Source organism: Piscinibacter gummiphilus (assembly GCF_032681285.1).
GTDB classification, from domain to species: domain Bacteria; phylum Pseudomonadota; class Gammaproteobacteria; order Burkholderiales; family Burkholderiaceae_C; genus Rhizobacter; species Rhizobacter gummiphilus_A.
The window spans coordinates 5,301,920-5,411,432 of record NZ_CP136336.1; the positions used below are offsets into that span (position 1 = coordinate 5,301,920).

Here is a 109,513-nt window from a genome sequence, read left to right on the forward strand (position 1 = left end):
GGACTCTTTTCGCTGATGGCGCTGTGCGGCTCCTTCCTCTTCATCGAGCATGCACTCACGCGGCCGATCGGCACGCGCGCCGTCTCGCTCGTGAACACGCGCTACACCGGACCCGGCTTCAGCCGGCTGATGCGCGGTGGTGCCTTGGGGGTGAGCGCGCTGGCCGTGGCCTACGCGCTCGGGCTCTTCGACACCCGCGTGGTGACCGCCGTCGTGAGCGTGCTCGGCCCGGTGCCCGCGCTGCTGGGGCTGCCGGGGGCGCTGTCGCGCGCACGCCAGCGCGACCCGGTGGGCACCGGCTTCCTCGTCGCCTGGGGCATCTACGCGCTCGCCACCGCCACGCTGATCGGCGTGATCCAGGGTGCGCTGCCCGTGAACTTCTGGACGCTGCACTCCTTCGAGTTCGGCGCCACCGTCGACATGATCTTCTACCTGCGGGTGCTGAGCCTGAGCACGCAGGCCATGCATGCCGCCGCGCAGAGCGCCAGCCGCGAGCGCGACGTGTTCCGCTTCCTCGCCCACAGCGACCCGTTGACCGGCCTGCACAACCGGCGCGGGCTGCAGGCGCAGATCAAGGCCGCGCTGCAAAAGCGCGAGCCCGAAGGCCGGGTGGCGATGTACCTGCTCGACCTCGACGGCTTCAAGGCGGTCAACGACCAACACGGCCACGAGGTGGGCGACCAGTTGCTGCGGCTCCTGTCACGTCGACTGCAGGCGGCCACGCGCGTGCAAGACACCGTGGGCCGCCTCGGCGGCGACGAGTTCGTGATCCTCACGAGCGGGCTCAGCGGGCCAGCGCAGGCCGAGTCGCTCGCGCAGAAGCTGCTCGACACGGTGCGTGAGCCCTTCCAGGTCGGCGAACACCTCTGCGAGCTGGGCTTGAGCATCGGCTACACCCTGGCCCCCGCCGACGGCACTGACGCGGCCGAGCTGCTGCGCCGCGCCGACGCGGCCATGTACGCCAGCAAGCAGGCGGGCAAGGGCGTGGCGCGGCGCTGGTCAAGCTGAGGCGCCCCGCACCAGCCGGGGCACGATCTCGGCGGTGAACGGGTCGGCGGGCAGGAAGATCTCCATCGACAGCTCGGAGAGCGTGATGTCGAAGGCCGAGCCGAAGATGGTGGTCGCGGTGAGGAAGCTCAGCACCCCCTCGTCGCAGCGGATCTGGAACGGCACCGCCACGCCCTCGTGCTCGCTCGTCAGCGGGGTGACCGACGGGTCCTCCGCCGGCTCGGGATAGGACAGCAACTCCTTCAGCAGGGCGGACAGCCCGGGGTCGCCGCTGGCCTCGATCTGCTGGCGCAAGCGCTGCACGTGGGCGGCCCGCATCCGGCGCACGTTGACCAGCCGCGACACCAGCCCCGCCGGGTGGTAGCAGCCGCGGATGATGTTGGCCCGCTCGGGCAGCGGTCGGCCCGGCTGGCCGAGGATCACGGGCACCGCACCGTTGGCCGCCACGATGTTCCAGTGCCGGTCGAGCGCCATGGCGGGAAAGGGCTCGTGCGCCGTCAGCAAGCGCTGCACGGCCTGCCGCGCCGCCGCCAGCTCGTCATCCGCCAAGGCCCGCTCGCGGTACATCGGCGCAAAGCCTGCCGCCAGCAGCCATTGGTTGCGCTCGCGCAGCGGCACCTGCAGGCACTCCGACAGGCGCAGCACCATCTCGCGGCTGGGGGCCGATCGGCCCGTCTCCACAAAGCTCAGGTGCCGCACCGACACCTCGGCCTGCACCGCGAGGTCGATCTGCGTCATGCGGCGCTGCTGGCGCCAGCGCTTCAGGGATGCGCCGAAGCTCGGCGCGGCCGCCGGCGGCCGGGGGGTCGGAGACGGGTGCATGCCGGCATCGTAGGCAGGAACCGGCGGCCGGAGGTTTACCTGCCAGGTAATCGACAAGCTGCACCCCGGCCGGCACCATGCCCTCACAACAAGGGTTCAGGGAGGGCCCACGCCGGCAGCGCTCGCCGGCCATTCAACCCGCACCGCGTCGAGCACGCACCAGACCGCCGAGGAGGATCCCCGTGTCAGCCGCTCGCTCCATCGCGCCCGCCGAAGCGCCGCCCGGCGCCGCCGAGCCGGCCTTGCCGCCGGACATCGCCCGCGTGGTGGCCGACTACGTGCTGGTGCACTTCGAGCCGACGAGGGCGCGCGTCGAATCGCTCTTCACGCCGGGCCTGCGCGTCTACGGCAACAGCCTGCCGCCCCACGGGCTGGATCGCGAGGCGTACCTCAACCACCTGCGCAAGCGCTACGGCATGGTGTTCAGCCAGGCGCCCCACACACGCGTCGTGCTGACGCACGACAAGCGTGTGGTGCTGCGCTGGACGCTCAGCAGCGGCGCGCGGCGCCTCGCGTTCGGCCTCGACTACCTGTCGGTCGCCCACGAGCGCATCAGCAGGATCGTGGGGCTGTCGTGGCCCGCCTGAAACAGGCCATGGCCTGATCCGAGGCCTCAGCCGGCCAGCACGGCCGCCATCGCCACCGCGGTCGCCTCGACGTTCGACGAGTTGAGCCCCGCCACGCACATGCGGCCCGAGCGCACGAGGTACACCGCGTGCTCTTCGCGCAGGCGGTCGACCTGCTCGGGCGTGAGACCGGTGTAGCTGAACATGCCGCGCTGGGTGATGAAGTAGTCGAAGTTGCGACCGGGGAGCTTCGCGCTGATGACGGCGTGCAGCTTCTGGCGCATGGCCTGGATGCGCTTGCGCATCGCATCGAGCTCGTCGGCCCACTGCTGGCGCAGCTCGGGCGTGCCGAGCACACGCGCGACGATCTGGCCGCCGTGGGTGGGCGGACTGCTGTAGTTCTTGCGCACGGTGGCCTTCATCTGGCCGAGCACCAGATCGGCTTCGGCCTTGCTGGGGCACACGACGCTCAGGCCGCCGCAACGCTCGCCATAGAGCGAGAAGCTCTTCGAGAAGCTGCTCGCGCAGAAGAAGCTCACGCCCGCATCGGCGAGCGCGCGCACGGCCCAGGCGTCTTCGTCGATGCCGTCGCCGAAGCCCTGGTAGGCGATGTCGACATACGGGATCAGCTTGCGCGCCTTGAGCACCGGGATCAGCTCGGCCCACTGCGCGTGCGAGAGGTCCACGCCCGTCGGGTTGTGGCAGCAGGCGTGCAGCAGCACGATGCTCTGCTCGGGCAGCGCCTGGATGGCCGCCAGCATCTCGGGGAAGCGCAGGCCGCCGGTCTTGGCGTCGTAGTACGGGTAGGTGTTCACCGTGAAGCCGGCGCCTTCGAACATGGCGCGGTGGTTGTCCCAGGTGGGGTCGCTGACCCACACGTTGCTCTTCGGGAAGTAGCGCTTGAGGAAGTCGCCGCCGACCTTCAGGCCGCCCGAGCCGCCCAGCGTCTGGATGGTCGCGATGCGGCCGCTCTTCACCGCTTCATGGCCGGCGCCGAAGAGCAGGTGCTGCACCGCCTGGCGGTAGTTGGGCGCGCCTTCCATCGGCTGGTAGGGGCGTGCGCCGATGGTCTGCAGCATGGCCGATTCGGCCGTCTTCACCGCCTTCATCACCGGCAGGTTGCCGGCGTCGTCGAAGTAGATACCGATGGAGAGGTTGATCTTGTTCGGCCGCGGGTCCTTGCCGAAGGATTCGTTGAGGGTGAGGATGGGGTCGCCAGCGTAGGCGTCGACGTGCTCGAACATGGAAGGCTCCTGCAGGGGAGCGGCGATTATCCGGCCAGCTCCGGCAAGGGCCTATGCGCCCACCCACTCGGCCCAGCGGCCATGCGCGTGGGAACGGGCCAGCGCCTCGAAGCGCAGCTCGCCCCCAACGCGGTGGCACAGGGTCCACACGCTGTGGGCTTTCGGCAGGTCGGGCCGGGGCGGCGGCAGCTCGACCGGGCCGACCCGTAAGGCGCTCGATTCGGCCGAGAGCCACATGGCGCCGGTGCGGCGCACGAGCTCCGTCACCGTCTCGATGTGGCGTTGCAAGGCCGGCCGCTCGAAGTAGGTCAGCACCCAGCTGTTGAAGATCACCGGCCGCACGCCGGACGGGAGCGAGGCCACCCACGGCTCGACGGCGGCGGTGCAGTCGGCCTCGCGGCGCACCGGCCAGCGGCGCGCGCGGGCCATCTGCACCGCCTGCTCGAAGCGGGTGGCGCGGGCAGTGTCGCTCGGCCACAGGCAGGCGCGCAGCCAGCGCACCGCCCGCTCGTCGTCGACCGTGACCGGGGCGGGGTCGAGGCCGAGGCGCTGCACGAGCTTCGGTGTCGGCGTGGTGGGTGCGCGTCGCTCGCCTTGCCACTCGCAGCTCAGCAGCGGCACACCGGGGCGGGCGTCGGCCGCGTCGTATCGGTAGACGTCGACCCCGAGGTTGAGGCCGGCGCTGGTGCCCACGTCGAGCAAGGCCAGCTCGGCGCGGCCGCTGCGGGCGGCGAGCGCATGCAGTGCGGGCCACAGCACGGCGCAGCGGCCGATCTCGTTGGTCTGGGTGCTGCGGGTGCGCATCAACTCGCGCAGCGCGGCCGCGTGCTGCGCGGCGAATTCGCGCACGCAGCTGGCCAGCGCCGCATCGGGCGCACGGTCACCGCCGCAGCTCGGGTAGTAGGCGGCCAGCGGGTGCGTCACACCCGACAGCAGCGAATCGTGCACCGCGGCCAGCCAGAGGTTGGGGCGTTGCTGCTCGGGGCTTGCGCCGCTCAGCAGGCCGAGCAGCGCGGGGTCGTCGGCCACGATGCGGCACAGCGCTTCGTAGAGCGGCTCCTCGGGGCACTCCACGTTCGCAAAGTGGCGGAACAGCGCGGCCAGGCGCCCGGTGTCGGCAGGGGTGAGGTCCATGCACGCAGCGTAGCCCCGGGCTTGCGGCTCAAATGTCGGGCATCCGACAATCGGGTCCATGCAAGACGACGTGGCCCGCGTGCTGGGCACGAGCCTCCCGGAGCTGACGCTGACCGATGCGCACTGGCACGGCCTGCTGCCGCTGTGCCGCCTGCACCGCGTGGGCCGCAGCCAGGTGCTGCTGCGCCAGGGTGACGCCACGCCCGCACTTTTCGGCCTGGCGAGCGGCGAGATGGAGATCCGCTTCCTGACGGTGGACGGCGAAGCCTCGGTGATCGAGCGCGTGCCGCCGGGGCGGCTCTTCGGCCTGTCGTCGTTCGCGAGCGGCGAAGTCTCGACCTTCGAGGTGCAGGGCGGCGCCAAGGCCTCGCGCGTCGTGGCGTTCGGGTCGGCCGCCTACGAGTACCTGATGGACATGGTGCCGGGCTTTGCGCGGGCGCTGATGCGAGAGTACGCGCGCCGCTACCACGGCACGCTGCGCCTGCTCGAAGCCTCGCGCCACCGCAGCGCCGACGAACGCCTGCGCCTGGCCCTCGAACAATTGGCCCGCACCGACCGTGCGGGACCGCCCGATGCGCAGGGCTGGCGCCACATCCGCACCACGCAGGCCGAACTGGCGGCGCTGGCCAGCCTGTCGCGCCAGACGGTCAACGAGCTGGTGCGGCAGCTTGCCGCGCAGAAGCGGCTGCGCGTGGCCTATGGCGGGCTGTGGGTGCCCGCGTGACGATCAGGCCGCCAGTGCGGCCTCGATGTCTTTGGTGATCGACTCGGGCGCGTCGTTCGGCGCATAGCGCTTGATCACCTGCCCGTCTTTCCCGACGAGGAACTTGGTGAAGTTCCACTTGATGCCCTTGGTGCCGAGGATGCCCGGGGCCTCGCTCGTGAGCCATTTCCACAGCGGATGGGCGTCGGCGCCATTGACCTTCACCTTCTCCATCATCGGGAAGCTCACGCCGTAGTTGAGCTGGCAGAAGGAGGCGATCTCGTCGTTGCTGCCCGGGTCCTGCCCGCCGAACTCGTTGCTGGGGAAGCCGACGACGACCAGGCCCTTGTCCTTGTAGCGCTCCCACAGCTTCTCGAGGCCGCCGAACTGCGGCGTGAAACCGCAGGCGCTCGCCGTGTTCACGATCAGCAGCACCTTGCCGCGCTGGGTGGACAGCTGCGCGGGCTGGCCATCGATGGAAACAGCCTCGAAGTCGTAAACGCTGGTCATGAACCCTCCTGCCGGGTGTGACAAATGTGGGTGCCGATCGTAGCGCCGCCGCCCATCCGGCGCTGAGCAGGGTTGACGCCCCTTCGGCCGGCGCCGAACATGGGCCACCGCCACGACCGAAAGTCCCCATGCCCCAGCGCATCCCCATGCGCTACACCGTTGCGCTGCAAGGCTTCAGCGACTTCGAGCGCAGCACGCTGGCGTCGCTGTTCCGCCTGGAGCAGCAGCGCGCCCCCGCCTACGTGCAGGGCAGCTCGCTCGTGGAAAGCGACTTCGTCATCGCCGACGCCGACAGCCCGTCGGCGCTGAACGCCGTCAACGACGCCCACCGGGTGCAAGACGCCATCTTCATCGGCTCGCACCCGCCCGCGGGTGCGGCGGCCCACCTGCCGCGGCCCATCGAACCCAAGCGCCTCCTGCGCGAGCTCGACCTGCTACTCGAAGCGCGCCTCGCGCTGCTCGACGAGCCGCCGCTGACCGACTGGGTGGTGTCGTCGCCCGACGCCCTGCGCAGCGACGACAGCCCGCCCGCGCTCGACGTGCTGGTGCTCGACGACAGCCGCATCGCACTCAAGTTCCTGCAGTCCCGGCTGCAGGGCCTGGGCTACCGCGTGCATGCGGTGCAGACCGCCGACGAAGCGCTGGCCCTGCTCGACACCCAGCCCTTTTCCATCGTCTTTGTCGACATCGACCTCGGCGCAGGCCCGCTCGACGGCCTGGCGGTGTGCCAGCACCTGAAGCGGCGCCGCACGCACCCGGGCGACATCGCGCCCGCGGTGGTCGTCGTGACCGGCAGCACCCGCTCGACCGACCGCGTGCGCGGCGACCTCGCCGGCTGCGACGCCTACCTCACCAAGCCGCTGATGGAAGAAGAATTCATGGCGGCCCTGCGGCAGGTCGACCCCGCCCGGGCGGGCTGAGTCAGTGGGCGCTGTGGCTGTCGAGTGTCGACAGCAGTGCGGCCAGCAGGATCAGGCCGCCGCCCATGGCCAGCGCCGGGGTCATGCTGCCGCCGCCCAGCAGCAGGGCCGACACCGAGGCGAACAAGACCTCGGTCAGCATCACCACCGAAGCCACGTTGGCCGGCAGGCGCGCGGCACCGTACTGCAGCGCCACGTTGCTGAGCAGGAAGAAGCCGGAGAGCACCAGTGCGAGCGGCACCCAGCTCATCGCCGGGGCCGGCGGCCACGCCACCTGGCCCTGCGTCGCGAGCGTGGCGGCCAGCGTGCCGGCCACCAGCACCCCGCCGAGGAACATCGCCAGCGCCCGGCTCTCCTCGGGCTGCGCCGCCTCGCGGCGCAGCATCACGTTGTTGAGTGCGAACGAGAAGCCGCCGCACACGCCAAGCCAGTCGGGCAACGAGCGCGGCAGCGGGAACGAGCCGCCCCCTTCCGGCCACAGCACGATGGCCGCACCACCCAGCGCCAGCAACACCCGCGCCCCCGCAAGCCAGGTGAGCTTCTCATGCAGCAGCACGCGGGCGAGGAGCACCACCCACAGCGGCATCAGGTAGAAGAGCAGGACCACGCGCACCACGTCGCCGATGGCCACGCCCCAGTTGAAGGCCGCATTCGTGCTGCCCGAGGCGAACACCAGCACCCACAGCACCGGCCGGCGCAGCACCTGGCCGAAGGCGTGCGGCCGGGCGATGACGATCACCGCCACGGCCACGAGGTACACCAGCACGGTGGCCCACAGCGGGTGCAGGCCGGCTGACTGAAGCTGGCGAAACGGCCACCACGACACGCCCCACACGAAGGCGTTGACCATCAAGGCCAGCGCGGGCCACAACCGGGACGAAGACCGCATGGCGGTCAGTGCTTGTCGGAGCGCGCCAGCGCGAGCAGGTGGTCGACTTCGTCCTTGAAGCGCACGCAGTTGGTCGAGTGCCAGCGCCCGATCACCCACATCGCACCCGCCACCACGAGGCCGAAGGCGGTGATGGCGGCAAACGCCGACAGGCCGAATTTCGTCATGCCGGTGTAGAACGCGCCGAGCGCGAGGATGCAGGCCTGCTCGTTGAAGTTCTGCACGGCAATCGAGCGGCCGGCGCCCATGAGGTTGTGGCCGCGGTGCTGCAGGAGCGCGTTCATCGGCACCACCATGAAGCCGCCGATGGCGCCCAGCACCAGCAGGAAGGGTGCGGCCGTCCAGACGTTGCTGATGAAGTTCATCGCGATCACGAGCAAGCCCATCGCGATGCCCATCGGGATCACCTTGGTGGCCTGGTCGAGGCGCATGCGCATCGAGGCCACCACCGCGCCAACCGCGGTGCCGATCGCGACCACGCCGACGAGTGCCGAGGCCTGCGTGGTGCCGTAGCCGAGGGCCGCGGCGGCCCAGGCGAGCACGATGTAGCGGAAGTTGCCCGACACGCCCCAGATCAGCGTGGTCGTGGCCAGCGAGATCTGGCCCAGCTTGTCGCCCCAGAGGCGCGCATTGCAGCTGGAGAAGTCGCGCACCAACGTGACGACGTTGCCGGTCATCGGCTGCAGCGGGGCTTCGGTGCGCGGGATCTTGAGGTTGAAGAGCGCCGCGATGGCATAGAGCACGATCAGCGCCGAGATGGCCGCCTCGGGCGCGGTGTCGATGCCGGTGTCGATCATCGGCACGTCGATGCCGAGCATCATGCGCGACACCGCCTGCCCCACCAGCTGCCCGCCCAGCAGCACGCCGAGGATGATGGAGGCGATGGTGAGGCCCTCGATCCAGCCGTTGGCCTTGACCAGCTGCGAGTTGGGCAGCAGCTCGGTGAGGATGCCGTACTTGGCCGGCGAGTAGGCCGCCGCGCCGAGGCCGACGATGGCGTAGGCGAGCAGCGGGTGGGTGCCGAAGAGCATCATCAGGCAGCCCACCACCTTGATGAGGTTCGAGACGAACATCACCCGGCCTTTCGGTACCGCATCGGCGAAGGCCCCCACCAGCGGGGCGAGGATCACGTAGAACAACGCGAACATTGGCACCAGGGCGGCACGCTGCCACTCGGGCTGACCGGAGGTTCTGAGCAGTTCGACGGCGGCGACGAAGAGCGCGTTATCAGCCAGCGAGCTGAAGAACTGCGCCGACATGATCGTGTAGAAGCCTTTTTTCATTCGGCGGGGAAACAGGTCGTACTGCGGAGTCGTACTGCGAGGGGCCGCGTGGGGTGCGGCGGGGTTATAGCACGCAGGCACGACAGGGCCCGCTGGCAGAATCCCCGCCATGCCGCGCCCCATTGAAGCCCTGGTTCACGCCGACGCGCTGGCCCACAACCTGGGCACCGCGCGCCGCCACGCGCCCGACGCGAAGGTTTGGGCGGTGGTGAAAGCGAATGCCTACGGCCACGGCATCGAGCGCGCCTACCCGGGCCTGCAAGCGGCCGACGGCTTCGCGCTGCTCGACCTCGCCGAGGCCGAACGCGTCCGGGCGCTGGGCTGGCGCGGGCCGATCCTGCTGCTCGAAGGCTGCTTCGAAGCGCGCGACCTCGAACTCTGCTCGCGCCTGAACCTCTGGCATGTGGTGCACCACGAGGCGCAGATCGATTGGCTCGCCACGCACAAGACCACCTGGCCGCACCACGTCTACCTGAAGATGAACAGCGGCATGAACCGGCTCGGCTTCACGCCGTCCGCCTTCCGCAACGCCTGGCAGCGGCTCTCGGGCCTGACGCAGGTGGACGAGATCACGCTGATGACGCACCTGTCGGACGCCGATGCCGACCCGGCGTCGAAGCGCGGCATCGCCCACCAGATCGAGACCTTCGAGGCCGCCACGCACGACCTGGCCGGTGAACGCTCGCTCAGCAACAGCGCGGCAACGCTCCGCTATGCACCCGACCGGGCCGGCGTCCGCGGCGACTGGGTGCGCCCGGGGATCATGCTCTACGGCTCGTCGCCCGACTTCCCGCAGCACAGCATCGCGCAGTGGGACCTGCAGCCCACGATGACGCTGCGCTCGCGCCTGATCGGCACGCAGCAGTTGCAGGCAGGCGACTCGGTGGGCTACGGCAGCAGCTTCACGGCCGACCAGCCGATGCGCATCGGCATCGTGGCCTGTGGGTATGCCGATGGCTACCCGCGCCATGCGGGCACCGGCACGCCAGTGCTGGTGAACGGCGTGCGCACGCGCACCGTGGGCCGTGTGTCGATGGACATGCTGGCCGTCGACCTGACGCCGGTGCGCGAGGCCGCGCTTGGCAGCGAAGTCACGCTGTGGGGCCGCGGCCCGCACGGCGCGCAACTGCCGATCGACGAGGTGGCGCAGGCGGCGGGCACCATCGGCTATGAGTTGATGTGCGCCGTGGCGCCGCGGGTGCCCATTCACGCTGCATGAGCCTTCGCGAGCTGCACCCGCGCACACGGCGCCGCTTGCGCTGGCATGGGTGGTTGTTGACGACGTGGTGCCTGCTGGTCGGCCTGGCCAGCAGCTGGACGCTGCTGCACGTGTTCGACGTCACCCTGCCCGCCGCGCGCTACGCGATGAGCGCGCTCCTGATGTACGCGCTCGGCCTAGTGCTCGGCGTGCAGGTGTGGCTCAAGCATTTCGCCGCCTCGGTGCGCGTCGACCCGACGCTCGGCGAACGTGTCGCCCCCGTCGCGCCGGTGCGGCGCAGCGAGGCCGCGCAGAAATCCTTCGACTGGGGCGACGTGCTCGGCAGCGCGGCCGACTTGCTGAGCTTCGACGAGGCCGGCTTGCTGCTGCTCATCCCTGCCCTCATGCTGATGCTGCTGGGCCTGCTCATCGTCACCGGGCTCCTGCCGGTGATGCTCGTCGACGGCCTGGCCGGCCTGCTGGCCGAGGTGGCGGTGCAGTTCGTCTTCGGCACGCTGATCGCACGCCGGGTGCTGCGCCCGAAGTCGGAAGACGAGGCCTTCGTGCACATCCTGGCCAAGACCTGGCTGATCGGCGTGCTGATGGTGCTCGCGAGTGCGGCGCTCGGCTGGGGCCTTCGCGAGTGGCAGCCGGGCCTGGTGTCCATCGCGCAGCTGTGGCGCTGATGAGAGTTCACCTCAACCCGGCCGAGGTGGAGATCACCGCGATCCGCGCGCAAGGCGCGGGTGGGCAGAACGTCAACAAGGTGTCGAGCGCGGTACACCTGCGCTTCGACATCCGCGCCTCATCGCTGCCCGAGCCGGTGAAGGAGCGCATGCTGGCCTTGCGCGACCACCGCATCACCGACGAGGGCGTGGTCGTCATCAAGGCCCAGACCTCGCGCAGCCGCGAGGCCAATCGCGAAGAGGCCTTGCAGCGCCTGCAGGAGCTGGTCGACAGCGTGGCCACGCCGCCGCGCCCGCGCAAGCCGACCAAGCCGACCTTCGCCTCCAAGCAGCGGCGCCTGCAGACCAAGGGCCAGCGCAGCCTGCTCAAGGCAGGGCGCACCAAGCCACACGACGGCTAGTGTCCGGTCACCGTGTGGGCCTGATGCGCCGTGCCCTGAACGGTCAGGCCCCGAGTTGTTCCCCGAGGACCATCAGACTTTGCAGATCACCCGCCGGCAGCTTGCCGGCGCGCAGCAGCGTCGCGCTGCGGATCGCGCGCAGGCGGAACAGCAGCTCCTGCTCCACCGCTTCGATCTCGGCAGCGTCTTGCACCGCCAGCTCGCCACCGCTCCACAGCCCGCTCGCGGCCCAGCCCTTGCGCAGGCGGGCCAGCAGGGCTTGCGACAGCGTCAGCGCATCCATCAGGGCCTGCGATCTCGCAGTCGACGCCAGCGCCACGATGCCGGCGTGCGCGGTGTGCAGTGCCGCGTCGAGCAGCGACAGGCGCACACGCATCTCGTCGGGCGTGAGCGACGACGCCGGGAGCGGCTGCTGGCGCGCCGCCTGTGCGATGGGGCCGACCACGCTCAGGTCGAACTCGCCGGGCACCACGCGCAGCGCGACGCTCGCGCGGGCGAGCTCGGGGCACTCGCTGCGCAGCACGGCAAGCACCGCTTCGGTGACGGCAAGCTGGCGACCCTGCGGCGAGAGTTGTTCGCGCTGCAGGCAATGCGGATAGCCCGAGCCGTCGAGCCGCTCGTGGTGCTCGGCGACGGCACGCGCCACGATGGGCGGGTAGTCGGTGAGCTGCTGCAGCAGGAGCTTGCCGACGTGCGGGTGCACCACCAGGTGCTGGTAGCTCTCGAACTTGAGCATGTGCTCGACGTCGGCCTCGCCGTGCTCGGGGGCGATGTACATCTCGCCCAGGTCATGCAGCAGGCCACCGAGCATGGCCAGGCGCACGTCGCCGCGGCTTGCGTCGTGGGCAATGGCGAGGGCGCCGTTGAGGGCCATCGCTTCGACGGCGTGCTCGAAGGCTTCGGGGCGCGAGGCCTGGCTGGCGGTGAGCAGCAGTTGCGCCACCGGGTGCAGCGGCAGGTGCGGCGCTTCGCGCAGCAGCTTGGTCGCGTGCGGCATGAGGAGCGGCGTGAGACCGCCGTCGCGCGAGAGCAGCGTTTCGAGCGAGTGCACCAGCGCATGCGCCGTCACGCCGTCTTCGGCCAGCAGGCAGGCTTCGAGCGGGTGGCGCAGCTGGCGGTCCATCAGCTTGCGCTGCAGTGCCTGCGACACCGGCTGGTCGCGCGCCCAGAGCTTGGTGCCGGAGATGTCGAAGATGTCGCGCGAGGCAATGATCGAGCGGGTCTGCGCCGCGTCGAGGATGACGGCCAGCGCGTGCGGGTTGGCGGTCTGGAAGGCAGGTGAAGAGGCGGGTGCGTTCATGGGCAAGCTCCGACAGGCCGTGGCTACGGTTTGTTGTCGGCTGAACGCCCGCCCCGCTTGATGGTGATCGGAGCCGAGGTTGTGACCAGTCGTGTCTAGGCGCGTTTGAAGAACGCGAGCAGGCCACCGGCGGCGACGAAGAGACTGCCGAAGGTGCGGTTCATCAGGCGCAACTGCCGCGCCGACTTCAGCAGGCGCAGCACCCGCGCCGCGAGGAGCGTGTACACACCCATCACCACCAGGTCGGTGAAGCCGAGGGTGGCGGCGATCACCGCGTACTGGCCGGCGAGCGGCCGGGCCAGGTCGAGGAACTGCGGCACCACGGCCAGCAGGAAGACCGTGCCCTTGGGGTTCACCGCGTTCACCATCCAGCCGCGCAGCACCAGGGTGCGGCGCGGCACGAGGCCGGCACCACCGTCGACCTCGGCCACCATCGGCTCGGCCGGCGCACGCCACTGCTTGATGCCCAGGTACACGAGGTAGGCGACACCCAGCCATTTGACGATGGCAAACGCGAGGCTCGACGTCGCAATCAGCGCGCCCAGGCCGAGCCCGACCACCAGCACCTGCGTCCAGATGCCAAGCACGAGGCCGAGCGTCATGAAGTAGCCGCGCGCAAAGCCGTGGTTGAGGCCGGCGCTCATGGCGGCCACCGCGCCCGCGCCGGGCGAGATGCTGATGGCCCACGAGGCGGCGAAGAAGGCGAGCCAGGTGCTCAGTTCCATGTGAAGGTCTTTCGATGAAGGTCAGGCGGCGGCACGGCCACGTTCGGCCTCTTCGGCCACGATCTGGCCGAGGCGGCGGATGTGCGCCTCGTGGCGAGCCGACCAGGGCTCGCCGTAGTGCAGGCGCAGGAAGTGGTTGAAACGGGTGCTGTTGCTGAAGGTCGCACCGGGCGCGCAGCCGATGTGCTCGTGGCGCGCCCGCTCGAAGACCTTGCGCGAGTCGACGCTCCGGGGCATCTCGATCCACAGCATCAGCCCGCCCTGCGGCACGCTCAGGCGGCAGCCATCGGGGAAGAGGCGCGTCACCGCATCGACCATCTGCGCGCACTGCTGCTTGAGCGACGCGCGCAGCTTGCGCATGTGGTGGTCGTAGCCGCCGTCGCGGATGAACTCGGCGATCACCTCCTGCGGCAGCATCGCGCCGGTGATGGAGGTGTGGAACTTGTGCGACTGCGCCGTCTTGAAATGGCGGCCGGGCGCGATCCAGCCGACGCGATAGCCCGGCGCCACCGTTTTCGTGAAGGCGGAGCAGAGGATCACGTCGTCGTGCGTGTCGAAGGCCTTGAGCACCGGCGGGCGCTCGTCGCCGAAATAGGTCTCGCCGTAGATGTCGGTCTCGATCAGCGTGAAACCACGCTCGCGTGCGAGCGCGACGAGCCGGCGCTTGTTGGCCAGCGGCATCAGGCTGCCCAGCGGGTTGTGGAAGTTGGGCACCACCACGCAGGCCTGCACGGCGCCGGGACGTTGTGTCGCGAGATCGAGCGCTTCGACCGAGATGCCTTCGCGCGGATGCGTGGGGATCTCGATCGACTTCATGCCCAACGTGCGGATGATCTCCAGCAGCATCCAGTAGGTGGGCGATTCGAGCGCCACCGTGTCGCCGGCCTGCGCGGCCGAGCGCAGCGCGAGGAAGACGGCCTCGCTGCCGCCGTTGGTGAGGATGATCTCCTCCGGCCGCAGGCGCACACCGGCGCTCACGCTGCGGCGGGCGATCTCCTGGCGCAGGTTCAAGCTGCCGGTGATGCTGTAGCGCGAGGCGTATTCCGGGTGCAGGCGGTTGAGCTTGGCGGTGAGCTGGCGCAGCTTGGCCTCGGGCAGGATCTCGCGCGCCGGCAAGGGGCAGAACGAGGGCGCGGCATCCGGGTCGTCGTTGCCGAAGAGGAACTGGCGCGTGAGGTCGTCGGGCGTCACGAAGCCGGCGCGGCTCATGCGGGTGTCGAGCTCGGGTTCAGGCAGTGGCGCGTGGCGGGCCGCCACGAAGTAGCCCGACTTCGGTCGTGCTTCGACCAGGCGCTGGTTCTCCAGCCAACGATAGGCCTGCGTCACGGTGGAGGCACTCACGCCATGTTGCTGGCACAACATCCGCACGGAGGGCAGCCGGTCGCCGGGGCGCAGGCTGCCGGCCTGGATGGCCTGCGCCAGCTCACCCGCCACGCGGGTGTAGAGCGGCAATCCAGAGTCGGCGGGCGCGTTCATGGGGCCATTCTGACGACGGAGCCTGTGCCGTGACAGATACAGAGCCCTCCAGTTGTCACCAATACAGATGCCCGGCGTGACATCTGTGCTGCCGAAGTTCGTGCAGCGCTGGATATGGCGGCGCGCCACGCGGCTGCGCACACTGAATGCCCACGAGACAGGAGAAACGCCATGGTCCGCTTCACACCCCCCGTCACCCTTCGCCTGCATGCCGGCGAGGTGCTCGCCTGGCAACAAGCCCCGGCACGGATGCGCGTGGTCGGCGGCGGGCGTGTCTGGATCACCCAGCACGGCGACCTGGAAGACCATTTCCTGTACCACGGCGAGTGCTTCGAGCTGCGGCGCGAGCGGCGCACGCTGATCCAGGCCGACCACGAGGTCTGGCTGCGCTTCGAGCGCGATGCGGCGTGGCACCAGCGCTTCGGGCAATGGCTGCGACGAGGCCTTCGCAGGCTCACGAGGCGAGCCACCCGGGCGGCTACAGTGCCCGGGTGAGCAAAACCAAATCCGTCTATACCTGTAGCGAATGCGGGGGCACGAGCCCCAAGTGGCTGGGCAAGTGCCCGCATTGCAATGCCTGGAACACGCTGGTCGAAGGCGTGGCCGAGGGCACATCCAAGCAGCACCGCTTCCAGTCGCTGGCCGCGCCGCAGCCGGTGGCCACGCTGTCGGAGATCGAGGCGACCGACGTCGACCGGCGGGCCACGGGCATCGAGGAGCTCGACCGCGTGCTCGGCGGCGGCATCGTTGCCGGTGGCGTGGTGCTGATCGGCGGCGACCCTGGCATCGGCAAGTCGACGCTGCTGCTGCAGGCGCTCGATGCGCTTTCGCAGACCGTGCCGACGTTGTACGTGACGGGCGAGGAGTCGGGCGCGCAAGTCGCCCTGCGCTCGCGCCGCCTCGGGCTCGACGGCTCGCAGGTGCGCGTGGTCGCCGAGATCAACCTCGAGAAGATCAGCGCCACGCTGGAAGCCGAGCAGCCCACCGTCTGCGTGATCGACTCGATCCAGACCATGTACAGCGAGGAGCTCACCTCGGCCCCCGGCTCGGTGGCGCAGGTGCGTGAATGTGCGGCGCAACTGGTGCGCATCGCCAAGAGCAGTGGCACGGCCATCGTGCTGGTGGGCCACGTCACGAAGGAAGGCGCGCTCGCCGGCCCGCGCGTGCTGGAGCACATCGTCGACACGGTGCTGTATTTCGAGGGCGACACGCATTCGAGCTTCCGCCTGGTGCGCGCCATCAAGAACCGCTTCGGCGCGGTCAATGAGATCGGCGTGTTCGCGATGACGGAAAAGGGCCTGAAGGGCGTGGCGAACCCGAGCGCGATCTTCTTGTCGACGCACGGCGAGCCGGTGGCGGGCTCGTGCGTGCTCGTCACGCTGGAAGGCACGCGGCCGATGCTGGTGGAGATCCAGGCGTTGGTCGACTCCGGTGGGCCCAGCCCGCGCCGCCTCTCGGTCGGCCTCGACCGCGACCGCCTGGCGATGATGCTGGCGGTGATGCACCGCCATGCGGGTGTCGCCTTCATGGACCAGGACGTCTTCGTCAACGCGGTGGGCGGCGTGCGCATCAGCGAGCCGGCCGCCGACCTCGCGGTGATGCTGGCCATCCAGAGCAGCCTGCGCGGCAAGCCGCTGCCGCGCGGCTTCATCACCTTCGGCGAAGTGGGCCTGGCCGGCGAGGTGCGCCCGGCACCGCGCGGGCAGGAGCGGCTGAAGGAAGCCGCCAAGCTCGGCTTCAGCGTGGCCATCGTGCCCAAGGCCAATGCGCCGAAGAAGCCGATCGAGGGGCTCACCGTGCACGCGGTCGAGCGCATCGAGCAGGCCCTCGACTTGGTGCGGACCCTCTGATGGCCGGCTCACCGGCGCGGCAGAATCGCCGCCCACACCGCTGACGACGGAGAAAGCATGACGATCACCCGCCTTGCCGCGGCCGTTCTGGTTGCCAGCCAGCTGGCCGGCTGCGCTTCGACCCCGATCACCATCGCCCCGATGCCACCGGCCAAGTACCAGGTGCTCGGCCGGGCCGAAGGCAAGGCCTGCGGCTCGCTGGGCTTCCTGGCGACCCTTTTCTACGTCGCCCCGCTGGGCCTGAACAGCCGTGTCGAACGGGCCTATCAGGAGGCCCTGGCCAGCGTGCCGGGCGCCACCAGCCTCGTGAACGTGGACATCGTCGAAGACTGGCAGTGGCTGCTGCTCGTGACGATGCGCTGCACCACCATCACCGGCGACGCCGTCAAGGAGGTCGCATGACGACGCTCCGAGTCGTCCGACGTCTCGCGAGCGCGGTGCTGGCCGGCGCGCTGCTGGTGGGGTGCCAGGGCATGCCGCTCGACCTGTCCAAGCGGACCGTGACCGACCGGGCGCAGATCGACGCCTACAAGGGCCGCCGCATCGTGGGCGAAGCCACCGGCTTCCAGTTGCTGCTGTTCATTCCGATCGCCATCAACAATCGCTATCAAACGGCCTACAACGATTTGCTTCGCCAAGCCGGCGACGACCTGCTGAGCGACGTCACCGTCACCGAGTCGTGGCAATGGGCCGCCGTCGGGACGCTCTACACGACACGGATCGAAGCGACGGCCTACCCGCGCAAGGCGCCCGCCCCCACCCAGGACGGCGGCTCGACGCGGCGGTAAGCCCCGGGGGCAAGGCCCCGCCCCCTCAATCTAGATAAGATCGATTATCATTTGCATCTCGCTTTCCCGCGGATGCCGTGATGTCTTCTCCCCGCCTGTCCGACCTGCCCAACGGGGCCCGCAGCACCGTCACGGCCTTGAGCGCACACGCCCCGCAAGCCGATGACGCGATGCTGCGCCGCCTGGCCGAGCTGGGCTTCCTGCCGGGCGAGCCGGTGGAGGTGCTGCGCCGGGGGCCGGGTGGCCGTGAGCCCCTGGCCGTGCAGATCGGCGAGACACTGTTCGCCTTGCGCCTGGTCGAAGCGCAGTGCGTGGAGGTTGCGGCGCCATGAGCAACACCACGGCGCTGAAGGTCGCGCTGGTCGGCAACCCGAACTGCGGCAAGACCGCGCTCTTCAACCTGCTCACCGGCGCCCGCCAGAAGGTCGCCAACTACGCGGGCGTGACGGTCGAGCGCAAGGTCGGCACCGCCACGCTGAAGAGCGGCCGCACCGTCTCGGTGGTCGACCTGCCCGGCGCCTACAGCCTGACGCCATCGACGCCCGATGAAGCGGTGACGCGCGACGTGGTGCTCGGCCGGCGCGCCGACGAAGCGGCGCCCGATGCCATCGTCGCCGTGGTCGACGCGACCAACCTGCCGATGAACCTGCGCCTGGTGCTCGAACTCAAGCGCCTGGGCCGGCCGATGCTGCTCTCGCTCAACATGGCCGACGTGGCCCGCGCGCGCGGCCTGCAGATCGACGTGGCGCGCCTGAGCGCCGAGCTGGGCATGCCGGTGGTGGAGACGGTGGCGGTGCAGAGCCAGGGCCACGCCGCCCTGCTGGCCCAGCTCGAACAGCAGTCGCAATGGCCCACGGCACCGGCCGTCACCAGCGAAGCGCCGAGCCCGATCGAGCTGCAGCGCGAGGTGCGGCGCATCCTCGCCGTGGCCGCGCCCACGGCGATGCAGTTCAAGCGCTTCAACCACCGGCTCGACGCGGTGGTGATGCACCCGGTGGCCGGTCTCGCCTTGCTCGCGCTCTTGCTGTTCCTGATGTTCCAGGCAGTGTTCTCCTGGGCCGCGCTGCCGATGGACGCCATCAAGGCCGCCACCGAAGCGGCCGGCGCGTGGCTCACCACGCACATGGCCGACGGGCCGCTGCGCAGCCTGCTCGTCGACGGCGTGATCGCCGGGGCAGGCGGCGTGCTGGTGTTCCTGCCGCAGATCCTGATCCTCTTCTTCTTCATCCTCCTCCTCGAGGACTCGGGCTACCTGCCGCGTGCCGCTTTCCTGCTCGACACGGTGATGGGCAAGGTGGGGCTCTCGGGGCGGGCGTTCATCCCGCTGCTCTCCAGCTTCGCGTGTGCGATCCCCGGGATCATGGCCACGCGCACCATCCCCAACTGGCGCGACCGGCTAGCGACCATCATGGTGGCACCGCTGATGACCTGCTCGGCGCGGCTGCCGGTCTACGCACTGCTCATCAGCGCCTTCATCCCCGAGCGCCACATCGGCCCGTTCAACCTGCAGGGGCTCACGCTTTTCGGGCTCTACGTGGCGGGCGTGCTGTCGGCGATGGTGGTGGCCTGGGCGCTCAAGCGGGTGTGGACCAAATCCAGCTACCAGCCGCTGATGCTGGAGCTGCCGCCCTACCGCTGGCCGGGCCTGCGCAACCTCGCGATCGGCCTCTGGGAACGGGCCCGCATCTTCATCACGCGGGTCGGCACGATCATCTTCTCGCTCACCGTGCTGCTGTGGTTCCTGTCCACCTACCCGGCGCCGCCCGACGGAGCGACGGGTGCGGCCATCCAGTACAGCCTGGCCGGTCAGTTGGGCCAGCTGCTGCAGCATGTGTTTGCGCCCATCGGCTTCAACTGGCAGATCTCGATCGCCCTCGTGCCGGGCCTGGCCGCGCGCGAAGTCGCGGTGGGGGCGCTCGGCACCGTCTACGCCCTGTCGGGCGGCGGTGAGGTGGCCGATGCACTGCTGCCGGTGATCGCCCAGCAGTGGTCGCTGGCCACGGCGTATTCGCTGATCGCCTGGTTCGTGTTCGCGCCGCAGTGCCTGTCGACCCTGGCGGTGGTCAAGCGCGAGACCAACTCGTGGCGCTACCCGCTGCTGATGGCGGCGTATCTGTTTGCCCTGGCCTACGCGGCCTCGTTCGTCACCTACCGCGTGGCCCTGTGGCTGGGGAGCTGAACATGCAGGAACTGATCGTCGCCCTCATCGTCGTCGCGTGCACGGGCTATGCCGTGTGGACGCTGATGCCATCGGCGCTGCGCCGCGCCTTGGCGCAGCGGCTGCAGCATGGCGCCTGGCCCGGGCCCATCGCCCGCCGCCTGCAGCGCGCAGCGGCAGCCTCCGCAGGTTGCGGTTGCGATGCCGGTTGCGAGGCGAAGAAGCCGGCGCCATCCGCCGCCCAACCGATCCGCTTCCATCGCCGGCCCAAGGTCTGATTGCGGGAATCACGCAGCCCGTCAGGCCGGTCGGGCCCTACCATCCGCGCATGAATCCAATCGTGGGGTGGGGCCTGGCCTTCGTGGCCCTGGTGGCCGGCTGGTTCAGCTACGGCTGGCAGGGTGTGGTGATGGTGGCGTCGGTCATCGTGTTCTGGCTGCTGCTGCAGTTCAGCCGCGCACTGCGCGTGATGAAGAACGCCGCGCAGGCCCCCAAGGGCGAGGTCGGCAGCACCGTGATGCTCAACGCCAAGCTGAAACACGGCATGACGCTGATGCAGGTGATCGCCATCACCCGCAGCCTGGGTGACCACGTGAGCGAATCACCCGACACCTGGGCCTGGCGGGATGCGGGCGACAGCCGGGTGACGCTGGTCTTCGAAGGCGGCAAGCTGAGCCGCTGGGAGCTCCACCGCCCCGCGTCGTCCGAGGGCTGAGCCTCGCGGCTCAGTCGTGGCGCCGCCTGAGCAGCATCAGGCCGATCAGCGCCAGGCCGGCCAGCATCATGCCGAGGTTCGACGGCTCGACCGACGCCTTCTCGGCGGGCGGCGGTGCGGCCGAACGCTCGCGTGCCGTGCGGGACTCGTCCCGCGGGCGCGTGACGGCGACGGCGCGCAGCCGCGGCTCGGTACTCATCTGCACGAAGGCCGTGCGCGTCGCTTCCTGCGAGGCGGCGGCTCCATCCTCCTGAGCTGCCGCGGGCAAGACCGACAAGGTCGACATGGCCAGCACCGACCATGTGGTGAGCGAGAGTTTCATGACAACCACCTGTGAACAAGCGCCGGGCCCTCCCGGATGCCGCGGCCACGCATGGGAATCACTATAGAAAGCCGCGTGCTCTCGCGCGCCCCCGAGAGCCGGGGGTGGCGAAGCCCCGCTCGTAGAATCGGCCGCATTGCCAAACACTGAGGATGAGTTCCATGTCCATGGAAGACCGCGACGGAAAAATCTGGATGGACGGCCAGCTGATCGACTGGCGCGACGCCAGGATCCACGTGCTGTCGCACACGTTGCACTACGGCTGCGGCGCCTTTGAAGGAGTGCGCGCTTACGACACGGTCAACGGCACCGCGATCTTCCGTTTGCGCGAGCACACCGAGCGCCTCTTCAACAGCGCCAAGATCCTGCGCATGAAGATCCCATTCTCGATCGAGGAAGTGATCGAAGCGCAGCGCGCGGTGGTGAAGGCCAACAACCTCAAGAGCTGCTACCTGCGGCCGCTCACCTGGATCGGCTCCGAGAAGCTGGGCGTTTCGCCCAAGGGCAACAAGATCCACCTGATGGTCGCGGCCTGGTCCTGGGGCGCCTACCTCGGCGAAGAGGGCCTGAAGCGCGGCATCCGCGTCAAGACCTCGAGCTACACCCGCCACCACGTCAACATCACGATGACGCAGGCCAAGGCGGTGAGCAACTACACGAACTCGATCCTCGCCAACATGGAAGCCACCGACGACGGCTACGACGAAGCCCTGCTGCTCGACTCGGCCGGCTTCGTCTCCGAAGGCGCGGGCGAGAACCTCTTCGTCATCAAGGGCGGCGTGGTCTACACGCCCGACTTGTCGGCCGGCGCGCTCAACGGCATCACCCGCAACACGGTGTTCAACATCTGCCAGGACCTGGGGCTCAAGCTCGTCGAGAAGCGCATCACCCGCGACGAGGTGTACATCTGCGACGAGGCCTTCTTCACCGGCACCGCCGCCGAAGTGACGCCCATCCGCGAACTCGACCGCGTGCAGATCGGCCAGGGCTCGCGTGGCCCCATCACCGAGAAGATCCAGAGCGCCTTCTTCGACATCGTGAACGGGCGCAACCCGAAGTACGCCGAGTGGCTGACTGCCGTCTGAAGAGGCTGACATGAGCAACACCCCATCCAGCGTCGAACTGCTCGCCACGGACCTGCAAGGCCCGGGCGTCATCGCCTGCCCCAACCCCAAGATGACGCTGTGGAGCGGGCACCCCAAGGTCTTCATCGACGTGGCCACCACGGGCGAAGGCAAGTGCCCGTACTGCGGCACGGTCTATCGCCTGAAGGCCGGCGAGAAGCTGCACAGCCACCACTGAGCCGATGAGGGCATTGGTCATCGCGCCGCAGTGGATTGGCGACGCGGTGATGTCTGAACCCCTGCTGCGGGTGCTGGCCGTGCGCGGCGAGAAGCTGACGGTCGCGGCCCTGCCCTGGGTCGCGCCGGTCTACCACGCGATGCCGCCGGTGGCCGAGGTGATCGAGCTGCCGTTTGCGCATGGGCGGCTCGACTGGTCCGGACGCCGGCGCGTGGCCCGCGAGTTGCGCGGGCGCTTCGATGTCGCCTACGTGCTGCCCAACTCGCTGAAGGCGGCGCTGATCCCGTTCTTCGCGCGCATTCCGCGGCGCGTCGGCTACCACGGCGAAGGCCGCTACGGGTTGCTCAACGAGCGGCATCCGAACCCGGGCGGCCGGCCGCCGATGGTCGCGTTCTATCGCGCGCTGAGCGGCGACGCCGCCCGGACCGAAGAACCCCGGCTGAGCTTCCCGCCCGAGCGGCTGCAGTCGGTCACCGGCGCGCTCGGCCTCGCGCCCCAGGCCTACTGGGTCTTCGCCCCCGGCGCCGAATACGGCCCGGCCAAGATCTGGCCGGCCGGCCACTACGCCCAGCTCGCGCGCGAGCTGCACGCGCGGCACGGCCAACCCGTCGTGCTGCTCGGCTCGGGCAAGGAGGCCGCGCTCTGCGAAGAGATCGCCACCGCCGCCCCCGGCGCCTGCTGCGTGCTTGCCGGCAAGACGACGCTGATCGACGCGATGGTGCTGATCGCAGGCGCCCGCGGCGTGGTCAGCAACGACTCGGGCCTGATGCACGTGGCCGCCGCCTTCCGCATCCCGCAGGTCGCCGTCTTCGGCTCGACCAGCCCCGAGCACACCCCGCCGCTCAGCCCGAACGCGCGCGTGCTGTGGCTGAAAGACGAGCTGCAGCTCGACTGCATGCCCTGCTTCGAGCGCACCTGCCGCTATGGCCACTACCGCTGCCTGACCGGCGTACCGCCTGAGCGGGTCCAGGCTGCCCTAGACGACGCCCTCGCGAAAGCCTGAGCCGATGGACCTCGAAGCCCGCAAGCTCATGAGCGAAGCGCTCGTCGGCGCCGGCACGTCGGTGTGGGCCTGGGATTTGGCAGACGACGCGCTGACCGGCATGGACGGCAGCGTCGCCCTGCTCGGCTACCAGCCAGGCGACCTGCCTGCCACCCAGCAGGCCTGGGACTCCGTCATCCACCCCGAAGACCTGGCCGCCAACGACGCCGCCTACCAGGCGCACGCCGCGGGCAAGACCTCCGCCTACGAAAGCGAGTACCGCGCACGGGCCAAGGACGGCTCCTGGCGCTGGCTGGCCGAGCGTGGGCGCATCGTCGAATGGTCGCCCGACGGCGCACCGCGCCGCATGGTGGGCACGCTCACCGATGTGACGCTGCGCAAGCAGGCCGAGCTAGAGGCCGCCGAGCGCGACGAGCGCCTGCGCCAGATCACCCGCCACGTGCCGGGGTTGCTGTACCAGTTCCGGCTGCCGCGCGATGGCCGCGGTGTCTTCCCCTACGTCAGCGAGCGCTGTCGCGACGTGCTGGGACTCGACCCGCAGGAGCTGATGCACAACGCCAGCCTGCTCTTCGGCCGCATCGACCCGGCCGACCGCCAGCGCACCAACCGGATGCTGGAAGACTGGACGCACACCCAGACGGCCCGCCGCATCGAGTTCCGATACCTGCACCCCAACGGGCACCAGCGCTGGATGCTCGGGGTGTCATCCCCTCGCGCCGAGGCCGACGGCACGGTCGTGTGGCACGGCTACCTCGAAGACATCACCGAGTACCGCGAACTCGAACGCGCGCGGGAGCTGGCCGCGGCCGCCGAGGCGGCCAACCGCGCCAAGACGGAGTTCCTCTCGCGCATGAGCCACGAGCTGCGCACGCCGCTCAACGCGGTGCTCGGCTTCACGCAGCTGCTCGAACTCGACCAGACCGACCCCCTGAGCCCCGGTCAGCGCCACCGGCTCGGCCTGGTGCGCGAATCCGGCGAGCACCTGCTGCGCATGATCAGCGACCTGCTCGACCATTCGCGTATCGAAGCAGGCCAGCTGTCGATCGACCTCGTCGACGTGCCGCTGCCCGAGCTGCTGCGCGAGTGCGTCGACATGCTGCACCCGGCCGCGCAGGCCGCCGACGTGCGCCTGCACTGGGGCCACCTCGACGACCCGTTGCGGGTGCGCGCCGACCCCACGCGCTTGCGCCAGGTGGTGATCAACCTGCTGAGCAACGCGATCAAGTACAACCGCCGTGGCGGCGAGGTGCGGCTGGAAGCGCGCCATGAAGAGGGCCGCATGGTGGCGCTGCGCGTGATCGACACCGGCGTGGGGATCGCCCCGGCCCACCTGCCCAGCCTTTTCGAGCCGTTCAACCGGCTCGGCCAACGGCGCAGCGGCATCGAAGGCACCGGCATCGGCCTCGCCATCACACGCGGCCTGGTCACGCTGATGCACGGGCGCATCGACGTCAACAGCGTGCTCGACAAGGGCTCGACCTTCAGCGTGCTGCTGCCCGACGCCTCGCCTCCGCGCACTCAGGACGTCAACTTGCCGATGTAGAGGATGGGCCCGGTGGGCGCGCCGGTGGGCGAACCGCCCGGCGGCTCCAGGCTCACGGCGAAGGCCGCGGTGTTGTCGAGCACCCGCCCCCGCTGCACCACGGTCGCCCCTTGCGCCGAGATCAGGCCGAGCGAACGTGGCGCCCCGCTCGGCGGCACGGCCCACAGCTCGAGGGCCTTGTCCGCCTGCAGCGACACCTGCTGGATCGGCTTGGTGACGAGCGCGCGCCCGTCGGCGCTGATGCTTGCCACGAACGACGCCGGCACCACACCGCCCACGCCCGGCGTGCCGCCGGCCGCCGACAGCACGACGACGATCGGCGGCTGCGCCGGTTGCGGCAGGGCCAGCAGCACCGCCAGCGTGAGCGCTGCCATCGAGGCCACGCCGGTCAAGGCCCGCCACACCGCCAGGCGCTCCCACCAGCCCGGCCTGGGCGCGGACACCGACGCAATGCGCCGCTCGATCGCCTGCCACACCCGGGCGGGCGGCACCACCGGCTCGACCGTGGTGGTGAGCGGCATCAATCGGGCTTCCCACTCGCGCACGGCCCGGCGCAATGTGGGGTGCACGCGCGTCAGCGCAACGAAGCGGCGCCGCGCGGCACCGCGCAGCGTGCCGGCCACGTAGGCGGCGGCGAGGCGATCAGCGAGTTCGGGGCGGCTGTAGTCCATCGTGTCGTCATTCCGCCTGCAGATCGCGCACCACGGCGCCATCGAGGCAGGTCTTCAAGGCCAGCAGCGCACGCCGCACCCACGACTTCACGGTGCCCAGCGGCTGGCGCATCCGCTCGGCCACCTCGGCATGGCTCAGCCCGTCGTAGAAGGCGAGCGCCACACTCTGCCGCTGCTGCGCACTGAGGCCCTGCATGCAGCGCCCGAGCGCACGCGCATCCGAGGCCTGGCTCAGGAGCGCCAGCGGCCCGGGCGTGGTGGTGTCGGCCACATCGTCGTACACGTTCTTGTCCTCATCGCCCTCGCCCGACAGCGGCGCGGGCTGGGTTTGCGGCTCCGCCTGACGGCGGCGCAGGCTGTCGATGGCCCGGTTGCGCGCGATGCTGGTCAGCCAGGTCAAGGGCTGGCTTTGCGCCGCATCGAAGGACTGCGCCGCCCGCCACACGTTGACATAGACCTCCTGCAGCACGTCTTCGGCCTGGGCCCTGTCCCGGTTGATACGCAGCACCACCCCGAACAGATGCGAACTGGTGCGCTCGTAAAGCTGTGCGAAGGCCGCACGGTCGCCCAGCCCGCTCTTGGCGAGCAGCTGCGACAGCTCGCGGCTGCGTTCGGTCCAGTCCTTGGGGTCAGTGCGCATGATGGGCCCGTGATGAGGGGGGAATGATGCCGGGCTGTCGCATGCAAAGCGAGACCCGTCCGTACAATTCCGCGCCATGCCGCCTGCCACCGCACCTCGTTCGCGCGAATTCGTCCTCACACTCTCGTGCCGCGATGCCAAGGGCATCGTCTACGCCGTCTCGGGCCTTCTCTACCAGGCGGGCTGCAACATCGTCGACTCGCAGCAGTTCGGCGACCTGCCCGACCAGGTCAGCGCGCACGCCACCGGCCTCTTCTTCATGCGGGTGCACTTCGAAGCGCCACCGCACCTGGCCGACGTCGACACGCTGGAGAGACTCTTCACCAGCGTGCGCGAGCAGTTCGCGATGGACGCCAAATTCCACAGCCTGGCGCGCAAGCCGCGCCTCCTGCTGATGGTGAGCCAGCACGGCCATTGCCTGAACGACCTGCTCTACCGCTGGCACTCGGGGCAGCTCGAGATCGACATCCCGGCGATCGTCTCCAACCACCCGACCTTCGGCGAGCTCGCCGAGCGCTATGGCATCCCCTTCCACCACCTGCCGCTGGCCGCCGGCGCCTCGGCCGAGGCCAAGCGTGCGCAAGAGCAGAAGGTGGAAGCGCTGGTGGCCGAGCACGAGGTCGACCTCGTCGTGCTGGCGCGCTACATGCAGATCCTGAGCCCCGAGTTCTGCGCCTTCCTCAAGGGCCGGGCGATCAACATCCACCACAGCTTCCTGCCGAGCTTCAAGGGTGCCAAGCCCTACTTCCAGGCGCACGACCGCGGCGTGAAGCTGATCGGCGCCACCGCGCACTACGTGACGCCCGAGCTCGACGAAGGCCCCATCATCGAGCAGGACGTGGCGCGTGTGGACCATTCGCTCAGCGCCGAAGACTTCACCGCCGTCGGCCGCGACGTCGAGTGCATGGTGCTCGCCCGCGCGGTGCGTTGGCACGTCGAGCACCGTGTGCTTTTGAACGGCCAGAAAACCGTCGTCTTCCACTGAGGAGGCTGAACCCCGATGCCGCGCCCGCCCAAGCCGCCCGAGATCGCCCTGATGAGCTCGTCCGACGACGCCGAGGCGCAGTTCTACGAAGCCTTGCAGCGGGCCGACATCGAAAAGCTGATGGCGGTGTGGTCCGACGAAGACGACATCTGCTGCGTGCACCCCAACGGCCCGCGCATGATCGGGCCGGCGGCGATCCGCACCGCCTTCGAGGCGATGTTCGGCAACGGCGCGATCGACGCCCGCCCCGAGCGGGTGCGCCGCGTGCAGACGCACGACAGCGCGGTGCACAGCGTCGTCGAGCGCATCCAGGTGCTCACCGAGGAAGGCCCGCAGATGGCCTGGGTGCTGGCGACCAATGTGTATGTCAAGACCTCGCTCGGCTGGCGCCTGGTGGCGCACCATGCCAGCCCCGGCACCGCGCAAGAGTTGCCCGAGGTCGGCGAGACGCCTTCTGTCCTGCATTGATCTGGAATGAACGAGTACCGCGCTCCGCGCTGGCTGGCGGGCGATGGCCCGTGGGGCGGCAACCTGCAGACGATCTGGCCGGCGCTCTTCGCGCGCAGCCACCAGGGTCCGCGGCCGGTCTACCGGCGTGAACGCTGGACCACCCCCGACCAGGACTTCATCGACGTCGACTTCCAGGTCATGCCTGACGACGACGGCCGCGTGCGGCCGATGCTCGTGCTCTTCCACGGCCTCGAAGGCTCGTCGGACAGCCACTACGCTCGCGCCTTCGCCCACTGGGCGCGCCAGAAGGGCTGGCGCTACGCGGTGCCGCACTTCCGCGGCTGTTCGGGCGAACTCAACCTCGCGCCGCGCGCCTACCACTCGGGCGACTTCGAAGAGATCGGCTGGGTCCTCGAGCGCCTGCGCGCCGGCCACACCGGGCCGATGGTGGCGGTGGGCGTGTCGCTCGGCGGCAATGCGCTGATGCGCTGGGCGGAAGAGGCGGGCGAGACGGCGTCGCGCACGGTGAGCGCCGTGTGCTCGGTCTGCTCGCCGCTCGACTTGGCCGCCGGAGGAGAAGCCATCGGCCGCGGCTTCAACCGGCAGGTCTACACCCGCATGTTCCTGCGCACGATGGTGCCCAAGGCGCTGCAGAAGCTTGCGCAGCACCCCGGCCTCTTCGACGGCAAGGCCCTGCAACGCGCCCGCGACCTCTACGATTTCGACAACATCTTCACCGCCCCGCTGCACGGCTTTCGCAACACCGAAGACTATTGGGCGCGCGGCTCGGCCAAGCCGCACCTGCCCCTTATCCGCATCCCGGCGCTGGCGATCAACGCACGCAATGACCCTTTCATCCCCGCAGCCAGCCTGCCGAAGCCACACGAGGTGGGTGCGTTCGTGACACTGTGGCAACCGGAGCATGGCGGCCATGTGGGCTTCCCGCACGGTCGCTGGCCCGGTCATGTGCTCACCCTGCCCGAGCAGGTGATGGACTGGATGACCCAACACATTGGAGCCACGCATGGATGAGATCGTCAAAGCCGCGCTGAAGAAGTGGCCCAACGTGCCGGCCTGCTATGGCTGGCTCGCACTCGACGCGCGCGGCGACTGGTACATGCGCGACGACCGCATCCAGGCCGCCGGACCCTTCCCCACGGTGAAGGGCAGCCGCATCAACCACGACAAGCTGCGCGAGTTCATCGAGCGCAACTACGACCGCGACGAACACGGCGACTGGTACTTCCAGAACGGCCCGCAGCGCGTCTACGTGGAGCTGGAGTCGGCGCCGTGGATCTGGCGCCTCGAGGCCCGCGCCGGCGCTGCACCGGCCATTCGCTCGCACACCGGGCGTGAGGCCCGGTTCGAGGCCGCCCTCGTCGATGAGACCGGGCGGCTCTACCTCGCCACCGACCTCGGCCTCGGCATCGTGCACACGCTCGACATGGAAACCGCGGCCGACGCGATCGAGGCCGGCCATTGGCACACCGAAGAGTGTGCCGCCGCCGACCTGCCCCGCCGCTACGGCCACCGCCTGAGCCCTCAGCGTGAGCGCGGTGCCGCCGCCGCTCACATGCCGTAGAACACGTAGTCGGCCGCGTAGGCCACCTGCTGGCGCTGGCCCTTGGCTGCTGCCGTGCACGCGGCGCTCGGTGCGACGCCGCCCTTGGTGTTCAGGCGCTGGATGTAGGCCACGCCCTGCATCGCGCCAGTGCCCATCGCCGGGTCGGCCTTCACGAGTTGCAGCGGGATGTTGCCCGCACCGCCTGGCGCCACCGCCACCTGCTTGCCGGTGACCTTGGAGCCGTCGTTCGCCTCCCAGGTCGGCCCGGCGTAGTACTTGCCGACAGCCTTGTCGCCCGGGCCGTAGAGCGTGGCGACGGGGCCGACGAAGGCCCACTCGAACTGGCCCGCCATGTCTTTCTTCTCGCGGCACTCGTAGGTGAGCTCGCCGCGGCCGACGGTCCACATCGTCTGCTTCGCCCCGGCAGGTGCGCGCACGGCGTCGGGCAGCGCCATGTTGTCGACCATCGTCGGTGCAGGGGTGGTGGAACAGGCCGACACGGCAGCGGCCAGGCCGGCGAGCAAGAGGGCGTTCTTCATGGTCATCTCCAAGGGCATCGGTAAAAGGTTGAAGGGGCGGCGACACGTCCGCCTGAGCCCCTCTACGCAGCCGAGGCCCACCTGGATGCATGAATCACGCGGGCATGAAAAAGCCGACCCGAAGGTCGGCTCGTGCGTGAGCGCGGGAGCAGCGCTTACTTGGCGTCGGACGCCGCCGACGCCGCGGCCGGAGCCTTGGGCTCGGCCAGCTTGCCGCCGCTCTGGTTGCCCATGAAGACCACCGCGCGGGCGATCTCGAAGTCGCTGAAGTCGCCACCGCCTTGCGGGCCCATCGCGCCCTTGCCCTTGAGGGCGCTGTTGAGCAGGGTCTCGAGGCCTTGCGCCAGGCGTGGGGCCCAGGCGGCGGCGTCGCCGATCTTGGGAGCGCCCGCGGCGCCGGTGTTGTGGCACGCGCCGCATTGGGCGGCCACGACCTGCTCGCCGGTCTTGAGCGAGGCCACGTCGGTGGCGTCTTTCACTTCCACGCTCGCCACCGGCTGGATGCGGCGGGCCACGGCCTCGGGCTTCAGGCCATCGCTGCCGGCACCGGGGCGGGTGTCGGCGCCCACGCGGCTGACCAGCAGCACGATGACGGCGATCGGCACGATGAAGGCGAAGATCACCGCAGCGATGAGCTGCTTGACGTTCTTGATCGGCCCTTCGTGCGGGGCGTCGTCGTGTTCGGTGTGGTGGTGGTCGCTCATGAAATCCTCGGAGGCTGGCCGCTTCAGTGGTGGGCGTAAGGGGCGTGGCGCAAAACCGCGGGATTATAGACGGCCGACCCACGACGCCCCGGCCGTGAAAAAGGCCCACTGATAGAATCGCCGCCCACGCGTCCGTAGCTCAATGGATAGAGTACTGCCCTCCGAAGGCAGGGGTTGCTGGTTCGATCCCAGCCGGACGCGCCAAGGCTTGCATCAAGAAGAAGAGCCTTCCCCGCGCACCCCATGACGCCGCACCGCCCGGCTCCCGAGCGCCACCCCCAGGGCAAAGCCCGCATACACCCACACGAGCCCGCGAGCCGACAGGCGCTTCTCGAAGCCCGGCGTGAAGCGGCGCGGGGTCATCACCAAATCGACCGTGGCCGCAGCGGCCGTGGCCAGCGCCGCATCGCGCAGGTCGGCATGCAGCGGGTGCGCCAGTCGCCGGCTCGCAAAGAAACGCTCGTAGAGAACGCCCCAGAACACCGCCGCACCCTGGTGCACCAGCACGCCGACGCCGGTGTAGCGCCAGCTGGCATCGTCGCGCCGCAGCGCGCGGTCGCTCCAGAGCCAGTGGCTCGGCGCGTTGACGGGTGCGAACACACTGCCCGTCTCCTTGCGCCCGCGCCACGCGAGCACGCCGAGCGACAACAAGCCGGAGGCCATCCCTGGCCACAGGCCGTCGCGTGCTGCTTGAGTCCAAGTCTTCATCGTGTCTCCTGTGAACGCTGCGAGGCACATGACTTGCCGGCCTCGCCCATGGACACCCTCGGCAAACACCATGCCCCTTGCTGCGGGAGCGCGCCATGCGGGTGCTGCTGACCGGCGCCACCGGCTTCATCGGCAGCCGCCTGGCGCTCGCCCTCGCGCAGGCCGGGCATGAGGTGGTGGCGGTGGTGCGCCGGCCCGGCGTGGCACTGCCCGGCGTGAGCGCGCAGGTCGCAGGCGACTTCGCGCGCGACCTGCAACCCACCGACTGGCAGCCGCGCCTCCAGGGCATCGACGTGGTGGTGAACACCGTGGGCCTCCTGCGCGAGCACGGCACGCAGCGCTTCGACACGCTGCACGAGGCGGCGCCGATCGCGCTCTTTCGGGCCTGCGTCGCAGCCGGCGTACGGCGCGTGGTGCAAATCTCGGCACTCGGTGCCGATGCGCAGGCGCACAGCCGCTATCACCTGAGCAAGAAGGCGGCCGACGACGTGCTGCTGGCACTGCCACTGCAGGCGAGCGTCGTGCAGCCCTCGCTGGTCTACGGGCCCGGCGGTGCGAGTGCGCAACTCTTCGACCTGCTGGCCGGCCTGCCGCTGCTCGCCCTGCCCGGCCAGGGGCAACAACGCGTGCAACCGATCCATGTCGACGATCTCGTGCAGGCACTCGTCGCGCTGGTCGAACGGCCCGAGGCGCACAGCCGCCGCATCGCGCTCGTCGGGCCGCGGCCGCTCACGCTGCGCGAGTTCCTCGGTGGCCTGCGCGCAGCGCTCGGGCTCGCAACCCCCGTGGTATGGCCGGTGCCGATGGCGCTCGTGCGCCTGGGTGCGCAGGCAGGGCGCTGGTGGCCGGGCGCCCTGCTCGACTCCGACAGCCTCGCCATGCTCGAGCGCGGCAACACCGCCCCCGCCGACGACACCATCGCCCTGCTCGGCCATCCGCCGCGCGGCGTGGAGGCGTTCACCCCGCACGAGACGGCCCGAAGCACCGGCGTGATGGCGCAGCTGGCGTGGCTGCTGCCACTGCTGCGCGTGAGCGTCGCGCTGGTGTGGATCGTGACCGGCGTGCTGTCGCTCGGTGTCTACCCCGTCGAAGACAGCTACGCGCTGCTCGCCCGGCTCGACGTGGGTGGTGCCCTCGCGCCGCTGCTGCTCTACGGCGCGGCCGGGCTCGATCTCGCGCTCGGCCTGCTCACGCTCACCTTGCGGCGGCACCGCCCGACGCTGTGGCTCGTGCAGCTGGGCCTCATCCTCGGCTACATGGTGCTCATCACCTGGCGCCTGCCGGAGTTCTGGCTGCACCCCTACGGGCCGATCCTGAAGAACCTGCCGATGCTGGCGGCCATCGTGGTGCTGATGGTGCTGGAGCCGCTGACGAAAGAGAGACGCTGATGGAATACCTGATCACCAAGTGGCTGCACATCCTCTCGTCGACGATCCTCTTCGGCACCGGCATCGGCTCGGCCTACTACCTGCTCTTCACGAGCCTCGCGGTGCGCAAGACCGGCGATGCACGGCCGGTCGCCGTGGTCGCGCACAAGGTGGTGCAGGCCGACCTCTGGTTCACCACCACGACCATCGTGCTGCAGCCGCTCACCGGCTGGTACATGACGCACCTCGCCGGCATCCCGCTCACGAGCAAGTGGCTGATGTGGACCTACGGGCTCTACCTGCTGGCCGGCGCCTGCTGGCTGCCGGTGGTGTGGATCCAGTTGAAGATGCGCGACCTCGCCCGCGCGGCCGACGCCCGCGGCGAGCCGCTGCCACCACGCTACTGGCGCTTCCTGTGGATCTGGACGGCGCTCGGCGTGCCCGCCTTCTTCGGCCTCGTCATCGTGTTCTACCTGATGGTGGCGAAGCCGGTCTGAGCGCCCTGCAACGCTGGAATTCCTGCAGGAAGGGCAGCAGCACCAGCATCGCGGCGCCGACGAGCACCGCCGCCTTCGCCGCGGTCGGCACCGGCGGGTCGCGCAGGCGCAGGGCCCAGTCGGCCGTCTCGGGGCCGAGGCCGAGGATGGCGAGCGACTGCCCGCGGTAGGCGATGCACAGCGTGAGCAGCGCGAGCCACGGCAGCCCCATCTGGAGGCCATGCACCCACTGCTCGATGGGCGGGATGACACGCCGTGCGCTCGCATAGGTGAGGTCGACCCACAACGTGATCTCGTGCAGCACGCAGGCGGCGAGTGCCAGCAGCAGCACCGTCGCGGTCACTTCGCACCACAGCAGCAGCAGCACCGCCACGCCCAGCTCGCCGATCATCAAGAGGTGCAGGGCCGACTCCTTCCAGCCCGCGCTCGACTCGATGCGCTCGCGGCGGTGGCAGGCCCAGTCGGCGAAGCCGGCGAGCATCCACACCGGCAACAGCGCCCCCAGCAGCAGACGCTCGAGCAGGTGGGCCGTCGCGTCCAAGGGCGGCGTGCTCTAGCGCGGGCGGCGCACGGCCTGCGCACCCAGCCACAAAGCACCGCCGAGGGCGGCCCACATCCACCATCGGTTGGGCTTCTCGCTGTGGCGGAAGCCACCGTCGATCGCGTTGCCGATGGAAGGTGCGTAAAGATTGCCGTCACCCTTGGGCGCGGTGTCGGCCTGGCGCAGATAGCGCTCGACCACCCGCGCGCCGATCCAGCTCGACAGCAGCGGCGACACCGCATGCCCCGCGCGCAGCGCCGTGGCAGCGGCGCCCACCGTCGTCGACGCACGCGGCTCGCGCGCCACCGACACGATGGCCTCGGCCGCCATGCGCGGGTCGTAGAGCGGGGGCGCGGGCTTGAGCCGGCGGCCGGTGTAGTTGGCGGCGTGCGACATGCCCGGCGTGTCCATGAAGGCGGGGTACACGTCGCACACGTGGATGTCGGGCCAGCCCGACATCTCGCCACGCAGCGCCTCGCTGAAGCCGCGCAGGCCGAACTTGCTGGCCGAATAGGCCGCCGCATAGGGCGCAGCCGCCCAGGCGCCGAGCGAGATCATGTTGACGAGCACGCCCTGCTTGCGCGACATGAAGTGCCGCAGCACCGCATGCGCGCCGTGGAAGTGGCCGAGCAGGTTGGCCTCGATCACGCGCCGGTGCGCCTCGATCGGCGTCTCGGTGAACGAGCCGACCGCGCCCACGCCGACGTTGTTGACCCACACGTCGATGGCGCTGAAACGCTCGACGGCCGCCGCCGCGAGCGCACGCACCTGGTCGGCCTGTGTCACGTCGGTCGGCACGACAAGCGCCTGCGCGCCACGCGCGCGGCACAGCTCGGCCACGTCTTCCAGGGGCGCCGGGTTGCGCGCGGCCAGCACGAGGTGCGCCCCGGCGTCGGCAAAGGCCAGCGCCGTGGCGCGGCCGATGCCGCTGCTGGCGCCGGTCAGGACGACGGTGCGGCCGCGCAGCTCGCGCCGCTTCACTGGCTGGCTGCCGAGGCCGAGGGCATCGGGGTGGTCGGGCTCATGCTGCCCGGGGTGCCGCTGTCGCCTGGCGCGGTGGTGCCGCCACCCGGCGTGGTTGACGTGCCGCCCGGCAGGGTGTCGCTCGGCGTCGTGGTGGTGGTGCCGGGGCCGGCGCCGGTCGGCGGCATGTCGTCGCGCTTGTTGCAGCCGGCGAGCGTGAGGCCGGCCGCGGCCAGCAGGGCGAACGTGAGCGTTGGGATGCGGTTCATGGGTTCTCTCCTTCAGTTGAAGTTCGACAGGCCTGCTTGCCGGTACCGGGTAGGTTTTGCAGCAAAGCAGCGGGTGAGGGCCTCGCCCGAGGTCGAAACGAGTCCACGACCGCGATTGCGGCAACCGATGTGCCGCCCCTGCCGGAGAACGAGGCCCTCAGCGCGCCCCGGGCCAGACGCCGGGCCGCACGCTCGACGCGGTGATGAGCCCGTAGGCCGCGATGCCGAGCGCCACGCCGATGAAATGGCCTTCCAGGCCCAGGCCGAGCCCGTTGGCCAGCCACGCGCCCACGCCCACCGCGAGCGTGATGCGCGTGAGCCCTGCCACCACCGGCCACACCATGCGGCCCGCACCCATGCAGCCGAAGTACATCGCCATGCCGAGGCCGAAGCCGCCGAACGCGAGGCCGGTGTACTGCAGACCTCGCGCCGCGGTGATGGCCACCTGCAGGTCGCTCGTGAAGAAGAGCGCGAACTGCAAGGGCCAGCTCGCCACCCCCAGCCCCACCGCGCCCGAGACGACGAGCGACAGCAGCCCGCCCACCCACGCGGTGCGGCGCGCGGTGGCCCAGTCACCGGCCCCGACCGCGCGGCCGACCAGCGCCGTGAGCGCCGAGCCCACGCCGAAAGCCAGCGGCACGATGAGGAATTCGAGACGCGCCGCGATGCCGTAGGCCGCCACCGCCGCCACCCCATAACCCTTGAGCTGTGCGGTGACGAGGATGGTGGTGAGGTTGGCCACGGCCGCCAGCGTGCAGGCGACCGCCCCCACCGCCAGGATGCGCTTGAAGAGCGTCCACGACGGCTGCACCCGCAGGCTGGGCACGAAGCCCGCACCGCCGCGGAAGACCACGAAGGCCATGGCGGCCGCGGCCACGCACTGCACCAGCGCCTGCGCCGCGCCCACGCCGGCGAGGCCGAAGCCCATCGGCTCGGCCAGCAGGTAGGCGAGCAGCGGGAAGGCGAGCGCGGTGAGCAGCAACGTGCGCGCCGCCACCGCATGCTGCCCACCACCGCGCAGCACCGAGGCGAGCGTGTTCGACAACCACGCCGGAATCGCCCCGAGGCCGAACAGCCAGAACGCATAGACCACCGCCGCGTCGGCCGCGTCGGCGCCGGCCACCGCCGTGAGCATGGGCCGCGCGAACACCGACAGGCCGAGCGCGAACAGCAGCCCGAAGCTCACCGCGATGATGAGCGCGTGCAGCACCAGCGCCGAGGCTTCGTCGCGCTTGCCGGCGCCGAGCGTGCGCGCCACCGCCGACACCACGCCGCCGCCCATCGCGCCAGCCGACATCTGTTGCAGCAGCAGCGCAAAGGGCAGCAGCACCGCCCAGCCGGCGAGCGCCGCCGTGCCCTGGCGCGCGGCGAGCCAGGTCTCGACCAGCTGCGCGCCCACCTGCAGCAGCGCGAGCAGCGTGGTCGGCGCCGCCAGCGCCATGACCTGCTTCAGCAAGGCCCGCGGCGGGGCGACCGCGGCGGCCAGCGTCGCCGTCATGGCTGGCGATAGATGATGGTCATCATCTGACCATCGTAGCGGGCCGTGGCGGTTTGTGCTGACGCTCAGCGGACAACGACGTTCTGCTGGGCGAGCGCCTCGATGACATCGGCCACCAGCCGCCCGGCCTGCACTCGGCCGCCGCCCGCCTCGTGCGTGAGCCCGAAGCGCACGATCACGAGCTGCTGGCTCGGCACGACGATCAGGTACTGCCCGAGGTAGCCGTAGCCGAAATAGGCATCGGCCGGCGCGCCTGGCAGGCCCCAGGGGAAGCCGAGCGGGTGGCGACTGGTCGCCGGCACGTTGAGCCAGAAACCGGCGCCGTAGCCGGTGTCGAGGGTCTGGGTCGCCGCCTGGCGTGCCCAGTTCAGCGGCAGCAGGCGCTCACCGCCCACCTCGCCGTCGTTCAGGTACAGCAAGCCGAGCTTGGCCCAGTCGCGCGCCGTGCCGTAGAAGTGGCTCGCGCCCACCGGCGTGCCGGCGGCGTCGAACTCCATCACCACCGAGCGCATGCCCAGCCGGCCGAAGAGTTCGGCGTGGGCGAAGCGCTGCACGTCGGCCGCGGTGCCGCCGACCGCATCGCGGATCGCCTTCGAGGCGCGCATGTAGCCGGGGTCGGAGTAGTCCCAGCGGGTGCCGGGCGGCACCTCCTGCGGGCGGCTCTCCGCGTAGGCGGCCATGTCGGGCTCGAGCGACCACATGCGGGTGGCGTCGTCGAAGCCGTTGTAGCCGCGAAAGCGCGCCTTGCCCTCGGTCATGCGCAGCAGCGGGTCGAGCGGCCTCGGGTCGAGCCGGCCCTGCAAGGCGAGCACGCCCACCAGCGCGTGCGTGGCCGACTTGCTGATGGAATGCGCATGCCAGGCGGTGTGCATCGTCAGGTCGGGCGCGTAACGCTCGGCGACGACACGCCCGCGGTGCAGCACGACCACTGCCTTGGTGGCCTGCCACGACGGGTCGAACGCCGCGTCGAGTGCGGCCTGCAGCTTCGGGGAGGAAGGCGTGACCAGTCCGGGGCCGGCGATCTCGGGGAGCACCGGCGTCACGGGCGCCTCGACCCGCGCGGGCACGGCCGGCGGGATGCGCCCGTTGTCGAGCAGGCAGCCCATGCCGTCGCGGTAGACGGCGCGGCTGGGAAAGCCGCCGAAGGCGGTGGCGCGCACCTGGCGCCGGGGGCGGTCGAGCTCATAGTGCAGGCCCCAGTCGAGCAGCCACATGCCGCCTTGCGGCCGCATCTCCTCGCGGTAGGCCTGGTCGACATCGCGGCCCGACACGAAGACCGCCGAACACAGCGCCTGGCTGACGCCGGACGTGGCCACCTTGAGGCCGTGGCCGGGCGACAAGGTCGTGCAACCGGCCAAAGCGCCGATGGCCGCCCCGCCGGCCAAAAGCCAGCCCAGTCGAAAAGAGAAGGTCATGGTCATGAAAGCTCCTGTGGATGTGGAGCCCTCAGGATGCGCAGCCGCGCGTTGCCGGTCTCGCCGATGCCGGAATCGGCTGGTCGATTTCTGGAATCGGCCAGCGAAACGGAAAAAACCTCAAGCGGAGCCGGTCTGGCCCGCCCTGCGGAATTCAGTGGGGGTCTGTCCGGTCTCGGCCTTGAAGGCGCGGTTGAACGGGCCGAGCGACTGGAAGCCGGCGTCCATCGCCAGCGTCAGCACCGGCACCGTGGCCTGGCCCGGGTCGGCGAGCGCCGCCTTCACCTCGTCGACCCGGTAGCGGTTCAGGAAGGCGTTGAAGTTGCGGTACCCCAGACGCTGGTTGATCGCCCGGCGCAGCCGGTATTCCGGGACCGCCATCCGCCGGGCCAGTGCGGCGATGGTCAGGCCCTCTTCGCGGTAGACGCGCTCGGCCCGCATCAGCGATTCGAGCCGTCCGACCAGGGCCGCCTCGGCCGGGTCGTCGGGCTTGTCTGGCACCGACGGCTGTGGCGCCCTGGCCTCGGCGATCGTGCCGATGAACAGGTCGTCGGCCACGCGGAGGATGCGCCCCGCCGCCACCCCCGCAATGACCGACAGGGCCAGCAGATCGACCTGGCCGCGCCAGACCTCGCCGGCGGCACCCGGCAGCAGCCGCAGCCCCATGTTGACGAGGGTGTAGGCGCCGCCCGCCCCGACGATGAAAACCCGCAGGCGGCGGCGCCGCTCGACCAGGTCGGCCCCCCAGGACGCCAGCGACTGCGCCATCGCCAGGCCCGCGAAGCCCAGGGTGGCCAACGCCACGACCACGTCGATCGCCGGCCGCGCCGGCACGAAGCGGTAGGCCAGCGCGAGCGCGGCCATCGCCGCCCACGCCAGCGCATGGACAGGCCGCAGCCGGAACTCGTCATCGAACACCGAGCGCGAGAAGAGCCAGAACACCACCGCGTTGCCGGTCGACAGCACCGCCAGCGGCGCGCGTACCACCGGGGGCCAGGCCATGAAGCCGGCACTCGACTGCAGCGCATAGGCGGCGACGCCGACACACAGGGCGGCACCCAGGCCGAGCGCCGTGCGCACCCGGCCGGGTGGCAGGCTGGCGCAGCGGCCGGCGAGCAGCGCCGCAACGAACACCATCAGCGTCACCAGGCCGATGCGCAGCACGAAGTCGAGCGTGTGAAGAGGCGTCTGGGTGTCCATGCCGGAAGGGCCGAATACGGGAAACGGCGGGCGCATCGTAGCCGGCCATGGCACCATCGCCGCCTCCTGTTCCACTGCCCACCCTCGATGAAAGCACCCGTCCTGTCTGCCGTGCTGGCCGCCGTCGGCGCCGCCCACGCCGCCCCCGCCACCTACAGCGTCGACCCGATGCACACCTTCCCGAGCTTCGAGGCCGATCACATGGGCATGTCGATGTGGCGCGGCAAGATCAACAAGAACGCCGGCACCATCACGCTCGACAAGGCCGCGGGCGCCGGCAAGGTCGACATCACGATGGACATGACGAGCATCGACTTCGGCCTCGACATCATGAACAGCAAGGCGCGCGAAGCCGAGCTCTTCGACACCGCGAAGTTTCCGCAGGCGCGCTACACCGGCCGGCTCGACGGCTTCCAGAACGGCGCACCCTCGCGCGTGGTGGGCGAGCTCACGCTGCATGGCGTCACCAAGCCCGTCACCCTCACGATCCATAGCTTCAAGTGCATCCCGCACCCCATGCTCAAGCGCGACTGGTGCGGCGCCGATGCGTCGACCACGATCAACCGTGCCGACTTCGGCATCGACGCCGGCAAGGACTGGGGCTTCAAGATGGACGTCGGCTTGCGCATTCAGGTGGAAGCGGTGCAGGCGGAGTGATGACCACCCTGCGTCCGCGCTTGAGGCTCAGCAGCGCCAGCGCCATCAGCGCTGCGCCCGCGAGCTGCACGCCACTCAAGGCGCGGCCGTAGACCACCCAGTCGACGACGATCGCCGCCAGCGGATAGACGAACTGCAGCACCGCGATGCGGTCGGTCGGCAGCCGGGCCATGCCGGCATAGAGCAGCACGTAGGAGAGGCCGGTGTGCAGCACGCCGAGCCCGGCGAGCCACCCCCACGCCGCTGCACCTGAAGGCCAGCCGTGCAGCACCGGCCACATCACCAGCAGCACGGTGCCGACCGCGCACTGCCACCACGCCATCGCGAGCGAGCCGACTTCTTGCGCCGCCTTGGCGATCAGCGTGACGAGTGCATAGCTCAGCGAGCCGCCCAGGCACATCAGGAGGCCCAGCGCATACCGCTCGGGATCGGCCGGCCATGATTCATCGAGCAGGCCCGAGGCGAGCCCCAGGCCCAGCAGCGCCACGAGCACCGCGCCCCACTGCCGCCGCGTCACCGGCTGGTGCCACCACCACGCGCCCAGCACCAGCACCCACAGCGGCTGCACGTGGAACACCACCGTCGCGACGCCGATCGAGGTGCGCGGGATCGCCGCGAAGAAGAGTCCCCAGTTGAGGAGCATCAGCAGCGCCGCGGTCAGCGCCCAGCGCCAGGCCCGCCACGGCAGGCGCAGCTCGCCCAGGCGCCGCGAGGCCGCGGCCCACCCGGTCAAGGCAAGCAGCCCGAAGGCACACCGGCTCCACACCGTGGTGAGCGGGTGCGCGCCGGCTTCTTCGACGAAGACGCCGAGCGTGCCCAGCAGCAGGCCGCCGGCGACCATGAGGGTGGTGCCGTGGCGAGAAGACGCGCTGTCGTTCGGGCTCATGCACGGCACTGTGGCGGCGCACCGCCGTCCCGTAAAGCGCATACTTCTGACACCTTCCATTCGCTTTTCGAATCGCTGAACCGCATGGCCTCGACCGACCTGCAACTCGACTGGCTGCGCGCCTTCGTCGCCGTGGTCGACGCCGGCTCGCTGACCGCGGCAGCGCCCCTCGTGCACCGTTCGCAATCGGCGCTGAGCATGCAGCTCAAGAAACTCGAAGACGCGATCGGCCGCCCGGTGCTGAGCCGGGGCCCGCGGCTGCTGGAACTCACGCCGAGCGGGCACGAGTTGCTCGGGTATGCGCGGCGTGTGCTCGCCTTGCACGACGAAGCCGTCGCCGCGCTGCGCGGCCCGGCGCTCACCGGCCGCGTGACGCTCGGCGTGCCCGACGACTACGCCGTGGCCTACCTCGCACCCGTGCTGCGCAGCTTCGCGGCGCGCCACGCCGGTGTCGAACTCACGCTGGTGTGCGAGCAGTCGACGCTGCTGATCCCGAAGCTGCAGCGCGGCGAACTCGACCTCGCCGTCGTCACGCGGGACCGGCCGCAGCGCGGCACCTTCCTCTTCCACGAGCCGCTGGTCTGGGTGGGCGCGGCGCAGCATGAAGCGTGGCGGCGCGAGCCGCTGCCCATCGCCATCTACGAACCCGGCAGCCGCGCGCGCCGCGATGCGCTGGCCGCGCTGGCCGCCCACGGCCGCGCGCACCGCATCGTCTACAACAGCTCCAGCCTGCCCGGCCATGTGGCGGCGGTCGAGAGCGGGCTCGCCATCGCCGCGCTCACCCGCTGCAGCGTGCCACCCGGCCTGCAGGTCCTTGGGGAACGGCACGGGCTGCCGGCCCTGCCGGCCATGGACGTGGCAGCGCTGCGCAGCAAGGCCTCGAGCGGCTCCCCCGCGGTCGATGCCTTGCACGAGCAATTGATCCAGACCCTGCGCCGCCCCGGGTTGAATTGATGCAGTGCCACAAATCCGCCGGCCGATGACGGTCGACCGGCCGGTTGTCCTACAGGCAAGACGCGGCGCTTCCGCGACGATGACGCCAACGTTGTCACCCCCTCACGGAGTTCCTCATGTCGTTTGCCACTGCACAGACCTACGGTCGTCACCACCCCGCCGCGGCCCAGCATGGCCTCACCCGCCATGAAGTCCTGCGCGATGCGCTGCTGGACACGGTCGACCTGCTGCAGCGCCGCCGCGCCGACCTCGTCGACGAAACCTTCATCGACAACTACGTGGCCCTGGGCTGGCTCGAATGGCACGGCGGCCAGCTGCGCGTGAGCGCGCTCGGCAGCACGATCTGCCAGCAGATGTCGGAGCGCCTGTCGCCGCTCGACTCCTGAGCGTCTCTCGCGTCGCGTTCAGCCCGCAGCCGGCACCGGCTCGGGCAACACAAAGAGCGTGACGAAACGCTTGACGGCGGCCTTGTCGCCGTCGATGGCGAGGTCGCCGGCCTTCACCGCCTCGGTGAGCTTGCGGCCGCCATAGAGCACCTCGGCCAGTGCCGCCGTGGTGCCCGTGATCGCCGCATCGGGCCGCTCGGCCTCGCCGCGCTCGACGACGATGGCACCCTCGGCCACCGCCGCATGAAAGCGCTCGTCGCCCAGCCTCAACCCGATCGTGGCGCGGAAGTCGCCTGCAAGATCGGCACTGAAGAGCGTCTGCAAGGACATCATCAGCGACGCCGTCGACACCGGCAGCCCCTGCGTCATCAAGGGCGAGCGTGAGCCCCAGCGGCCGAGCGCCATCAGCAGCGGCGCGAGTTCGCGCCCCCAATCGGTGAGCTCGTAAACGTAGGTGGCGGCCGGCGGCAGCAGGCGGCGCCGGCGCAACACCGAGGCCTGCTCCAGCTCTTCGAGCCGCAGCGTCAGCACGTTGGGGCTGATGCCTGGCAAGCCGGCCCGCAGGTCGGTGAAGCGCTTGCCACCGAACACCAGCTCGCGCACGATGAGCAGCGCCCAGCGCTCCCCGACCAAGTCGAGTGCGTGCGCGGCGGCACACCCGTCTTCGTAACTGCGCTTGAAGCTCATGGGAGGCAGTCTACCGTCAAATCCTGACTCGCAACTTGTCAGTTGTTTTTCAGGACTAACCTGCTTAGACTGGCCGCCCAACTCCCACCCCACTGGAGCCCGACCATGAGCACACCCACCCTCGACCCCTACCTCAACTTCGACGGCAACTGTGCCGAAGCGATGCGCTTCTACGAGAAGACGCTCGGCGGCAAACTCGAAATGATGATGAAGATGTCGGAGTCGCCCGACCCGTCGATGTGCCCGCCCCCGGGGTCGCCGGCCGAGGTGGCCGACCGCATCCTCCACGCCTCGCTGCTGCTCGGCCAGCAGCGCATCCTCGCCTCCGACACCATGCCCGGCCAGACCTACGAGGGGCAGAAAGGCGTGGCGCTCACCCTCGGTTACCAGACGGTCGACGAGGCACGCAAGGTGTTCGACGCGCTGTCGCCCGGCGGCCGTATCGACATGCCGCTCGCGCCCACCTTCTGGGCCGAGGCCTTCGGCGCCGTGGTCGACCGCTTCGGCACCTGCTGGCTGGTCAATGGCGGCCCCAAGGACCTAGGCTGAACAAGAACACAAGGAAGCTCATGACGACCCACACCCTCGACGAGAAGAAGCGCTGGACGGCACTCGCCGTGCTCTGCATCGGCGTGCTGATGATCGTGCTCGACACGACCATCGTGAACGTGGCCCTGCCCTCGATCCGCGCCGACCTCGGCTTCACCGAAACCTCGCTGGTGTGGGTGGTCAACGCCTACATGCTCACCTTCGGCGGCTTCCTGCTGCTCGGCGGCCGGCTGGGTGACCTGTACGGCCACCGCAAGCTCTTCCTGCTGGGCCTCGTGCTCTTCACCGCCGCCTCGGCGGCCTGCGGGCTGGCCCAAGGCCAGGCGATGCTCATCGTCGCCCGCGCGGTGCAGGGCATCGGCGGTGCGGTGGTGTCGGCGGTGTCGCTCTCGCTGATCATGAATCTCTTCACCGCGCCGGCCGACCGCGCGAAGGCGATGGGCATCTACGGCTTCGTCTGCGCCGGTGGTGGCAGCGTCGGCGTTCTGCTGGGTGGCCTGCTCACGAGCAGCCTCAACTGGCACTGGATCTTCCTCGTCAACCTGCCGATCGGCGTGCTGGTCTACGCACTCAGCATGGGGCTGCTGCCGAAAGGCCGCGGCCAAGCACATGGCGAGAAGCTCGACGTGGGCGGTGCCGTCACGGTGACGGTCGCGATGCTGCTCGCGGTCTACGCGGTGGTGAACGGCAACCAGGCCGGCTGGGGCTCCACGCAGACCCTGGGCCTGCTGGCCGCGGCGGTGGTGTTGCTGGGCGTCTTCGTCGTCATCGAATCGCGCGTGCAGCACCCGCTGATGCCGCTCAAGCTCTTCCGCTCACGCAACCTCGCCGTCTCGAACGTGGTGGGCGTGCTCTGGGCCGCCGGCATGTTCGCGTGGTTCTTCATCTCGGCGCTGTACCTGCAACTGGTGCTCAACTACACGCCGATGCAGGTGGGTCTCGCCTTCCTGCCGTCGAACATCATCATGGCCATCTTCTCGCTGGGCATCTCGGCCAAGATGGTGATGCGCTTCGGCCTGCGCAAGCCGCTCGCGGCGGGCCTCTTGATGGCCGCGGTAGGCCTGGCGCTCTTCGCCCGCGCGCCGGTCGATGGCCACTTCTGGGTCGACGTGCTGCCGGGCATGCTGCTGCTCGGCCTCGGTGCCGGCATCGCGTTCAACCCGGTGCTGCTGGCCGCGATGAGCGATGTGTCGCCGGCCGACTCGGGCCTGGCCTCGGGCATCGTGAACACCTCGTTCATGATGGGCGGCTCGCTGGGCCTGGCGGTGCTGGCGAGCCTGGCCGATGCGCGGCGCGATGCCTTGCTGTCGATGGGCGCGAGCACGCCGGTGGCGTTGAGTGGCGGGTATGCCATCGCATTCGTCGTCGGCGCGTGCTTTGCGGCTGCGGCGGGGTTGATCGGGGCGGGGCTGCTGCGGGTCGCGGGGCCTGTGGCGAACTCGCATGAGGCCGTGGGGTCTGCCACCGTTTGATTTGGGATCGGCGCGGGATCGTGCCGACGGGGTGCCCTGCTCCGCTCATGTCCCCCGCAAGAGATCACTCCCGTGATCTCTTGCTCCTCCTTTACTTCGCTGCGCAGGGCACCCCGTCGGCACGATCTGCACCATCGCGGCATGCATGCCTTTTCTTGGCATGCCACGCCGGTGGTTGGCCGGGGCCGATGGGTACCGCGAAGTAAAGGAGGAGAAGAAAACCGCGGGAGCGGTTTTCTTCGGGGGACATGAGCGGAGCCCGGTACCCATCGGCCCAGGCTCGCTCAGACCTCAGGAACTGAGCAGCTTGTCGAACGCCGCCATCTCCAGCGGACGCCCAAACAAATAACCCTGGGCCAAATGGCAACCCGCGTTCTTCAGGTACTCAGCCTGCTCAGCCGTTTCGACACCCTCAGCCACCAGCGCCATGTTGAGCGAGCGCCCCACCGACACGATGGCCTTCACGAGCTCCGCACTCTTGCCGTTGTGCGGCAGCTCCGACACGAAGCTGCGGTCGATCTTGAGCGTCTGCACCGGCAAGCGCGTGAGGTAGCCCAGCGCCGAGTACCCGGTGCCGAAGTCGTCGATGGCGATGGTGATGCCCATCGCGGCGAGCGCTTCCAGGCTCTGGCGCACACCTTCGCTGCCGTCGAGCAGCAGGCTTTCGGTGATCTCGAGTTCCAGCCATTCCGGCTTGCACGCACTGGCCGTCAACGCACCCTGCACCGCTTCCACCAGGTTGTGCCCTTCGGCGAACTGGCGTGCCGACAGGTTCACCGCGATCTTCAGCGGGTCGGCCGCGCGCTCGCGGTTCCAGCTCGCCACTGCATGACACGACTCGTGCAGCGCCCAGGTGCCCATGCGCACGATGAGGCCGGTCTCTTCGGCCAGCGGAATGAAGCTCATCGGCGACACCATGCCGCGCTGCGGCTGGCACCAGCGCATCAGCGCCTCGGCGCCCACGAGCTTCTGCGTCGCGAGGTCGAACTTCGGCTGGTAGTGCAGCAGCAGCTCCTGCCGCTCCACCCCACGGCGCAGCTCGCTTTCCAGCATCAGGCGGTGTGAGGCCTGCGCGGTGAGCTGCGGCGAATAGAACTGGACGTTGTTGCGCCCGCGGGCCTTGGCGTGCGACAGCGCGGCGTCGGCGTGTTGCAAGAGCGCTTCGGCGCTGTTGCCGTCGCTCGGGTAGAGCGCCGCGCCGATGCTCGCGGTGACGAAGACATCGGTGCCGTTGAGATCGAAGGGGGCCGACAGCGCCTGCAGCAGCTTGCTCGCCACGCGCGCCAGCACGTCGGCCTGGCGCACCTCGGGGGCGAGGATGGCGAAGGCATCGCCGGTCAGGCGCGCCACCACGTCGGTCTCGCGCATCGAGTGCGAGAGGCGCGCGCCCACGAGCTTGAGCAGCTCGTCGCCGGCCGAGTGGCCGAGCGAGTCGTTGACCTTCTTGAACTGGTCGAGCCCCAGCATCAGCATGCCGAATTCGGCCGGGTGGCCCGGGCCGTTCATCTGCGCCAGCGCCTGGTGCATGCGCTCGATCAGCCAGCTGCGGTTGGGCAGCGCGGTGACGGGGTCGAAGAACGCGAGTGAATGCACTTGCCGGCGGTAGTCGCGCAGCTCGGTCACGTCCTGAATGGTGCCCAGCATGCGGCGCAGCTTGCCGGCGCCGTCGTACACGAGCTTGGCGCGGCCATGCAGCTCGCGCCGCTGGCCGGTGGCATCGGCTACGTGGTAGTCGTAGCGCAGCGAGGGCAGTCGGTCGCGCACCGCGCGCTTGAACATCTCGACCACCGCTTCGCGCTGCTCGACGGGGATCAATGCCGCCGCCTGGTCGAGGCCCGACGAGACGGTGGCGGTGTTGCTCATGCCGGTGATGCGCAGCGCCTCCGCGGAATAGACGGCGCGGTTGCGCTGGAAGTCCCATTCCCAGGAGCCGAAGTCGGCCATCTGCTGGGCTTCTTCGAGCCGGCCTTCGGCGGCGGTGAGTGCCACCGAGAGTTGCTGCGCGAGCGTCACGTCTTGCAGTGCGGCCACCACCTGGCGCACCTTGCCGAACGGCGTGTATTCGACGACCGCGATGGTGCGCACATGGCGCAGCGCGCCGCTCGCCAGCACGCACGGGAGCTCCATCTCGATGCGCCGCTGGCGTGCGCCCACCGCGTCGCTCCACGCCGCCATGAGGGCGGCCTGGCGGCTGCGCCGCACCATCGCGAGCAGGCCGCGCACGGTCGGCGTGTCGGTGGCGCGCAGGCCGAGGATGGCGAGTGCCACGGGCGTGCCGTGCAGGGCGCCGGTGTCGTCCCAGCTCAGGTGGCCGATGGCATCGAGCCCATGCGCCGCCTCTTCGTACAAGGCATCGAGGGCGCGCGCTGGGAGCAGCGCGTCCAGGGCTTGTGGTTCGGGGTGCATGGTCACTTGGAATTGTGTGGTTGGGGCCTGAGCGCAGTCGCTATGGTCGGGGCGGCGCGTCACTTGCGCCAGCTTTTCAGCATGGGTGTGCTAACAGAAACCAGCGACGCGTGAGTTGATTCACGACAGCGTTGTCACACGCACGACACCCCGCACCCTGGAAGTCCTTGAGTGACATGCCAGGCCAAACGCCGCAACATGGTCAGTGCCCGTTCACTCCAAATGGCTCTGCCCAAGATGTCACGACTGCAGCAAGCGCTGACCCTGCGCGGCTTGACGCTTCGCAACCGCATCGTCATTGCGCCGATGTGCACCTACTCGGCCACCGACGGCGTGGCGAGCGACTTCCACCTCGTGCACCTCGGGCGCTACGCGCTCGGCGGTGCGGGGCTGGTGTTCGTGGAAGCGACCGCAGTGCAGCCCGAAGGCCGCATCACGCACGGCGACCTCGGGCTCTGGGACGACGCGCAGGTCGAGCCACTCGCCCGCATCGCACGTTTCCTCAAGGCGCATGGGTCGACACCGGCCATCCAGCTCGCGCACGCCGGCCGCAAGGCCAGCATGCAGCGGCCCTGGCAGGGCAACGGGCCGATGGACGCGAGCGACACCGCGCGCGGCGAAGTGCCCTGGCGCGTGATCGCGCCGAGCGCGATGGCCGTGGAGCCCGGCTGGCTGATGCCGCGCGAGATGAGCCTGGGCGACATCGAGAAGCTCAAGGGCGATTTCGTCTCCGCCGCCGAGCGTGCGTTGAAGGCCGGCTTCGAGGTGCTGGAGATGCACAACGCGCACGGCTACCTGCTGCATTCCTTTCTGTCGCCCATCACCAACCAGCGCACCGATGCGTACGGTGGTGACCTCGCTGGCCGCATGCGCCTGCCACTCGAAGTGGCCACGCTGCTGCGCGCGGCCTGGCCGCAGCACCTGCCACTCTTCGTGCGCATCTCGTCGGTGGATGCGGTGGAGCACGGCTGGTCGATCGACGACAGCGTGGCCTATGCGAAAGCGCTGAAGAAGATCGGCGTCGACGTGATCGACTGCTCGTCGGGCGGCATCACGACTTCACCCACCGCTTCGGCGGTGCCACGCGAATACGGCTTCCAGTTGCCCTATGCCAAGGCCGTGCGGCAAGGTGCCGGCATCGCGACGATGGCCGTCGGCCTCATCGTCGACCCCCACCAGGCCGAGCGGGCACTCGAAGACGGCAGCGCCGACCTCGCGGCCATTGCACGCCAGGCCCTCGAAGACCCGAACTGGCCGGCCAAGGCGCTCACCGCACTGGAAGCCGACCAGCCTGCCCACGAGCGCTACACGCATTGGCTGCCGCCCTACGGCTGGTGGCTCGCACGCCGCGCCAAGCTCATCGACCGGCTCGGCGCGTGGCGCGGCTGATCACGAACGACCCCTCACGACACCACAGGAGACACCCCATGCTGATGAAAGCCATCACCCTTGCCGCGATGACCCTGGCCACCTCGGGCGCGATGGCGCAGGCCTACCCCGACAAGCCCATCCACATCGTCGTGACCTTCACCACCGGCGGCGCGCCCGACATCATCGCCCGCCTCATCGGCGAGAAGCTCACCGCCGCGTGGAACGTGCCGACCATCATCGACAACAAGCCCGGCGCAGGCGGCAACACCGGCGCCGACGCGGTGGCCAAGTCGCCGGCCGACGGCTACACGGTGGTGGTGGGCACGGTGGGCACGCACTCGATCAACGGCGCGCTCTACAAGAAGATGCCCTACGACATGGTGAAGGACTTCACCCCCATCACCCTGCTCGCCACCACGCCCAACCTGCTCGTGATCAACAACGACGTGCCGGCGAAGAACGTCAAGGAGCTCGTCGCGCTGGGCAAGAAGGACGGCAAGATGACCTTCGCCTCCTCCGGCTCGGGCACCTCGATCCACGTCTCGGGCGAACTCTTCAAGAGCATGACCGGCATGCCGATGGAGCACATCCCGTACAAGGGCCGCGCCGGCGCGATCCCCGACCTGCTGGGTGGGCGTGTGACGATGATGTTCGACAACATGCCGTCGAGCCTGCCGCTGGTGAAGGAAGGCAAGCTGCGCGCGATCGGCGTGACGAGCGCCAAGCGCTCGGCCGCCGCACCCGACATCCCGACCATCGCCGAGCAGGGCCTGCCCGGCTTCGAGGCGGTGTCGTGGTTCGCGCTCTTCGGCCCGGCCAACATGCCCAAGGCGGTGACCGACAAGCTCTCGGCCGAGGTCGGCAAGATCATGAAGTCGCCCGAGGTGAGCAAGAAGCTGCTCGACATCGGCCTGGAGCCCGCGCCCGGCACGCCGGCCGAACTGGCGGCCTACCAGCAGAAGGAAATCACCAAGTGGGCGAAGGTGGTGAAGGACTCGGGCGCGACGGTCGACTGAAGTCTCAGGCCGGCAGCACCGAGGGCGTGGCCTCGCCCTCTTCGTCACCGGCGTCGTTTACCACCGGCTCGGGCGCGACGCGTGACACCACGCGTGACACCACACAGTTGCGCCCGCCGTCTTTCGCCGCATAGAGCGCCTCGTCGGCCCGGCGCAGCAGCGAGCTGAGCGTGTCGCCGGGCGCGAGCCGCGTCACGCCCACGCTGATGGTGACGCTGCGGCCCGGCGTGTGGCGCGACACATCGAGTGCGGCCACACGCTCGCGGAAGCGCTCGGCGGCCACCAGCGCGTCGTCGAGCGACACCTTGGGCAGCACGGCGATGAACTCCTCGCCGCCGAAGCGTGACAGGCAGGCCGCCGGGCTTTTCACGTCGCCGCCGATCGCCCGCACGGCCTCGGCCACGGCGCGCAGGATCTGGTCGCCGGCCAGGTGACCGTGGTTGTCGTTGATGGCCTTGAAGAGGTCGATGTCGGCGAGCAGCAGCGCGCAGTTCGGCTCGGCCTTGGCCATCTGCGCTTCGAGTTCGGTGAGTGCGGCACGGCGATTCGGCAGGCCGGTGAGTTCGTCGGTCATCGCGAGGCCGCGCATGGTGGCGCTCGTGCGCCGGTGGCGCCACAGCAGCACGCCCAGCACCACGAGCAGGATGCCGGCGAGCACGATCACCGCGCTCAGCAGGCGGCCGGCCAGGCGCTCCTGCACCAACGCGTGCTCGGTGACCTTCTGCGACTGCTGCAGGAGCGCCATCTCGCGGTCGCGCGCCGCGTTGTCGTATTCCACCTTGAGCGTGGCGAAACGCTCGTCGAGCTGGCGTGTGAGCACCTGGTCGGTGGCGGCCTTGAAGCGCGACTGCTGCTCGAAGGCGCCGCGCCAGTCGCCCATCTCGGCGAGCGTCTGCGAGAGCGCGCCGTGGGTGGCGGCCTGCTCGGCGAGCGACTCGCCGTCGCTGAACACCTTGAGCGCTTCGTGCAGCGCCGCGGCGCTCTCGGGCAATCGGTGCAGCAGGCGCAGCGCGATGCCGCGCTGCAGCTGGATCTGCGCCCGCAGGCGGGCGTCGGGCAGGGTCTTCTGCACCTCGGTGGCCTGGTCGAGCAGCGCCAGCGCCACGGTGGGCTCGTTGCGCGCGTTTTGCACCGCGGCCTGGCCGCGCAGCGCGTAGGCGATGCCGCGCGGGTAGCTCAGCTCGCGGCTGAGCTTGAGCACGCTGTCGAAGGCCTGCTGGGCGGCGTCCCACTCGCGCAGGTTCTCGAGCGAGCGGCCGAGGTTGTATTGCGTCACCGCCTGCTCGCGCTGCAGGCCGGCCGCGGCCTGCGCCTTCAGCGCCGACTCGTAGTAGTGCCGCGCCTGCACATGGTCGCCCATGCGGTTGTAGAGGATGGCAATCGTGTTCTCGACCGTGAGCGCGTGGAACGGCATCTGCAGACGCTCGAACAGCGCCCGCGATCGCTTGAGGTCGGCCAGGCCGCTCGCGAACTCGCCGCGCACGCCGCGCAGGTGGCCGCGGTTGAAGAGCGCGTCGGCCTGCATCTCGTCGTCTTGCGTCTTTTCAGCGAGGGCCACTTGCTGTTCGTAGAGCTCGATGGCGCGGGTGTTCTCGCCTGCGGCTTCCTGCAGCGTGCCTTCGCAGCCCAGCACCCCGGCAGCAAGACCGCGACGCTTGAGCTGCGGCAACAGCGCGCGCGCCTCGGCCACGTGGCGCTGGGCGGCGGCGCCGTCACGCTCGGAGTGGTAGTCGCAGAGCAGCAAGTGGGCGCGCACCTGCAGGTCGGCATCGGGAAGGCCCGCCAATTGCTGGAGCGCTTGCTCGGCGAGCTTGCGGCTGCGCTCGGGGTCGACCTTCACTTGTGCCTGGCTCTGCTCGACGAGGCCCCGCAGCCCGGCCGCCGCATCGTTCGCCGCGCCCACGCTCGGCCACAGGACCGACCACAACACCAGGAGAGAAACGACGTGACGCACGAGCGATCGCAAGAGATGGACGGAAGACGAAGAAACCGGATTGTCGCTTTGCACCGGCTGGCACAGAATCAACGGCCATGATCACCGAAAGCGACATCGGTCTGGCCGTGCCCGACGACGCGGTGGCCATTGCCGCGCTGTCGCGGCGGGTGATCGAGCATGGCCTCGAATGGCGCTGGACACCCCAGCGCGTGCTGGCCAGCATGGCCGACGCCGACACCAACGTGGTCGTCGCTCGCCAGTTCAACGACCTGCTCGGCTTCGCGGTGATGCGCTACGCCGACGAGGAAGCGCACCTGCTGCTGCTCGCCACCCAGCCGCGCTGCCGCCGCCAGGGCGTGGGCAGCATGCTGCTGGCCTGGCTGGAGAGCACGCTGCAAGTGGCCGGCATCCGCACGATCAAGCTCGAGACGCGCAGCGGCAACGCCGGGGCGCGCGCCTTCTACAAGCACCACGGCTTCGTCGAGCACGACCGGCGCAGCGGCTATTACCAGGGCGTCGAAGACGCGGTGCGCTACCTCAAGCAGCTCGGGCTGCCCGACGCCTGAGAGCTCCTTCCGGTCAGCGGGCCTGGTGCAGCACCAGCCCGCCCTTCAGCAGCAACTGCTCGATGTCGGTGAAGCCCGCCGCCCGCAAGGCCTCGCGCTGCTCGTCGACCGTCATGTAGAGCCGGTCGTTGGTCATGCCACCCTCGCCGAAGAAGTGGTCGCAGACGAGGTAGCTGCCACCCGGCAAGAGCCGCTCGCGGGCCTGCGCGTGCAAGCCGCTCGCGTAGCGCTTGTGCCGCAACTCGTGCACCGCCTGGTGGGTGACGATGAAGTGGAATTCTCCGAGCCCGTCACCCCACTGCGGGTCGCGCAGGTCGCGCACGAGGAAGTCGACCCGCCCCGCGTGGGCCGCCAGGCGTTCGCGCGCCATCACCTGCATTGGCACCGAGAAGTCGAGCGCGACATAGTCGAGATCTGCCCGCACAGCGAGCAGGCGCTCGGCCAGAAAACCCGGGCCGGAGCCGAGTTCGAGCACGCGGCAGGGCGAGCCCGCATGCGCGGCGATCATCTCGGCAAACGCCGAGAAGAAATCGGCGCGCCACGGGCGCACCACCATCGCGGCCTCGGTCCATTGCTGCGCGTGCGCCGCTTCGCGGAAATCGACGGTCACCGGCACGTCGTCGTTGAAGAGGCTCATGCCGCCCTCCGCAGCAGCTCGCCATAACGCACGGCGTCGATGTTGGAGCCGCAGACGATCAGCGCCACGCGCTTGCCGTCGAGCCGCTCGCGCAGCGGGCCGAGCAAGGCGGCCGTCGCCGCGGCGGCGGCCGGCTCGGCGGCGAGCTTCATGTCGAGGAAGAGGTGGTGCATCGCCGCGACGAGCGCGTCGTCGTCCACCCGCACGATCTCGTCGACGAAGCGCCGGCACACGCCGTAGCTGTAGGCCATCGCATAGGGCGCGCTCAGGCTGTCGGCCACGGTGTCGACGCCCTCGAGCCGCATCGGCCGGCCCGCCTGGAAGCTGCGGTACATCGCATCGGCGCCCGCGGGCTCGACGCCGAACACCTGGCAGCGCGGGTTGATCTGCTTGACGATGGACGAGATGCCCGCCGCGAGCCCGCCACCGCCGACCGGCACCACCACCGCATCGAGCCCGCGCACCTGGCGCATCAGCTCCAGGCCGATGGTGCCCGTGCCTTCGGCCGTGCGCGGGCCGTCGTAGGGGTGGACCATGCTGCGGCCTTCGTCGGCGGCAATGCGGTCGGCGAGCGCGAAGGCCTCGGCGAGCGTCTCGGTGAGCAGCAGCTCGGCGCCGTAGCCGCGGCACGCGTCGAGCCGCACGGGGCTTGCGAACTTCGGCATCACGAGCTTGGCGTGCGAGCCCACGGCGCGCGCGGCACAGGCGACCGACACCGCATGGTTGCCGGCACTCGCCGCCACCACGCCACGGCGGCGCTGCTCGTCGCTGAACGACTGCACGGTGTTGAGCGCGCCGCGCAGCTTGAAGCTGCCGGTCTGCTGGAAGAGTTCGAGCTTGAGCCAGACCTCGGTGAGCGGGTTGAAGGTGCGCGCGACCACGCCGGTCTGCCAGCGCCACACCGGCGTGGGCATGATCTGGCCCGCGAGGCGCAAGGCCACACGTTCGACCTCATGCAGGCGGGGATACGGCAACTCCGACTTCGAAGACGGAAGGGACGACGACGCCGGCGCAGCAGCGTCGGCTTGAAGCAATGCGGACATGGGAACACTCCATTCGATGCGGGAAAGGCGTGGCCCGCGAAGGACGCAAGGCGCACGCACGGCGGCCGAAATGCGGGACCGCCAAGCACCGGGCAAAGCCGCAGCTCAGCGGTCCAGGCGAATTCGAATGGAGATGGAGGTGGGCGCGATGGCAGCGCGGCGCAGCACGACGCTCGCAAGGTGCGAGACGTGTGGGGTGGGTGCAGGCCGGCGGGTCACGGGGCGCATGATGTCACAGGCCTCGCGGCCTGCGCAAGCGCGGTCGTTTCAGTCGCCTCGAGGGCTTCGGCCACCACGCTGCGCTGGCGCCCGGCTTCTTTCGCCCGGTAAAGCGCGGCATCGGCCCGCTCGATGGTCAGGTGCAGGGCCTCGCCCGGCGCGGCGGCGGCGATGCCGGCCGAGAAGCTCACGCCACGCGCTTCGCTGCCGCACGCAAAACTCAGGTTGCGCATGCGCTCGTGCACACGGTCGAGCACGCAGGCGGCACCGGCCGCGTCGGTCTCGGGCAGCACGACCATGAATTCCTCGCCGCCCCAGCGGCCGAGCACGTCGGTGTCGCGCACGGTCGCGCCGACCTCGAGCGCAAAGGCTTTGAGCACCTCGTCGCCCTGGGCGTGGCCGCAGCTGTCGTTGATGCGCTTGAAGTGGTCGATGTCGAGCAGCGCGATCGACATCGGCCGCCCGCTGCGCTCGGCGCGCTGCACTTCCTTGTGCATCAGCGCCATCACGTGGCGGCGGTTGTAGAGCCCGGTCAGCTCGTCGCGGCTGGCCAGCTGCCGGTTGTGCTCCAGCGCCTGCTCCAGGTCGTGCCGGTGCTGGCGCAGCTTGTGGCGCATGGTGCTCAGCTGGCCCGCCAGCACCGCGATGGCCGGCAGCACCACCGCGACCATCATGAAGTGCAGCGCCTCTTCGGCGATGGGGAAGCGATCCGGCCAGCGCAGGTGGCCGCCGACCATGGTCGCGCCCAGCAGCAGCACGGCCAGCACGCTCAGGCGCCGCACCTGCCCCGGCTTGAGGGCGAACATGCCGCTCACCAGCGTGATGGCCATCGCAAGCAGGCTCGCACCGCGCACCGGCCCACAGATCAGGTAGGCCGTGACGGTGGAGAAGACGCTGAAGACCCCTTGCACCATGGTGAGCGCGGGGTCGGTGGGGGAGAGGCGTTCGTTCCAGCCACTGCGGATGACGGCATAGAAGGTCAGCACGCCCAGCAGCGTGAGCGACGACCAGGCCAGCGCCAGGTGCGCATCGATCAGGCCGGTCCACACGCCGAAGGCGCAGATGAACGACAGCAGCACGTCGACCAGGACCACCAGCAGGGCCTGCGAGGCGCGCAGGCGCTGCCGTGCCTCGCGGCCGAGCACGAGGGTGGCAAGCTGGGTGGAAAGGGCCTGGCCCATGCCTCGGATATCGGCCCGCGGCAGCGCCGCTTGAGCCGCATGCGGGCCGATCAGGGGTGGAACGTGGAGCTTTCCGCTGCCGCCGCGAGCGCGGCGTCGACCGCCTCGTTGAGCTTGCCGACGTTGATGGGCTTGGTGAGGTAGCGGAAGAAGCCTGCCTCCAGGCCCTGCGCCCGCGCGCGCGGCATTGCATCGGCGGTGACGGCGATGACCGGGATGTGGCGCGTCACCGGGTCGGCGGCCAGCAGCGCGCGGGCGTCGGCGCCGTTCAGGCCGGGCAGGTGGATGTCCATCAGGATGACCTGCGGCAAGTGGGCGCGGGCGAGTTCGATGCCCAGTTGCGCATCGGGCGCCGAGAGCATGCGCAGGTCGCCGCGGAAGGCGACGATCTCCTCCACCAGCCGCAGGTTGGCGGGGTTGTCTTCCACGTAGAGCAGCAGCGGCATGTGCGGCAACGCGAGCGGGTCGCGCGGGGTGAGCGGCATGCGGTCGGTTTCGGCGACGGCGGCCGTGTCTTGCGAGCGCTTGAGTTCGATCCAGAACTCGCTGCCCACGCCGGGGGTGCTTTGCACGCCGATGCGCCCGCCCATCAGCTCGACCAGGCGCTTGGTGACCACGAGGCCGATGCCGGTGCCTTCCACCGCACCCGCTTCCTGGCCCAGCCGGTTGAAGGGCTGGAAGAGCGAGGCCACCTGCTCGGGCCGGAGGCCGGGGCCGGTGTCACGCACGACGATGCGGGCCGTGCCGCTGTTGAACGAAGCGCACTCGACCACCACCGCGCCTTCTTCGCGGTTGTACTTGATGGCGTTGGACAGCAGGTTGAGCATCACCTGCTTCAGGCGCGTGCGGTCGGCCACCACGGTGAGCGACGGGTCGACTGGCATCAGCATGTGCAGCCCGCGCTGCGCCGCGGCCGGCTCCAGCATGGTGTGGCATTCCTTGAGCAGCGCGGCGACCTCCACCGGCTCGGGCGAGAGCATCAGGTTGGCCGACTCGATGCGTGCGAGGTCGAGCACCTCGTTGATGAGGCTCAGCAGGTGCGCCCCGGCCTTCAGGATGTGCTGGGTGAACTCGGTGCGCTTGGTCGCCGACAGCGAAATGCCCTCGGTGGCCAGCAACTGGCCGAAGCCGAGGATGGCATTGAGCGGCGTGCGCAGCTCGTGGCTCATGCTGGAGATGAACTCCGACTTGGCGCGGTTGGCACGCTCCGCGGCCTCGGTGGCCTGGGCCAGCTCGCGGTTGGAGGCTTCGAGCTGCGCGGTGCGCTCGTGCACCCGCGCTTCGAGCCGCTCGTTGAGCTGCATCACCTCGTGCTGCGCCTGCCGGCGGTCGTTGACCTCGCGCGCGATCTCGTGCAGCGCGGCTTCGTTCTCGTGCACCCGCCGCTCGATCTCGCCCATCATGCCGTTGAACGCCTCGGCCAGCGTACCCACCTCGTCGTCGCTCATCTTCTGCGCGCGGCGCGAGTAGTCGCGTTGCTCCATCACCTCGCGCGCGGTGGTGGCGATGGACAGCACGGGCCGCGTCACCACGCGTTGCAGGCGCAGCGAAACGGCCCAGGCCACGCCCATCGCGATGGCCAGCACGGCCAGCGCGATGCCGCTGTAGCCGATCACCCGCTCATAGAGCGCGTAGTCGGCACGCAGGTAGACCGAACCGCGGGTTTCGCCCTTGTCGACGATGGGCGCGGTGACCACCATCTCGCGCTCCTCGATGTGCACGCCGGGTGCGCCGGGCCGCGGCGGGAACGCGGCCGAGGCTGCCGTGGCGGGGTACAGCGCGAAGAGCTCGCCGCGCTCGTCATAGATGGCGGCGGCCCGCACCTGGGGCCGCAGGCGCAGCAGCGCGAGGTTGTCGCTGGCGACCTTGGCGTCGTCGAAGGCGAGGGCTGTGGCCGTGGTCTTGCCCAACAGTTCGGCCTGGCCCGCCATGTCACCCACCCACGACTGGTGGTAGGACCGCAGGTCGTAGGCGATCATGGCCGCCAGCGCCACGACCAGCGAAACCAGCGTGGTGAGCAACACCACGCTCACGAGCTTGGTCTGCAGCGAGGTCGACCTGCGGCGCACGGCGGTCGTCATGGCGCACCCTCCACCCGGCGCGCCACGCCGAGCAGGCGCGAGCTGATCTTGAGCTCGCGCGCTTCAGCGCCACGCAGGTCGACGTCGAAGCGCACGCGCTTGTCGATCATCACGAAGTTGATCGTGCTGCCGGCCGGCTGCGCGTCGTCGGCCTCGGTGACGGTGAGCACCGGCTGGCGGGCGGTGGACGCGAGCCAGTTGGCCGCGCGGGCCCCGGCCCCTCGGCCGACGAAGAGCACGTGCAGCCCCGACGCCGCCTCGCCCGGCCCCAGCCGCCGCGACACCACGGGCCGGCTCTCGGCGCGACGGCGTGAGATCAGCACGTCGAGTTCTTCCGCCAGCACATCGGACCCGGCCACGCCAATCACGAACGGGCTCTTCGGGCCGTCGAACGCCGCTGCCGGCCACTCCACGAAATCGAGGAACTTGTAGAGGTAGGCCGCCTTCACCTGGTGCTCGGCCACCGCCGCGACCTGTGCGACACCGGCCTGTGGCTGCATCCAGACCGCCCCGCCCATGGCAGCGTGCAGACAGGCGCACACCGCCATGCGGCGTTTCACAACGACCACCTCAGCCACACACCGATGCTGCGCTCGAACTCGCTGCGCCCCGGCGCGTCGCCGAACTCGGCGTGCGTCGCATCGAAGAGGTTCTGGCCCACGATCGACAGCTCCAAATCGGGCCTGACGCGCCAGCCATAGCGCGCATCGAATGCGGTGTAGGCCGGCACGCCGGCCTGCGGCAGGTGGGCCACGCGCCGCAGCGAGACTTCCAACTCCTGCCCGTCGACCGGGGTGTGGGTCGAGCGCAGCGACCACTGGAACGACGGGTCGTCGCCGAGGTTGGACGGGCCGACCGGGTCGGTGCTGCCGGCCTTCAGGTGCAGGCGTTTGTGCAGCGTGGTGAAGCCGCCGCTCAGGCGCCAGGCCGGCAGCACCTGCCACTGGGCCCAGGCCTCCAGGCCGCAGGTCTGGCCTTCGATCATGTTCTGCACCTGGGCATTGGGCGGCGACTGGCCGCTGCGCAACGAGTCCCAGTCGCTCACGTAGGCGGTGGCCGAGCCGCTCCAGCCGGCGCCGAACTGGCCGCGCCAGCCGAGCTCGAACACGTTGGCCACCTCGGCGCGGAAGTCGGGCCCGCCCGCGATGATGTAGGGCGGCGTGGGCGGCAGGCGGATGTCACGGTCGAGCCGGGCCGGGGCGCGCACCGCGCGCGACAGCGCCGTCCACACCATCTGCTGCGGCAACGGGCGCCACGCCAGGCGCAGGTTGGGCAGCGGCTCGAGGCCGGTGAAGTCGTTGTGCTCGAGTTTCAGGCCGAGCGTGAGGTCGAGGGTCTCGCTCAGGGCCAGGTCGTCCTGCACGAAGAGGTTGCCCCAGCTGAGCGTCTGGCGCTCGGGCACGAAGCCGAAGAAGAGGCCGGGCTCGAGCTTGTCGCGCGCCCAGCGGTAGCCGCCGCCCCACACGAGCTTGTGGCGTCCGTGGGTGATGGCGTGCTGCAGCTCCAGGTCGAAGAGGTCGACGGTCGGGCGGTAGAGCAGCGCGTCTTCGCGCTCCATGTGGTCGACGTAGGCCTGCACGCGCAGGTCGCTGCCCGCTTCGAGCCGGCGCGTCCAGCGGCCGAGCAGGTTGGCGCCGGAGCTGCGAATGGGCGTGAGCTCGGTGCCGAGCAGCACGCCACGGTGCTCGGCCCGCGTGCGGTAGATGTCGCCCTGCAGCGTGAGGGTGTCGGTGCCCAGTGCAAAGTCGGCACGCAGGCCAGCCTGGTGGCGCTCGTTGGCATCGGGCACAGATCGGCCGTCGGCGGTTTCGGTGGCCTTCAGGCGCTGCGTCTTGCCGTACACCCGCAGGTGGCCCGTCTCGCCCAGCGCCACGCCGTGGCGAAGCGACAGGCCGCGCTCAAGGGTGCCGGCACCGGCCACCACTAGCGTGCCCTGCGTGTCGGCGCTCGAGCGCGTGAGGATGTTGATCACGCCATTGACCGCATTCGCGCCCCACAGCGTGGCGCCGGGGCCGCTGATGACCTCGATGCGCTCGACGTCGTCGAGCAGCACGTCCTGCTGGTCCCAGAACACGCCCGAGAAGAACGGCGTGTAGGCGGTGCGGCCGTCGATGAGCACGAGCAGCTTGTTGCCGATGGCGTTGTTGAAGCCGCGTGCGCTGATGGCGTATTGGGTGGCGTCGATGCGCGCCACCTGCAGGTTGGGCGCGAGGCGCAGCGCCTCGGGCAGCGAGCTCGCGCCAGAGCGGCGGATGGCCTCGGCGGTGATGACGTAGATGGAGGCCGGCGCCGCCCCGAGCGGCTCGCCGCGCCGCGAGACGGACGTGACCTCGAGACGGCCCAGCTCTTCCAGCGACAGGTCGGCGATGTCGCGCACGGCAGACCACGTCGGCGAGATCGCGCACCCAGAGAGGGCGCACACCCACAGCGCCCGGGCCCAGCGTCTCATGCGTCTCGTGTCCTGGCTCAGGATGCGGTCCTCTGCTTGGTCACATCGGGCCGCACGCGGCGGCCACCGTTCCGACGATTCGAGCAGGCCCGACCGTACACCGCCACTGTCAGGCCTGACAGGACCAGGGTTTCACACCGCTCACGACCAGAGCTTGAGCAGGAGCTCCTTCACGAGCTCGATCGACTGGTCGATCAGCGGGCCGCGGTGACGCTGCGCCGAGGTGGCGATCCACAAGGTGGTGGTCATCTTCGGTCGGCGAATGGGCCTCACGGCGAAACGGTTTTCCTGGCCGCTCGCGCGAATGGCGTTGAGCGCCAGCACCGCATGCGCCTGGCCCTGCTGCACGAGGTCGAGGATGGCGGGGATGCTTTCCACCTCCAGGGAAACCCTCGCCTTGCGGCCCTCGTTGGCGAGCGCCGTCTCCAGCAGCATGCGGATGGAATGCGGCAGGCTCGGGATCACGAGCTCGTGCTCGGCCACCTCGGCCAGCGTGACCGGCGGGCCGATGAGCTTGCCGCCTTTCTCGCGCGCGGAGACGAGGTAGAGCTGCTCGTCGAGCACCGGCACCAGGTCGATGGCGGCCGACGGCGCCACGTTGTAGACCACCGCGCAATCCACGCGGCCGATGGCCAGCCACTCCAGCACGTAGGTGGAGAGGCCTTCGACCACGCTCAGCGTGGCCTTGGGAAAGCGCGCACGGAACGAGGCGACGAGCGGCGTGGTGAGCGTGCGGCTCACGCTGGGCGGCAGGGCCAGCACCAGGCGGCCGGTGGCAGCGCCGCGGTGGTCTTCCATGTCGAGCCGGGCCCGCTCGACCTGCTGCAGGATGCCGCGGCCATGGGCCAGCAGCCGGGTGCCGGCCTCGGTGAGCGTGACGCCGCGGCCGTTGCGCTCGAAGAGCGACTGGCGCAGCTCCACTTCGAGGGCCCTGACCTGTCGGCTCAGGGCCGGCTGGGCGATCGACAGGAAGCTCGCCGCGCGGGTGAAGCTGCCCAGCTCGGCCACGTGCACGAAGTATTCGAGCTGCTTGAGATCCATGGTTTGGAATATGCCACTGCGGCATAGCTGCTATGTGGGCTATCTCGTTGCTGCATGAGAAGTGCTGCGCAAGAATCGTTCGCAGATCGCCCCCACGGCGCTCACCAGCGCACACGACATGAGCCTCATCATCGACATCCACGGCCACTACACCACCGCCCCCAAGGCGCTGGAAGACTGGCGCAACCGGCAGATCGCCAACCTCAACGACAAGGCCAACCTGCCCAAGGCGTCGGAGCTCAAGATCACCGACGACGAGCTGCGCGAGAGCATCGTCAACAACCAGCTCAAGAAGATGCAGGAGCGCGGCAGCGACCTCACCGTCTTCTCGCCGCGCGCGAGCTTCATGGCGCACCACATCGGCGACTTCGAGGTCTCGTCGACCTGGGCCGCGATCTGCAACGAGCTCTGCTTCCGCGTGAGCCAGCTCTTCCCCGACCACTTCATCCCGGCCGCGATGCTCCCGCAGTCGCCGGGTGTGGACCCGAAGACCTGCATTCCCGAGCTGGAGAAGTGCGTCACCCAATACGGCAACGTGGCGATCAACCTCAACCCCGACCCGTCGGGCGGGCACTGGACGTCTCCGCCGCTGACCGACAAGGCCTGGTACCCCATCTACGAAAAGATGGTGGAGCACAAGATCCCCGCGATGGTCCACGTGAGCACGAGCTGCAACGCCTGCTTCCACACCACCGGCGCGCACTACATCAATGCCGACACGACGGCGGTGATGCAACTGATCCAGGGCGATCTCTTCAAGGACTTCCCCGAGCTCAAGTTCATCGTGCCGCACGGCGGCGGCGCGGCGCCCTACCACTGGGGCCGCTACCGTGGCCTGGCGCAGGAGCTGAAGAAGCCGCTCCTGAAGGACCACCTGCTCAACAACGTGTTCTTCGACACCTGCGTCTACCACCAGCCCGGCATCGACCTGCTGACGACGGTGATCCCGGTCGACAACATCCTCTTCGCGAGCGAAATGATCGGCGCCGTGCGCGGCATCGACCCGGAAACCGGGAACTACTACGACGACACCAAGCGCTACATCGAGGCCTCGAAGATCCTCTCGGCCGACGACAAGCACAAGGTCTACGAGGCGAACGCGCGCCGTGTGTATCCGCGCCTCGACGCGGCTCTCAAAGCAAAGGGGAAGTGAGATGTACGAACTGGGCGTCGTCTACCGCAACATCCAGCGCACCGATGCGGCCGTGGCCGACAAGCTGGCCGCCCTCGGCAGCGCCACCGTGCATGAGGCCATGGGCCGTGTCGGCTTGTTGAAGCCTTACATGCGGCCGATCTACGCCGGCGCGCAGGTCTCGGGCACGGCCGTCACCGTGCTGCTGCATCCGGGAGACAACTGGATGATGCACGTGGTGGCCGAACAGATTCAGCCGGGCGACATCGTCGTGGCCGCGATCACCGCCGAGTGCACCGACGGCTACTTCGGTGACCTGCTGGCGACCTCGTTCCAGGCGCGGGGCGCTCGCGCGCTCATCATCGACGCCGGCGTGCGCGACGTGAAGACCTTGGCCGAGATGAAGTTCCCGGTGTGGAGCAAGGCCATCAGCAGCAAGGGCACCATCAAGGCGACGCTCGGCTCGGTGAACATTCCCGTGGTGTGCGCCGGCATGCTGGTGACGCCGGGCGACGTGATCGTGGCCGACGACGACGGCGTGGTCTGCGTGCCGCGCGGCATCGCCGCCAAGACGCTCGAAGCCGCCGTGGCCCGCGAAGCCCTCGAAGGCGAGAAGCGCGAGAAGCTCGCCTCCGGCGTGCTCGGCCTGGACATGTACAAGATGCGCGAGCCGCTGGCAAAAGCCGGCCTCAAGTACATCGACTAGAGATATGGCCCCCCAGTCGCTTCGCTCCTGCCCCCAAGGGGCGCCGCCTGGCGGCCCGGCAAAGCCGGCTCCGCGGGCGTAGCTCGATCAACGCTTCGCTTCGCTCGCTAAGGAGAACCGGATGAACACCAACCCGAAGCTCTGGCACATCGGCCTCGTCGGCTATGGCGAGGTCGGCCGCATCCTGGCCGAAGACCTGCGCCAGCTCGGCGTGAAGGTCAGTGCGCATGATTTGAAGCTGAAGAGCGAAGCCGGCTCGCCCTTGCGCCAGCACGCGGCCATCCACGGTGTCACGCTGCACGAGTCGCACGCTGAGCTCGCGGAGAACGCCGACTTCATCATCAGTGCCGTCACCGCGAGCCAGGCCGTGCCGGTGGCCGAAGCGTGTGCGCCGTCGATCCGCCCGAGCGCCTTCTTCCTCGACTTCAACTCTGCCTCGCCCGGCGCCAAGATCCGCGCGGCCGACATCGTCAACCGCAATGGCGGCCGGTACGTCGAAGGCGCGGTGATGACCTCCATCCCGCCCTACCGCATCAAGGTGCCGCTGCTGCTCGGCGGCCCCGACGCCAACGCGCTGATGCCGCTCCTCAACGCCCTCGGCTTCGACAGCAAGGTCACGAGCGAGAAGCTCGGCGTGGCCTCGGCCACCAAGATGTGCCGCAGCATCATGATCAAGGGCCTGGAGGCGATGGTGATCGAGAGCTTCACCACCGCGCGTGCCTACGGCGTGGAAGACGCGGTGATCGCGTCGCTCCACGAGACCTTCCCCGGTGTCGACTGGGAGAAGCAAGGCGCCTATTTCTTCCAGCGGGTGATCGAGCACGGCCGCCGTCGCAGCGAAGAGGTGCGCGAGGTGGCGCAGACAGTGCGCGAAATCGGCCTTGAGCCCTGGTCGGCAAGCGGCACCGCCGAGCGCCAGGCCTGGGTTGCCGACCTGGCCGACGCGGGCCTCTTCGGCCCCAAGGGCACGAAGGAATTCGCCCGCAGCGCCGACTGGCGCACCGAAGCCGATCGCCTGCTCGCCCAATTCAAACCCATCGACTGACAACATGAGTTTCGAGAAGACCCCTGGCTGGCTCGACTGGTACGCCGGCCCGAGCAAACCCGCCTTCACGCTGCCCGCAGGCGCGGTCGATGCCCACTGCCACGTGTTCGGCCCCGGCCATGAATTCCCCTACGCGCCCGAGCGCAAGTACACGCCTTGCGATGCGTCAAAGCATCAGCTCTATGCCTTGCGCGACCATCTGGGCTTCGATCGCAACGTGGTCGTGCAGGCCACCTGCCACGGGGCCGACAACCGCGCGATGGTCGATGCGCTCGTCCATTCGAAAGGCAAGGCGCGTGGTGTCGCGACGGTCAAACGTTCGGTGACCGACGACGAACTGAAGGCGATGAACGAAGCCGGCGTGCGCGGCGTGCGCTTCAACTTCGTCAAGCGCCTGGTCGACTTCACGCCGAAGGACGAGTTGATGGAGATCGCCTCGCGCATCGCCCCGCTGGGCTGGCACGTGGTGATCTATTTCGAGGCGGTGGACCTGCCGGAGCTGTGGGATTTCTTCACCGCCCTGCCGACCACCGTGGTGGTGGACCACATGGGCCGGCCCGACGTCACCAAGCCGGTCGACGGGCCGGAGTTCGAGTTGTTCGTGAAGTTCATGCGCGAGTACCCCAACGTGTGGAGCAAGGTGAGCTGCCCCGAGCGCCTGTCGGTGTCGGGCCCGCCGGCCTTGAACGGCGAACGCAATGCGTACCGCGACGTGATCCCCTTCGCCCGCCGCATCGTCGACACCTTCCCCGACCGTGTGCTGTGGGGCACCGACTGGCCGCACCCCAACCTCAAGAACCACATGCCCGACGACGGCCTGCTGGTCGACTTCATCCCGCACATCGCCACGACGGCCGAGTTGCAGAAGAAGCTGCTGGTCGACAACCCGATGCGGCTCTACTGGCCGGAAGAAGCCCGCTGAAGCGTCAACCGCCGCAGGAGACGACATGACCCGAGCGCTGATCTGCATGGCCCTCGCCACCACGCTGGCGGGATGTGCGTCGACGGGCGTGCTGACCGCGGCAGACCCGAAGGCGGGCTGCGCGTCGCTCAACGGCACCACCGTCACCGCTGACCTGATCGGCCTGCCGAGCGGCACCGCACGCGTGACCTCGGCCGCCTGGGTCTCGGCCAGCAAGCTCAGCGTGGCCGAGCGCGGCCCCACGCCGGCGGCCACCATCACGCCGGCCATGCCCGACCACTGCCGCCTGCTCGGCAGCATCGCCCCACTCGACCCGGCGGCGCCGCCCATCCATTTCCAGCTCAACCTCCCCGAGCGCTGGAACGGCCGCTCGGTGCAATACGGGGGCGGCGGCTTCAACGGCACGCTGATCACCGGCCTCTCGCTGCTGCCCGCCGCCCGCTTCGACGAAGCCGCGCCGCTCGCGCGCGGCTACGCCACCTACGGCACCGACTCGGGCCACCAGACGCAGGCTGGCCAGCCGCCGCAGGCCTTCGCGCTCAACGACGAGGCACTCGTCAACTTCGCGCACGCGTCGTACAAGAAGGTGCGCGACGTCGCCGTGGCGCTGATGCAGTCGGCCTACGGGCGTGGCCCGAGCCGGCTCTACTTCGTCGGCAGCTCCGAGGGCGGGCGCGAAGGTCTGACGATGGCCCAGCGTTACCCCGAGGCCTTCGACGGCATCTTCAGCCGCGTGCCGGTGATCCACTGGACAGGGCTGCAACACGCCGGACTTCGCGACGGGCTGGCGACGATGGGCGAGGGCTGGATCCGCCCGCCGCAGGTGAAGCTGGTGCACGACGCAGTGCTCGCCGCCTGCGACGCGCTCGACGGCGTGGCCGACGGCCTCGTGAGCGACCCGGTGGCCTGCAAGATGCGCTTCAAGGTCGAATCGCTGCGTTGCACCGGCGCACCGAGCGACACCTGCCTGTCCGCCGCGCAGGTGCAGTCGGTGAAGGTGCTCAACTCACCGCTGCGCTTCGACTTCGACCTCGCCCACGGCCTGCGCGAGTACCCCGGCCGCGGCCCGAGCGGCGAAGCCCTCGCCTCCTACGGCCCCACCGGCGGCTGGACGACCTGGTGGCTGGGCAGCACGCCGCCCTCGCTGCCGCCGCAGCAGAGCAACAGCATCGCTTGGTACTACGGTGCCGGCGCCATTCAATACTTCTACGCACGCGACCCGGCCTACGACCTGCTGAGCTACAAACCCGCGGACCACGAGAAGCGCATCCGCGAGGTCTCGGCACTGATGGACTCGACCAACCCCGACCTGAGCGCCTTCCGCGCGCGCGGCGGCAAGCTCATCGTGCTGGAGAACATGGCCGACTACGCGCAGAGCCCGTATGCCGGCATCGCCTACCACCAGGCCGTGGTGCAGGCGATGGGGCAGCCGGCGGTCGACAGCTTCTTCCACCTCTACACCGCGCCCAACGTCGACCACGTGGGCACCGGCGGGCCCGCCAACGTCGACATGCTGGGCGCGCTGGCCGACTGGGTGGAACGTGGCCAGGTGCCCGCCAGGCTGCAGCTGGTGGAGCAAAGTGCCAAGCTGCCCTTCACCGTGTCTCGCTCACGCCCGCTGTGCCGCTGGCCGCTGGTGCCGCGCTACCTCGGCAGCGGCAACGTCAATGCCGCCACCAGCTTCGAATGCCGTCCTTGAAAGGGCCTCCTCCATGCCGCTCGCCAAACCCTACCTCGACATCCCCGGCACGACGATCTTCGATGCCGAACAGTCCCGCAAGGGCTTCCACCTCAACCAGTTCTGCATGTCGCTGATGAAGGCCGCCAACCGCGAGCGCTTCAAGGCCAACGAGCGCGCCTACCTCGACGAGTGGCCCATGAGCGAAGAGCAAAAGCAGGCCGTGCTCGCACGCGACCTCAACCGCTGCATCGCGCTCGGCGGCAACATCTACTTCCTCGCCAAGATCGGCGCGACCGACGGCAAGAGCTTCCAGCAGATGGCGGGCAGCATGACCGGCATGACCGAAGACGAGTACCGCAACATGATGATCGCCGGCGGCCGCTCAGCCGAAGGCAACCGCAAGCTCGGCGAAGACGGCGACGCACAACCCCACCGCCAGCCGCAAGGCGCTGTCGGCAAAACGAAGTGAACTGACATGGCCCACATCACCGCATCCGTCTACACCTCGCACGTGCCGGCCATCGGCGCGGCGCTCGACCAGGGCAAGACCGGCGAGCCCTACTGGCAGCCCGTGTTCAAGGGCTACGACTTCTCCAAGCAATGGATGAAGGACCACACGCCCGACGTGATCTTCCTCGTCTACAACGACCACGCCACGGCCTTCAGCCTGGAGATGATCCCGACCTTCGCCATCGGCTGCGCCGACCGCTACCAGCCAGCCGACGAAGGCTACGGTGCCCGGCCAGTGCCCATGGTGGAGGGCGACGCCGAGTTCGCCTCGCACATCGCCCACTCGGTCATTCAAGACGACTTCGACCTCACCATCGTCAACAAGATGGACGTGGACCACGGCCTCACCGTGCCGCTGTCGCTGATGTTCGGGCAACCCGACAAGTGGCCGTGCAAGGTGATCCCGTTCGCCGTCAACGTGGTGCAGTACCCCGTGCCCTCGGGCCAGCGTTGCTACAACCTCGGCAAGGCCATCGGCCGCGCCATCGCGAGCTACGACAAGCCCTTGAACGTGCAGATCTGGGGCACCGGCGGCATGAGCCACCAGTTGCAGGGGCCGCGCGCCGGACTCATCAACAAGGAGTTCGACAACAACTTCCTCGACCGGCTGATCGCCGACCCTGAAGGCCTGGCCAAGGTGCCGCACATCGACTACGTGCGTGAAGCCGGTAGCGAAGGCATCGAACTCGTGATGTGGCTGATCGCACGTGGCGCGATGAGTGCCAAGCCCCCCAAGGTGGCGCATCGCTTCTATCACGTGCCCGCATCGAACACGGCCGTGGGCCACCTGATCCTGGAGAACCAAGCATGACCATCAAAGTAGCGCTGGCAGGCGCCGGTGCCTTCGGCATCAAGCACCTCGACGCCATCAAGCAGATCGACGGCGTGGAAGTGATCTCGCTGATCAGCCGCGACCTCGGCAAGACGCAAGAGGTGGCCGACAAGTACGGCATCCGGCACGTCACCACCGAGCTCGCCGACAGCCTCAAGATCAAGGAGGTTGACGCGGTGATCCTCTGCACGCCGACGCAGATGCACGCGGCGCAGTCGATCGCCTGCCTGGAAGCGGGCAAGCATGTGCAGGTGGAGATCCCGCTGTGCGACGTGCTGAAGGATGGCGAGAAGGTCGTGGCGATGCAGAAGCAGACGGGGCTCGTTGCGATGTGCGGCCACACCCGCCGCTTCAACCCCAGCCACCAGTACGTGCACAAGAAGATCGTCGCCGGCGAATTCAACATCCAGCAGATGGATGTGCAGACCTATTTCTTCCGCCGCACCAACATGAATGCGCTGGGCCAGCCGCGCTCGTGGACCGACCACCTGCTGTGGCACCACGCCGCGCACACGGTCGACCTCTTCGCCTACCAATGCGGCTCGCCGATCGTGAAGGCGAACGCGATCCAGGGCCCGATCCACCCGAACCTCGGCATTGCGATGGACATGTCGATCCAGTTGAAGGCGGCCAACGGTGCGATCTGCACGCTGTCGCTGAGCTTCAACAACGACGGCCCGCTCGGCACCTTCTTCCGCTACATCGGCGACACCGCCACCTACATCGCGCGCTATGACGACCTCTTCAACGGCAAGGAAGAAAAGCTCGACGTGAGCAAGGTCGACGTCAGCATGAACGGCATCGAGCTGCAGGACCGCGAGTTCTTCGCCGCCATCCGCGAGAAACGCGAGCCGAATGCGAGCGTGGCGCAGGTGCTGCCCTGCTACCAGGTGCTGCACCAGCTGGAGCAGCAGCTCAGCTAGTCGCCATCGCTTTCTTCAATACCCGGGCGTAGTTGCCGATGCAGATGTTGTGCAGCGCCGCCTCGGGCAACCCGCGCTTGGCCAGGTTTTCCACCACCTCGCGCAGGTCAGTGTAGTGCGTGAGCACGGGGTTGCGGCCAGCGCCGTCCATGTCGGTGCCGAAGGCCACGGCCTCGGGCCCGAGCAGGTCGACCATGCGCATGATCTCGTTGGCATAGGAGCGCACGCTATGCAGCGGGTACCCCGAATCGGACGGCACGCTCACGCTCCACAGCCCCACGATGCCGCCGCGCGCCGCGATGCGCCTGGCCTGCTGCGGCGACAGCGAGCGCGCGAGGTAGGCGCTGTCTTTCCAGCTGCCGCCGCGGCGGCTCACCCACGAATGCGACCAGATCATGGTCGCGTCGGATGCGGCCAAGGCAGCGTCGACGAACTCGGGCGTGGAATGCGCCAGGTCGACGAGGATGCCCAGCCGCTTGCATTCCTGGATCACCTGCAGCGCCGCCGGCGGCATGCCGTGGTGGTGCGGCGGCTCTGTCTGCAGGTCGCCAAGCGGCGACTCGATGTAGTGCACCAGCTGCAGATGGCGCAGCCCCATCGCGTGCGCCAGCGCCACACGTTCCGGCCGGCCTTCGAGGAAATTGGCCGACTCCGAGGCCATGACCACGTGCACCTTCCCCGCGAGGGCGGCGTCGACATCGGCCGGCACCAGCACCTTGGGCAGGTCCCACTGCTTCAAGGCAGGGTCGTAGCGCTCGGCCACCATCTTCTGGAAGCTCGCCCACAGCGCACCCGGCGCCGGCGCCCCCGTCTGCTTGATGCCGTGGGGCGTGGCCTTGATCCAGTGGATGTCGTCGACGAGGGTCCAGGCCATGAGCGTGGTGCCCGTCTCGGCCAGATGCTTGGGCAGGTCGAACTCCAGCGGGTTCTTGCGCATCATGGCGATGTGCGAATGTGTGTCGCCGATGGGCGTTCGCGCGCCGGTGGGTGGTGCACCGGCCGATGCCGGCAGGAGCCAGCTGCCCAGGGCCCACAAGCCAAGACCGCGACGCGAGATGGATGTTGTGTGCATGACGCTCCCCTGTTGGTCGCCGCAATGTACTGTTGCCCATCCCTGACCCGGTATTCCCCATGACCCTGAAACAACGCCCCCTCGGCCCTTTCCAGGTCTCGGCCCTCGGCCTGGGCTGCATGAACCTGAGCCATGCCTACGGCGCGCCGCCTTCGAGGCAGGACGCCGTGGCCCTGTTGCTGCGCGCACTCGACCTCGGCGTCACGCTCTTCGACACCGCAGCGCTCTACGGCTTCGGCCTCAACGAGACGCTGCTCGGCGAGGTGCTCAGCGCGCACCGCTCGAAGTTCACCCTCGCGAGCAAGGGCGGCCTGCACGGCAACGCCGAAGGCAAACGTGTGGTCGACGGCCGGCCCGAGACGATCAAGTGGAGCTGCGAGCAAAGCCTCAAGCGCCTGCGCACCGACGTGATCGACCTCTACTACCTGCACCGCTGGGACAAGCGGGTGCCCATCGAAGACAGCGCGGGCGCCATGGCCGACCTGGTGCGAGAGGGCAAGGTGCGCACGATCGGCCTGTCGGAAGTGTCGGCGGCGACGATCCAGCGCGCCCACGCGGTGCACCCGATCGCCGCGGTGCAGACCGAGTACTCGCTGTGGACACGCAACCCCGAGATCGCCGTGCTCGATGCCTGCCGCGAGATCGGCGCCGCGTTCGTCGCCTTCAGCCCGCTCGCGCGCGGCTTCCTCACCGGCACGCTGCGCGACGTGACAGGCTTGGGCGAGCGCGACATCCGCAAGACCATGCCGCGTTTCTCGCCCGAGACCTACGCGGCCAACCTGAGGCTGCTCGATGGCTACGCGGCCATCGCGGCAAGTGTGGGCTGCACACCGTCGCAGCTGGCACTGGCCTGGCTGCTGCACAAGGCAGACCACATCATCCCGATCCCCGGCACCCGCAGCATCGCGCACCTGGAAGACGACGTCGCAGCCGATGCGGTCAAGCTCGATTCCGGCGTGATGCAGCAGCTCGATGCGCTCATCAACCGGCACACCGTCACCGGCCCGCGCTACGACGCGATGGCCCAGGCCGGCGTCGACACCGAAGAGTTCGCATGAGCAAGACACCACTCGTGTTGCTCCCCGGCCTGCTGTGCGACCACGCCGTGTGGGCACCGCAGATCGAGGCGCTCGGTGAGCGCGTCGACGCCTACGTGGTGCACTACGGCGAACGCGACAGCCTCGTCGCGATGGCGCAGCATGTGCTCGACACCGCACCCGCCCCCCGCTTCGCACTCGCCGGCCACTCGATGGGCGGCCGCGTCGCTTTCGAGGTGTGGCGCCTCGCGCCCGAGCGGGTGACGCAGCTGGCGCTGCTCGACACTTCCTACCACCCCCTCGCGGCAGGCGAGGCTGGCGAGAACGAAAAGCTCGGCCGCTACACCCTGCTGGAGAAGGCGCAACGCGAGGGCATGCGTGCCATGGCCGACGAGTGGGCGCGTGGCATGGTGCACGAGAGCCGCATCGGCGGGCCGGTCTTCGAGGCCGTGCTCGACATGTTCGGGCGCAGCTCGCCCGCGGTCTTCGCGGCGCAGATCAAGGCCCTGCTCGACCGGCCCGATGCCGACCCGCTGCTGCCCACCATCACCTGCCCCACGCTCGTGCTGTGCGGCCGCGAAGACATGTGGAGCAACCCCGCACGCCACCAGCACCTGCACGCGCGCATCGCCGGCTCGACGCTCGTCGTGGTCGAACGTTGCGGCCACATGAGCACGATGGAGCAGCCCGAGGCGGTCACGCACGCGCTTCGGCAGTGGCTCGGCTGAGCGTGTTGACCACGGCGCCCCTCGTCGTTTACCCGTAGCTGAATCCTTTCATCGGGCGCGAGTGACCCTGCGTCGCAAGAAGCTTCAAGAAGAAATCGCACACGAGTGCAATATTCCGCGCCACCCTGAAGTACCTCAGGGCAACAAGGGCGCGGCACACACGCCCCCATGACAAGGAGACAGAGATGTCGTCACGCTTCATCCGGGCCATCGCGCTCACCGCCACCACGCTGCTGCTGGGCTCGGCCGCCTGGGCCGGCAACTTCACCAGCTCCTACTCGGCTGGCCTCTCCAGCTACTCGATCAAGGGCACGGAGCCTGCCTCGGGCAAGCACCCGGTCTTCATCTACACGGTGGGCACCACCGAGAACTACGACAACGCCCAGGCCATGGGCGCCGTGGCCGAGATGGCCGCCAAGGGCTTCGTCGCCGCCGCGGTGGAATACGACAGCGGCCTCTTCGGGACCTGCTCGCAGATCCTCTCGAAGGCCCGCTACATCTACAACAGCGGCTCCAGCAGCAGCGCGGTCTCGAAGCTGTGCGCCCGCGCCACCGCCGACTGCTCCAAGGGTGTGGTCGTGGCCGGCTTCAGCCAGGGCTCGGTGATCGCGATCAACGCGAAGAACTACGACAGCCGCGTGCGCGCTGCCTACGGCATGGGCGCCCACAACCTGTACACCACGTACATCATGAATTCGTGCATGAACGCCGGCAACTACACGATCAGCAAGAACAACGTGCGCATCGTCAACGGCCAGAGCGACGCCTTCCCGGGCGGCACCGCGACCACCGTGCGCTCGTCGTCTGAAGCCGTCGCCGGCAAGACCTGCGGCTCGTTGGCGTACGAGTGCCTGAACACCAACGGCAGCGGCTGGATCATGATCCGCGACAGCGCGGTGGGCGACGGCTCGGCCGACCACTGCTACCAGCGTGTCGGCGGCTGCCTCGGCCTGCAGAGCACCACCGACAACACCTGGCGCAACGGCACCACCAACTGGGGCCTGAAGGCCAACCTCAACTGGCTGAACGGCTTCGTCACGCACTGAGCGTGACGCTGTCGTGATGCGCGCTGCGGCCTCGCAAGGGGCCGCAGCGCACACGCTCTCATCCCACCGAGAAAAGGCCCGCCCGTGGCTGCCTTCTCCACCCCGTTCTGGTCGGCCGTGACCGGCGTGGCCGTGCTGGCCGCCGGCGTGGCCTACCTCGCGCGCCCATCCGACGACGCGCCCACGTCGGCCCATTCCTTGAGCGGCCTGCCCGACCGCAGCGCGCGGCTGGCCGACGTGGTGCTGCCGCCTGAAGCCGACGACACACCGGCACTGCGCGCCACCACCACCCTGCCGGCGGCCAGCCCCTTCACCGTCGACCACCTTGGCCGCCTGGTCGTCAGCGCCAGGACGCTGCCGGTGCTCGAGAGCTGGCTGGCCCTCGTGCCGCGCGGCCAGCCCCTCACACCGATCGAAGCACGCCTGCGCGCCGAACTGCCGCCGCTGGCCGCCGAGCGCGCATGGCCGCTGCTCAAAAGTTATGCGGCCTACCGCGACGCCGAGCGCGAGATGCTGTGCGCGCTGAAGGCGCAAGGCACGGTCGCGGCACGCGAGCTGCTCGACAGGACGATGGCGCTTCGCCGCCGCCACTTCGACACGGTGACGGTGCAGGAACTCTTCGGCGTGCAGGAAGCCCGTGCGCTCTACGCCAGCGAGGTCGCGCGCATCTTTGCCGACAAGACGCTCAATGAAGCGCAACAGGCCCAACGCCTTATGGCCTTGCGCATGAGCCTGCCGCCCGAGGTGGCCGCGCAGGAATTCGGCGGCACCGAGTTCTCGCTCGCGATGGAGCGCATCGCCGCGCAGATGCGCGAGGAAGGCGAGAACGACGACGAGGTGGTGTTCCGCCGCAAGCAGTTCGTCGAGGTCGAGGGCGCGAAGTCGCTGGTTGAACTCGAACGCGAGCAGGCCGAGACACAACGCCAGGCCTGGGAGCTTCGCCACCCCGCCTTCGTGCGCCAGCGCGAGGCACTCCTCGCCGCGCACGAGTTCGACTCGCCCGAACGCCAGGCGCTGCTCGACGAGCTGCTGCAACAGCACTTCAAGGGCGAGCAGCTGACCGAGGCGCGCCGCCTCGGCCTGCGCTGAACGCACCTCACCGATCCCCCGTTCGACAACACAACCCCAGGAGACCAGAAATGAGCACCATCGGAAAGCGCCTGCTGCAACTCGGCATCGCCGTGCTGGCCACGTCGGCCAGCGTCAGCGCCCTCGCACAAACAGCCTTCACCAGCAGCTACCGCGGCGGCACCAGCAGCCTGTGCACCAGCAGCTACACCATCACCGGCTACGAGCCCTCGACCTCGGGGAAGTACCCCGTCTACATCCACACCGTGGGCACCGGCGAGGACTACAACAGCGAACTGACCATGACCCAGGTGAAGGCCATGGCCGCCAAGGGCTTCGTCGCGGCCTCGGTCGAGTACGCGAGCGGCAGCTTCGGCTCCTGTTCCACCATCGGCGCCAAGGCCCGGTGCATCTTCAACGGGTCCAACAGCAACAGCGCCATCGCCAAGCTGTGCGCCCGCGCCAAGGCCGACTGCTCCAAGGGCGTGGTCACCGGGGGCCTGAGCCAGGGCTCGATCGTCTCGGTGCTCTCCCGCAACTACGACAGCCGCATCCGCGCCTCCTACGGCCAGGGCACGGGCACCAACTACTCGATCTACAACCTGAGCTCGTGCATGAACAACGGCGGCCACACCCAGGCGGCCGACCGCATCCGCATCGTCAACGGCGAGTCCGACAGCTTCGTCGGCCCGACCGCCAGCAACGTGCGCACCGCCAGCCAGGCCATCACCGGCCTCTCGTGCGGCAGCAGTGCGCTGTCGTGCTTCCGCAGCAACGGCAGCGGCTGGTACATCGTGAAAGGCGCGGAGGTGGAAGACGGCTCGGCCGACCACTGCTACATGCTGGTCGGTGGCTGCACCGCGAGAACACTCGACAACGGCTTCAAGACCGGCAGCGCCGCCTGGCAGATGGACGCCAACCAGAACTGGCTGAAGAGCTTCGTCACGCCGTGACGGCATGACGCGACCACCCCGCCTCGCGTGGGGTGGTCTTGCTCTGGGTGATTCAGTGAGAATCGAGCGCCTCCAATGGCCCTCGCCATGCTCACTGCCACCATGCTCCAGGACATCAAGAAAACGCTTTGGGCCACAGCCGACAAGCTGCGCGCCAACATGGACGCCGCCGAGTACAAGCATCTCGTGCTCGGCCTCATCTTCGTCAAGTACATCTCTGACACCTTCAACGCCAAGCGCGAAGAGCTGGCCCGACGCTTCGCCGACGAAGCCGACGAGTTCCACCTGGCAGACAGCACGCCCGAGCTGCTGAGTGAAGAGCTGGAAGAGCGCGACTACTACACCGCCGACAACGTGTTCTGGGTGCCCGAAGCCGCCCGCTGGGAGGCGCTGCGCGCCAGCGCCAAGCAGGCCGACATCGGCAAGCGCATCGACAACGCGCTCTCGCTGGTGGAAGCCGAGAACCCCAAGCTCAAGGGCATTCTCGACAAGCGCTTCGCCCGCGCGCAGCTGCCCGACGGCAAGCTGGGCGAGCTGGTCGATCTGGTGTCGACCATCGGCTTCGGCAGCACGGCCGGCGAGGCGCGCGACATCCTCGGCCAGGTGTACGAATACTTCCTCGGCATGTTCGCCAACGCCGAAGGCAAACGGGGCGGGCAGTTCTACACGCCGCGCAGCATCGTCAAGACGCTGGTGGCCGTGCTGGCACCGCACCACGGCAAGGTGTACGACCCGTGCTGCGGCTCGGGCGGCATGTTCGTGCAGAGCGAAGAGTTCATCGAGGCGCACGGCGGCAAGCTGGGCGACGTGGCCATCTACGGCCAGGAGGCCAACCCCACCACCTGGCGCCTGGCCGCCATGAACCTCGCCATCCGCGGCATCGACTTCAACCTCGGCCGCTCGCACGCCGACAGCTTCACCAACGACCAATTTCCCGACCTGCGGGCCGAGTTCATCCTCGCAAATCCCCCGTTCAACATCAGCGACTGGTGGCACGCCAGCCTGACGGGCGATGCACGCTGGGTGTATGGCGACCCGCCGCAGGGCAACGCCAACTACGCATGGCTGCAGCACATGCTGCACCACCTGGCACCGCACGGCCGCGCCGGCATCGTGCTGGCCAATGGCTCAATGAGCTCCAGCCAGAGCGGCGAAGGCCAGATCCGCGCCGCGATGGTCGAAGCCGACGTGGTGGAGGTGATGGTCGCGCTGCCCGGCCAGTTGTTCTTCAACACGCAGATTCCGGCGTGCTTGTGGTTCCTGACCAAGCACAAGCGGGCGCGACCCGGCGAGGTGTTGTTCATCGATGCGCGCAAGCTGGCGACGATGATCAGCCGGGTGCAGTGTGAGTTGAGTGATGAGGTGATTGAGCGCATTGCCGGTACGGTGGCGGCGTGGCGTGGAGAAGCGGGTGCGAAGGCCTATGAAGACGTAGCGGGCTTCTGCCGCAGCGTGAGGCTCGCAGAGATTGCGGAGCATGGGCATGTGCTGACGCCAGGGCGGTATGTGGGCGTAGAGGAAGTCGACGACAGCGACCTCGACTTCGCCACCAAGATGCAGACACTCACCGAGAAGCTCGGAGAGCAGATGGCAAAGGGTGCGGAACTTGATCAGATGATCCGGCAGAAGCTCGGAGGGCTGGGGTATGAGTTCTAAGCTTGTCCGTTTTGGAAGCTTGTTCTCTATTCCTCAGAAGAACGGACTTACTCGGCCCAAGAAAGTGCGCGGGGCAGGCCTCCCTATGGTCAACATGGGTGAGCTGTTCGCTCATCCAAGGATCGAAAATCTGGAGATGGATCTCGTGCCTTTGTCGAAGGCCGAGAGTTCGTTCTTGTTGGAGGCAGGCGACTTACTCTTTGCAAGGCAGTCATTAGTTTTGTCGGGAGCGGGCCAGTGTTCGATCTTCATTGGCAACACCGAACCGACAGTGTTTGAGTCACACCTCATTAGATGTCGTCTCGATAAATCGGTCGCGAACCCGAACTTCTTCTTCTACTTCTTTCGTTCGCCCGCGGGGCGTACTGCCATCGAGGCCATAGTTGAGCAAGGCGCAGGAGCCTCGGGCATTCGCGGAAGTGATCTCGTCAACATCCTTGTGCCTCTCCCACCTAAGGCAATACAAGAAGAGACGGCAACAGTCCTGACGGCACTCGACGACCGTATCGCCCTCCTGCGCGAAACCAACGCCACCCTCGAAGCCATCGCGCAGGCGCTGTTCAAGTCGTGGTTTGTCGATTTCGATCCCGTTCACGCCAAGCAACAAGGCATCGCGCCCGCGGGCATGGACGAAGCCACGGCGGCCTTGTTTCCGGACAGCTTTGAAGATTCCGAACTAGGGGTACTGCCCAAAGGCTGGCGGACTGGCTCTGTCCTTGATATCGCGAACCTCCTCAGCGGTGGAACACCCAAGACTGATCGGCCGGAGTTCTGGGGAGGTGACATCGCGTGGGCAAGCGCGAAGGATGTGTCGCAATCCAATGCTCCGGTGCTAACCCAAACTGATCGAACTATTACCCCCGAAGGTTTGGAGAAGAGCGCGACGCAAATGATCCCTGCAATGGCCACCGTCGTCGTCGCACGTGGAGCCACGACCGGACGCATGGTTCTCTTTGGGAAACCCATGGCGATGAACCAGACCTGCTACGCCTTGGTCTCGAAGCTCAACGCTCCAGTTGCGTTGCATTGTTTGATGCGGCGAGAAATCGACAACCTGGTGAATGCGGCTCACGGGTCGGTGTTCGACACCATCACAACGAGCACGTTTGCTCGGTCGCGGGTCGTGCTACCACCTCGCGCTTTGCTGGAGCGCTTTGAGGAATTAGCAGGCCATGTGTTTAAGCGCATCGTGGTGGCAACCGAAACCGCCCAAACCCTCGCAACCCTCCGCGACACTCTCCTCCCCCGCCTGATCTCCGGCCAACTGCGCCTGCCCGAGGCCGAAGCGGCCGTCGCCAGCTAACCTTCGCCCACAACCTAACGGGGAGTGAACGTGGCCACTGAACTGGGAACCCTGCAGCGCGTGGAGCTGCGCGAGGTGTGGCAACACGAGGAATACCACTTCACCCCCTGGCTGGCCGAGACCGGCAACCTGGCGGCGCTGAGTGACGCCGTGGGCCTCGACCTGGAGCTGATGGGCCTGGAGGTGGCCGTGGGCCCCTACGCGGCCGACCTCGTGTGCATGGATGCGATGAGCAACACGCCGGTGCTCATTGAAAACCAGCTGGCGAAGACCGACCACAACCACCTCGGCCAGATCCTCACTTATGCGGCCGGGCTGGAGGCCAAGACGGTGATCTGGGTGGCTTCGCGCTTCACCGACGAGCACCGCGCTGCCATCGACTGGCTGAACGAGATCACGCACGAAGACTGGCAGTTCTTCGGCCTGGAGATCGAGCTGTGGCGCATCGGGGCCTCACCGCCCGCGCCCCGGTTCAACGTGGTGTGCCGGCCCAACGACTGGAGCCGGGCCGTGCGCGAGGAAGCGGCCAAGGCCGAGGGCAACAGCCCGACGCGCAGTTTCCAGCTCCGGTTCTGGACGTCATTTCGCGACTACCGCGCCGAGCGCAAGCAGGGGGCGCCCAAACCTTCGGCGCAGTCGTGGCAGAGCTTTCGGGTGGGCCGCACGGGCTTCCAGCTCGAAGGCGTGGTGCGGCACTCGGAGCAAAAGCTGGCAGTGCGGCTCTACATCAACTGTGCCGACCTGCCGATCAAGGGTGTCTTCCGCTACTTGGAAGCGCGGCAGGGCGAGATCCACGCGGCGCTCGGATTCCCGCTCGTGTGGGATGAGCTGCCCGAGGGCAAAGGCAGCGTGGTCTACGTGGTGCGCGACAACTGCCCCTTGGATGACGAAGCGCGCTGGCCCGACTGGCACGAGTGGCTGTCGGCCACCATTGCCAAGATGGACAGCGTGTTCCGCCCCTTGATCCGGCCCCTGCAACCCGCCGATCTGCCGCCCACCGATGGCCCGGCTCTGGTCGCTCCCGGCTGATGCGGGGCCGGCCCATATGAAAGCTCGCTTTACACATGCGGGCCGACATGTATAGAAATTCGCCTTTTCTATACACGTGACGGCTAACATGCACAGGAATTCAGCGCTTCCTATACATGGCCGCCAGCCCAGAGCTCCTGCATGCCCGCGATTGCACCGCTTGAACACCTGAAGGCCGGGCGCTTCGACACGCCAGAGATCCTCAAGAAACTGGCCAGCAGCAGCCGCCGCTTGGCCGAACTGAAGGGCATTGCCGCCTCGATCCCGAACCAGGGCATCCTGATCAACACCCTGGCCCTGCAGGAAGCGAAAGACAGCTCGGAAATCGAGAACATCGTCACCACGCACGACGAGCTGTTCAAGGACGACGTGCTGCCCGAGGCCTTTGCCAACCCGGCCGCCAAGGAGGTGCTGCGCTACCGCCAGGCCTTGCGCGTGGGCTTCGAGCAGGTGCGCGCCACGGGCCTGATCACGACCAACCATATCGTCACCATCCAGGCCGAGCTGGAGCGCAACAGCGCCGGCCTGCGCAAGCTGCCGGGCACGGCGCTGAAGGATGGTGCGGGGCGAACCGTCTACACCCCGCCGCAAGACCCCGCTGAGATCGTGGCGCTGATGGGTGGGCTGGAACGCTTCATCAATGACCCTGGCCTCTTCGATGCCGACCCGCTGATCAAGATGGCGCTGATTCACCATCAGTTCGAGAGCATCCACCCGTTTTACGACGGCAATGGCCGCACGGGGCGCATCTTGAACGTGCTGTACCTGGTGAAGGAAGGCTTGCTCGACATCCCCGTGCTGTACCTGAGCAGCCACATCGTGCGCACCAAGGCCGACTACTACCGCCTGTTGCAGACGGTGCGCGAGAACGACACCTGGGAAGAGTGGGTGCTGTACCTGCTGAGCGCCGTGGAGCAGACGGCCGGGCAGACGCTGGCCACCATCCACGCCATCAAGGCCGCCTTGTTCGACTACAAGCACCGCATCCGCGAGGGCTACAAGTTCTACAGCCAGGACTTGATCAACAACCTGTTCACTCACCCGTACACCAAGATCGAGTTCGTGCAACGAGACCTGAAGGTGTCTCGCCTCACGGCCACCAAGTACCTGGAAGCGTTGACCGAAGGCGGCTTCGTGCAAAAGCACAAGATCGGCCGCGGCAACTACTACGTCAACGTGGCGCTGAGCGGGGTGCTGCAGCCACAGCCCGTGCGCCCCACCACCCCCTGAGGCGCGGCATGACCGAAGACCAGCTCGAACAGGAAACCCTGGCGTGGTTGGCCGACGTGGGCTACCAGCACCGCCATGGCCCGGAGCTGGCGCCCGAAGGCAGCACGCCGGAGCGAAGCGACTACCGGCAGGTGCTGCTGATCGGCCGGCTGCGCCAGGCGATCAACCTGCTGAACCCTGGCGTGCCGCAAGCGGCGCGTGAAGATGCGCTGAAGCAGGTGCTCGACCTCGGTACGCCTTCGCCGCTGGCCGCGAATCGGCAGTTCCACAAGCTGTTGCTGAACGGCGTGCCGGTGCAGTACCAGCATGACAGCGAGACGCGGGGCGACTTCGTGCGCCTGATCGACTGGGCCACGCCGGCGCGCAACGAGTGGCTGGCGGTGAACCAGTTTTCCATCAAGGGTGAGCGCCACACGCGGCGGCCCGACATCGTGCTGTTCGTCAACGGCCTGCCGCTCGCGCTGCTGGAGCTGAAGAACCCGGCCGACCTGAACGCCGATGTGTGGAAGGCCTTCGAGCAGATCGAGACCTACAAGGAACAGATCGCCGACATCTTTCAGTACAACGAGGTGCTGGTGATCACCGATGGCAGCGATGCGCTGCTGGGCTCGCTCTCGGCCGACCGCGAGCGCTACATGGCGTGGCGCACGATTGATGGCGTGGCGATCGACCCGCTGGGGCCGTTCGGCGGGCTGGAGACGCTGGTGCGTGGTGTGCTGGCGCCGGCCTACCTGCTCGACTACCTGCGCTTCTTCGTGCTGTTTGAAGACGACGGGCGATTGATCAAGAAGATCGCCGGCTACCACCAGTTCCATGCGGTGCGCTCGGCCATTGCGCAGGTGGTTGCCGTCTCGCAGCCCGGCAGCACACCGGCCATAAAGGGCAAGGGCGGCGTGGTCTGGCACACGCAAGGCAGCGGCAAGAGCATCACCATGACCTGCTTTGCGGCACGGGTGATGCAGGAACCGCTGCTTGCGAACCCGACCATCGTGGTGATCACCGACCGCAACGATCTCGATGGCCAGTTGTTCGGCGTGTTCTCGCTCGCGCAAGACCTGTTGCGCGAGCAGCCGGTGCAGGCCGGCACGCGGCAACAGCTGCGCTCGTTGCTGGGCAACCGGCCTTCAGGCGGCATCTTGTTTGCCACGATTCAGAAGTTCATGCCGGGTGAGGACGAAGATGCGTTTCCGCTGCTGTCGGATCGTCACAACATCGTGGTGATCGCCGACGAGGCGCACCGTACGCAGTACGGCTTCGAGGCCAAGTTGAAGACTGTCAAGCCGCGCAGCACGGCGGCATTGAATACAGGCCCAAGCAAGCCGCTTGCATTCACCGCCGATCTGGCGCCGGCAAGCTACAGCGTCGACCGCTACCAGGTGGGCTACGCGCAGCACCTGCGCGACGCACTGCCGAATGCCACCTTCGTGGCCTTCACCGGCACGCCGGTTTCGGGCGACGACCGCGACACGCGCGCCGTGTTCGGCGACTACATCAGCGTGTACGACATGCAGCAGGCCAAGGAAGATGGCGCCACGGTGGCCATCTACTACGAGAGCCGGCTGGCCAAGCTGGGCCTGAAGGCCGACGAGATGGCGACCATCGACGACGAGGTGGACGAGCTCGCCGAAGACGAGGAAGAGAGCCAACAGGCCAAGCTCAAGAGCCGCTGGGCCGCACTGGAAAAGGTGGTGGGTGCCGAACCGCGTATCGCCCGCGTGGCGGCCGACCTTGTCGCGCACTTCGAAGAGCGCGACAAGGCTCAGAACGGCAAGGCCATGATCGTGGCGATGAGCCGCGAGATCTGCGTGCATCTGTACGACGAGATCGTGCGCCTGCGGCCAGACTGGCACAGCACCGACCCAGAGCAAGGGGCAATCAAGATCGTGATGACGGGCTCGGCCAGCGACAAGGCGCTCCTGCGCCCGCACATCTACAACGGCCAGACCAAGAAGCGGCTGGAGAAACGCTTCAAGGATGCGGCCGACCCGCTGCGCCTGGTGATCGTGCGCGACATGTGGCTCACCGGCTTCGACGCCCCGTGCGTGCACACGCTGTATGTCGACAAGCCGATGAAGGGCCACAACCTGATGCAGGCCATCGCCCGCGTGAACCGAGTCTTCAAGGACAAGGAAGGCGGGTTGGTGGTCGACTACATCGGCATCGCCAACGAGCTGAAGTCGGCGCTGAAGGAATACACGGCCAGCCAGGGCCGGGGCCGGCCGACGGTGGATGCCCAAGAGGCCTACAGCGTGCTGATGGAGAAGCTGGATGCGCTGCGCGGCATGCTGGCCGGCACCAACGGCCACGGCTATGACTACAGCGGCTTTCTCACGGGTGGCTACAAGACGATCGCGGGCGCGGCCAATCATGTGCTCGGCGCCAAGGACGGCAAGAAGCGATTCGCCGACCTGGCGCTCACCATGGGCAAGGCCTTCACGCTGTGCTGCACGCTCGACGAAGCCAAGGCGGTGCGCGAAGAAGTGGCCTTCTTTCAGGCTGTGAAGGTGCTGCTGACCAAGCGCGAGATCGTGGCTGCCAAACGCAAGGATGAAGACCGCGAAGTGGCCATCCGCCAAATCATCAGCTCGGCCGTGGTGTCGGAAGAAGTGGTCGACATCTTCGATGCCGTGGGGCTGGACAAGCCCAACATCGGCATCCTCGATGAGGCCTTTCTTGCCGAGGTGCGCAACCTCCCCGAACGCAACCTGGCGGTGGAATTGCTGGAACGCTTGCTTGAAGGCGAGATCAAATCCCGCTTCGCCAGCAACGTGGTGCAGAACAAGCGCTTCTCCGACATGCTGAACGATGTGGTCCTGCGCTACCAGAACCGCTCCATCGAAGCCGCGCAGGTGATGGAGGAGCTGGTGCAGATGGCGCGCAAGTTCCGTGAGGCTGCCGGTCGCGGCGAAGAGTTGGGCCTGACCGATGACGAGGTGCGCTTCTACGACGCGCTGGCCGACAACGAATCGGCTGTGCGCGAGCTGGCCGACGAAACGCTGAAGAAGATCGCGCAGGAGCTGACCGAAAGCCTTCGCAAGAACCTGAGCGTCGACTGGTCGCAACGCGAGAGCGTGCAGGCGAAGCTCCGCTTGCTGGTCAAGCGCATCTTGCGCAAGTACAAGTACCCGCCAGACAAACAGGATGCGGCGGTGGAACAGGTGCTGAAGCAGGCCAAGGCACTGGCTGAAGCGTGGGCGTGATATGACCCTTCTTCTACTCAGACAAACATCGGGAGCTGTGGCCGTCGCCCTTGCATTGCTCCTCGCCGCCTGCAGCTCCACGCCGACGCGCGACGGCCCCGAGGCCAAGCCGCCGGCCGGCCTCGACAAGACGCCTGACGCCCAGCCGCGGGTCGAGCCCATCCGCACCGGTGGCCCCAACAAGCCGTACACGGTGAACGGCCGCAGCTACAGCCCCGTCACCTCCGACAAGCCGATGGCCGAGAAGGGCCTCGCGTCCTGGTACGGGCGCAAGTTCCACGGCCGGCCCACGGCCAGCGGCGAGCCCTACGACATGTATGCGATGAGCGCGGCGCACAAGACCATGCCGCTGCCGAGCTACGCCCGCGTGCGCAACCCGGCCAACGGGCGCGAGGTGATCGTGCGCGTCAACGACCGCGGGCCCTTTCACCAGGATCGCGTGATCGACCTCAGCTACACCGCGGCCATGCGGCTGGGCGTGCTGAACGGCGTGGCGCCGGTGGAGGTGGAGCGGCTCACGCACGAGCAGATCCGAAGCGGCGCCTGGAAGGGCGGCGGTGCGGTGGAAGTGCCCGCCGCCGCGGTGGCCGAGGTGGCGGCGCGCAGCGGTGACAGCGCCGAGCCGCCCGCCCCGGGCTTCTGGGTGCAGCTGGGCGCCTTCCGCCAGCGCGACGGTGCCGAGCAGTTCCAGCGCCAGGTGGGCGCCGAGCTCGACTGGCTGGCCCCGCTGCTGGCGGTGGTCGGCGAGCCCCAGCTCTTCCGGCTGCAGGCGGGGCCCTTCTCTTCGCGGGGCGAGGCGCAGGACGCCGCCTCGCGCATCCGCGAGGCGCTCAAGCTGGTGCCGGTGGTCGTCGAACGGCGCTGAGTCACGGCAAATTGCACGACCGCCGAATATTGGATGGCGGCTTTGTGCGCCGCACCGTTGAAAACCTCCGCAAGCCCTCACAAACCAAGGGCTTACCCGTGGTTTTGGGCTTCGTGTGACAAGAAGTACACGAACGAAATGAAAACCCGGAAGCGAAAGTTGGACCCCCGTGCAACATTGACTCCACCCTGAACTGTCTCAGGGCAACAAAAGGGCGGAAGCCAGAGACGCCGCCCACCCACCTCAAATGGAGATCGTTGCCATGCACTCTCGACTGATCCGCATCGCCGCCATCGCGACCGCTCTGCTGGGCACCGCAACCGCCTGGGCCGGCAACTTCACCAGCTCCTACTCGGCTGGCCTGAGCACCTACTCGATCAAGGGCACGGAGCCTGCCTCGGGCAAGCACCCGGTCTTCATCTACACGGTGGGCACCACCGAGAACTACGACAACGCCCAGGCCATGGGCGCCGTGGCCGAGATGGCCGCCAAGGGCTTCGTCGCCGCCGCCGTGCAGTACGACAGCTCGCTCTTCGGTACCTGCTCGCAGATCCTCTCGAAGGCCCGCTACATCTACAACAGCGGCTCAACCACCAGCGCCGTCTCTAAGCTGTGCGCCCGCGCCACCGCCGACTGCAGCAAGGGCGTCGTCGTGGCCGGCTTCAGCCAGGGCTCGGTGATCGCGATCAACGCGAAGAACTACGACAGCCGCGTGCGTGCCGCCTACGGCATGGGCGCCCACACGCTGTACACCACCTACGTGATGAACTCGTGCATGACGCCGGGCAACTACACGATCTCGAAGGACAACGTGCGCATCGTCAACGGCCAGAGCGACATCTTCCCGGGCGGCACCGCCACGGTGGTGCGCTCGTCGTCGGAGAACGTGGCCGGCCGCAGCTGCGGCGCGCTCGCCTACGAGTGCCTGGCCACCAACGGCGCCGGCTGGATCATGATCCGCGACAGCGCCGTGGGCGACGGCTCGGCCGACCACTGCTACCAGCGTGTCGGCGGCTGCCTCGGCCTGCAGAGCACCACCGACAACACCTGGCGCAACGGCAGCACCAACTGGGGCCTGAAGGCCAACCTCACGTGGCTCAACGGCTTCGTGACGCACTGATCCGAAAGAGTCCGTGAGGGAAGGAGACCCGGGACCCGCGTCACGCTGCCCAGCAGGGTGACGCGGGCATAACCGGCCCCTCCTTCACACCATCTCCTTCACACCGCTGCCGCACAGGATCCGCACGTGGCCGCCTTCACCACCCCCTTCTGGATCGCCCTGGCTGGCGTGACAGCCGTCGCCAGCAGCGTGGCGTACCTGTCCCTCCCGCAGCCCGACGCGACGCCGGGCAGCTTCGCCCGCACGATGGCCGCGATCGAGCGCAACACCCCGGCGCTGGCCGACGTGGCCGTGCGCGAACCCGACGAAGACCGCGTGCCGACCGTCGGCACGCTGCCCGCGGGCAGCCCCTTCAGCATCGACGCGCTCGGCCGCCTGCTGGTGAGCGCGAAGACCCTCCCCGTGCTCGACAGCTGGCTGGCCCTGGCCGGCCGCGGCCAGCCGCTCGCGCCGCTCGAACCCCGGCTGCGCAGCCAGCTGCCCGCGCTGGCCGCCGAGCGGGCCTTCGGGCTGCTGCAGCGCTACGCCGCCTACCGCGAGGACGAGCGCGAGCTGCTGAAGCAGCTGAAGACACAACACCCGCTCTCCGCAAGCGAGCTGCTCGACCGCCAGATGGCGCTGCGCCGCCGGCATTTCGATTCGGTGTCGGTGCAGGAGCTCTTCGGCGTGCAGGAGGCGCGTGGCCTCTATGCCTCGGAAGTGGCGCGCATCTTTGCCGACCCCTCCTTGAGCGAAGCGCAGCAACACCAGCGCCTGCTCGCGCTGCGCATGAGCCTGCCGCCCGAGGTGGCGGCGCAGGAATTCGGCGGAACCGAGTTCTCGTTTGCGATGGAAAAGCAGGTGGCCGAGATGCGCGCACGTGGCGAGAGCGATGCCGAGGTGACCTTCCTGCGCCGCCAGTTCGTCGACACCGAGGGCATGAAGTCTGCCGTCGAAATCGAGCGCGAGAAGCTCGACGCGGAACGCCAGGCCTGGGAGCTGCGCCACGCGAGCTTCATCCGCGAGCGCGACCAGATCTTCGCGTCCGACCTCGACGTGCCCGACAAGCAGCAGCGGCTGGAGCGCCTGCTGCAGGCCCACTTCGGCTCGGCCGAGCGCGAGCGCGCGCGGCTGCTGGCCGGCCTCTGACGCCGACGGCGGCTCAGCGGCCGCCGGTCACGTCGAGGATGGCGCCGGTGGTGTAGCTCGCCTCGCCGGAGAGCAGCCACACGATCGCATTCGCAACCTCCTCGGCGGTGCCCGGCCGCTGCATCGGGATCAGCGCCGCCGACTGGTGCGCCCGGTCGGGCAGGCCACCGGAGGCGTGAATCTCGGTGTCGATGATGCCGGGGCGCACGCCGTTCACCCGCACGCCTTCCATCGCCACTTCCTTGGCGAGGCCGAGGGTGAAGGTGTCGATGGCCCCCTTGGCCGCCGCGTAGTCGACGTACATGCCGGGCGAGCCGATGCGCGCCGCGGCCGACGACAGGTTGACGATGGCCCCGCCCGTGCCGCCGTGTTTCGTCGACATCCGCCGCAACGCTTCGCGCGCGCAGAGGAAGCTGCCGAGGATGTTGATGTCGAACATGCGGCGCAGCCGGGCCACGCTCATCGCGTCGACCCGCGCGCCCACATCGATCACCCCGGCGTTGTTGACCAGGCCGGCGAGCGGCGGCAGCTCGGCATCGATGCGGGCGTACATCCCGAGCACCTGGGCTTCATCGGCCACGTCGGCCTGCACCGCCAGCGCACGCCCACCGGCCTGCGCGATGGCCTCGCACACCGCCTCGGCCGCGGCGGCATCGCGTGCGTAGTTGACGGCCACCGCGTAACCGCGGGCGGCGCAGAGGCGGGCGGTGGCGGCGCCGATGCCACGGCTGCCGCCGGTCACGAGCACGGTCCGTGCGTTGGGGGAATCAATCTTCTGCATCGGTCTTCTTCGCCTTCGCATCGACGCGGGTCTGCAGCTCGGCCGCACCCTGCATGAAGTCCGTCAACTCCACCGGCTTGGCCACCCGCAGCGCGGGCGGGAAGAGGTGGTTCATGTAGAGCTCGCTGCCGGCGCGGTCGGTCGCCTGCACGTTGAACCAGAGGCTGAGCGCCAGCCCGGTGAGCGCGCTGCCCACCGCAAAGCCGAGCGTGCGCCGCGGGTGCAGCGGCTCCACCGCCTGCAGGTGGAAATACAGCATCGCCCCGAGGATGGCGTAGGCCGGCACGAAATTGAAGTCGGTGATCCAGGGCCACGAGAAGGCGAAGGCCAGCAGCGAGGTGCCGGCCATCAGGGCCTCCCAGGCGATCACGGCCAGCAGCATCACCCGCAGGTGCCAGCCGAAATGGGCCTGGTGGGTGAAGACCTTGGAGAGCAACGTCCACACGCCCGCCCAGCCGAAGCCGATGGCGAGCGCCGAGATCGCAAACGAGGCGAGCGACTTGGTCAGCAGGTCGGGCTCGCTTTCGAGCCAGGTGTTGAAGCCCAGCACCAGCGCGGCGGCCAGCGCCAGCACGAGCAGCGTCGGCAGGCCCTGCGTGAGCACACGCGCCGTGCCCAAGCGCTGCTCGGGCGCAAGCCGCTGCGTGGCCAGGCGCAGGCGCAGGTGGGTGCGGCCGAGCACGAGCAGCAGCGGCTTGTCGTGCGGCCCTGCGGGCAGCGGCACCTGCTCGCCGGCCGCGAGCGTGCGGCCGTTGAGGTGCAGGCCGTTGACGCTGTCGCCGACGGTCAGGGCCAGCTGGCCCGTATCGTCACGCGCGATGCGCAGGTGCTCGGGCGCGGTGTAGGGGTCGTCGAGCACCAGATCGTTGTCGAACGCCCGGCCCACGCGCAGCGGCCACGCGCCGACCTTCAGGCTCTGGCGCACCACGCCGTCGCGGTCGAGCACCTCCAGCAGGGCGAGGGTCGAACTCATTTCACCCATGCGTAAGCCTCGATGTAGTGCTGCGCGAGTTTCATCGCGCTGGCGTAGCTCACACCCTGGGCGTCGAAGCGGCCCTGCACGCCGGCCTGCGGCTGGTCGAGCGTGGCCACGAGCACCGCCACGTCGTACAGCTTGGGCAGTTTCTTGTAGGCGCGCACGCAGACCACCGCGCGCAGCACGAGGCCCTTGCGGTCGACGAAGTTCTCGTGGCACTGCGGCTTGGTCTGGTGCTGCGGGCCGAGGCGGCCGAAGCCTTCGTTGCGGAAGCTCGCCGAATACTGCGCGGCGAAGCGCAGCGTGCCGAGATTGCTGCCGTCGTAGGCCTCGTGGCGCGTGGCGATGGTGCCGGTGTTGAACTCGCCGACGAAGATGCGGGTGTCCATCACGCAGTCGGAGCGCTCGAAGTCGAGCCCGCCGGTGCGCGAGGGTTCGCTCGAGCCCCAGCAGCGCATGAAACGGTCGGGCGGTACCGGCACGCTGTAGCGTGGGTGCGTGCCGGGTTTCCAGCCCTGGGCGATGAAGCGCTCGGTGAGCACGTCTTGATGCGCGGTGAGCTGCGCCGCGACGATGGGCCAAGCGTCGCCCTTGAGCGGCGCCGCGTCGCGCCCGCGTGCCAGCAGCGCGCTCGCGAACGAGGCCGGCACGAGGAAGCTCACCTGCTCGCCGTCGACCCGACGCGCCACGTTGATGCCGATCACACGCCCGGCCTGGTCGAGCGCCGGGCCGCCACTCATGCCGCCGCTCAGCGAGCCGGCGAAGAAGATCTGCGGGTAGAAGCTGCGCTCGACGAGCCCGTTGTAGTTGCCCTCGATCACCGCGAAGCCCACGTCGAGCGGGTTGCCGAGCGAATACATGCGCTCGCCCTGGGCGAGCTTGTCGGTGTCGGGGCGGAAGGTGAGCGCGTCGAAACCGCCTGTCTTCTTCGGGTCGGCCACCTTGAGCAGCGCGAGGTCGTGCAGCACGTCGAGCATCAGGATCTGCGCCGGTGTCTCGCGGCCATCGGCCGTGACGAGCACCAGCTCGTGCCGCTCCGGCTTGAGCGCGGCCTCGCTGACGACGTGGAAATTGGTGATGAGGTGGCCGTCCTTGCTGACGACGAAGCCGGAGCCCACCGAGGTCTGGCTGGCCTGGCCCTTGAGCACGGTGCGGATCTGCACCAGCTGCGAGCGGGCCTGCTCGTAGACCTTGCGTGCCGAGAGCGACACCGGGGCCGAGGCGGCCGGGTCGGCAGCCGGCGCCACGAGCGGCACCGGTGGGGGCGAAGGGGCGGCGTGCACGCCGCCTGCCACGCTCGCCAACATCAGCAGCGCAGCCAGGTGCCTCAGGTAGGTGCTCATTGCGGCCGATTCTAGGGTTGCAGCTTTTGCGCGCGTGCGCGGGTAAAGTGATCCCACAAAAGAGACAGGAGACAGCATGCAACGCCGCACCTTCACGCTGGCAGCACTCGCGCTGCCGGCTCTGGCCCACAGCCAGGCCCCCGCCCCCGAAAAGCCGCAGGTCACCCTCGCGGTGGGCGGCAAGAACCTCCTCTACTACCTCCCGCTCACCATCGCCGAGAGCCTCGGCTACTTCAAGGCCGAAGGGCTGGAGGTCACCATCGTCGACTTCGCCGGCGGCTCGCGCGCCCTGCAGGCGGTGATCGGCGGCAGCGCCGACGTGGTCTCGGGCGCCTTCGAGCACACGATCAACATGCAGGCGAAGGGCCAGAAGCTGCGCGCCTTCGTGCTGCAGGGCCGCGCCCCGCAGATCGTGCTGGGCGTGAACCCGAAGACGATGCCCGGCTTCAAGACCGTGGCCGACCTGAGGGGCAAGAAGATCGGCGTCACTGCGCCCGGCTCGAGCACCAACGTGATGGTGAACTTCGTGCTGACCAAGGCGGGGCTCAAGCCGAGCGACGTGTCGATCATCGGCGTGGGCGCCGGCAACGGCGCGGTGGCGGCGATGCGCGCCGGCCAGATCGATGCGATGTCCAACCTCGACCCGGTGATCACGCTCCTGCAGCGCAGCGGCGACCTGAAGATCGTGTCCGACACGCGCGTGGTCGCCGAGGCCGACCGGGTGTTCGGCGGGCCGATGCCGGCCGGTTGCCTCTATGCGCCGCAGGCCTTCATCGACAAGCACCCACGCACCGTGCAGGCGCTGACCAACGCCATCGTGCGCGCCGACAAATGGATCCAGGCCGCGGGCCCGAGCGAGATCGTCAAGGCCGTGCCCGAGAGCTACCTGCTCGGCGACCGGGCCGTCTACATCGACGCCTTCCTCGCGAGCCGCGGCGCCCTCTCGCCCGACGGCAGCGTGCCCGACGCCGGCGCCACCACCGCGCTGCGCGCGCTGCTGAGCGTCGACGAGAGCCTGAAGAGCGTGAACTTCGACCTCGGCGCGGTCTACACCAACGACTTCGTGAAGAAGGCCAACGCGAGATACCCCAAGGGTTAGGGCACCACCCTTGCTGCTCTACGTCCTCGACCTCTTCGGCGTCGCCGTCTTCGCCGCCAGCGGCGCGCTGGCCGGCATCGCCTCGCGACTCGACCTGCTCGGCATCATCGTGCTGGCCTCCATCACCGCCATCGGCGGCGGCACGCTGCGCGACGTGCTGCTCAACCGGCATCCGATCTTCTGGATGCACGACAGCGGGCCGATCTGGACCATCCTCGCCGCGACCGCAGCCACGCTGCTGTGGGTGCAGGTGCTGCCCGTGCCGACCGATGCACTGCTCATCGCCGATGCGATCGGCCTCGCGGTGTTTGCCATCTCCGGCGCGCAGGTGGCCGAGAAGGCCGGCTGCCGGCCGATGGTGACGGTGCTGATGGGCACGCTCACCGGCTCGGGCGGCGGGGTGCTGCGCGACGTGCTGTCGGCCAAGGTGCCCCTCATCCTGCGGCAGGACATCTACGCCACCGCCGCCATCGCGGGCATCGCGGTGTACCTGCTGGCCCGTGCGGCCAAGGTCTCCACCGCGTGGGCCTTCGCGGCGGGCGCGGTCACGGTGGCGGGCACACGGCTGGCCGCGATCGCCTACGACCTGAAGCTGCCCGTGTTCTCCGCCGTCTCCTGAGCCCCGAACCGATGACCCCTGCCCTGCAACTCGACGCGGTGAGCTGCACCTTCGTCTCGCGCGACGACCCCGCGCAGCGCTACACCGCGGTGAGCGAGGTGTCGCTCACCGTCGGGGCCGGCGAGTTCGTCTCGGTGGTGGGGCCGACCGGTTGCGGCAAGAGCACCTTGCTCAACGTGGCGGCCGGCCTGCTCGCGCCGAGCCGCGGCACGGTGCGCGTCTTCGGCGAGCCGCTCGCCGGGCTCAACCGCCGCGCCGGCTACATGTTCCAGACCGAGTCGCTGATGCCCTGGCGCACCGCACGCGCCAACGTGATGGCGGGGCTCGAATTCCGCGGCGTCGCCGATGCGCGGGCGCAGGCCGACGAATGGCTCAAACGCGTGGGCCTCGGCGGCTTCGGCGACCGTTACCCGCACCAGCTTTCGGGTGGCATGCGGAAGCGCGTGAGCCTCGCCCAGACCCTGGTGCTCGACCCCGACATCATCCTGATGGACGAGCCCTTCTCGGCGCTCGACATCCAGACGCGGCAGCTGATGGAGAACGAGGTGCTGGCCCTGTGGGCCGCCAAGCGCAAAGCGGTGTTGTTCATCACCCACGACTTGGATGAAGCCATCGCCATGAGCGACCGCGTCGTCGTGCTGAGCGCCGGGCCGTCCTCGCACCCGATCGGCGAGTTCCACATCGACCTGCCGCGCCCGCGCGACGTGGCCGAGGTGCGGGTGACGCCACGCTTCGTGGAGCTGCACCAGGCGATCTGGTCGGTGCTGCGCGACGAAGTGCTCAAGGGCTACCGCCAGCAGCTCGCCGCATGAAGAACACCCTCACGCTTCGGCTCGCGCAGCTCGCCCTGCTGGTGGCAGTGTTCGTCTTGTGGCATGTGCTCACCACGCCCGGCCTCGTGCCGCCCTTCCTCTTCGCCGACGACCGGCAGGCGGCCTTCTTCTTCGGCGAGCCGGTGAAGATCTTCGGCCGCATCTGGGCCTGGTTCGTCACCAACGCCGACATCTACCAGCACCTGGGCGTGACCCTGCTGGAGACGGTGCTGGCCTTCGGCATCGGCACCGTGCTCGGCCTCGCCTGCGGCATGTGGCTCGCGCTGAGCCCGCTCGCTGCGGCCATCTGCGACCCCTACATCAAGGCGCTGAACTCGATGCCCCGCGTGATCCTCGCGCCCATCTTCGCGGTGTGGTTCGGGCTCGGCGTGGCGAGCAAGGTGGCGCTGGGCGTGACGCTCGTCTTCTTCATCGTCTTCTTCAACGTCTACCAGGGCGTGAAGGAGGTGAGCCCCATCGTGCTGGCGAACGCGCGCATGCTGGGCGCGAGCCCGCGGCAGCTGCTGCGCCATGTGTACCTGCCGAGTGCGATGAGCTGGGTCTTCAGCTCGCTGCACACGAGCGTGGGGCTGGCCTTCGTGGGCGCCGTGGTGGGCGAGTACCTCGGTTCGGCACGCGGCGTGGGCTACCTGATCCTGCAGGCCGAGGGGGCGTTCGACATCAACACGGTGATGGCGGGCATCCTCGTGCTCACGGTGTTTGCGCTGCTGCTCGACATGCTGGTCGGCCAGGTGGAGCGCCGGCTGATGAAGTGGCAGCCGAAGAGCGGCGAAACCGAGAAGCTCTAGGTGATGCGGAAGTAGTCGAGGATGACCAGGCGCGCCTCGCGGCGGCCCGAGGCGATGGCCATCACCTTGTTGAGGTGCAGCCACGCCGGGGCGCCGGCCTGGAAGCGGATCAGCGTGCGGAAGAAATACTCCTTCGGGTCGACCGATTCGCCACGCGCCAGGCGCTCCATCACCGCCGGTTCGGCGTGGCGCATGCCCACGCTCGTGACCTCGATCAGCGCGCCGTCGTCGGCCTGGATCACGTAGTGGGCCGAGATGTCGAGCACGCCGTCGCCGCGGTTGATCTGCCAGTCGACACCGCCGTCGACCAGCGTGCCGTTGAGTTCGGGGCCCCGCACCGTGCCGCCCTTGAGCGGGATGTAGCGGCGTTCGCCATACGGGCCACCGCCGAGCGTGACGAGTTTCTCCACCTCGCAGCGGACCTGGCACATGGGAACGAGGGCGGGCGGCGGGGCGATGTCGGTCATGGCAGCGGGTCGAGGCGGACGATGGCGCCACGATACGCGCGCCCTGGCGTTCACCCGGTCATCCCAGAAGATGACGCCGCGTTGTCGTCCTCAGGGATGACACGCCGGGCCACCCGGCCGGCCCACACTCCACCCCCAAGGAGACACTCAACATGCGCACCGTTCACCTCGTCACCCGCCGTGCCCTGATCGCCGCCGCGAGCCTTGCCGCGCTCGCCTCGCCCACGCTGGGCCTCGCCCAGGCCTACCCGACGCAGCCGGTCAAGCTGGTGGTCGGCTTCCCGCCGGGCACCGGGCCCGACATCGTGACGCGCCTCGTCGGGCAGAAGCTGGAGACGAGCCTCAAGCAGTCGGTCGTGGTCGACAACCGCGCCGGTGCCGGCGGCCAGATCGCCACGCAAGCTGTGGCCAAGAGCGCCCCCGATGGCTACACGCTGCTGATCGGCGAGGTGGGCTCGATCAGCATCGCGCCGCCCGCGTTCAGCAAGCTGCCGTATGACCCGGCGAAGGAGCTGGCGGTGGTGGCGGAGCTCGTGCGCTCGGACTTCCTGCTCGTCGTGCCGGTGCAGTCACCGCACAAGACGGTGGCCGATTTTGTGAAGGCCGGCAAGGCCAACAAGGACCGCGTCAATTTCGCCACCTTCGGCGCCGGCACCCCGGGCCACTTCGGCGGCGAGATGCTGGCCGAACAGGGCGGCTTCAAGGTCGAGCCGATCCACTACCGCGCCACCGGCGACGCCATCACCGCCATCGTCGGCGGCCAGGTGGAAGGCGCCTTCGTGTCGACCGCCCTCGGCTCGGCCCAGATCAAGGCCGGCAAGATGCGCGCGCTGGCCACCACCGCCCACGCCCGCTCGCCGCTGCTGCCCGACGTGCCCACCTTCACCGAAGCCGGCCTGCCCAAGGTCGATTTCTCCGCCTGGTTCGCCCTCTTCGCGCCCGCGGGCACGCCGGCCGCCGTGCTCGACACCCTGAGCAAGCAGGCCGTGGCCGCCGTGCAATCGGCCGACGTGAAACAAAAACTCATCGACGCCGGCTTCACCGTGACCGGCACCTCGCGTGCCGACGCCGAGAAGATGGTCAAGGCCGAAGCCCCGCGCTGGGCGGCGATCGTCAAGCAGAGCGGCTTCAAGGGCGACTGACGCTCGGCGGCGGCTGCGCCGCCCGGGTCACAGATTGACAAGAATCGGGCCGCGCAGGTGCACTATGCTGCGCTGTCCCAGATCCTCACGTCATCCCGGAGCTGCACGATGAAGTCCACCCGTCTCGCCCCCGCCCTGGCCGCCGCCGCTGCCCTTGCCCTCGGCAGCGCCGCGCTGCCCGTCTTCGCCAGCTCGACCGCCGCGTCGTCGGCCTCCGAAGGGGTTTCCGCCTCGGTCGGCAGCGTGTCCACCTCGTTCGAGAAGTCGAGCGATGGTTCGTCGAAGAAAGACAAGACCGCCGCCGGCGACTACAAGGTGACCGAGGTCGCCGAAGTGGCCGAGCGCCCCGGCACCGTGCGCCTGACGCTCGCCCCCGTGGCCGCCGATGCCAAGGCCGATGACAGCTTCATGCTTTACGTGCCGGCCCAGGTCGTCGCGCGCGACCCGGTTGCCGCCGGCCAGGTGATCACCGCCAAACAACGCGTCTATGGCGTCGAGTTCACCAAGGCCGACACCGGCCGTGCCTTCTTCCTCGTGATGCATGACGCCTGGCACCGCGAGCTGCAGTCCACCGCCGTCACGCTTTGATTTCACGCTGGGTCGCGCGGGCAGCGGTGCTGCTCGCGCTGTGCGGCGCCGTGTTCGCCGCCCAAGCAAGCAGCTACCGGTTCTGCGACAAGCCGCTCGACCTCGACGCCGCCCAGAAAGACCGCCTCTTCCGCCTGGGCGGTGTCATCAAGACCGCCCTTGAGGAGCACGCCGCAGGCGGTGTGGCGCTGATGTCGCGCTCGGGGCTCGACCTCGCTCGCTTCGGCCACCGCTACTCGCATGCCGGGGTGAGCTTGAAGGCCAACACCGACATTCCCTGGGCGGTGCGCCAGCTCTACTACGCCTGCGACGAAGGGCGGCCGCGCCTCTACGACCAGGGCATCTCCGGGTTCCTGCTCGGCACCGAAGACCCGAAAGAAGGCTACGTCTCGATCGTCTTCCTGCCCGAGGCGGATGCGCGCCGGCTGGAGGCCGCTGCGCTCGACAAGCACGGCGCCCTCTCGCTGCTGGCCGGGGTCTACAGCGCCAACGCATTCGCCTTCAGCGACCAGTACCAGAACTGCAACCAGTGGGTGGCCGAGTTGCTGGCCGGCGCCTGGTCAGACACGCCCATCGGCTCACGCCGCGAGGCGCAGCAGTGGCTCGCGCAGCACGACTACCAGCCGAGCCGCTTCGACATCCACCACCGCTGGATGCTCTCGCTCGCGATGGTGTTCGTGCCCTGGCTGCACCGTGACGATCACCCGATCGACGACCTCCGCGAGGCGAGCCTGCGCATCAGCATGCCGGTGGCCATCGAAGCCTTCGTGCGCCAGCAGGTGCCGGGCGCGACGCGCATGGAGTTCTGCCACAACGAGCGGCACATGGTCGTGCGCCGTGGGTGGGAGCCCATCGCCGAAGGCTGCACGCCCGGCGACGGGGACACGGTGGTCCCCTACTGACTAGCGCGCGCCGGCCGAGCGCCGGGCCGCCCCAAGCCGGCCGGCATCCCCTCGGGGGATCGGCCGTGTACTCACGGCCGAGGGGCAGTCATTTGGACGTCGGCATCACGAACTCGGCGCCCTTGCCGATGCTCGCGGGCCAGCGCTGCATCACGCTCTTCTGCTTGGTGTAGAAGCGCACGCCCTCTTCGCCATAGGCGTGCATGTCGCCGAAGAGGCTCTTCTTCCAGCCGCCGAAGCCATGCCACGCCATCGGCACGGGGATCGGCACGTTGATGCCCACCATGCCGACCTGGATGCGCCGCGCGAACTCGCGCGCCACGTTGCCGTCGCTGGTGAAGCACGACACGCCGTTGCCGAACTCGTGGTCGTTGATGAGCTTCACCGCGGCGGCGAAGTCGGGCACGCGCACCACGCCGAGCACCGGGCCGAAGATCTCTTCCTTGTAGATCTTCATCTCGGGCGTCACGTGGTCGAAGAGCGTGCCGCCGAGCCAGAAGCCCTGTTCATGGCCGGGCACCGTGAAGCCTCTGCCATCGACGACGAGCGTCGCACCTTCGGTCACACCGTGCTCGATGTAGCCGGCGATGCGCTGCTGCGCCTCGCGCGTGACGATGGGGCCCATCTCCGCGTCGAGCGACATGCCGTTCTTGATCTTGAGCGTCTTCGCACGCGCGGCAAGCGCGGGCACGAGCTTGTCGGCCACGTCGCCCACCGCCACCGCCACGCTGATCGCCATGCAGCGCTCGCCGGCCGAGCCGTAGCCGGCGCCGATGAGCGCATCCACCGCCTGGTCGAGGTCGGCATCGGGCATCACCACCATGTGGTTCTTCGCGCCGCCCAGCGCCTGCACCCGCTTGCCGTGGCGGGCGCCCGTCTCGTAGATGTATTGCGCGATGGGGGTGGAGCCGACAAAGCTGATGGCCTTCACGTCGGGGTGCGTGAGCAGCGTGTCGACGGCGAGCTTGTCGCCCTGGACCACGTTGAACACACCGTCGGGCAAGCCGGCATCTTTCAGCAGCTGCGCCATGAAGATCGAAGGCGACGGATCGCGCTCGCTCGGCTTCAACACGAAGCTGTTGCCGGCGGCGATCGCGACCGGGAACATCCAGCACGGCACCATGCACGGGAAGTTGAACGGCGTGATGCCCGCCACCACGCCGAGCGGCTGGCGCAGCGTCCAGTTGTCGATGCCGGTGGAGACCTGTTCGGTGTAGTCGCCCTTCAGGAGCTGCGGAATGCCGCAGGCGAATTCGATGATGTCGATGCCGCGGCTCACCTCGCCTTGCGCGTCGGTAAACACCTTGCCGTGCTCGGCGGTGATCATCGCGGCCAGCGTGTCGCGGTGCTGGTTCATGAGCTCGAGGAACTTGAACATCACGCGCGCCCGGCGCAGCGGCGGGGTGTCGGCCCAGGCGGGGAAGGCGGCCTGCGCCGACGCCACCGCCGCGTTCACCTCGTCGACGCTCGCCAGCGTGAGCTGTCGCGCCACCTGGCCGGTCGCCGGGTTGTAGATCGCCTGGCGCCGCCCGCTGCTGCCGGCCACCGGCTCGCCGTGGATGAAGTGGCCCACGTCGTGGGCAGTGGTGAAGGCTTCGGGTGCGCCCATGGGAGTCTCCAGCGTCGTGTTGCTGAAACCAGTCTAGGCGCCGGCCAGGCGCTTGCCAATGCGATTGGCCTGACTTCATTGTTCGATAAACTGAACACTGATGGCGACCCTCGATCCCCGCGTCGACCTGCTCTGGCCGCAGGTGCACACCCTGGTGCTGCTCGCGCAGACCGCGAGCTACACGCAGGTGGCGCAGCGCCTGGGCTTGTCGAAAGCGGCGGTGAGCCAGCGCATCAGCGACCTCGAGCGCACCGTGGGCCAAACGCTGGTGCAGCGCACCACCCGCTCGGTGCGCCTCACCGAAGCCGGCCAGCGCCTGGCCGAGCAGACGACCGAGAGCTTCGCGCTCATCGCGCGAAGCGTCGGGGAAGCGCGCGACCTCGCCACACAGCCGCGCGGCCTGGTGCGCATGACGGCCCCCGTCGCCCTCGGGCGCCAGCACCTTGCGCCGCAACTCGAGACCTTCCTGCGCGCGCAACCCGAGGTGCGCGTCGAACTCGACCTGTCCGACCGTTTCGCCACCCTCGCCCACGAGGGCTACGACCTCGCCGTGCGACACACCAGCGCGCCGCCCGACAACCACGTCGCGTGGAAGTTGTGCAACTCGCGTGCGCTGCTGGTGGCGAGCCACGCCTATCTCAAACGCCACGGCACGCCCACGCACCCGAGTGAGCTCGCGCAGCACGCGTGCCTGGCCTATCTGCGCCCGGGGCCGACGGTGTGGCAACTGGAGAGGGCCGCGCGCAGCGGCCCCGAGCGAGTGAACGTGACGGTGCAGGGCCCCTTGCGCGCGGGCAACAGCGAGGTGCTGCGCGACGCCGCGCTCTCCGGCCTGGGCATCGCCCTCGTGCCCGATTTCAGCGCCGTCGCCGCGCTGCGCGCGAGGCGCCTGCGCGTGGTGTTGCCGGCGTGGCGGCCGGTGGGCGCCTTCGGCGATGCCCTTTACGCGCTGCACCCGTGGAGCCCCACCACGCCGAAGGCGGTGCAGGCGCTGGTGGCACACCTGAAGCAGGGTTTCAGCGCTGGCTTCCCGAGCGAGTGACGATGACGTGACAACGGCGAAAAAAATAGCCCACCCGGTGAAGGGTGGGCTGTTCAAGTCCTCTAGAGGACGTCGTTGGGACCGTTGCGGGTTCTCTCGTTTCTTTGTGCGGGCGTCGCGTTGTTGTTCTTCGGCGCTCTGTCGAGTGGAACCGTTGTACGTGGTGGTCAAAAGACCCCGTGTGACAGCACCGGCGCACTGTAGTCGGGCCTCACAAACACACTCCATCCCCAATACGAGGGACGGATCGAAGTGCTTTGTAGCAAGCCATTTCCTCCACCCTCTTTTGGGGGGCGCGACAATGCACCATGCCCACACCGCCTTCTTCGTCCCGTCACATCTCGAACGACGCCCCACCACTTGGGGAACGCGAGATCGACGAGCTGCAAACCCTGCTCGACCGTGTGCCCGCACCGCTGGAGCCGCTGGACGTCAGCATGCTCGACGGCTACCTCTGCGGCGTGCTGGTGCAGCCGGTGCGCGTGCCGGCGAGTCGCTGGTTGCAGCACATCACCGATGCCGACGGCCGCGCCCTGCCTGCAGGCTTCGACGCGACCCGTTTGCATGCGCTGGCGCAACGCCGACACGCCGAGCTGAACGATGCGATCGCGCGCCGCCAATGGTTCGACCCATGGGTGTTCGAGCTGGAAAGCGATGACGAAGACGAGCCGGCCGCGCCCGACGCGGTGTACCCGTGGGTGGCCGGCTTCGCGCTCGCGATGGAATGTTTCCCCGAGCTGATGCAACGTGACGAAGCGGTGCTCACCGAGCCGCTCGCGCTGCTGTACCGCCACCTCGACCCCGACGACCTGGAAGACGCCGAGGCGCTGCTCGCCGAGATCGACACGCTCGAGCCGCCTGAAGACCTGAGCGCCGCGGTGGAAGAACTCGTGCGCGCCACGCTGCTGCTGGCCGACGTCGGCCGCCCCCTGCCTGCCGCGCCCAAGCCGAAACGCCCGGGCCCGCCGCCGCGCCGCCGGCACTGAGGCTTCAGCGCGCGCGCTCGAACCAGCGCTGCGCGTAGAGCGCGAGCCCGGTCGCGACGCTCGCGAACCGATCGCCGCGCACCGCCCGCGCCTGGGGAAAGGCCGCCGCGATCTGCTGGGCCAGCAGGCGCAGGCCGGTCGAGCCGCCGGTGAAATAGAGCGCATCCACCTGTGAGGGCTGCAGGCCCGCCTGCGCCACCGTCACCCGCGCCGCGTCGACGATGCGCGCGAGGTCGCCTTCGATCGCCTCGACCGCCTGCGGCTCGCTCAGGGTCGAGGCCAGCTTGTGCTCGACGTGGCTGAGGTCGATGCGCACCTCGCCGCCATCGGCCACCGCGATCTTGGCCGCTTCGGCGCGCGACGCGAGTTCGTGCCCGAGCCGCTCGGTCACGACCGTCATCAGCCGCTGGTGGTGCTTCGGCTCGGCGTAGAAGCTGCGCATCTGCCGCAGCTCGGCCACGCGCGCCGGGTTGTAGACGGTGTTGATGAGGTGCCAGGTGGCGAGGTCGAAGTACACGCCACTCGGCACTTCGCGCGCCGGGGCGCCGTTCACGCTCGGGCCGAGCGCGCCGTAGCCGAACTCGCCGAGGATGCTTGCGAGCTCGATGCGCCGGTCGAAGTCGGTGCCGGCGATGTGCACACCGTGGTTGGCCAGGATGTCGCGCTTGCGCTCCAGCTGCGCGGCCCGCTCGGGGCCCACGCGCACGAGCGAGAAGTCGGAGGTGCCGCCGCCGATGTCGGCCACCAGCACGATCTCCTCGCGTGAGGTGCTGCGTTCGTAGTCGAACGCGGCGGCGATCGGCTCGTATTGGAAGTGCACCTCGCGAAAACCCACCGCACGCGCCGCCGACTCGAGCGAGGCCTGCGCCTGCGCATCACGCTCGGGCTCGTCGTCGACGAAATACACCGGCCGGCCCATCACCACCTGCTCGATGCGCGTGCCGGCCTGGCGTTCGGCCGCGGTCTTCAGGTGGAGCAGGTAGCCGCCAATGATGTCGAGGTACTTGGCGCCACGACCACCGCCCACGTCGGTGGTCTGGTCGACGAGGCTGCTGCCGAGGATGCTCTTCATCGAGCGCATCAGCCGCCCGTCCACGCCGTCGACATACGCGGCCAGCGCGGCGCGGCCGAAGGCGCGCGGCGGGCCATTCGTCTCGGGCCCTTCGGCGTAATAGAACACCGCCGTCGGCATGGTCGGGTGGCCCGCTTCCAGCTCGACCAGCTGCATCGTGCCGCCGGCCGGAATGGCAATCGCGGAGTTGGACGTGCCGAAGTCGATGGCGCAGTACATGGAAGGGGTCGCAAAAGGGGGGCGCGATTCTAGGGCCTGCTCATCTGGCGCGACAGGCCCTAGACTCGGCCGCCATGCCCACCGACGCCCCCGGCCACGACCTGCCCGCGCTGCTCTCGCGCGTGGCGCTGCGCGACCGCGCCGCCTTCGAGCGTCTTTATGGGGCCACCTGTGCGCATCTGTTGAGCGTCGCGTTTCGTATCTTGAACAACCGAGACCGCGCCGAAGAGGTGCTGCAGGAAGCCTTCATGAACGTGTGGCACAGCGCCGCCAGCTACAACCCGGTCGTGGCCACGCCCATGACCTGGCTGATCAACATCGTGCGCAACAAGGCGATCGACATGCTGCGCGCCGGTCGCAGCGAGCGCGCGAGCACCGTGCCGCTCGACGACGACACGCTCGACGCCGCGCAAGACGAGCTCCCGCAACCGCAGCAGCTGCTCGCCACCAGCCTGGCCAAGGCGCGCATCGACACCTGCATGGGCACGCTCACCGCGTCGCAACGCCAGGCCCTGGCGCTCGCGTACTACCGCGGCATGGTGCACACCGAGATCGCCACCTCTCTGAATGCGCCGCTCGGCACCGCCAAGGCCTGGGTGCGCCAAGGGCTCGACAAGCTCAAGGAATGCCTTGAAGCGCGCGGGGTCTCGGCATGAACTACCTGCAGCCACCCGAGCGCCTGGACAAGCTGGCGAGGGAATACGCGCTGGGCACGCTGAGCGGCGGCGCACGGCGGCGTTTCGAGCAGGTGCTGCGCCAGTCGCCGCAGGCCGAGCGCGCGGTGGCCGGTTGGCAGGAGCGTTATGCCGTGCTTGCCGAAGGCCTGCCACCGATGGCGCCGCGACCCGACGTGTGGCACGGACTGCAGCAGCGGCTCTTCCCGTCCCCGGTGAAGCGCAAGACCGGGTGGTGGCAACTTCTCGGCGGCGCCTTGGCGGGTGTGATGCTGTGCACCGTGGTGCTGCGCCTGGAACCAGGCCTGGTTGGCCTGGAGCCGCGCGCCGAAGCCCTGCCGGCGAGCTACGTGGGCCTGCTGACCGATGCGGCCGGCACGCCGTCGGTGCTCGCCAGCTCACGCCGCCACGGGCGCCAGTTGACCGTGAAGCTGCTGAAGCCGCTGGCCGTGCCGAGCGGCCGTGTCGCGCAGCTGTGGGCCTACCCGCAAGACGGCGGCGCCGCATTCCCGGTGGGCGTGTTGCCTGCCAGCGGCACCGCCACCGTCGCGCTGGCCGACACCTCGGAGAAGCTCTTCTTCAAGGTGTCGCGCCTGGCGGTGAGCTACGAGAACGCCCCCGCCACCGCCGGCCAGTCGCCCACCGGCCCGCTCGTGCTGAGCGGCCATTGCGTCAAGCTCTGGTAGGCGTGAGAATTTTTTTCATCGCCCTGCGTCCGCCGCGGGGCAAGCTCTCGTAAGTGCCGGCATGTCGCCGATCTCCGGCGGCAACCCAAGAGGAACCACCACCATGAACGCACTCTCCCGCCTTCTCGGCTTCGGCCTGTTCGCCCTCGCCCTGTCGGCCGCCCACGCCGCGGCTGACATGAGCGCCGCCTCGACCGACTCCGACAAGCTCGCCCCCGTTCGCGCGCAGATCGCCGCACGCAACTGGAGCGGTGCCATCGACGAGCTCAAGCGCATCAACGACACCGGCAGCGCCGAGTGGAACAACCTGATGGGCTACAGCCTGCGCAAGGCGAAGACACCCGACCTGGCGGGCTCGGAGAAGTTCTACAACGAGGCGCTGCGCATCGACCCCAAGCACCTGGGCACGCTCGAGTACTCGGGCGAGCTGTACCTGATGAAGGGTGAGCTGCCCAAGGCCGAGCAGCGCCTGGCCGCGCTCGATGCGGCCTGCCACAAGACCTGCAGCGAGTACGCTGACCTCAAGCGCGCGATCGAGCGCTATAAGGCCGCCGGGCAGAAGTACGTCGCCAGCGACTACTGATCAAGCCGCGGCTTCACGCAGCCGCGCCTCGTCCGAGTCGCCGCAGAAGCCGAAGGCCAGCGCCGGCCGCTGGCCGCTCATCAGTTCGGCGAGCGCGCGGCCCGAGCCGGCGCCGTGCGTCCAGCCGAGCGTGCCGTGGCCCGCGTTGACCCACAGCCGCCCGATGCGCGTGCGGCCGATGTACGGAATGTTGTTTGGCGTGCTGGGTCGCAGGCCGGCCCAGAAGTTCGGCTCGCGCGTGTCGGCCACGCCGGGGAAGATCTCCTCGTAGCGCTTCACGAGCGCCGCACAGCGCACCTGCGCGGTGGCGGTGTCGAGGCTGGTGTCGTAGCCCGCCATCTCGGCGGTGCCGGCCACGCGCACCGTGTCGCCCAGGCGGCTGATGGCGATCTTGCGGGTGTCGTCGATCATGCTCACCACGCTCGCGCGTTCGGGGTGGCGCAGCTTGAAGGTCGCCGAGTAACCCTTGGCCGGGTAGATGTTGAGGTACACGCCCAGCGGCCGCAGCAGCGGCGCGGTGTGGCTGCCGAGCGCGGCCACGAAGGCATCGGCCCTGAGGGTGCGCGACTCATGGCGCTGGCGCACACGCACCGCCTGGAGCTCGCCGCCAGCGACGTCGAAACCGGCCACGTCGTGCTCATAGAGGAACGTGGCGCCGCGCGCTTCGCAGCGGCGCGCGAGCTGTTGCGTGAAGCTGCGCGCATCGCCCGATTCATCGCTCGCGGTGAAGGTGCCGCCGACGATGTGCCCGGCGAAACCGCGCAGGGCCGGCTCGACCTGCAGCACCTCGTCGCGCGAGAGGATGCGCCGGCCCACGCCATGCCGGCGCATGATCTCGGCGCCGGCCGCGGCCCCGTCGAAGTCTTTCGCGTTGCAGAAGAAATGCAGGATGCCGCGCTCCAGCCGGTCGTACTCGATGCCGGTCTGCGCGACGAGCGCCTTCAGCGACTCGTGGCTGTAGCGGCCGAGCGCCACCAATTGCGCCACGTTGCGCTCGAAGGCTGCATGGGTGCAGTTGGCGAGGAAGCTCAAGCCCCAGCGCCACTGGTGCACGTCGAGCTTGGGGCGAAAGAGCAGCGGTGAGTCGTCGTGCGCCAGCCACTTGATGACCTTGAGCGGCGCGCTCGGGTGGGCCCAGGGCTCGCAGTAGCTCACCGAGATCTGCGCGCCGTTGGCGAAGCTCGTCTCCAGCGCGGCGTCAAGCTGGCGGTCGACGACCGTGACCTCGTGGCCTTGCTCCAACAAGTACCACGCGGTGCTGATGCCGACGATTCCCGCTCCGAGCACGACGACCTTCATGACACACCTCCGATGAGCAACTGCCCCGCGACCGTGAACATCACCACCGCCACCGTGGCGTCGATCGCGCGCCAGATGGCCGGGCGCTGCAGCCAGCGCGAGGCCGCGGCCGCGCCATAGCCGAGGGTCGCGAACCACATCGTCGACGCGAAGCCCGCGCCGGTGGCGAATGCAATACGCCCGGTGTCACCGTGCTGAGCGCCGACGCTGCCGAGCAGCACCACGGTGTCGAGGTAGACGTGGGGGTTGAGGTAGGTCAGCGCCAGCGTGGTGGCGAGCGTGGCGCCCAGGCTCGCAGCACGCGGCCCGGCCTGCACCAGCTGGCCGTGGCCGCGCCACGCCTGCACCGCCGAGCGCGCGCCGTAGGCCAGCAGGAAGGCGGCGCCGCCGAAGCGGAAGACCTGCAACACCCCCGGCGACGACTGGATCACGGAGCCCAGGCCGAACACGCCGAGCGCGATCAGCAGCCAGTCGGACACCGTGCACAGCAGCACCACCGGCCCCACGTGCGCACGCTGCAAGCCCTGGCGCAGCACCAGCGCGTTCTGCGCGCCGATCGCGACGATGAGCCCGGCGGTCATCAGCCAGCCCTGGAGGAATGCAGCGCCTGTCATGCAGGGGATTTTCGGGAGCGCTTGCGCCGAAGTGAAGCGTCATTCATATTTCTCAGAGTTCATCAGAGTTGCTTATGAAAGACCTCGATCCGGCAGGACTCGATTGCCTGGCGGCGCTGGCCGACGACGGCCACTTCGAACGGGCGGCCCGCCGCCTCTCGATCACCCAGTCGGCCGTGTCGCAGCGGCTGCGCACGCTGGAAGCGCAGGTGGGCCAACTGCTGGTGGTGCGCTCGCGACCGCTGCGCCTCACCGACGCCGGCAAGGTGCTGCTGCGCTTCGCCCGCCAGCTGCAGGCCATGCGCGCCGATGTGGCGCTCGAACTCGGCACCGGCTCAGGCCCCGACAGCGGCCAGCGCCTGCCGATCGCCGTCAATGCCGACAGCCTCGCCACCTGGGTGCTGCCGGCGCTCGACCCGGTGGTGCAGGCCGGCGCGTCGCTGGAGCTGGTGGTCGACGACCAGAACTTCACGCACGACTGGCTGCGCCAGGGCGCGGTGCTCGGCTGCGTGAGCACGGTCAGCGAGGCGCTGCGCGGCTGCCGCGTGGTGCCGCTGGGCAGCATGCGCTACACGGCCGTCGCCAGCCCCGCGTTCATCGCACAGCGGCTGCCCAAGGGGCTCGACCGCGGCAACTTCTCGCAGGTGCCCTTCCTCGTCTTCAATCGGAAAGACGACATGCAGACGCAATGGGTGTCGCGCGCCTTCGGCGTGCGCTCGCCCCGCCTGCAAGAGAGTTTCGTGCCCTCGTCGGAGGCCTACGTTCGCGCTGCGCTGATGGGCTGGGGGGTGGGCGTGGTGCCGCTCGTGCAGGTGAGCGGCCTGATGGCGCGTGGCGACCTCGTCGCCCTGCGCCCCGAGGTGGAGCTGAACGTGAAGCTTTACTGGCACCAGTGGCGGTTGGGGCCCGACGGCGCGCCACCGTCGGAAGGGGTCGCGCTGCTCGACCGCATCGGCGATGCGCTGGCGGCCGGCGCCCGCGTCGCGCTCGGCACGGCCCGCGCTCAGCGCGCCGGCTGAAGCACCTGCGCGCCCGTGCGCGCCAGCTCGGGCAAGGCGGTGTCCTCCGAGGCCAGGAGCAGCGCGCTGAACAGCGCGGCCAGCACCGTCAGCCAGGTGAGCGCTCGAATCGACAGCCGGTTCACGACAACCTCCTCACGCGACGTTCGCGTGACGCGATGGTGACGGTTCTTCTTGCATTGCAGCAATCGTGTCGGAAACGGCCCTGTGCCGGATGGGGGCAAGGCCGCGCCGCGGCGGGCGCTGCACATAACCGTCAATTGCGTGGTTTGGTCACCGCAAATCGTCCCATCGGGATGGCCTCGGCGCGTCACACTGCCTCTCAGGCGACCCATGCAAGAGGGCATCATGAATCTGCTTCCCCGTTGGATGAGATCAGACGCAACCCAGCGTGAGGAGCGCAGCGCCGAGCCCGACCCGGGAGACATGGGCACCGCCTTCGGGCTCGATGCGAGCCTCGGGCCGCTGGATGAGGAACCGGAGGCGCAGTCTTCCGCGAAGCCCGACGACCGCTTCTGGCAACAGCGGCTCGACCGCCGCCCGCAGCGCTGAAGCAACGCGCGGCAACTTCGCGGTAACTCGCTGCACAGCGGAGTCCTTTTGCGACTGCCTCGTCCAGGCACGGCCCTGGCTGACTAGAATCGCCCCATGGCCAAGGTGTCGTTCAAAGAGCAGGTGCTTCGTGCACGCGAGGATGCGATCGTCGCGTCGGTCAACCGTCTGCTGGCCGAAAAGGGCTACGACATCATGACGGTGGACGAGGTGGCCGCCGACGTCGGCATCGCCAAGGCCAGCCTCTACAAGCACTTCAGCTCCAAGGAAGAACTCGCCGGCGCGGCGATGGTGCGGGTGTTGCAACGCGCGCAGGCGTTCATGGAAACGCTGCCCGCCGATGCGCCGGCCGTGGACCAGCTCAAGGCCGTGGCCCGCTGGACCATGCAGGTGCAACTGGCCGGCGAGATGCCGTCGCTGCCGGCGCAGAACTCGGCGCTGCGCTCGTCGCTGATGGCCAACAAGCCCTACCTCGACCGGCTGATGGACGTGAGCGACCAGCTGGGCGAATGGATCGTCGCCGCACAGCAGGCCGGCGACCTGAACCCGGCACTGCCCTCGGAAGTGGTGCTCTACACCCTGTTCGCCCGCGCCTGCGACCCGGTGCTCGGCCTCCTGAAGGTGAGCGGCCAGCACAGCGACGAACGCATCATCGAGATGCTGATGTCGACCTGCTTCGACGGCCTCGCCGGGCGCACCCCGGCCGCTCAGACGTCCAGCACGAAGAGCGGGTCGTAGCCCTCGGCCTCGCCTCGGCGCGCATGGCCGCGGGCATTGCACACGACGCGCGTGCGACCCACGGTGTAGTCGTGGCGGCAATGCAGGTGGCCGTGGATCCACACATCGGCGAGCGGCAGCAGCTCGTCGTCGGCGTTGCAGAAGCTGGCGGTGCCCGACTGGTGGCCGTAGCGCGGGTCGGCGCTGCGCAGGCTGGGGGCGAAGTGCGTGAGCGCGACGGTGGTATCCCAGGCCGTCGGCTGCTGGGCCAGCGCTTGCGCCAGCCAGGCCTTGCAGGCCAGCGCCTCTTCACGAACGAGCGCGGCGTCGAAGGGCTGGCCGCCGAACGTGGAGCGTTGCACGCGCATGAAGTAGTGGCCGGCGCGCATCGACTTCTCGCGCTGGGCTTCGCCGAAGGCGTCGAAATCGCACCAACGCACGGTCGAGACGAAGCGGATGCGGCGGCCCTGCGCGTCGCTGAGCACGAGGCTTTCGCGTTCGAGTAAGCGGATGCCGAGCGCCTCGCAATGGGCGCGCAGCACGGGCCAGGTATCGGCCACGTCGCGATCGTCGAACTCGTGGTTGCCCGCGACCATCAACACCGGCACCGGCCAATCACGGAAATGCGCGAGGCCTTGCCAGGTGCTGTCGATGTCGCCCCCGAGGATCAGCAACTCGGCGCCTGGCGCCGGCAGCGGCTGGAAGTCCTCGGTCTCGAGGTGCAGGTCGGAGAGGAGCTGGACTCTCAAGTTCCGGTGGCCCCGTGGCACTGCTTGAACTTCTTGCCGCTGCCACACGGGCAGGGGTCGTTGCGACCGACCTTGGGCACCTCGCGGCGCACCGTCTCCACCTTGTAGCGCCGGTCGGTCGTGAGGTCGTAGAGGTCGGCGACAGCCGACACCATGTCGGTGATCGCGTCCTCAAGCGTGGGCAGCGGGTGCTCGCGGTCGAGCGTGGCGACCACTTCTTTCTCCTGCTCGGTCTCGGTCGGCAGGTGGCGGTAGAGGCGCGCCAGGGCGGCCATCACCGCGTCGTCGGGGATCTCCGACAGGTCGGGGAAACACAGCGCGGCGTGCTGGAAGCCGGCCACCCAGGGCATCAGCGCCTGCGAGACCTCGCTCAAGTCGGCCAGCGGGTCGGGCTCGCCTTCGGGCGGTAGCTCGCGCGGGTGCTCTTCGTCGAACTCGAGCACGAAAGGGTCGAACCAACCGTCTTCGGCCAACGCGCGGTTGAGGGCGTCGTGGCGGCGCTGGATGAGCTCGCGGGTGCGGGCGAGCCAGGCCGGGTCGACGTCGTCGGGCAGCGGCTGGCCGTCGAAATCGAACACATGCGGCAGCCAGGCGTCGGTCTCGAGCAGCACCGGCTGCACGATCACGCCGCACAGGAAGCCGTCGAGCATCACCCCGTCGAGTGGCGTCAGGGGCTCGGGCGTGTCGGCGAGCAGGTCGTCGAGTTCGGCGAACTCTTCATCGGTCAGGTCGGCGTGGGCCATGTCAGGAATCAGGGTGAGGTGAAGCCGGGATTGTCACGCCAGGGCGTGGCCGCGAGGCGTCGACCAGCCGCTCGCGCAGCCACTGGTGCGCGCTGACGCTGTCGTGCCGCATGTGCCACATGGCCTCAACGTGGATTCGCGCCATCGGCATTGGCAAGGGGCGCTCCACCAGTTGAGATTGGTAGCCGGTGGCGACGACGAAGGAGGCCGGCAGCACCGTCAGCAAGTCGCTGCGTGCCACCACGCGGCCGGCGGTGAAGAACTGGTTGACCGTGAGCACGATCCGGCGCGTCCGGTTGAGCGACGCCAGGGCCTGGTCGACGAAACCGTGCGGCCGGCCGGAGAAGCTCACGAGCAGGTGGTGGGCCTGGCAGAAGGCGTCGAGCGTCAGCTCGCCCTCGGCCAGCGGGTGGCCGCTGCGCATCACGCAGACGTATTCGCTTTCGTTCAGGCGCTGGTGACGCAACGCGCTCTCGGCGCCCTGCGATACCAGCTCGGCGATCGCCTCGGGGAAGTAGCCCACGGCCACGTCGATCTCGCCCCGCTCGACCAGCGCGCGGGGGTCGCGGGTGGTGAGCGGGATCACGCGCAGGTTGACCAGCGCCTGCTCCGCTTCGATGTGGTCGATGAGCGGCGGTAGCAACACCGCGGCGGTCGCGTCGGCCATCGCGAGGCGGAAGCTGACCGCATCGCGGTGAGGGTCGAATTCGCCCGGGTCGAGGGCGGCCCGCAGCTGGTCGAGGGCGGCGCGCACCTGCGGCCACAGCTTCTCGGCAAAGGGTGTCGGCACCACGCCGTGGGTGGCGCGGGTCAGCAGCTCCTCCCCCACCGATTCTCGAAAGCGCCGCAGCGCATTGCTCACCGCGGGCTGGGTGAGCGCCAGCCTTGCCGCGGCGCGCGTCAGGTTGCGCTCGGCCATGACGGCGTCGAAGACCCGCAGCAGGTTCAGGTCCAGCGTCTTGAAGTTCATGGTTCGTGATTTTGTCCCGACATGCGCTTCGTGAATATCACGGATTCACATTCTTGATTGGACGCGCATTAGGGGTTTCCCTAGGATTCACACCAATGCGGACTCTTAGTGAGTTGCAGAAGTTGCCCCGAAGGAGCACACCATGACTGCTACGACCATCAGCCTCCAGATTCCGCAAACCCGCACGGCGCCTCGTTTGGCCGCTGTGATCGGCGAATGGGTTGCCGCCCTGCTGAACGCGCTGCCCTCGGGCACGCCGGCACCGCGCTACCCCTCTCGCGAAGCGGCTCGGGTGCGCGCCATGGCTCACCGCTACGAGAGCAGCGATCCCCGCTTTGCCTCGGAGCTGTATGCCGCGGCCGACCGCCACGAGATGCTGTACCGCTGATCCCCGCCGCAAGGCACCCCTGAAAAAGCCCGCGCCTGCGGGCTTTTTTGTTGACCGCCGGAAAGTGAAAAGGCGCCTCGAGGGCGCCTTTTCTCTCCGGGCAGCCTGCCTTGATCAGGCGGCCAGACGGGCTTCGAGCTTGGCCTTGGTGGCGGTCAGCTCGGCCGGCAGGTGGTAGGCCAACTGCTTGAAGAGTTCGTCGTGCAGGCCGAGTTCGGTCTGCCAGGCGGCCTTGTCGATGTTGGTGACCTGCTCGTACTGCTCGGCGGTGAAGTCGAGGCCGGTCCAGGTGAGATCCTGGTAGCGCGGCGTGACACCGAAGATGTTCTCGACGCCCTGACCTTTGCCTTCCACGCGGTCGAGCACCCACTTCAGCACGCGCATGTTCTCGCCATAGCCCGGCCAGATGAACTTGCCATCGGCACCCTTGCGGAACCAGTTGACGCAGAAGATCTTGGGCAGCTTGGCGCCTTGGGCCTGCAGCTTGGCGCCAAGGTCGAGCCAGTGCTGGAAGTAGTCGCTCATGTTGTAGCCCATGAACGGCAGCATGGCGAACGGGTCGCGGCGCACCACGCCCTGCTGGCCGAAGGCCGCGGCGGTGGTTTCCGAGCCCATCGTGGCGGCCATGTAGACGCCTTCGGTCCAATCACGCGCTTCGGTCACGAGCGGCACGGTGGTCGAGCGGCGGCCGCCGAAGATGAAGGCATCGATCTTCACGCCGGCGGGGTTGTCCCATTCGGAGTCCAGCGCCGGGTTGTTGGTGGCCGCAACCG

General features: G+C 68.9%; 116 protein-coding genes and 1 tRNA gene (2 of these 117 cut by a window edge). 71 read left to right on the top strand and 46 right to left on the bottom strand.

From position 1 onward, the window contains the following. Positions 1-1,008, top strand: partial view of a diguanylate cyclase domain-containing protein gene (locus tag RXV79_RS25145; protein WP_316700869.1) — the 3' portion only. It extends 744 nt beyond the left edge of the window; the window shows 1,008 of its 1,752 coding nt (coding positions 745-1,752); its start codon lies off the left edge, out of view; the stop codon is at positions 1,006-1,008. Here the strand turns inward: RXV79_RS25145 and RXV79_RS25150 are convergent. After that, a complete protein-coding gene (locus RXV79_RS25150; RefSeq protein WP_316700870.1) occupies positions 1,000-1,830 on the bottom strand; it encodes a helix-turn-helix domain-containing protein in 831 nt (276 codons plus the stop codon). The two genes, RXV79_RS25145 and RXV79_RS25150, sit on opposite strands and share 9 nt — an antisense overlap. Before the next feature lie 182 nt (positions 1,831-2,012). On the opposite strand from RXV79_RS25150, the gene RXV79_RS25155 reads away from it, so the two are divergent. Continuing rightward, positions 2,013-2,417, top strand: a complete 405-nt coding sequence (locus RXV79_RS25155) for a hypothetical protein (RefSeq protein WP_316700871.1) — start codon at positions 2,013-2,015, stop codon at positions 2,415-2,417. A 26-nt stretch (positions 2,418-2,443) separates the two neighbouring features. Here RXV79_RS25155 and RXV79_RS25160 read toward each other — a convergent pair whose 3' ends face one another. Together RXV79_RS25160 and RXV79_RS25165 are read right to left on the bottom strand one after the other, a co-directional pair. Next, positions 2,444-3,640: an amino acid aminotransferase gene (locus RXV79_RS25160; protein WP_316700872.1), complete on the bottom strand. Its 1,197-nt coding sequence runs from the start codon at positions 3,638-3,640 to the stop codon at positions 2,444-2,446. A 51-nt stretch (positions 3,641-3,691) separates the two neighbouring features. After that, positions 3,692-4,774 (bottom strand): DUF2332 domain-containing protein, encoded by a 1,083-nt coding sequence (locus RXV79_RS25165; protein ID WP_316700873.1) that lies wholly within the window; start codon positions 4,772-4,774, stop codon positions 3,692-3,694. A gap of 58 nt (positions 4,775-4,832) precedes the next feature. Here RXV79_RS25165 and RXV79_RS25170 point away from each other — a divergent pair, with 58 nt between their 5' ends. Further along, positions 4,833-5,498, top strand: coding sequence for a Crp/Fnr family transcriptional regulator (locus RXV79_RS25170; protein WP_316700874.1), 666 nt, complete (start codon positions 4,833-4,835; stop codon positions 5,496-5,498). Between the two features lie 3 nt (positions 5,499-5,501). Here the strand turns inward: RXV79_RS25170 and RXV79_RS25175 are convergent, their stop codons facing one another. After that, positions 5,502-5,987 (bottom strand): glutathione peroxidase, encoded by a 486-nt coding sequence (locus tag RXV79_RS25175; RefSeq protein ID WP_316700876.1) that lies wholly within the window; start codon positions 5,985-5,987, stop codon positions 5,502-5,504. 128 nt (positions 5,988-6,115) lie between these two features. Between RXV79_RS25175 and RXV79_RS25180 the strand changes: the two genes are divergently transcribed. Continuing rightward, positions 6,116-6,907: a response regulator gene (locus RXV79_RS25180; RefSeq protein WP_316700877.1), complete on the top strand. Its 792-nt coding sequence runs from the start codon at positions 6,116-6,118 to the stop codon at positions 6,905-6,907. A gap of 1 nt (position 6,908) precedes the next feature. On the opposite strand, the gene RXV79_RS25185 is transcribed toward RXV79_RS25180, so the two are convergent. Beyond that, positions 6,909-7,796 carry a DMT family transporter gene (locus tag RXV79_RS25185; RefSeq protein WP_316700878.1) on the bottom strand — a complete coding sequence of 296 codons (888 nt, stop codon included), beginning with the start codon at positions 7,794-7,796 and terminating at the stop codon, positions 6,909-6,911. Between the two features lie 5 nt (positions 7,797-7,801). Beyond that, positions 7,802-9,079, bottom strand: a complete 1,278-nt coding sequence (gene lplT, locus RXV79_RS25190; protein ID WP_316700879.1) for a lysophospholipid transporter LplT — start codon at positions 9,077-9,079, stop codon at positions 7,802-7,804. A 109-nt stretch (positions 9,080-9,188) separates the two neighbouring features. Between lplT and alr the strand changes: the two genes are divergently transcribed. From alr to arfB, 3 genes are read left to right on the top strand one after another with little or no spacing between them, the layout of a single operon-like run. Beyond that, positions 9,189-10,298 (top strand): alanine racemase, encoded by a 1,110-nt coding sequence (gene alr / locus RXV79_RS25195; protein ID WP_316700880.1) that lies wholly within the window; start codon positions 9,189-9,191, stop codon positions 10,296-10,298. Next, the gene (locus tag RXV79_RS25200; RefSeq protein ID WP_316700881.1) at positions 10,295-10,963 is read left to right on the top strand and encodes a hypothetical protein; all 669 of its coding nucleotides are present in this window, start codon (positions 10,295-10,297) and stop codon (positions 10,961-10,963) included. The genes alr and RXV79_RS25200 overlap by 4 nt, the downstream gene beginning before the upstream one ends. Further along, positions 10,963-11,364 carry an alternative ribosome rescue aminoacyl-tRNA hydrolase ArfB gene (arfB, locus tag RXV79_RS25205; protein ID WP_316700882.1) on the top strand — a complete coding sequence of 134 codons (402 nt, stop codon included), beginning with the start codon at positions 10,963-10,965 and terminating at the stop codon, positions 11,362-11,364. The genes RXV79_RS25200 and arfB overlap by 1 nt, the downstream gene beginning before the upstream one ends. Positions 11,365-11,407: 43 nt before the next feature. Here arfB and RXV79_RS25210 read toward each other — a convergent pair whose 3' ends face one another. From RXV79_RS25210 to RXV79_RS25220, 3 genes are all read right to left on the bottom strand, one after another. Continuing rightward, positions 11,408-12,664, bottom strand: a complete 1,257-nt coding sequence (locus tag RXV79_RS25210) for an HD-GYP domain-containing protein (protein WP_316700883.1) — start codon at positions 12,662-12,664, stop codon at positions 11,408-11,410. A gap of 95 nt (positions 12,665-12,759) precedes the next feature. Further along, the gene (locus tag RXV79_RS25215; RefSeq protein WP_316700884.1) at positions 12,760-13,389 is read right to left on the bottom strand and encodes a LysE family transporter; all 630 of its coding nucleotides are present in this window, start codon (positions 13,387-13,389) and stop codon (positions 12,760-12,762) included. 21 nt (positions 13,390-13,410) lie between these two features. Beyond that, entirely contained in the window at positions 13,411-14,865 is a 1,455-nt protein-coding gene (locus RXV79_RS25220) for an aminotransferase-like domain-containing protein (protein WP_316700885.1), read from the bottom strand. 171 nt (positions 14,866-15,036) lie between these two features. Between RXV79_RS25220 and RXV79_RS25225 the strand changes: the two genes are divergently transcribed. The 8 genes from RXV79_RS25225 (at position 15,037) to RXV79_RS25260 (ending at position 20,376) form a co-directional block, all read left to right on the top strand. Beyond that, complete coding sequence (locus tag RXV79_RS25225; protein WP_316700887.1) at positions 15,037-15,360, top strand: DUF2917 domain-containing protein; 324 nt, start codon at positions 15,037-15,039, stop codon at positions 15,358-15,360. Next, on the top strand, positions 15,357-16,715 hold the full coding sequence (gene radA, locus RXV79_RS25230) for a DNA repair protein RadA (RefSeq protein ID WP_316700888.1): 1,359 nt from the start codon (positions 15,357-15,359) through the stop codon (positions 16,713-16,715). The genes RXV79_RS25225 and radA overlap by 4 nt, the downstream gene beginning before the upstream one ends. Positions 16,716-16,772: 57 nt before the next feature. Next, on the top strand, positions 16,773-17,117 hold the full coding sequence (locus RXV79_RS25235; protein WP_316700890.1) for a YajG family lipoprotein: 345 nt from the start codon (positions 16,773-16,775) through the stop codon (positions 17,115-17,117). After that, positions 17,114-17,503 carry a hypothetical protein gene (locus tag RXV79_RS25240; protein ID WP_316700892.1) on the top strand — a complete coding sequence of 130 codons (390 nt, stop codon included), beginning with the start codon at positions 17,114-17,116 and terminating at the stop codon, positions 17,501-17,503. The genes RXV79_RS25235 and RXV79_RS25240 overlap by 4 nt, the downstream gene beginning before the upstream one ends. Positions 17,504-17,583: 80 nt before the next feature. Continuing rightward, entirely contained in the window at positions 17,584-17,835 is a 252-nt protein-coding gene (locus RXV79_RS25245) for a FeoA family protein (RefSeq protein ID WP_296725614.1), read from the top strand. Continuing rightward, complete coding sequence (gene feoB, locus RXV79_RS25250) at positions 17,832-19,682, top strand: ferrous iron transporter B (protein ID WP_316700896.1); 1,851 nt, start codon at positions 17,832-17,834, stop codon at positions 19,680-19,682. The genes RXV79_RS25245 and feoB overlap by 4 nt, the downstream gene beginning before the upstream one ends. A 2-nt stretch (positions 19,683-19,684) precedes the next feature. Beyond that, positions 19,685-19,939: a DUF6587 family protein gene (locus tag RXV79_RS25255; RefSeq protein WP_316700897.1), complete on the top strand. Its 255-nt coding sequence runs from the start codon at positions 19,685-19,687 to the stop codon at positions 19,937-19,939. Positions 19,940-19,989: 50 nt separating this feature from the next. After that, positions 19,990-20,376, top strand: a complete 387-nt coding sequence (locus RXV79_RS25260) for a hypothetical protein (RefSeq protein WP_316700899.1) — start codon at positions 19,990-19,992, stop codon at positions 20,374-20,376. A gap of 10 nt (positions 20,377-20,386) precedes the next feature. On the opposite strand, the gene RXV79_RS25265 is transcribed toward RXV79_RS25260, so the two are convergent. After that, the gene (locus RXV79_RS25265) at positions 20,387-20,698 is read right to left on the bottom strand and encodes a PEP-CTERM sorting domain-containing protein (RefSeq protein WP_316700900.1); all 312 of its coding nucleotides are present in this window, start codon (positions 20,696-20,698) and stop codon (positions 20,387-20,389) included. A gap of 161 nt (positions 20,699-20,859) precedes the next feature. On the opposite strand from RXV79_RS25265, the gene RXV79_RS25270 reads away from it, so the two are divergent. The 4 genes from RXV79_RS25270 to RXV79_RS25285 are packed head-to-tail and all read left to right on the top strand — an operon-like array spanning position 20,860 to position 24,546. Then, positions 20,860-21,783: a branched-chain amino acid transaminase gene (locus tag RXV79_RS25270; protein ID WP_413816713.1), complete on the top strand. Its 924-nt coding sequence runs from the start codon at positions 20,860-20,862 to the stop codon at positions 21,781-21,783. Positions 21,784-21,793: 10 nt separating this feature from the next. Beyond that, on the top strand, positions 21,794-22,000 hold the full coding sequence (locus RXV79_RS25275) for a zinc-finger domain-containing protein (protein ID WP_316700901.1): 207 nt from the start codon (positions 21,794-21,796) through the stop codon (positions 21,998-22,000). 4 nt (positions 22,001-22,004) lie between these two features. Next, positions 22,005-23,003 carry a lipopolysaccharide heptosyltransferase II gene (waaF, locus tag RXV79_RS25280; protein WP_316700902.1) on the top strand — a complete coding sequence of 333 codons (999 nt, stop codon included), beginning with the start codon at positions 22,005-22,007 and terminating at the stop codon, positions 23,001-23,003. A gap of 4 nt (positions 23,004-23,007) precedes the next feature. Beyond that, on the top strand, positions 23,008-24,546 hold the full coding sequence (locus RXV79_RS25285) for a sensor histidine kinase (protein ID WP_316700903.1): 1,539 nt from the start codon (positions 23,008-23,010) through the stop codon (positions 24,544-24,546). Here the strand turns inward: RXV79_RS25285 and RXV79_RS25290 are convergent. After that, the gene (locus RXV79_RS25290; protein WP_316700904.1) at positions 24,522-25,217 is read right to left on the bottom strand and encodes an anti-sigma factor; all 696 of its coding nucleotides are present in this window, start codon (positions 25,215-25,217) and stop codon (positions 24,522-24,524) included. The genes RXV79_RS25285 and RXV79_RS25290 overlap by 25 nt on opposite strands. 7 nt (positions 25,218-25,224) lie before the next feature. Next, positions 25,225-25,857, bottom strand: a complete 633-nt coding sequence (locus tag RXV79_RS25295) for a sigma-70 family RNA polymerase sigma factor (protein WP_316700905.1) — start codon at positions 25,855-25,857, stop codon at positions 25,225-25,227. 76 nt (positions 25,858-25,933) lie between these two features. Between RXV79_RS25295 and purU the strand changes: the two genes are divergently transcribed. Genes purU through RXV79_RS25315 form a run of 4 tightly spaced genes read left to right on the top strand, consistent with a single transcriptional unit; the run spans position 25,934 to position 28,874 of the window. Then, entirely contained in the window at positions 25,934-26,842 is a 909-nt protein-coding gene (purU, locus tag RXV79_RS25300) for a formyltetrahydrofolate deformylase (protein ID WP_316700906.1), read from the top strand. Positions 26,843-26,857: 15 nt separating this feature from the next. Beyond that, positions 26,858-27,310, top strand: coding sequence for a YybH family protein (locus RXV79_RS25305; RefSeq protein WP_316700907.1), 453 nt, complete (start codon positions 26,858-26,860; stop codon positions 27,308-27,310). A 6-nt stretch (positions 27,311-27,316) separates the two neighbouring features. Continuing rightward, positions 27,317-28,324, top strand: coding sequence for a YheT family hydrolase (locus RXV79_RS25310; RefSeq protein WP_316700908.1), 1,008 nt, complete (start codon positions 27,317-27,319; stop codon positions 28,322-28,324). After that, the gene (locus RXV79_RS25315; RefSeq protein WP_316700909.1) at positions 28,317-28,874 is read left to right on the top strand and encodes a DUF2946 family protein; all 558 of its coding nucleotides are present in this window, start codon (positions 28,317-28,319) and stop codon (positions 28,872-28,874) included. The genes RXV79_RS25310 and RXV79_RS25315 overlap by 8 nt, the downstream gene beginning before the upstream one ends. Here RXV79_RS25315 and RXV79_RS25320 read toward each other — a convergent pair. Then, positions 28,862-29,395 carry a DUF3455 domain-containing protein gene (locus tag RXV79_RS25320; RefSeq protein WP_316700910.1) on the bottom strand — a complete coding sequence of 178 codons (534 nt, stop codon included), beginning with the start codon at positions 29,393-29,395 and terminating at the stop codon, positions 28,862-28,864. The genes RXV79_RS25315 and RXV79_RS25320 overlap by 13 nt on opposite strands. Before the next feature lie 155 nt (positions 29,396-29,550). Continuing rightward, positions 29,551-30,099 (bottom strand): c-type cytochrome, encoded by a 549-nt coding sequence (locus RXV79_RS25325; RefSeq protein ID WP_316700911.1) that lies wholly within the window; start codon positions 30,097-30,099, stop codon positions 29,551-29,553. A gap of 128 nt (positions 30,100-30,227) precedes the next feature. Here RXV79_RS25325 and RXV79_RS25330 point away from each other — a divergent pair. Beyond that, a tRNA-Arg gene (locus tag RXV79_RS25330) sits at positions 30,228-30,303 on the top strand. A 9-nt stretch (positions 30,304-30,312) separates the two neighbouring features. Here the strand turns inward: RXV79_RS25330 and RXV79_RS25335 are convergent. Beyond that, positions 30,313-30,807: a hypothetical protein gene (locus RXV79_RS25335; protein ID WP_316700912.1), complete on the bottom strand. Its 495-nt coding sequence runs from the start codon at positions 30,805-30,807 to the stop codon at positions 30,313-30,315. Between the two features lie 95 nt (positions 30,808-30,902). Between RXV79_RS25335 and RXV79_RS25340 the strand changes: the two genes are divergently transcribed. Both RXV79_RS25340 and RXV79_RS25345 read left to right on the top strand, forming a co-directional pair. Continuing rightward, entirely contained in the window at positions 30,903-32,195 is a 1,293-nt protein-coding gene (locus tag RXV79_RS25340) for an SDR family oxidoreductase (RefSeq protein ID WP_316700913.1), read from the top strand. Continuing rightward, positions 32,195-32,671 carry a DUF2269 family protein gene (locus RXV79_RS25345; protein WP_316700914.1) on the top strand — a complete coding sequence of 159 codons (477 nt, stop codon included), beginning with the start codon at positions 32,195-32,197 and terminating at the stop codon, positions 32,669-32,671. The genes RXV79_RS25340 and RXV79_RS25345 overlap by 1 nt, the downstream gene beginning before the upstream one ends. Here the strand turns inward: RXV79_RS25345 and RXV79_RS25350 are convergent. The 6 genes from RXV79_RS25350 to RXV79_RS25375 form a co-directional block, all read right to left on the bottom strand. Then, positions 32,634-33,212, bottom strand: coding sequence for a diguanylate cyclase (locus RXV79_RS25350; protein WP_316700915.1), 579 nt, complete (start codon positions 33,210-33,212; stop codon positions 32,634-32,636). The genes RXV79_RS25345 and RXV79_RS25350 overlap by 38 nt on opposite strands. Positions 33,213-33,224: 12 nt before the next feature. Then, entirely contained in the window at positions 33,225-34,193 is a 969-nt protein-coding gene (locus RXV79_RS25355; protein WP_316700916.1) for an SDR family oxidoreductase, read from the bottom strand. Then, a complete protein-coding gene (locus RXV79_RS25360; protein ID WP_316700917.1) occupies positions 34,190-34,444 on the bottom strand; it encodes a hypothetical protein in 255 nt (84 codons plus the stop codon). The genes RXV79_RS25355 and RXV79_RS25360 overlap by 4 nt, the downstream gene beginning before the upstream one ends. A gap of 157 nt (positions 34,445-34,601) precedes the next feature. Continuing rightward, on the bottom strand, positions 34,602-35,942 hold the full coding sequence (locus RXV79_RS25365) for an MATE family efflux transporter (RefSeq protein WP_316700918.1): 1,341 nt from the start codon (positions 35,940-35,942) through the stop codon (positions 34,602-34,604). A gap of 65 nt (positions 35,943-36,007) precedes the next feature. Then, the gene (locus tag RXV79_RS25370) at positions 36,008-37,357 is read right to left on the bottom strand and encodes a serine hydrolase domain-containing protein (protein WP_316700919.1); all 1,350 of its coding nucleotides are present in this window, start codon (positions 37,355-37,357) and stop codon (positions 36,008-36,010) included. 120 nt (positions 37,358-37,477) lie between these two features. Then, positions 37,478-38,557, bottom strand: coding sequence for a helix-turn-helix domain-containing protein (locus tag RXV79_RS25375; protein WP_316700920.1), 1,080 nt, complete (start codon positions 38,555-38,557; stop codon positions 37,478-37,480). An 87-nt stretch (positions 38,558-38,644) separates the two neighbouring features. Between RXV79_RS25375 and RXV79_RS25380 the strand changes: the two genes are divergently transcribed. Beyond that, positions 38,645-39,214 carry a YceI family protein gene (locus RXV79_RS25380; protein WP_316700921.1) on the top strand — a complete coding sequence of 190 codons (570 nt, stop codon included), beginning with the start codon at positions 38,645-38,647 and terminating at the stop codon, positions 39,212-39,214. Here RXV79_RS25380 and RXV79_RS25385 read toward each other — a convergent pair. Further along, positions 39,162-40,100: a DMT family transporter gene (locus tag RXV79_RS25385; RefSeq protein ID WP_316700922.1), complete on the bottom strand. Its 939-nt coding sequence runs from the start codon at positions 40,098-40,100 to the stop codon at positions 39,162-39,164. The genes RXV79_RS25380 and RXV79_RS25385 overlap by 53 nt on opposite strands. Before the next feature lie 84 nt (positions 40,101-40,184). Here RXV79_RS25385 and RXV79_RS25390 point away from each other — a divergent pair, with 84 nt between their 5' ends. Then, positions 40,185-41,054 carry a LysR family transcriptional regulator gene (locus tag RXV79_RS25390; protein ID WP_316700923.1) on the top strand — a complete coding sequence of 290 codons (870 nt, stop codon included), beginning with the start codon at positions 40,185-40,187 and terminating at the stop codon, positions 41,052-41,054. 116 nt (positions 41,055-41,170) lie between these two features. Then, positions 41,171-41,440, top strand: coding sequence for a hypothetical protein (locus RXV79_RS25395; protein WP_316700924.1), 270 nt, complete (start codon positions 41,171-41,173; stop codon positions 41,438-41,440). Positions 41,441-41,458: 18 nt separating this feature from the next. Here the strand turns inward: RXV79_RS25395 and RXV79_RS25400 are convergent, their stop codons facing one another. Further along, positions 41,459-42,127 carry a winged helix-turn-helix transcriptional regulator gene (locus tag RXV79_RS25400; protein ID WP_316700925.1) on the bottom strand — a complete coding sequence of 223 codons (669 nt, stop codon included), beginning with the start codon at positions 42,125-42,127 and terminating at the stop codon, positions 41,459-41,461. A 105-nt stretch (positions 42,128-42,232) separates the two neighbouring features. Between RXV79_RS25400 and RXV79_RS25405 the strand changes: the two genes are divergently transcribed. Further along, positions 42,233-42,676: a VOC family protein gene (locus tag RXV79_RS25405; RefSeq protein WP_316700927.1), complete on the top strand. Its 444-nt coding sequence runs from the start codon at positions 42,233-42,235 to the stop codon at positions 42,674-42,676. 20 nt (positions 42,677-42,696) lie between these two features. After that, positions 42,697-44,148 carry a DHA2 family efflux MFS transporter permease subunit gene (locus tag RXV79_RS25410; RefSeq protein ID WP_316700930.1) on the top strand — a complete coding sequence of 484 codons (1,452 nt, stop codon included), beginning with the start codon at positions 42,697-42,699 and terminating at the stop codon, positions 44,146-44,148. A gap of 291 nt (positions 44,149-44,439) precedes the next feature. On the opposite strand, the gene RXV79_RS25415 is transcribed toward RXV79_RS25410, so the two are convergent. Further along, entirely contained in the window at positions 44,440-46,554 is a 2,115-nt protein-coding gene (locus RXV79_RS25415; RefSeq protein ID WP_316700931.1) for a putative bifunctional diguanylate cyclase/phosphodiesterase, read from the bottom strand. Between the two features lie 237 nt (positions 46,555-46,791). Between RXV79_RS25415 and RXV79_RS25420 the strand changes: the two genes are divergently transcribed. Beyond that, entirely contained in the window at positions 46,792-47,943 is a 1,152-nt protein-coding gene (locus RXV79_RS25420; protein WP_316700932.1) for an NADH:flavin oxidoreductase/NADH oxidase, read from the top strand. A gap of 44 nt (positions 47,944-47,987) precedes the next feature. Continuing rightward, positions 47,988-48,941 carry a Bug family tripartite tricarboxylate transporter substrate binding protein gene (locus tag RXV79_RS25425; RefSeq protein ID WP_316704203.1) on the top strand — a complete coding sequence of 318 codons (954 nt, stop codon included), beginning with the start codon at positions 47,988-47,990 and terminating at the stop codon, positions 48,939-48,941. 4 nt (positions 48,942-48,945) lie between these two features. Here the strand turns inward: RXV79_RS25425 and RXV79_RS25430 are convergent, their stop codons facing one another. Further along, on the bottom strand, positions 48,946-50,895 hold the full coding sequence (locus RXV79_RS25430) for a diguanylate cyclase domain-containing protein (RefSeq protein WP_316700933.1): 1,950 nt from the start codon (positions 50,893-50,895) through the stop codon (positions 48,946-48,948). Between the two features lie 77 nt (positions 50,896-50,972). Here RXV79_RS25430 and RXV79_RS25435 point away from each other — a divergent pair, with 77 nt between their 5' ends. Further along, on the top strand, positions 50,973-51,443 hold the full coding sequence (locus RXV79_RS25435) for a GNAT family N-acetyltransferase (protein WP_316700934.1): 471 nt from the start codon (positions 50,973-50,975) through the stop codon (positions 51,441-51,443). Between the two features lie 13 nt (positions 51,444-51,456). Here the strand turns inward: RXV79_RS25435 and RXV79_RS25440 are convergent, their stop codons facing one another. The 7 genes from RXV79_RS25440 to RXV79_RS25470 all read right to left on the bottom strand — a co-directional run bounded on the left by RXV79_RS25440 (position 51,457) and on the right by RXV79_RS25470 (position 60,094). Next, positions 51,457-52,080, bottom strand: coding sequence for a class I SAM-dependent methyltransferase (locus tag RXV79_RS25440; RefSeq protein ID WP_316700935.1), 624 nt, complete (start codon positions 52,078-52,080; stop codon positions 51,457-51,459). After that, positions 52,077-53,123 carry a threonine ammonia-lyase gene (locus tag RXV79_RS25445; RefSeq protein WP_316700936.1) on the bottom strand — a complete coding sequence of 349 codons (1,047 nt, stop codon included), beginning with the start codon at positions 53,121-53,123 and terminating at the stop codon, positions 52,077-52,079. Before RXV79_RS25445 ends, RXV79_RS25440 begins: the two co-directional genes overlap by 4 nt. 215 nt (positions 53,124-53,338) lie before the next feature. Continuing rightward, positions 53,339-54,523, bottom strand: a complete 1,185-nt coding sequence (locus RXV79_RS25450; protein ID WP_316700937.1) for a GGDEF domain-containing protein — start codon at positions 54,521-54,523, stop codon at positions 53,339-53,341. A 50-nt stretch (positions 54,524-54,573) separates the two neighbouring features. Then, positions 54,574-56,604 carry a sensor histidine kinase, YfiR-like protein-associated gene (locus RXV79_RS25455; RefSeq protein ID WP_316700938.1) on the bottom strand — a complete coding sequence of 677 codons (2,031 nt, stop codon included), beginning with the start codon at positions 56,602-56,604 and terminating at the stop codon, positions 54,574-54,576. Then, positions 56,601-57,164 (bottom strand): TOL_0243 family YfiR-like periplasmic protein, encoded by a 564-nt coding sequence (locus RXV79_RS25460; RefSeq protein WP_316700939.1) that lies wholly within the window; start codon positions 57,162-57,164, stop codon positions 56,601-56,603. The genes RXV79_RS25455 and RXV79_RS25460 overlap by 4 nt, the downstream gene beginning before the upstream one ends. Next, positions 57,161-59,053, bottom strand: coding sequence for a TOL_0244 family TonB-dependent receptor (locus RXV79_RS25465; protein ID WP_316700940.1), 1,893 nt, complete (start codon positions 59,051-59,053; stop codon positions 57,161-57,163). Before RXV79_RS25465 ends, RXV79_RS25460 begins: the two co-directional genes overlap by 4 nt. A 141-nt stretch (positions 59,054-59,194) precedes the next feature. Continuing rightward, positions 59,195-60,094: a LysR family transcriptional regulator gene (locus tag RXV79_RS25470; RefSeq protein WP_316700941.1), complete on the bottom strand. Its 900-nt coding sequence runs from the start codon at positions 60,092-60,094 to the stop codon at positions 59,195-59,197. Between the two features lie 118 nt (positions 60,095-60,212). Here RXV79_RS25470 and RXV79_RS25475 point away from each other — a divergent pair, with 118 nt between their 5' ends. The 8 genes from RXV79_RS25475 (at position 60,213) to RXV79_RS25510 (ending at position 67,845) form a co-directional block, all read left to right on the top strand. Beyond that, entirely contained in the window at positions 60,213-61,247 is a 1,035-nt protein-coding gene (locus RXV79_RS25475) for an amidohydrolase family protein (protein ID WP_316704204.1), read from the top strand. A gap of 1 nt (position 61,248) precedes the next feature. Further along, positions 61,249-61,932 carry a 4-carboxy-4-hydroxy-2-oxoadipate aldolase/oxaloacetate decarboxylase gene (gene ligK / locus RXV79_RS25480; protein WP_316700942.1) on the top strand — a complete coding sequence of 228 codons (684 nt, stop codon included), beginning with the start codon at positions 61,249-61,251 and terminating at the stop codon, positions 61,930-61,932. 121 nt (positions 61,933-62,053) lie between these two features. After that, on the top strand, positions 62,054-62,977 hold the full coding sequence (locus RXV79_RS25485) for a DUF1932 domain-containing protein (RefSeq protein WP_316700943.1): 924 nt from the start codon (positions 62,054-62,056) through the stop codon (positions 62,975-62,977). A gap of 4 nt (positions 62,978-62,981) precedes the next feature. After that, entirely contained in the window at positions 62,982-63,899 is a 918-nt protein-coding gene (locus RXV79_RS25490) for an amidohydrolase family protein (RefSeq protein WP_316700945.1), read from the top strand. Between the two features lie 25 nt (positions 63,900-63,924). Beyond that, entirely contained in the window at positions 63,925-65,598 is a 1,674-nt protein-coding gene (locus tag RXV79_RS25495; protein WP_316700947.1) for a tannase/feruloyl esterase family alpha/beta hydrolase, read from the top strand. 13 nt (positions 65,599-65,611) lie between these two features. Further along, on the top strand, positions 65,612-66,049 hold the full coding sequence (ligA, locus tag RXV79_RS25500) for a protocatechuate 4,5-dioxygenase subunit alpha (RefSeq protein ID WP_316700949.1): 438 nt from the start codon (positions 65,612-65,614) through the stop codon (positions 66,047-66,049). A 6-nt stretch (positions 66,050-66,055) separates the two neighbouring features. Then, positions 66,056-66,901 (top strand): class III extradiol dioxygenase subunit beta, encoded by an 846-nt coding sequence (locus RXV79_RS25505; protein ID WP_316700950.1) that lies wholly within the window; start codon positions 66,056-66,058, stop codon positions 66,899-66,901. Continuing rightward, positions 66,898-67,845: a Gfo/Idh/MocA family oxidoreductase gene (locus RXV79_RS25510; RefSeq protein WP_316700951.1), complete on the top strand. Its 948-nt coding sequence runs from the start codon at positions 66,898-66,900 to the stop codon at positions 67,843-67,845. Before RXV79_RS25505 ends, RXV79_RS25510 begins: the two co-directional genes overlap by 4 nt. On the opposite strand, the gene RXV79_RS25515 is transcribed toward RXV79_RS25510, so the two are convergent. Beyond that, positions 67,838-68,917 (bottom strand): dipeptidase, encoded by a 1,080-nt coding sequence (locus RXV79_RS25515; protein ID WP_316700953.1) that lies wholly within the window; start codon positions 68,915-68,917, stop codon positions 67,838-67,840. The two genes, RXV79_RS25510 and RXV79_RS25515, sit on opposite strands and share 8 nt — an antisense overlap. Positions 68,918-68,982: 65 nt before the next feature. On the opposite strand from RXV79_RS25515, the gene RXV79_RS25520 reads away from it, so the two are divergent. The 13 genes from RXV79_RS25520 to RXV79_RS25580 all read left to right on the top strand — a co-directional run bounded on the left by RXV79_RS25520 (position 68,983) and on the right by RXV79_RS25580 (position 85,280). Beyond that, on the top strand, positions 68,983-69,975 hold the full coding sequence (locus tag RXV79_RS25520; RefSeq protein WP_316704205.1) for an aldo/keto reductase: 993 nt from the start codon (positions 68,983-68,985) through the stop codon (positions 69,973-69,975). After that, a complete protein-coding gene (locus tag RXV79_RS25525; RefSeq protein ID WP_316700955.1) occupies positions 69,972-70,682 on the top strand; it encodes an alpha/beta fold hydrolase in 711 nt (236 codons plus the stop codon). Before RXV79_RS25520 ends, RXV79_RS25525 begins: the two co-directional genes overlap by 4 nt. A gap of 185 nt (positions 70,683-70,867) precedes the next feature. After that, positions 70,868-71,728 (top strand): hypothetical protein, encoded by an 861-nt coding sequence (locus RXV79_RS25530; RefSeq protein ID WP_316700956.1) that lies wholly within the window; start codon positions 70,868-70,870, stop codon positions 71,726-71,728. An 84-nt stretch (positions 71,729-71,812) separates the two neighbouring features. Then, entirely contained in the window at positions 71,813-72,817 is a 1,005-nt protein-coding gene (locus tag RXV79_RS25535) for a lipase secretion chaperone (RefSeq protein WP_316700957.1), read from the top strand. Positions 72,818-72,867: 50 nt separating this feature from the next. Next, entirely contained in the window at positions 72,868-73,749 is an 882-nt protein-coding gene (locus RXV79_RS25540) for a hypothetical protein (RefSeq protein ID WP_316700958.1), read from the top strand. A gap of 102 nt (positions 73,750-73,851) precedes the next feature. Further along, on the top strand, positions 73,852-75,405 hold the full coding sequence (locus RXV79_RS25545; protein WP_316704208.1) for a class I SAM-dependent DNA methyltransferase: 1,554 nt from the start codon (positions 73,852-73,854) through the stop codon (positions 75,403-75,405). 94 nt (positions 75,406-75,499) lie between these two features. Beyond that, positions 75,500-76,708 carry a restriction endonuclease subunit S gene (locus RXV79_RS25550; RefSeq protein ID WP_316700960.1) on the top strand — a complete coding sequence of 403 codons (1,209 nt, stop codon included), beginning with the start codon at positions 75,500-75,502 and terminating at the stop codon, positions 76,706-76,708. A gap of 30 nt (positions 76,709-76,738) precedes the next feature. Next, the gene (locus RXV79_RS25555; protein ID WP_316700961.1) at positions 76,739-77,737 is read left to right on the top strand and encodes a DUF4268 domain-containing protein; all 999 of its coding nucleotides are present in this window, start codon (positions 76,739-76,741) and stop codon (positions 77,735-77,737) included. A 141-nt stretch (positions 77,738-77,878) separates the two neighbouring features. Further along, the gene (locus RXV79_RS25560; RefSeq protein ID WP_316700963.1) at positions 77,879-78,967 is read left to right on the top strand and encodes a Fic family protein; all 1,089 of its coding nucleotides are present in this window, start codon (positions 77,879-77,881) and stop codon (positions 78,965-78,967) included. An 8-nt stretch (positions 78,968-78,975) separates the two neighbouring features. Continuing rightward, positions 78,976-82,167, top strand: coding sequence for a type I restriction endonuclease subunit R (locus RXV79_RS25565; protein WP_316700964.1), 3,192 nt, complete (start codon positions 78,976-78,978; stop codon positions 82,165-82,167). A 1-nt stretch (position 82,168) separates the two neighbouring features. After that, on the top strand, positions 82,169-83,032 hold the full coding sequence (locus RXV79_RS25570; RefSeq protein WP_316700965.1) for a septal ring lytic transglycosylase RlpA family protein: 864 nt from the start codon (positions 82,169-82,171) through the stop codon (positions 83,030-83,032). A gap of 262 nt (positions 83,033-83,294) precedes the next feature. Next, the gene (locus tag RXV79_RS25575; RefSeq protein ID WP_316700966.1) at positions 83,295-84,152 is read left to right on the top strand and encodes a hypothetical protein; all 858 of its coding nucleotides are present in this window, start codon (positions 83,295-83,297) and stop codon (positions 84,150-84,152) included. Positions 84,153-84,278: 126 nt separating this feature from the next. After that, entirely contained in the window at positions 84,279-85,280 is a 1,002-nt protein-coding gene (locus tag RXV79_RS25580) for a lipase secretion chaperone (RefSeq protein WP_316700968.1), read from the top strand. Between the two features lie 13 nt (positions 85,281-85,293). Here the strand turns inward: RXV79_RS25580 and RXV79_RS25585 are convergent, their stop codons facing one another. From RXV79_RS25585 to RXV79_RS25595, 3 genes are read right to left on the bottom strand one after another with little or no spacing between them, the layout of a single operon-like run. Beyond that, complete coding sequence (locus RXV79_RS25585; RefSeq protein WP_316700969.1) at positions 85,294-86,061, bottom strand: SDR family oxidoreductase; 768 nt, start codon at positions 86,059-86,061, stop codon at positions 85,294-85,296. After that, positions 86,048-87,034 carry an FHA domain-containing protein gene (locus RXV79_RS25590; RefSeq protein ID WP_316700970.1) on the bottom strand — a complete coding sequence of 329 codons (987 nt, stop codon included), beginning with the start codon at positions 87,032-87,034 and terminating at the stop codon, positions 86,048-86,050. Before RXV79_RS25590 ends, RXV79_RS25585 begins: the two co-directional genes overlap by 14 nt. Beyond that, complete coding sequence (locus RXV79_RS25595) at positions 87,031-88,380, bottom strand: S1C family serine protease (protein WP_316700971.1); 1,350 nt, start codon at positions 88,378-88,380, stop codon at positions 87,031-87,033. The genes RXV79_RS25590 and RXV79_RS25595 overlap by 4 nt, the downstream gene beginning before the upstream one ends. Positions 88,381-88,456: 76 nt before the next feature. On the opposite strand from RXV79_RS25595, the gene RXV79_RS25600 reads away from it, so the two are divergent. Genes RXV79_RS25600 through RXV79_RS25615 form a run of 4 tightly spaced genes read left to right on the top strand, consistent with a single transcriptional unit; the run spans position 88,457 to position 91,719 of the window. Continuing rightward, positions 88,457-89,479: an ABC transporter substrate-binding protein gene (locus tag RXV79_RS25600; RefSeq protein WP_316700973.1), complete on the top strand. Its 1,023-nt coding sequence runs from the start codon at positions 88,457-88,459 to the stop codon at positions 89,477-89,479. Between the two features lie 10 nt (positions 89,480-89,489). Continuing rightward, positions 89,490-90,098: a trimeric intracellular cation channel family protein gene (locus RXV79_RS25605; protein WP_316700974.1), complete on the top strand. Its 609-nt coding sequence runs from the start codon at positions 89,490-89,492 to the stop codon at positions 90,096-90,098. Between the two features lie 11 nt (positions 90,099-90,109). Further along, a complete protein-coding gene (locus RXV79_RS25610) occupies positions 90,110-90,910 on the top strand; it encodes an ABC transporter ATP-binding protein (RefSeq protein WP_316700975.1) in 801 nt (266 codons plus the stop codon). Next, positions 90,907-91,719: an ABC transporter permease gene (locus RXV79_RS25615; protein WP_316700976.1), complete on the top strand. Its 813-nt coding sequence runs from the start codon at positions 90,907-90,909 to the stop codon at positions 91,717-91,719. Before RXV79_RS25610 ends, RXV79_RS25615 begins: the two co-directional genes overlap by 4 nt. Here the strand turns inward: RXV79_RS25615 and RXV79_RS25620 are convergent. Further along, positions 91,716-92,186 carry a DUF3237 domain-containing protein gene (locus RXV79_RS25620; RefSeq protein WP_316700977.1) on the bottom strand — a complete coding sequence of 157 codons (471 nt, stop codon included), beginning with the start codon at positions 92,184-92,186 and terminating at the stop codon, positions 91,716-91,718. The genes RXV79_RS25615 and RXV79_RS25620 overlap by 4 nt on opposite strands. Positions 92,187-92,338: 152 nt before the next feature. Here RXV79_RS25620 and RXV79_RS25625 point away from each other — a divergent pair, with 152 nt between their 5' ends. From RXV79_RS25625 to RXV79_RS25635, 3 genes are all read left to right on the top strand, one after another. Then, complete coding sequence (locus RXV79_RS25625; RefSeq protein WP_296725431.1) at positions 92,339-93,328, top strand: Bug family tripartite tricarboxylate transporter substrate binding protein; 990 nt, start codon at positions 92,339-92,341, stop codon at positions 93,326-93,328. Positions 93,329-93,436: 108 nt separating this feature from the next. After that, positions 93,437-93,916 (top strand): hypothetical protein, encoded by a 480-nt coding sequence (locus RXV79_RS25630; RefSeq protein WP_316700978.1) that lies wholly within the window; start codon positions 93,437-93,439, stop codon positions 93,914-93,916. Next, positions 93,913-94,818, top strand: coding sequence for a DUF2145 domain-containing protein (locus RXV79_RS25635; protein ID WP_316700979.1), 906 nt, complete (start codon positions 93,913-93,915; stop codon positions 94,816-94,818). The genes RXV79_RS25630 and RXV79_RS25635 overlap by 4 nt, the downstream gene beginning before the upstream one ends. Positions 94,819-94,906: 88 nt before the next feature. On the opposite strand, the gene RXV79_RS25640 is transcribed toward RXV79_RS25635, so the two are convergent. After that, positions 94,907-96,427 carry a CoA-acylating methylmalonate-semialdehyde dehydrogenase gene (locus RXV79_RS25640; RefSeq protein ID WP_316700980.1) on the bottom strand — a complete coding sequence of 507 codons (1,521 nt, stop codon included), beginning with the start codon at positions 96,425-96,427 and terminating at the stop codon, positions 94,907-94,909. Positions 96,428-96,527: 100 nt separating this feature from the next. Here RXV79_RS25640 and RXV79_RS25645 point away from each other — a divergent pair, with 100 nt between their 5' ends. Next, positions 96,528-97,469 carry a LysR family transcriptional regulator gene (locus tag RXV79_RS25645; RefSeq protein WP_316700981.1) on the top strand — a complete coding sequence of 314 codons (942 nt, stop codon included), beginning with the start codon at positions 96,528-96,530 and terminating at the stop codon, positions 97,467-97,469. Between the two features lie 308 nt (positions 97,470-97,777). Beyond that, positions 97,778-98,455 (top strand): YecA/YgfB family protein, encoded by a 678-nt coding sequence (locus tag RXV79_RS25650; RefSeq protein ID WP_316700982.1) that lies wholly within the window; start codon positions 97,778-97,780, stop codon positions 98,453-98,455. Positions 98,456-98,459: 4 nt separating this feature from the next. Here RXV79_RS25650 and RXV79_RS25655 read toward each other — a convergent pair whose 3' ends face one another. Then, complete coding sequence (locus tag RXV79_RS25655) at positions 98,460-99,746, bottom strand: Hsp70 family protein (protein WP_316700983.1); 1,287 nt, start codon at positions 99,744-99,746, stop codon at positions 98,460-98,462. 74 nt (positions 99,747-99,820) lie between these two features. Here RXV79_RS25655 and RXV79_RS25660 point away from each other — a divergent pair, with 74 nt between their 5' ends. The 3 genes from RXV79_RS25660 (at position 99,821) to RXV79_RS25670 (ending at position 101,689) form a co-directional block, all read left to right on the top strand. Beyond that, positions 99,821-100,402 (top strand): sigma-70 family RNA polymerase sigma factor, encoded by a 582-nt coding sequence (locus RXV79_RS25660; RefSeq protein WP_316700984.1) that lies wholly within the window; start codon positions 99,821-99,823, stop codon positions 100,400-100,402. Next, entirely contained in the window at positions 100,399-101,106 is a 708-nt protein-coding gene (locus tag RXV79_RS25665; RefSeq protein WP_316700986.1) for an anti-sigma factor, read from the top strand. Before RXV79_RS25660 ends, RXV79_RS25665 begins: the two co-directional genes overlap by 4 nt. Before the next feature lie 103 nt (positions 101,107-101,209). Continuing rightward, entirely contained in the window at positions 101,210-101,689 is a 480-nt protein-coding gene (locus RXV79_RS25670) for a tetratricopeptide repeat protein (RefSeq protein ID WP_316700988.1), read from the top strand. On the opposite strand, the gene RXV79_RS25675 is transcribed toward RXV79_RS25670, so the two are convergent. Both RXV79_RS25675 and RXV79_RS25680 read right to left on the bottom strand, forming a co-directional pair. Next, positions 101,690-102,988 (bottom strand): D-amino acid dehydrogenase, encoded by a 1,299-nt coding sequence (locus RXV79_RS25675; protein WP_316700989.1) that lies wholly within the window; start codon positions 102,986-102,988, stop codon positions 101,690-101,692. Beyond that, on the bottom strand, positions 102,985-103,602 hold the full coding sequence (locus RXV79_RS25680) for a LysE/ArgO family amino acid transporter (protein ID WP_316700990.1): 618 nt from the start codon (positions 103,600-103,602) through the stop codon (positions 102,985-102,987). Before RXV79_RS25680 ends, RXV79_RS25675 begins: the two co-directional genes overlap by 4 nt. A gap of 74 nt (positions 103,603-103,676) precedes the next feature. Between RXV79_RS25680 and RXV79_RS25685 the strand changes: the two genes are divergently transcribed. Next, a complete protein-coding gene (locus RXV79_RS25685) occupies positions 103,677-104,621 on the top strand; it encodes a LysR family transcriptional regulator ArgP (RefSeq protein ID WP_316700991.1) in 945 nt (314 codons plus the stop codon). Here the strand turns inward: RXV79_RS25685 and RXV79_RS25690 are convergent. After that, a complete protein-coding gene (locus RXV79_RS25690; protein ID WP_296725398.1) occupies positions 104,606-104,746 on the bottom strand; it encodes a hypothetical protein in 141 nt (46 codons plus the stop codon). The two genes, RXV79_RS25685 and RXV79_RS25690, sit on opposite strands and share 16 nt — an antisense overlap. Positions 104,747-104,990: 244 nt before the next feature. Between RXV79_RS25690 and RXV79_RS25695 the strand changes: the two genes are divergently transcribed. Then, entirely contained in the window at positions 104,991-105,173 is a 183-nt protein-coding gene (locus RXV79_RS25695; protein WP_316700992.1) for a hypothetical protein, read from the top strand. A 96-nt stretch (positions 105,174-105,269) separates the two neighbouring features. Further along, positions 105,270-105,911, top strand: a complete 642-nt coding sequence (locus RXV79_RS25700; protein WP_316700993.1) for a TetR/AcrR family transcriptional regulator — start codon at positions 105,270-105,272, stop codon at positions 105,909-105,911. On the opposite strand, the gene RXV79_RS25705 is transcribed toward RXV79_RS25700, so the two are convergent. From RXV79_RS25705 to RXV79_RS25715, 3 genes are read right to left on the bottom strand one after another with little or no spacing between them, the layout of a single operon-like run. Then, entirely contained in the window at positions 105,881-106,639 is a 759-nt protein-coding gene (locus tag RXV79_RS25705) for a metallophosphoesterase (RefSeq protein ID WP_316700995.1), read from the bottom strand. The genes RXV79_RS25700 and RXV79_RS25705 overlap by 31 nt on opposite strands. Then, entirely contained in the window at positions 106,636-107,382 is a 747-nt protein-coding gene (locus RXV79_RS25710; RefSeq protein WP_316700996.1) for a UPF0149 family protein, read from the bottom strand. Before RXV79_RS25710 ends, RXV79_RS25705 begins: the two co-directional genes overlap by 4 nt. A 1-nt stretch (position 107,383) precedes the next feature. Beyond that, the gene (locus RXV79_RS25715) at positions 107,384-108,352 is read right to left on the bottom strand and encodes a LysR family transcriptional regulator (RefSeq protein ID WP_316700998.1); all 969 of its coding nucleotides are present in this window, start codon (positions 108,350-108,352) and stop codon (positions 107,384-107,386) included. A 142-nt stretch (positions 108,353-108,494) separates the two neighbouring features. On the opposite strand from RXV79_RS25715, the gene RXV79_RS25720 reads away from it, so the two are divergent. Continuing rightward, a complete protein-coding gene (locus RXV79_RS25720; RefSeq protein WP_316700999.1) occupies positions 108,495-108,740 on the top strand; it encodes a hypothetical protein in 246 nt (81 codons plus the stop codon). A 114-nt stretch (positions 108,741-108,854) separates the two neighbouring features. Here RXV79_RS25720 and RXV79_RS25725 read toward each other — a convergent pair whose 3' ends face one another. Further along, positions 108,855-109,513 carry the final stretch of a phosphoenolpyruvate carboxykinase (GTP) gene (locus RXV79_RS25725; protein ID WP_316701000.1) on the bottom strand. Its footprint extends 1,204 nt past the window's final position, so 659 of the gene's 1,863 nt are visible here — the last part of the coding sequence; its start codon lies off the right edge, out of view — the gene reads right to left on this strand; its stop codon occupies positions 108,855-108,857.

Coding starts and splice junctions, on each gene's coding strand:
- RXV79_RS25150 (WP_316700870.1), bottom strand. CDS start 1,830: ATGCACCCGTCTCCGACCCCCCGGCCGCCGGCGGCCGCGCCGAGCTTC.
- RXV79_RS25160 (WP_316700872.1), bottom strand. CDS start 3,640: ATGTTCGAGCACGTCGACGCCTACGCTGGCGACCCCATCCTCACCCTC.
- RXV79_RS25165 (WP_316700873.1), bottom strand. CDS start 4,774: ATGGACCTCACCCCTGCCGACACCGGGCGCCTGGCCGCGCTGTTCCGC.
- RXV79_RS25170 (WP_316700874.1), top strand. CDS start 4,833: ATGCAAGACGACGTGGCCCGCGTGCTGGGCACGAGCCTCCCGGAGCTG.
- RXV79_RS25175 (WP_316700876.1), bottom strand. CDS start 5,987: ATGACCAGCGTTTACGACTTCGAGGCTGTTTCCATCGATGGCCAGCCC.
- RXV79_RS25180 (WP_316700877.1), top strand. CDS start 6,116: ATGCCCCAGCGCATCCCCATGCGCTACACCGTTGCGCTGCAAGGCTTC.
- RXV79_RS25185 (WP_316700878.1), bottom strand. CDS start 7,796: ATGCGGTCTTCGTCCCGGTTGTGGCCCGCGCTGGCCTTGATGGTCAAC.
- lplT (WP_316700879.1), bottom strand. CDS start 9,079: ATGAAAAAAGGCTTCTACACGATCATGTCGGCGCAGTTCTTCAGCTCG.
- alr (WP_316700880.1), top strand. CDS start 9,189: ATGCCGCGCCCCATTGAAGCCCTGGTTCACGCCGACGCGCTGGCCCAC.
- RXV79_RS25200 (WP_316700881.1), top strand. CDS start 10,295: ATGAGCCTTCGCGAGCTGCACCCGCGCACACGGCGCCGCTTGCGCTGG.
- arfB (WP_316700882.1), top strand. CDS start 10,963: ATGAGAGTTCACCTCAACCCGGCCGAGGTGGAGATCACCGCGATCCGC.
- RXV79_RS25210 (WP_316700883.1), bottom strand. CDS start 12,664: ATGAACGCACCCGCCTCTTCACCTGCCTTCCAGACCGCCAACCCGCAC.
- RXV79_RS25215 (WP_316700884.1), bottom strand. CDS start 13,389: ATGGAACTGAGCACCTGGCTCGCCTTCTTCGCCGCCTCGTGGGCCATC.
- RXV79_RS25220 (WP_316700885.1), bottom strand. CDS start 14,865: ATGAACGCGCCCGCCGACTCTGGATTGCCGCTCTACACCCGCGTGGCG.
- RXV79_RS25225 (WP_316700887.1), top strand. CDS start 15,037: ATGGTCCGCTTCACACCCCCCGTCACCCTTCGCCTGCATGCCGGCGAG.
- RXV79_RS25235 (WP_316700890.1), top strand. CDS start 16,773: ATGACGATCACCCGCCTTGCCGCGGCCGTTCTGGTTGCCAGCCAGCTG.
- RXV79_RS25240 (WP_316700892.1), top strand. CDS start 17,114: ATGACGACGCTCCGAGTCGTCCGACGTCTCGCGAGCGCGGTGCTGGCC.
- RXV79_RS25245 (WP_296725614.1), top strand. CDS start 17,584: ATGTCTTCTCCCCGCCTGTCCGACCTGCCCAACGGGGCCCGCAGCACC.
- feoB (WP_316700896.1), top strand. CDS start 17,832: ATGAGCAACACCACGGCGCTGAAGGTCGCGCTGGTCGGCAACCCGAAC.
- RXV79_RS25255 (WP_316700897.1), top strand. CDS start 19,685: ATGCAGGAACTGATCGTCGCCCTCATCGTCGTCGCGTGCACGGGCTAT.
- RXV79_RS25260 (WP_316700899.1), top strand. CDS start 19,990: ATGAATCCAATCGTGGGGTGGGGCCTGGCCTTCGTGGCCCTGGTGGCC.
- RXV79_RS25265 (WP_316700900.1), bottom strand. CDS start 20,698: ATGAAACTCTCGCTCACCACATGGTCGGTGCTGGCCATGTCGACCTTG.
- RXV79_RS25270 (WP_413816713.1), top strand. CDS start 20,860: ATGTCCATGGAAGACCGCGACGGAAAAATCTGGATGGACGGCCAGCTG.
- RXV79_RS25275 (WP_316700901.1), top strand. CDS start 21,794: ATGAGCAACACCCCATCCAGCGTCGAACTGCTCGCCACGGACCTGCAA.
- waaF (WP_316700902.1), top strand. CDS start 22,005: ATGAGGGCATTGGTCATCGCGCCGCAGTGGATTGGCGACGCGGTGATG.
- RXV79_RS25285 (WP_316700903.1), top strand. CDS start 23,008: ATGGACCTCGAAGCCCGCAAGCTCATGAGCGAAGCGCTCGTCGGCGCC.
- RXV79_RS25290 (WP_316700904.1), bottom strand. CDS start 25,217: ATGGACTACAGCCGCCCCGAACTCGCTGATCGCCTCGCCGCCGCCTAC.
- RXV79_RS25295 (WP_316700905.1), bottom strand. CDS start 25,857: ATGCGCACTGACCCCAAGGACTGGACCGAACGCAGCCGCGAGCTGTCG.
- purU (WP_316700906.1), top strand. CDS start 25,934: ATGCCGCCTGCCACCGCACCTCGTTCGCGCGAATTCGTCCTCACACTC.
- RXV79_RS25305 (WP_316700907.1), top strand. CDS start 26,858: ATGCCGCGCCCGCCCAAGCCGCCCGAGATCGCCCTGATGAGCTCGTCC.
- RXV79_RS25310 (WP_316700908.1), top strand. CDS start 27,317: ATGAACGAGTACCGCGCTCCGCGCTGGCTGGCGGGCGATGGCCCGTGG.
- RXV79_RS25315 (WP_316700909.1), top strand. CDS start 28,317: ATGGATGAGATCGTCAAAGCCGCGCTGAAGAAGTGGCCCAACGTGCCG.
- RXV79_RS25320 (WP_316700910.1), bottom strand. CDS start 29,395: ATGAAGAACGCCCTCTTGCTCGCCGGCCTGGCCGCTGCCGTGTCGGCC.
- RXV79_RS25325 (WP_316700911.1), bottom strand. CDS start 30,099: ATGAGCGACCACCACCACACCGAACACGACGACGCCCCGCACGAAGGG.
- RXV79_RS25335 (WP_316700912.1), bottom strand. CDS start 30,807: ATGAAGACTTGGACTCAAGCAGCACGCGACGGCCTGTGGCCAGGGATG.
- RXV79_RS25340 (WP_316700913.1), top strand. CDS start 30,903: ATGCGGGTGCTGCTGACCGGCGCCACCGGCTTCATCGGCAGCCGCCTG.
- RXV79_RS25345 (WP_316700914.1), top strand. CDS start 32,195: ATGGAATACCTGATCACCAAGTGGCTGCACATCCTCTCGTCGACGATC.
- RXV79_RS25360 (WP_316700917.1), bottom strand. CDS start 34,444: ATGAACCGCATCCCAACGCTCACGTTCGCCCTGCTGGCCGCGGCCGGC.
- RXV79_RS25365 (WP_316700918.1), bottom strand. CDS start 35,942: ATGACGGCGACGCTGGCCGCCGCGGTCGCCCCGCCGCGGGCCTTGCTG.
- RXV79_RS25370 (WP_316700919.1), bottom strand. CDS start 37,357: ATGACCTTCTCTTTTCGACTGGGCTGGCTTTTGGCCGGCGGGGCGGCC.
- RXV79_RS25375 (WP_316700920.1), bottom strand. CDS start 38,557: ATGGACACCCAGACGCCTCTTCACACGCTCGACTTCGTGCTGCGCATC.
- RXV79_RS25380 (WP_316700921.1), top strand. CDS start 38,645: ATGAAAGCACCCGTCCTGTCTGCCGTGCTGGCCGCCGTCGGCGCCGCC.
- RXV79_RS25385 (WP_316700922.1), bottom strand. CDS start 40,100: ATGAGCCCGAACGACAGCGCGTCTTCTCGCCACGGCACCACCCTCATG.
- RXV79_RS25390 (WP_316700923.1), top strand. CDS start 40,185: ATGGCCTCGACCGACCTGCAACTCGACTGGCTGCGCGCCTTCGTCGCC.
- RXV79_RS25395 (WP_316700924.1), top strand. CDS start 41,171: ATGTCGTTTGCCACTGCACAGACCTACGGTCGTCACCACCCCGCCGCG.
- RXV79_RS25400 (WP_316700925.1), bottom strand. CDS start 42,127: ATGAGCTTCAAGCGCAGTTACGAAGACGGGTGTGCCGCCGCGCACGCA.
- RXV79_RS25405 (WP_316700927.1), top strand. CDS start 42,233: ATGAGCACACCCACCCTCGACCCCTACCTCAACTTCGACGGCAACTGT.
- RXV79_RS25410 (WP_316700930.1), top strand. CDS start 42,697: ATGACGACCCACACCCTCGACGAGAAGAAGCGCTGGACGGCACTCGCC.
- RXV79_RS25415 (WP_316700931.1), bottom strand. CDS start 46,554: ATGCACCCCGAACCACAAGCCCTGGACGCGCTGCTCCCAGCGCGCGCC.
- RXV79_RS25420 (WP_316700932.1), top strand. CDS start 46,792: ATGTCACGACTGCAGCAAGCGCTGACCCTGCGCGGCTTGACGCTTCGC.
- RXV79_RS25425 (WP_316704203.1), top strand. CDS start 47,988: ATGAAAGCCATCACCCTTGCCGCGATGACCCTGGCCACCTCGGGCGCG.
- RXV79_RS25435 (WP_316700934.1), top strand. CDS start 50,973: ATGATCACCGAAAGCGACATCGGTCTGGCCGTGCCCGACGACGCGGTG.
- RXV79_RS25440 (WP_316700935.1), bottom strand. CDS start 52,080: ATGAGCCTCTTCAACGACGACGTGCCGGTGACCGTCGATTTCCGCGAA.
- RXV79_RS25445 (WP_316700936.1), bottom strand. CDS start 53,123: ATGTCCGCATTGCTTCAAGCCGACGCTGCTGCGCCGGCGTCGTCGTCC.
- RXV79_RS25450 (WP_316700937.1), bottom strand. CDS start 54,523: ATGGGCCAGGCCCTTTCCACCCAGCTTGCCACCCTCGTGCTCGGCCGC.
- RXV79_RS25455 (WP_316700938.1), bottom strand. CDS start 56,604: ATGACGACCGCCGTGCGCCGCAGGTCGACCTCGCTGCAGACCAAGCTC.
- RXV79_RS25465 (WP_316700940.1), bottom strand. CDS start 59,053: ATGAGACGCTGGGCCCGGGCGCTGTGGGTGTGCGCCCTCTCTGGGTGC.
- RXV79_RS25470 (WP_316700941.1), bottom strand. CDS start 60,094: ATGGATCTCAAGCAGCTCGAATACTTCGTGCACGTGGCCGAGCTGGGC.
- RXV79_RS25475 (WP_316704204.1), top strand. CDS start 60,213: ATGAGCCTCATCATCGACATCCACGGCCACTACACCACCGCCCCCAAG.
- ligK (WP_316700942.1), top strand. CDS start 61,249: ATGTACGAACTGGGCGTCGTCTACCGCAACATCCAGCGCACCGATGCG.
- RXV79_RS25485 (WP_316700943.1), top strand. CDS start 62,054: ATGAACACCAACCCGAAGCTCTGGCACATCGGCCTCGTCGGCTATGGC.
- RXV79_RS25490 (WP_316700945.1), top strand. CDS start 62,982: ATGAGTTTCGAGAAGACCCCTGGCTGGCTCGACTGGTACGCCGGCCCG.
- RXV79_RS25495 (WP_316700947.1), top strand. CDS start 63,925: ATGACCCGAGCGCTGATCTGCATGGCCCTCGCCACCACGCTGGCGGGA.
- ligA (WP_316700949.1), top strand. CDS start 65,612: ATGCCGCTCGCCAAACCCTACCTCGACATCCCCGGCACGACGATCTTC.
- RXV79_RS25505 (WP_316700950.1), top strand. CDS start 66,056: ATGGCCCACATCACCGCATCCGTCTACACCTCGCACGTGCCGGCCATC.
- RXV79_RS25510 (WP_316700951.1), top strand. CDS start 66,898: ATGACCATCAAAGTAGCGCTGGCAGGCGCCGGTGCCTTCGGCATCAAG.
- RXV79_RS25515 (WP_316700953.1), bottom strand. CDS start 68,917: ATGCACACAACATCCATCTCGCGTCGCGGTCTTGGCTTGTGGGCCCTG.
- RXV79_RS25525 (WP_316700955.1), top strand. CDS start 69,972: ATGAGCAAGACACCACTCGTGTTGCTCCCCGGCCTGCTGTGCGACCAC.
- RXV79_RS25530 (WP_316700956.1), top strand. CDS start 70,868: ATGTCGTCACGCTTCATCCGGGCCATCGCGCTCACCGCCACCACGCTG.
- RXV79_RS25540 (WP_316700958.1), top strand. CDS start 72,868: ATGAGCACCATCGGAAAGCGCCTGCTGCAACTCGGCATCGCCGTGCTG.
- RXV79_RS25545 (WP_316704208.1), top strand. CDS start 73,852: ATGCTCCAGGACATCAAGAAAACGCTTTGGGCCACAGCCGACAAGCTG.
- RXV79_RS25550 (WP_316700960.1), top strand. CDS start 75,500: ATGGGTGAGCTGTTCGCTCATCCAAGGATCGAAAATCTGGAGATGGAT.
- RXV79_RS25560 (WP_316700963.1), top strand. CDS start 77,879: ATGCCCGCGATTGCACCGCTTGAACACCTGAAGGCCGGGCGCTTCGAC.
- RXV79_RS25565 (WP_316700964.1), top strand. CDS start 78,976: ATGACCGAAGACCAGCTCGAACAGGAAACCCTGGCGTGGTTGGCCGAC.
- RXV79_RS25570 (WP_316700965.1), top strand. CDS start 82,169: ATGACCCTTCTTCTACTCAGACAAACATCGGGAGCTGTGGCCGTCGCC.
- RXV79_RS25575 (WP_316700966.1), top strand. CDS start 83,295: ATGCACTCTCGACTGATCCGCATCGCCGCCATCGCGACCGCTCTGCTG.
- RXV79_RS25585 (WP_316700969.1), bottom strand. CDS start 86,061: ATGCAGAAGATTGATTCCCCCAACGCACGGACCGTGCTCGTGACCGGC.
- RXV79_RS25590 (WP_316700970.1), bottom strand. CDS start 87,034: ATGAGTTCGACCCTCGCCCTGCTGGAGGTGCTCGACCGCGACGGCGTG.
- RXV79_RS25595 (WP_316700971.1), bottom strand. CDS start 88,380: ATGAGCACCTACCTGAGGCACCTGGCTGCGCTGCTGATGTTGGCGAGC.
- RXV79_RS25600 (WP_316700973.1), top strand. CDS start 88,457: ATGCAACGCCGCACCTTCACGCTGGCAGCACTCGCGCTGCCGGCTCTG.
- RXV79_RS25610 (WP_316700975.1), top strand. CDS start 90,110: ATGACCCCTGCCCTGCAACTCGACGCGGTGAGCTGCACCTTCGTCTCG.
- RXV79_RS25615 (WP_316700976.1), top strand. CDS start 90,907: ATGAAGAACACCCTCACGCTTCGGCTCGCGCAGCTCGCCCTGCTGGTG.
- RXV79_RS25620 (WP_316700977.1), bottom strand. CDS start 92,186: ATGACCGACATCGCCCCGCCGCCCGCCCTCGTTCCCATGTGCCAGGTC.
- RXV79_RS25625 (WP_296725431.1), top strand. CDS start 92,339: ATGCGCACCGTTCACCTCGTCACCCGCCGTGCCCTGATCGCCGCCGCG.
- RXV79_RS25630 (WP_316700978.1), top strand. CDS start 93,437: ATGAAGTCCACCCGTCTCGCCCCCGCCCTGGCCGCCGCCGCTGCCCTT.
- RXV79_RS25640 (WP_316700980.1), bottom strand. CDS start 96,427: ATGGGCGCACCCGAAGCCTTCACCACTGCCCACGACGTGGGCCACTTC.
- RXV79_RS25645 (WP_316700981.1), top strand. CDS start 96,528: ATGGCGACCCTCGATCCCCGCGTCGACCTGCTCTGGCCGCAGGTGCAC.
- RXV79_RS25650 (WP_316700982.1), top strand. CDS start 97,778: ATGCCCACACCGCCTTCTTCGTCCCGTCACATCTCGAACGACGCCCCA.
- RXV79_RS25655 (WP_316700983.1), bottom strand. CDS start 99,746: ATGTACTGCGCCATCGACTTCGGCACGTCCAACTCCGCGATTGCCATT.
- RXV79_RS25660 (WP_316700984.1), top strand. CDS start 99,821: ATGCCCACCGACGCCCCCGGCCACGACCTGCCCGCGCTGCTCTCGCGC.
- RXV79_RS25665 (WP_316700986.1), top strand. CDS start 100,399: ATGAACTACCTGCAGCCACCCGAGCGCCTGGACAAGCTGGCGAGGGAA.
- RXV79_RS25670 (WP_316700988.1), top strand. CDS start 101,210: ATGAACGCACTCTCCCGCCTTCTCGGCTTCGGCCTGTTCGCCCTCGCC.
- RXV79_RS25675 (WP_316700989.1), bottom strand. CDS start 102,988: ATGAAGGTCGTCGTGCTCGGAGCGGGAATCGTCGGCATCAGCACCGCG.
- RXV79_RS25680 (WP_316700990.1), bottom strand. CDS start 103,602: ATGACAGGCGCTGCATTCCTCCAGGGCTGGCTGATGACCGCCGGGCTC.
- RXV79_RS25685 (WP_316700991.1), top strand. CDS start 103,677: ATGAAAGACCTCGATCCGGCAGGACTCGATTGCCTGGCGGCGCTGGCC.
- RXV79_RS25695 (WP_316700992.1), top strand. CDS start 104,991: ATGAGATCAGACGCAACCCAGCGTGAGGAGCGCAGCGCCGAGCCCGAC.
- RXV79_RS25700 (WP_316700993.1), top strand. CDS start 105,270: ATGGCCAAGGTGTCGTTCAAAGAGCAGGTGCTTCGTGCACGCGAGGAT.
- RXV79_RS25710 (WP_316700996.1), bottom strand. CDS start 107,382: ATGGCCCACGCCGACCTGACCGATGAAGAGTTCGCCGAACTCGACGAC.
- RXV79_RS25715 (WP_316700998.1), bottom strand. CDS start 108,352: ATGAACTTCAAGACGCTGGACCTGAACCTGCTGCGGGTCTTCGACGCC.
- RXV79_RS25720 (WP_316700999.1), top strand. CDS start 108,495: ATGACTGCTACGACCATCAGCCTCCAGATTCCGCAAACCCGCACGGCG.